Below are 113,220 nucleotides of genomic sequence, written 5' to 3'. Positions count from 1 at the left end.
GACAAGGACGAACGGGCCGGCAGCCTGCCGCAGCTTGCTGAGCTGGCGCGGAAGGCGGGCGGGACGGCTGAACAGTTGATCCTTCCCGGCCGTAACCACACAAACGCCGTCACCAGCAGGGCATTCAAGCAGGCGGCCGTCAGGTTCCTGGCGGGCCAGGAACCTGGCTGAGGGCTTCTTTATTCCGGCCCGTTCCGGAGACGGTTCTTCAGTGGATTTTGCCGGTCTCTGGAGGCGCCCGCCGTCCCCGCAAACGGTAGGCTGAACTTTAGGCTGGACGAGCCTGGAGGGACTGATGGGCACGATTTTCGAAGACCGTACGGACGCCGGTGAACGGCTCGCTGCTGTGCTCACGCAGTTTCGGGAGCGGCCGGACACAGTGGTCCTGGGCCTGGCCCGGGGCGGTATCCCGGTAGCGGCCGCCGTCGCCAAAGCCCTCTACCTGCCCCTCGGAACAGTCCTGGTCCGGAAGCTGGGGATTCCCGGCCACGAAGAAACGGCCTACGGGGCGCTTGCGTGGGTGCGGGGCCGCACCGTCCGGCTGATCAACAAACCGCTGCTGGACCGGGTCCTCGAACACGGCGTGCACCAGGAGTGGCTGGACGCGGTGGAACAGCGGGAGCGGGCCGAGCTGCTCCGCCGCGTGGAGATCTATCCCGGAGCGGACCTGGACGTTGCGGGAAAGACCGTCCTCCTGGTCGACGACGGGCTGGCCACCGGCGCCACCATGAGGGCAGCGGTAGAAGCAGTGCGTGAGGGCGGGGCGGCCACCGTCGTGGCGGCCGCCCCGGTGGGCTCCGTGGAGGCGGAGGCATCCGTGGAACGGGTCTGCGACGCCGTGCTGTGCCTCCACCTGCCAGGCAAGTTCCGGGCGGTGGGCAGCTTTTACCGGCACTTTGACCAGCTGTCCGACGACGAAGCGATCAGCATCCTGGAGCAGTAGCGCCGCGGGCCTCTTCTTTTCGCAGTACGGCATAGGGGACGAGCCGCCACGGCACAGGCGCCCAGACGGCGAAGCGGGCCGGACCGCCATGGTCCGGCCCGTCGTCGTCCTGCACTGAGCGGTGGTGGGCCCACGCCGTCCGGGTTCTCTGACTGAAGCGAAGCGAGGTCAGGGGGACGGTGGTGGGCCCCCGCCGTCCGGGTTCCCTGACTGAGCGAAGCGAGGTCAGGGGGACGGTGGTGGGCCCCCGCCGTCCGGGTTCCCTGGCTGAAGCGAAGCGAGGTCAGGGGGACGGTGGTGGGCCCCCGCCGTCCGGGTTCCCTGGCTGAAGCGAAGCCAGGTCAGGGGGACGGTGGTGGGCCCCCGCCGTCCGGGTTCCCTGACTGAGCGAAGCCAGGTCAGGGGGACGGTGGTGGGCCCCCGCCGTCCGGGTTCCCTGACTGAGCGAAGCGAGGTCAGGGGGACGGTGGTGGGCCCCCGCCGTCCGGGTTCCCTGGCTGAAGCGAAGCGAGGTCAGGGGGACGGTGGGGATTAGTGGTGGCTGACGCCGAGCGGCCGCCCCTTGGTTTCCTTGGCCAGGACCACACCAACGGCGGAGATGACGCACAGGATCATGATGTAGATGCCGATGGAGCCTGTCCACTTGGTGGCCTGCAGCAGGGTCTCAGCGATGGTCGCTGCGAACGCGCCGCCCAGGATGGCGCCGAACGCGTAGCCGATGGAGATTCCCGAGTAGCGCACGTTGGCCGGGAACATCTCGGCGTACATTGCGGACATCGGTCCGTAGGACAGTCCGAGCCCAATGGTGAGGACAAACAGCGCCAGTCCGTACAGCCAGATGTTCCTGGTATCGATCAGGGCGAACATGGGAATCATCCAGGCAAAGATGATGGCGTACCCGGTCAGGAAGGTCTTGACCCTGCCGATCCGGTCCGATATCCAGCCGCCCGCCAGGGTGAAGATCAGCCAGCCGAAGGAGGCAAGCGTGGTGGCCAGGAGAACCTGGGGCGTTGGCATCTGCAGCGTCCGGGTGGCGTAGGCAATGAAGAAGGCGATCAGCAGGTAACCGGCGGCATTGTTGCCAATGAAGATCATGGTGGAGTACAGGACCGGCTTCTTGTGGTTGCGGATCAGTTCTCCCAACGGGGCCTTGCTTTCCTTCTTCCGTGCTGCCATTTCCTGGAAGACCGGGCTTTCGGCCACGGCGCGACGAATCAGGTAACCAACAACGATGAGGACAATGGAGAGAAGGAAAGGCACCCGCCAGCCCCATGAGGTGAAATCTTCCCGCGACATGCTGGTGTTGAGCAGGAAGAGCAGCCCGGTGGCCAGGATCATGCCGATCGGCACGCCAATCTGCGGGTAGGCGCCGAACAGGCCACGCTTGTTGAGGGGTGCGTGTTCCACCGCCATCAGGGCCGCGCCGCCCCATTCGCCTCCTGCAGAGAACCCCTGGAGGATGCGGAGGAGGATCAGCATAATTGGGGCCCACGCGCCGATCTGGGCGTAGGTCGGCAGCATGCCGATCAAGGCGGTGGCAGCACCCATCATCACCAGGGTCATCACAAGGACTGCCTTGCGTCCCAGGCGGTCGCCCAGGTGCCCGGCCACCACGGCACCGAGGGGCCGGAAGAGGAAGCTGATGCCGATCAGGGCAAACGAGAGGATCTGCGCCAGGCCGGGGTCGGACTCGTTCAGCGGTGCCAGGAACAGCGGTGACAGCAGCGTTGCCGTCAGTTGCGCGAAGATGAAGAAGTCGTACCACTCGATGGTGGTACCGACGAGGGTGCCGGCGAGGACCTTGCGTTCCTCCCGCCGGGAGCTGGGACCGGCGAGTGTGTCCACCTTGGAAGGTGTGGTCATTGAAACTCCATTGTTCAAGGCAGCAGTGCTGCCGGGACGCCTTCAGGATTACCGACAGAACGGTCAGTTAGTTAGTAGGGTACACCGAAAATGTGAGGCGGAACACGGCCTTCCGGAACTTTCTTGCGCGGTTGGCAGAAGAGGCTTGCCTCTCCATGGCGCCCGCTGCCCGGAATCCGGCGCCCGTGGACTCCCCGACGCCCGAGTTCTATATTTGGAATGCCGTTTCTTATTCAGGACGCGAACCCGGGTAACCGGCCCGGTCTCGGGGCGTCGCCCATACCCGCAACCTAGGATGGACACCATGAATCCCACCGCCGCAGCCCAGGCCGGAGCAGCGCCGGCGCAGGCTTCCCCCTCCCAGACCCTGTCGCGGGGAATCCGTGCCCTGGAGATCTTGGCGGCAGCGCCCGGGCCGCTCACCATCGCGGAACTGGCGGATGCCATGGGCGTGCACCGCTCGGTGGCCTACCGGATCCTCCGTACCCTGGAGGACCATTCACTCCTGGTGCGTGACGACGCCGGCCGGGTCCAGCCGGGGCCCGGGCTTGCGGTCCTCGCGCGCGGCGTTTCCCGCAACCTGCAGGCTGCCGCACTGCCGGAACTGACGCAGTTGGCCAATGCCCTGGATATGACGGCCTTCGTCGCGGTCTGGGACCACCATGACTGCATCACCCTGCTCACGGTGGAGCCCCGGCATTCCGGTGCCACTGTGGCGCAGCATCCCGGCACCCGCCACCCCATCAACGCCGGCGCGCCCGGGATCGCCATCCAGTCCGCGCTCACCGAGGCGGAATGGGACCGGCTGGCCACGGGCATCCCCTACCGCCCCGAGGCTGCCGAAGCCCGCCGCAACGGCTATTCGGCCAGCCACGATGAGGTCATTGCGGGAGTTTCCTCCCTGGCCGCGCCTGTCAGGGTTCCCGGCGGCCGCCCTGCTGCGCTGGCGGTCGTCTATATCCGCTCATCCCGTGATCCCGCGGCGGTGGGAGCCGCGCTGGTTGAGAGCGCGGCAAGGATTGAACGGCAGCTGGCCTAGGGCTTCCGACGAAGAACGACGGCGGCTCCCGCTCCCAGCAGCGCCAGCCCCGACGCTGCGCAGACCGGGACAAGGAAGGCCGCCGCGTAGCCGTGGGTTTCGGCAAGGTGGCCGCCCAGGGAAGACCCCAGAGCCGTGCCCGCCACGATGCCGCTGGCCAGAGCCGTCATCACGGTCCCCCGACGGCCCGCAGGAGCCACAGTCCCGCCAACAGCGAAAACCGTGACCATGACCGGGCCCACCGGGAGGCCCAGGATCAGCAGCGCCGCCACCATCGCGGGCATTGAAGACGGCAGGAGCAGCAACAGGGACAGCGCAGCCATCAGCGCGGCGCACAGTACCCAGCGCCGGGCCAGGCCGAAGCTCTGCGGCCAGTACGCAACGGACAGTGCGGCCACCGCCGAGCTCAGCCCCATGACGGCATACAGCAGGCCGGCTGCCTCAGAGCCTGCAAACCCTGCCGAGAAAGAACTCAGGGCGGTCTGGGTGGAACCGAAGAACGTCCCCATGCACACCATGGCGAACACGGGCAGGGCTACCGCCGCCGGGAGCCTTGCGGCCCGTGGCTGTGGACCGGCCGGCACCTGCCCACCCCTGGCGGGCCTGCTGGGCGGAATTGCCCGGTGCGTCCGGTGTACCGCAAAGGCGGGAACGAGGGTGATGGTCAGTGCAACCGCCACTGCGAGCGGCAGCCAGGGCGCCAGCAGGCTGGCCAGGATTCCCACCAGGGCGGGGCCCAGGACAAAGGTCACCTCATCTGCGGTGCTTTCGTAGGAAAGGGCGGTGTCCAGGTCCCGTGTTTGGTCCGTGGCCGAGCCATGGGCGGCCAGGGCCATCCATCGGACCCTGGCGAGCGGACCCACCTGGGGGCAGCTGGCACCGGAGACGAAGGAGGCGACAAGGACCGCTGCGGGGACACCCGGGGATTCCGCGGTGGCCCACACAGCCAGGATCAGGGCCACCACGGCAATGCTGTTCAGGAGCGCAGCGATCAGGAGCACGGGGCGCTGTCCCCGCCGGTCGGCAAGGGACCCCAGAACCGGCGCGCCCACGGCTGCACCGATACCCACGGCGCCTGCCGCCATCCCTCCGAGCGCGTACGAGCCACTGGCTGACGTGACCAGGGTCAGTGTTCCCACCGTCAGCATGGCCAGCGGCAGCCGCGCAAACAGGCCGAGGGGTATAAAGGCGCGGCCGGCAAGAAGGGGAAGCCTGGCGAAGCGGCCGCGGGAGGCTGCCGGGGTTTTTCCCGGGGCGGGTGGAGCAGCGGCGGCTGTGGCCGGTGCCGGAGGCGAGGGCAACTCTCCTGCGGCGGGGCCGGCTACGTGCGTGTTGGCTGGTGAAACGGGTGAGTTCAATTCCGGGCTCGTTCATGTCGTGCGCATCGTCCCTCCTCCCGATGCGCGCAACCCGGTAACAAGGCAATTATACCGGCGCTTACGTATCTGGCCCGCAGCGCAGCCCGCCGGTTGTTGTGGCCGTACGGTCATCTGGCGCCTCTGCGCCGTCAGGTCACAGCGCAGATTGGCTAGAGGAGCGCCCGGTCACACCGGCACGTCCGCGCCGTCCGATATCCGGAGGGTGGAGCCGTTCCGGCCCTTGAGCACTTGGAGCTGGGCGCCGATCCGCTGCTTCATCTCTGCGACATGGCTGACCAGTCCCACCACGCGGCCGCCGTCCCGCAGCCCTTCCAGGGCGTCCATCACCTGTTCAAGGGACTGCTCGTCCAGGCTTCCGAATCCCTCATCGACAAACAGGGTTTCAATTTCCACTCCGCCTGCCTCCTGCTGGACAACGTCCGCCAGGCCAAGTGCCAGCGACAGGGAAGCCATGAACGACTCCCCGCCGGACAGGGTGGAGGTGTCCCGGCGGAACCCGGTCCACTGGTCCACCACTTCAAGTCCAAGCCCCGATTTTGCTCCGCGCGCGGCCTTGGCGTCGGTGTGCTGGAGCAGGTAGCGGCCATCGCTCATGGCCACCAGCCGTTCGGAGGCGGCCACGGCAACCTGCTCCAGGCGGGCGGCCAGGACATAGCTGTTCAGGCTCATCCGGTAGTTGTTCTCGCCCCGCCCGGCCGCAGCATCAGCCAGCCCGGCCAGCATCTGAGCCCGCTCTGCCGGCTGCCGTGCTGAGCCTGCCAGGTCTTCGTACTCAGCACGGATGCCGCGCAGCGAGGCGAGGCACCGGGCGGCCATCCCGGCAGCCAGGTCAGCATCCCGGGCATCCTGGAGGGCCTGTGCCGCAGCTTCACGCAGGGCGTCGAGCCGTGCCCCGTCCATCTCGTAGCCCGCGGACTTCTCCTCCAGCGCCAGCAGGACGTCGTCGGACGCGAACAACTCCTCCACTCTTGCTTCCTCGTCCTGGGCTGCCCGCACCCCTGCCTCGAGCGCAGCCGCCTCATCGGCGTCGAGCAGCTGCTCACGAGCCTCACGAGCGGATGTGAAACCGGCAGCAGGCAGGGCCAGTTCCAGTTGCTCCACTGCCTCCGCTGCCTGGGCCTCCATCCTGTCGAGGTGCGCCTGCGCCTCAACCGCCTTGTTGAGCACTGTCACCGCGGTCTCCAGCGCACGCAGCCGCTGGGCCAGGCTGCGGTGGGTACCCCTCAGCCCGGCCAGCGCCTGGTCCAGGGCCGAGGATTGTTCGGACACGTCGGCAAGTGACGCCGCGGTCCGGGCCAGGTCGCCTTCGGTACCGGTGCGGGATTCCTGGGCGGCCGCCGCTGCGGTCTCGAGTTTGCCGAGCCGCAGCCTGACTGCTTCCAGTTCCTTAACTGCCCCATCGGCGTCGGCGGCTGCCCGGCGCGCACCCTCCGCCGCGCTAAGGGCCTCGTCCTCCGCGGTGTCCCCGCCCTGCCCGGCGAGGACCGCCACCAGCTGGCTGGCCTCCCCCAGCTCGCGGGCCACCCGGGCAAAGGCGGCTTCCGCTGCTTCGTGGACCAGCCGGGCTTCTTCCTCTTCCTGGGCAAGTTCCGGGCCACCGGAGCTCCCCGCGGCCGGGGCGGGATGGTCCGGGCTGCCGCAGACGGGGCATTGTTCCCCGTGGACCAGCTTGGCAGCCAGCTCGGCAGCGGCATTGGCCAGCCGCTGCTCCCTCAGGTCCAGCCAGCGGCGTTTCGCCTCCAGCTGCCGGTCACGGCATTCGTCATGGCGGACCTTCACCAGGTCCCGGGCTGCAACGGCGGAGCCGTAGCGCCTGACCACGTCCAGCAGTTCCTCCGCTGCTGCAGCTTCCTTCCGGCGCAGGGCTGCAGTGGCCGCATGGTGTTCCAGGTCCTGCAGCCCGTCCTGGAGACGGCTCCGCTCGTCCGTCAGATCCTTGGCGCGCTTGCCGGCTTGTTCCAGGTCCGCGGCAAGTTCCTCATGCTTCCCTAGCAGGCTGCTGTGGCGCTTCCGAAGGGCCTGCAGCCGGTCCTCGTCGGGCAGCCTGGCCTCGACCACGGCCAGGAGGGAGCGCAGCCGGCCCAGCTCGGTTGCAGCTCCAGCGGCAGGTCTTGCGGCATCCGCGACGGGGCCTGGCGCTAAGTGGAGTTCCAGCTCCGCCAGTTCGGGGTCCTCCCCAGCAGCCAGGCTGAGAAGGGTGAAGGCCGACTCCACGGCGGTAGCGGCGCTCCGGGCTTTGGCGGCACTGGCATCAACGTTCCGCAGCTGCCCCTGCAGGACCTCGGCCTTCCGGTGCCGGGCCAGCCGGAGGAGATGATCGCCAAGCAGCTGCGCGCCCTGCTCCACCGCCAGTTTCCGGGCTGCGGCGGAATCGAGCTTCCGGCGCCGGTCGGCGCGAAGTGTTTCGGCTTCAACTGCGTTCCTGCATTCGGTGCTGGCGGCCCCGGCCCGTCCTGCCTGCGCCGTCAGCTCCTCACGGCGGGCGGCCACCGCTTCCTCCAGCCAGCCGAGCCGCGCCTCGGTGTTCTCCGGGGAGGGAGCGCTGGAGCTGTCTAGGCTGAGGCGCGCAGCCTCGGCCTCCGCGCGGGCTGCCAGGAGTTCGAGCCGGCCCGCAAGGTGGGACACCTCATCCTTTGCTGCCTGCGCCTGGCGGGACAGCTCCTGCTCCACCGATTCAAACCGCTCGGTACCGAACAGCTTTTGCAGGAGTTCCAGCCGGTCCGTGGCCTTGGAACGCAGGAACGCGGCAAAATCTCCCTGCGGCAGCATCACCACGCGGGTGAACTGCTCGCGGTCCATGCCCAGCAGCGCCAGAATCTCAGCGCCTGCCTCGTCATTCCGGGCGGACTTGTCCGTCCAGGTCCCCCCTGTCCGTTCACGCAGCAGGGTCTTGGCCTGCTGGGTGGTAAAGCCGTTCTTCCCCCGGGCGCTCGGTTTGTCCCAGGCCGGGGACCGTGTCACTTCAAAGCGGCGTCGCTGGGCCGAGAACTCGCAGGTCACGGCGGGTTCCTGCGCCGGGTCCGCATGGTCGCTGCGGAGCCGCTTACCGTCCTGGCGGGCTCCCGGGACGGAACCGTAGAGGGCAAAGCAGATGGCATCCAGGACACTGGTTTTCCCGGCACCCGTGGGGCCGTTGAGCAGGAAGAGGCCGTGTGCGCTGAGCCGGTCGAAATCAATCTCCTCGGTGCCGGCGAAAGGGCCGAACCCCGAAATCTGCAGGCGGTGGATCCTCATCGGGAAGCCTCCAGGAGGCGGACGTTCTCCAGCGCGGCTGCGAGTGCCGCTTTTTCGGCGTCATCGGGGACCCTGCCCCGCACGTGGTCCAGGAAGCCGCAGCATACCGAGAGGTCGTCGGGTGCCTCGGCGAGCCTGCTGCTGTAGCTGGAAGCGGCCGCCGGGGTTCCACCCTCGGGGTCGAAGCCGAGGACCAGCGTGTCCGGGAACCGGGAACGGAGCCGTTCCATGGCCCGGGCTGGACGCTGGGCGTCTGTCAGCGTGACCTGGCAGTAGGCTGCTTCGGCCCACTGGTGCTCGGGCAGCTGAAGCAGCTCTTCCAGCGGACCGCGCAGCACGGCCAGCGCCCGGGGCGCTTCCCACAGGACTTCCTGCACGGAGCTGACACCTTCAGCTCCAACCTCCACGAGCCAGCCGCCCTTCCGGTGTGTGGCTTCGGAAAAGGAATACGCCAGCGGCGAGCCGGAATACCGGACCTGCGGAGACAGTGCCTGGCGGCCATGCAGGTGGCCCAGCGCGGTGTAGCTGAAGCCATCGAAGAGGTCCAGCGGTACGGCTCCGACGCCGCCGATGCTGAGGTCGCGTTCGCTGTCCGAGCTGATCCCGCCGCTGGCAAACGTGTGCGCCAGGACCACGGAGTGGACGGCGGCGGACGCTGAACGCCGTTCGATATCCTCCCGGATCAGCGCTGTTGCCGCCCGGGTGACCTCGAAGTGGCTGGCAGTCTCCACCCCGAGCTGTTCGGCGACAAGACGGGGCTCGAGCCACGGTATGCCGTAGATGGCCAGCACAGCGTCAGCTGGGTGGCCGTCAGGGGCATCGCCCAGGGGCATCAGCAGCGGCTGGTCCAGGCTCTCGACCCTGGTCCGGAGATGGACTCCCCCGCGTTCCAGGAGGCGGGAGGCGAAACCCAGGCGGATGGCGGAATCATGGTTGCCGCTGGTCAGCACCACCTGTGCGCCCGCAGCTGTCAGGCGGACCAGGGCATCATCCAGCAGGCGCACCACATCGACTCCGGGAAGGGCACGGTCATAGACGTCCCCGGCCACCAGGACGACGTCGACGCCGAGCTCAGTGACCGTGCGGACCAACTGGTCAACGAAATCCCGTTGGGCATCGAGCATGCCAACGCCGTGGAAGGACCGCCCCAGGTGCCAGTCCGATGTATGTAGTAGCCGCATGTTTCTAAGCTATCGGCTGCCACTGACAGCAGGCGCAACCGCCGCGTTCACCGTCAGCCCCGTTTGCCGTCAAAGAATTCCTGGGCTTCGCTGGATCCGGGTTCGGCCGTTTCGGCGGGCTCCCCTGCCTCATTGGCTGCTCCGGTCCCGGCCTGCACAACGGCACCGGTACCAGCAGCTCCGATGCTCCGGAAGACCAGCCCGGCAATTGCAGCCCCCAAGAGCGGGGCGGCCAGGAATACCCAGAGCTGCCCCACGGCCCAGCCCGAACTGAACACCGCAGACGCAACAGCGCGGGCAGGGTTGAACGGCAGGTTCCCTACCGACTGGCCCAGCTGCAGCAGCACCGCAAAGGTCAGGCCCACGGCCACGGGGGCCGCAGACCGGATGCCCCCGTCCCGGGTGTCCCTGCCGGACGTGCCCAGGAAGACCGCGACGACAATAGCGGCTCCGAGCATTTCAAGGAGCAGCACTGCCGCCAGCGGCGCCTGGATGATGGAGTGTTCGCCGAAGCCGGCAGTCACGGTGTCAAATGCGGTGCGGCTGTCCGCGATGCCCGGCAGGGTGCGCAGGATCCCGTAAAGCGCTAGGGCTCCTGCGAGTCCCCCCGCCAGCTGGGCGCCCACATAGGCGGCCGCAGCTCCGGCCCTGATCCGGCCCGCCACAAGGTGCCCCAACGTGATGGCGGGGTTGAAGTGGCCGCCCGAAACGTGCGCGAACGCCAGCATCGCGGCGGTCACGGCCAGGCCCGCGGCAAGTGCCGCGGGAAGGGGGCTGGAATCCGGAATGGTGAACAGGGGCACGCCAAGGCCGGCCACCACGATGAACAAGGTGCCGAACGCCTCGGCCCCCAGCCTGGGCAGGAGCCCCGGCCGGGCGGCCTCCGGGCCGCTGGGCACCAGGACGTCGTGGGGGGCGGGTACGGGGGAACTCATGGCGGGACCCTTTGGTAGGCAGAAGATGGCGGTGCTGCCGCCGGGCAACCCGTCCATTATTCCAGCCGACGCTGGACGTTTGCTGGTGCAGCGTATTTTGCGGAGTGCCGGGAGTGGGCGCGCGTCCCGGCATCGTCGGAGGCCGCGGTAAATTTACAGCATGAGCATTGAACCCGGCCCGTCCGTGCCCGCCCTGAAATCCCGCATCCATGGCTGCCTCCTCGGCGGCGCGCTGGGCGATTCCCTGGGCTACGCCGTCGGCGCGGGGTCGGTTGAGGAGATCCCGAGCCGCTCCGCCGGGCTTGGCATCACCGCATTCGGCCCCATGCCCGGCACGTTCTCCGACGAAACCCAGCTGACCCTCTACACGGTGGACGGGCTGGTTGAGGCCCTGGAATGGGCGAATTCGGGCGTGGGCGCGGATGTGAACGCCTGCCTGTGGCTCGCCTACCTCCGGTGGCTGGCCACCCAGGGGGAAGCCGCTCCGGCGTCGGCCCCCACACCGCAGCCCCGGTGGATTGACGGGCACGCTGTGCTCCGCCAGCGGCGGAACCCCAGCACAACCTGCATTTCCGGGCTGGCAACGGGTGAAATGGGCACCTCGGTCCGCCCCGTGAACCCCGAATCGAAAGACTGGGGCACCGTGGTGCGGTCAGCACCGTTCGGGCTGATCCCGCACATTGCGCCCGACGCCGTCTACAAGCTGAGTGCCGACGCCGCCTCCCTGACGCACGGGCACCCCGCGGCGCGCCAGGCTTCCGGAATCTTCAGCCTGCTGGTTCACCGGCTGGTTTCAGGTGAAGCCCTGCCGGAGGCCGCCTCCGCCGTAACCGCCCACGCCCACACCCTGGCGGGTGTGGCTCAAGAATTGCCGGAACGCCTGGAAGCCGCGCTCTCACTCGCCGCGAGGGGCGGAACCACGCCGGAGGAACTCACCGAGGCGCTCGGTGAGGGCCGGACCGCCGAGGACGCCCTCGCCGTCGCGCTTTACGCCGTGCTCGCAACTGTCCCCGGCACGGGGACGGCTGGCGCAGGGACGGACGACGACGGCACGGACACCCTGCCCGTCCGTCACTTCCGGGAGGCGGTGTCCCTGGCGGTGAGCCATGGCGGGCGAAGCGATGCCACCGGTTCCCTGGCCGGGAACATCCTGGGTGCCTACTACGGCGAGGAGTGCCTGCCCGCAGACTGGCTGGAGTCGCTGGAGGCGCCTGAGGCAATCCGCGGCATGGCCGGTTTGCTGGTGGGCGTCACGACCGCCGAAGGCTGATGTTGTTGCACGCCTCGCAGACGTCCTCCGGGATCAGTCCGCGGCGCTGCAGGAAACCGAAGACCACGCATCCCAGGCAGAATCCGGCAAAGGCTTCAAGTGACGCCGCCACGATCAGGACGCCCAGCACCGCCCACGCCGCAGGGGCCGCTCCGGCCACGAACAGGGCAAGGGCTGCTGTGGAGACGGCCGCCCCCATGCCCTGCGCAAAGCGCTTGGGCGGTCCGGGCACCAGTTTCACCCGTCCCAGCCGCGGGGTGATGACCTTGACGGACACCAGTGCCAGCGGCGAAATCCTCGGTCCGAAGAGCACGCGCAGCCAGAACCCGGCGGCGATGGCCAGCAGGCCCCACCCGGAGCCGATGGCAAGCGTGACAACCGCGAGTGCCACCACCAGTCCGGCAGTGACGCGGGCAGCGTACTCGTTGACCGGATTCGGGAAGGCGAACAGAGAGCTCATGTGCCAAGGCTAGGAGCGCTGGGTACAGGGGCAAAGGTTTGTTGCGCCCTGTGAAGAAGCGGCCGGACCGGGAGCCTCAGGCGATGGCTGCTGCCGCGAAGTCGCCCACCATCTGCAGGAACTCGCCTTCGGACAGTACTTCGATGGGCTGGCCGCGGTCATGAAGCTCCAGGACGCGCCGGGCTTTGCCGGTCAGCCGGCCGGAGCGGAGGTCGGAGGCAACAAAGCCGTCCCCCACCACCAGGACGGTGGTGCGCCCGGTCACCCGGCTCTCCGGCCGGGCGCCGACGTCGGCAGAGCGCCTTTTGGCTTCCGGGCGCCCTATGGACAGCTCCCCGGTGAAGACGACGGTCTGGCCGTACAGGGGGTGGCCCGGCTCGGCGTCGGGGTTGGGGAGCGGGTTGGCTCCCTCCTCCGGCCAGCCCGCCTGGAAGGGCCGGAGCGGCGCAGCCGTGCCGCCGCCGGCAGCGGCAAGGGCCGCGATGCTGGACTTGGACAGCCCGTCCGTGGCCGGGTCGAAAGCCTGCTGGCGCGGCATCACCAGCCCCAGCGACAGGTAGAGTTCGGCGATGCTGTTGGCCTGGTTCCGCCGGGCTATGTCGATCAGGATTCCCGCGCACGCCCGGGCGTCCTCGGCGGCGTCGTGGTGCTTCACCAACGGCACGCCGGCTTCCTCGGCGGCGAACGGCAGGGAGTTGGACACCAGCGAATAGCACCGCCGGGAAAGCATCACGGTGCACACATAGTCATAGGCGGGCCCCGGCAGGCCGGAGACCTCCAGGCCCGACCGGATCACGCCCAGGTCGAAGGCGGCATTGTGCGCCGCGAGGATGTCGTCGCCAATGAAGGCGCCGATTTCGGGGAAGAGTTCCCCGAAGCGGGGGTGCCCGGCCACGTCGTCAGCCCGGATGCCGTGGATCCGGACGTTGTGGTAGTCGAAGTGGTCGTGGTTCGGCGGAGGCCGCATCAGCCATGACGCCTCGTCCACGATCTGCCCGCCCCGTACTTTGGTCAGGCCAACCGCACAGGGAGAGCCCCGGAAGCCGTTCGCAGTTTCAAAGTCGATCGCCGTAAAGTCCAAACCCACGGCCCAACCTTACCGCCGGAATGCTGCCCCTCCATGCAGGCACAGCTCTGTCAAGTACCCTTGAGGGGTGAACTTTCCTGTGATGAATGACCTCGCCGTGTCCATGCTGGGCGGGGCAGGACCGGTGCAGCCCCAGCTCGCCTCCTTCCTGCCCGACTGGCTGAACCCCCAGGTCTTCCTGGCCGATCCCGCCCTGGCGCCGTGGGTGGTGCTGCTGGTCTGCGGCATCGTCTTCGCGGAGACCGGCCTGCTGGTGGGCTTCTTCCTGCCCGGCGATTCCTTGCTGTTCACAGCCGGGCTCCTGGTGGCCACGGACACCATCAAGTTCAACGTGTGGGTCTTCGCACTGCTGATCATGATTTCGGCCATCGTGGGCAACCAGACCGGCTACCTCATCGGGTCGAAGGCCGGGCCCGCCATCTTCAACAAACCCAACTCGCGCCTGTTCAAGCGGGAAAACGTGGAGAACGCGCACGCCTTCTTCGAAAAGCACGGCGGCAAGGCATTGATCCTGGCGCGCTTCGTCCCCATCATCAGGACTTTCGTCCCCGTCATCGTGGGCGTCGCCCAGATGAACAAAAAGAAGTTCTTCCTCTTCAACGTCATCGGCGCAGTGCTGTGGGGCGGCGGCGTGACGCTCCTGGGGTACCTGCTGGGCGACCGTATCCCGTGGGTCCGTGACAACCTGGACATCATCTTCATCGCGATCGTCCTGGTGTCCGTCCTGCCCATCGGCGTGGAGGTCCTCCGCGGCCTGTCCGCCAAGCGCCAGGCGAAGGCCTACGGTACCGACCCCGTGGAGGAGTTCATCGAGGAGCACGCCCCCGAGGACGAGCAGAAGACCCCCCGCCTCCCGTAATGTGCCCCTAAACCATCAAAGGTGTGCTCCCCGCCGCGGCGGGGAGCACACCTTTTTGGTTCACCGGCAGCTGTTAAACCTCTGCGTCTGTCAGGCCTCTGCCCGGCGCAGCGCCTCAACGATGGCCGGCAGCAACGCGCGGAAGGCCTTGCCGCGGTGGCTGATGGCGTTCTTTTCCTCCGCGGACAGCTCGGCGCAGCTGCGGTCCTCCCCCGCCGGCTGCAGCACGGGATCGTAGCCGAAGCCTCCGCTGCCCCGCGGCTCGCGGAGCAGCACGCCCTCCAGCTGTCCGTACTCCACCACCTCGTGGCCGGGCCTGCCGTTCGTGTCCGGCACAGCCAGCGCCGCCGCGCAGACAAAGGCCGCACCCCGGTGGATGTCCGGCACGTCTGAGAGCTGGCTGAGCAGGAGCCGCAGGTTGGCGGCGTCGTCGCCGTGGGTGCCGGCCCACCGGGCCGAAAAGATCCCCGGCGCTCCGCCCATCACGTCCACCGCAAGGCCGGAGTCGTCGGCAATGGCCGCCAGGCCGGTGGCCTCCGCAACGGCGCGCGCCTTCAGCAGCGAATTTTCGGCAAAGGTCACGCCGGTTTCGACGACGTCAGGGGCACCTGCCGCTGCCGCGTCCACCACCTGGGTGTCGACGTCGAGCCCCGGGACCTGTCCCCGCAACAGATCACGGAGCTCCCGCAGCTTGCCCTTGTTGTGGGTTGCCAGGACCAGGCGGGGAACAGCTCCGCCGGCCGGGTTCACAGCGTGTCCGCCAGGGTCTCCCGCTGGATGGCGGCGAGCTGCGTGGTGCCCAGCAGCGCCAGGTCCAGGAGCTGGTCCAGCTCGGCCCGGTCAAAGGGTGCGCCCTCGGCCGTTCCCTGCACTTCCACGAACTTTCCCGAGCCGGTCACCACAACGTTCATGTCGGTTTCGGCCCGGACGTCCTCGACATACGGCAGGTCCAGCATGGGCACGCCGTCGATGATGCCCACGGACACGGCGGCAATGGTGTCGATCAGGGGCTGGGCATTTTTTGCGATCAGCTTGTTGTCGCGGGCAAAGCGGATGGCGTCTGCGAGCGCGACATAGGCGCCGGTGATGGCCGCCGTGCGCGTGCCGCCGTCCGCCTGGAGGACGTCGCAGTCCAGCACGATGGTGTTTTCGCCCAGGGCCTTGGTGTCGATGATCGAGCGCAGCGAACGCCCAATGAGCCGCGAGATTTCGTGGGTGCGGCCGCCGATCTTGCCTTTGACGGATTCGCGGTCGGAGCGGGTGTTGGTGGCCCGGGGCAGCATGGCGTACTCGGCGGTGACCCAGCCGCGGCCTTCCCCCTTAAGCCAGCGCGGTACGCCTGCTGTCAGGGACGCGGTGCACAGGACCCGGGTGTTGCCGAACTCGATCAGGGCGGATCCCTCGGCCTGAGTGGACCATCCGCGGGTGATGCTGATGGGCCGGAGCTGGTCGGGGGCGCGGCCGTCGGCGCGCACGATGGGTACTGCAGTTGCTTCAGAAGTCATGCCTTTAGCTTATCGACTGCACGCCCGGCCGATGCCGGGACCCGGAGCGAAGGCCGCGCAGACCGAAGGGCTAGATGGTGTAGTGCACTCCGGCGACCGCCACCGCGACGTCGCCGCCGAACACCGGGCGGGCCTCGGCCATCACCGTGGTCTGTGATGTCCACACGGGAATGTGCGTGAGCAGGAGCCGGCGCGCCCCCGCCGCCGCAGCGGCCTCCCCGGCCCGCTTTCCGGTCAGGTGGACGTCCTTGATGCCGTCATCACGGCCTTCTTCGAAGGCTGCCTCGCACAGGAACAGGTCGGCGTCCTTGGCCGCTTCCTCAAGCCCGGCACAGGAATCGGTATCACCGGAATAGGTCAGGGTCCGGGACACCAGGGTGCCGTCCTTGTCCGGCTCCACCACTTCCACCCGCAGGGCGTAGGCCTCCTCCACGGGGTGGTTCACGGCGAAGGGCGTCACGGTGAAGGGCCCCACGGTCACGGCTTCGCGTTCCGCCCAGTTGGTGAAGTCGAATTCCTCGTGCATCCCGGGGTCCAGCTCCAGGCCGTACGCCGTGGCCATCCGGTCTGCCGTGGCCGCAGGTCCCCAGACGGGGATCCGGCCGCGCCCCCAGCCGCCGGGCTTCCACCGTACAGCCACGTGCAGGCCGCACAGGTCCATGCAGTGGTCGGGGTGCAGGTGGGTGAGGAAGATCGCGTCGATGTCCTCCAGGTCTGTGTACCGCTGGATGGCACCCAGCGCCCCGCTGCCCAGGTCCATGACCACTTTCCAGGTCCGCTCGCCGTCGTTCGCGGTCAGGAGGTAGCACGACGCCGGTGAGCCGGGGCCGGGAAAGGACCCCGTGCAGCCTACGATGGTGAGCTTCACTGGCCACTGCCCCCGGTCGCTGAAGTGCCCACGAAGTTGGAGATCCGCGGCCGCGCCGCAGCGCTCTGGGCGGCGGCGATCATCTCCGGGGTGATTCGGGCCAGGCTTCCCGTGGGGTACTGGGCGGACACATGGTCCACGTGGCGGACGGAGAGGACCTCCGGCCCCAGGAACCGCCGGGCCAGCGCCTCGAACTGGCCGGCGTCGCCGGTGGCCACGAAGTGGTGCTCCGGCGGGGTTGCGTCCGTGCGCTGCAGGTTGTGGGTGGCCAGGGCGCGATAGACGTCCTTGGCGGTTTCCTCGGCGCTGGACACCAGGGTCACGTCCGCCCCCATGACGTAGGAGATGACGCCGGTGAGCAGCGGGTAGTGCGTGCAGCCCAGGACCACCGTGTCCACGCCGGCCGCCTTGAGCGGGGCGAGGTATTCCTCGGCGACGGCCAGCAGAGCCGGCCCGGTGGTGATTCCTGCTTCGACGTAGCTGACGAACTCCGGGCAGGCCACCGAGGTGATCGCCAGGTCAGGAGCCGCCGCGAACGTATCCTCGTAGGCGCGCGAGCCGATTGTGGCGGAAGTGCCGATCACGCCCACCCGTCCGCTGCGGGTTGCTGCCACCGCCCGCCGCACCGCCGGCTGGATGACTTCGATAACGGGGATGCCGTACTTGGCCGTGTACCGCTCGCGGGCGTCCCGCAGGACAGCGGCCGACGCCGAGTTGCAGGCAATGGTGAGCAGCTTGACGCCGGAGTCCACCAGTTCGTCCATCACGCCCAGGGCGTTGGCCCGCACCTCCGCGATGGGCAGGGGGCCGTACGGTCCGTGCGCCGTGTCCCCCACATAGAGGATGGACTCGTTGGGAAGCTGGTCGATGATGGAGCGGGCCACCGTGAGGCCGCCAACACCGGAGTCGAAAACGCCAATGGGCCGCGACTCCAGGGCGGCGGCGGGCAGGTCGCTGGCGTCGGACCCCGCTGCAGCGCCGGCTGACGGATCCATGCTTGAGGCTCTACTCATGATTATTCGAGGATAGGTCTTCCCCGCAGCTCCAGTCATGAACCTGTGGCCCGGAGCTCATGTCTGGTGTGTCACAGCGCAGGGACGGGGAGCAGTCCGCGCCGCTCACCGGCGGGAGTCCATGGACTGCAGCATGGCCTGGACGAGCGACTCCTGGAGCCAGGTGGCGAAGTTGTAGACCAGGGCCAGGTAGCTCTCCACGTCCTCGGCCTGGGACCAGTCCTGCATCAGGTGGACGTGCTCGGCGTCCTCCTCGTCCTGGATGTCCAGCCGCTCGGCGAGGACCAGCCGGACATCGTTCAGTGCCATGGACCAGTGCCGTGCGCCGTCGGACGTCAGGACGATCTCGTCCTTGTCCAGGTCCAGGGCCGCGGCCCGCAGGGCGCCGATCTTCGTTTCCCGCAGCGAGCGTTCGGTGAGCTGGCGGAACTCCAGGGAGGCGCCGGCGTCGTCCTTCATGACGTTGGGAAGGAGGCGCTTGACGGCCCGGTCACTAGGCTCTGCCACGTCCATGTCCAGGCCGATCAGGGCGGCCAGGGGATCCTGGCCGTCGCGGTCCTCCGGCTGGAGCATGGAGATGACGTCATGGATCAGGCTGCGCAGCAGGTCGCGTTCCGCGGGCTCAAGGTAGCCGGTGATGCCTTTGAGTCCGTACTTGAATGCCTTAGCCACGTTTTCCCTTGCCCTGTCCTCCGCCGGAGTTGCCGTTGTTCCCGCCGCTGGCTTTTTCCACAGTGGCCCACAGCCCAAACCCGTGCATGGCCACGGCATGGCGTTCCACCTGTTCCTTGCTGCCCGAGGCAACAATGGAGCGGCCCTTCTTGTGGACCTCCATCATGAGCTTGTTCGCCTTGCTCTCCGAGTAGCCGAAATAGCTTTGGAAAACATAGCTGACGTAGCTCATGAGGTTGACGGGATCGTTCCAGATCACCAGGTTCCAGGGGATGTCCGGTGCGGTCAGGGAATCTGTGGATTCCGCTGTTCCGGTCCGGGTGCCCTCCTGTGTATCAGGGCCGAGCGCAACGCTTAAGGTCATCTGTCCATTCTATGGGGATGCCGGACCCACCCCGGCGAGGGGCCCGCGGCGAAGCGAAGCGAGACGTGGGAGCCGGTGGGTGGGCCCACGCCGGTGAGGGGCCCGCGGCGAAGCGAAGCGAGACGTGGGAGCCGGTGGGTGGGCCCACGCCGGTGAGGGGCCCGCGGCGAAGCGAAGCGAGACGTGGGAGCCGGCGGGGACTAGAGTGACTTTCGTGAGTACCTCCGCTGGCTGGGAGCATCCCCGCACGTCCTTTTATACCGACCACTACGAGCTGACGATGCTGCAGGCATCGCTGCATTCCGGGGCCGCGCACCGCAAGTCGGTGTTCGAGGCTTTTGCCCGGCGGCTGCCGGATGGCCGGCGCTACGGCATCGTGGCCGGCACGGGACGGCTGCTGGAGGGCATCGCCAACTTCCGCTTCGGGGACGCCGAGCTCGAGTTTTTGGAACGCACCAAGGTGGTCAATGCGCAGACGCTGGAGTACCTCGCTTCCTACCGTTTTTCCGGTGACATCTGGGGCTACCCCGAAGGCGAGGCGTACTTCCCGAACTCCCCCATCCTCATCGTCGAGGCCACGTTCGCCGAGGCCTGCATGCTGGAGACCTACCTTTTGTCCGTGTTGAACCATGACAGCGCCATCGCCTCGGCTGCTTCACGGATGGTCACCGCGGCCGGCGGTCGGCCCTGCATCGAGATGGGCTCCCGGCGCACCCATGAGGAAGCAGCCACCGCTTCTGCCCGGGCAGCAATCATCGCCGGGTTCGACAGCACCTCCAACCTCGAGGCCGGGATCCGCTACGGGATCAAGACGGTGGGCACCGCCGCCCACTCCTTCACCCTCCTGCACGACACCGAGCGGGACGCGTTCGAGGCCCAGATTGCCTCGCTCGGCGACCACACGTCCCTGCTGGTGGACACGTACGACGTCGAAGCGGCCGTCCGCACGGCCGTGGACCTTGCGGGTCCGCGCCTGGGGGCGGTCCGGCTGGACTCCGGCGACCTTGTGGCCCAGGCGCAGTGGGTGCGCAGGCTCCTTGACGACCTCGGCAACGAAAACACCAAGATCGTGGTCACCTCCGACCTCGATGAGTACGCCATCGCCGCCCTGCAGTCCGCCCCCGTGGATTCCTACGGCGTGGGCACGTCCCTGGTCACCGGCTCGGGCGCCCCGACGGCGAGCATGGTGTACAAGCTGGTCAGCCGCACGGACGACGACGGAGCGTTCGTCTCCGTGGCCAAGGCGGCCAAGAACAAGGCCAGCGTGGGCGGCCGCAAGTACGCGCTGCGCAAGCTCAACGAGCGCGGGATTGCCACAGCGGAAGTAGTGGGCGTCGGCCGCCGGCCGGAGGATGACGGCAATGACCGTCCCCTCCTGCAGCAGTTCATGAAGAACGGGGAGCTGCTGCCGGGCTGGACCGGCCACGAGGGCGTGCTGCGGGCCCGCCAGCGCCATGCGGATTCCATGGCGGAGCTGCCGCCGGTGGTCAACCGCCTGCAGCGCGGGGAAGCAGCCATCCCTACTCTCTATGAAGAAAACTGAGGAGAACCGATGTCCCGGGCACTGATCATCGTCGACGTCCAGAACGATTTCTGCGAGGGCGGTTCGCTGGCCGTTTCCGGCGGCGCGGATGTTGCCGGCGCCATCAGCGAATATGTGGACGCCCACCACGGCGAGTTCGACCACATCGTTGCCACCCAGGACTGGCACATCGATCCGGGGGAGCATTTCTCTGACACACCGGACTTCAAAGACAGCTGGCCGCCGCACTGCGAGGCGGGCACCCCCGGTGCTGAACTGCATCCCGACCTGGACACCGAATACATCCAGGCCTACTTCCAGAAAGGCCAGTTCTCCGCGGCCTACTCCGGATTCGAGGGCCTGCTGGCCCCCGAGGATGCGGTGCCCACCGGGGAACGGCAGCCCGGGGCCCTGCCCGGTCCCGCGGACGCCGAGAGGTTCGCTCCGGACGAAGACGCGATCGGGCTGGACGACTGGCTGCAGAGCCATGACGTGGAGGACGTCGTGCTTGTGGGAATCGCCACGGATTACTGCGTGATGGCAACGGCCCTGGACGCCGTCCAGGCCGGCTACTCTGTCACCGTCCTGCGCTCCCTGACGGCCGGGATCGCCGAGGACCTGGAGGAAGCAGTGGCCGAAATGGAACTGGGTGGCGTGGACGTAGCCTAGGGCAGCTACAGGAGTGGCCCGGCGCTCATGAGCAGCCGGCCCTTCGTCGTTTCACCCGCCCCTTGATCCCGGGGCAGGAACGGGACCCGGGTACTACAGTGGATGCATGGCTGCCAGCCGCAATCCGCTCGACGACCTGCGCGAAACAATCGGCCGCCTTGCCGATCAGCTCAAGCTGCCCGGCTCGGAGCGCGTGGACGACCTGGTCGGCGATCTCGTGGGTCCGAGGCCCGGGCCGGCCCGGCCATTGTCCGAGGTGCAGGCCGAGCTCGACGCGCTGGTTGGACTGGAGACAGTGAAGGAGCAGGTGCGGGCGCTCGTGGCACTGCTCCAGGTCCAGGCCCGCCGTAAGGCGCACGGACTGCCGGAGGTGGCCACATCACAGCATCTGGTGTTCCTCGGAAACCCGGGCACGGGCAAGACCACTGTGGCGCGGCTCCTGGCCGAGATGTACCGCGCGGTCGGCCTGCTGCAGAAAGGCCACTTGGTCGAGGTCGACCGTTCAGGCCTGGTGGGGCAGTACGTCGGGACGACCGCCATCAAAACGGATCGGGTAATCCGGCGTGCACTGGACGGCGTCCTGTTCATCGACGAGGCCTACGCGCTGTCCCCGGAGGACGGCCGGATGGACTTTGGCCCCGAGGCGATCGAGGTCCTGCTCAAGCGGATGGAGGACCACCGCCACCGCCTGGTGGTGATCGTGGCCGGGTATCCGCGGCTGATGGAGTCCTTCCTGCTCTCGAACCCAGGACTGCGCTCCCGGTTCGCCCGCGAGATCACGTTCCCAGACTACTCCGTGGACGCACTCCAGACGATCTTCGACCGGATGCTGACCCAGCACGGGTACAGGCTGGAGCCGGGCGCGGACCAGATGCTGCGCCGCATCTTCACCGGGCTCCACGCGGGCGAGGACTCCGGCAACGCACGGTTCGCCCGCACGCTGTTCGAGCAGGCGCTCAACCGCCAGGCGCTAAGGCTGTCCCTTGACGAGGAACACAGCCTCGACGCGCTCGATCGTGAGGCCGTCATGACGCTCACCGCGGACGACCTCGTCGAGGCCGCGCTGGCCTTGGGCGAGGAACCGGAGCCGGAACCGACGCCGGAACCGGAGCAGCCACGCTGGTGGCGCTGGCTGGCCTGACCGGCTCTGCGGCGGCTGCAAGGCGCACTTTCAGGGGGCAGTCCACTACGCACCGGGCCACCTTATTGTGCCAGCCCCGCTATTTCCGGCCGATGAACCAGTCCTGGAGCTTCCGCAGTCGAGACTGCAACTGCTCCTCGTTCGCCTGGGCAACGGGCGGTCCGCCGCACACCGTCCGCAGCTTGGTGTGCACCACCCCGTGCGGAGTGCCGGTCCGGGCAGACCAGGCGGCCACGTTCTTGGCCAGCTCGTTGCGGAGGTCCATCAGCATCCGGTGGTCCGGGACGGCCGGTGCCGGGCTTTCCGCCGCCGCGGGTGCCTTCCGGTTCTTGCGGTTCAGCTGCTCGTGCTGGCGCTGCCGCAGCAGCGTGCCCACCTGCTCCGCGTCCAGCAGCCCGGGGATGCCCAGGAAGTCCATCTCGTCGTCGGACCCCACCTCGCCGCCCGTGCCGAACTCGCCGCCGTCGAACAGCACGCGGTCAAAAGACGCCTGCGAATCCAGGGCCTCGAACTTGCCCTTGGTGAGGCTGTCCGATGCCTTGTCCTCGCGGTTGGCCTCGGCCATCAGCGAGTCCTCGGGATTGAACAGGCCGTCCGCGTCTTCCTTCTCCGGGCGGTCCAGGGCGTGATCCCGTTCCGCCTCCATGGAGTTGGCAAGGGCCATCAGCTGCGGCACCGAGGGCAAGAAGACCGACGCCGTTTCGCCCCGCTTGCGGGCACGCACGAAGCGGCCCACCGCCTGGGCGAAGAACAGGGGGGTCGATGTTGACGTGGCATACACGCCGACGGAAAGCCGCGGAACGTCCACGCCTTCGGACACCATCCGGACGGCAACCATCCAGCGTTTCTCGCTGGCGGTGAATTCCTCGATCTTGCTCGACGCCTTCGCGTCATCGGAAAGGATGACCGTGGGGGACTCCCCCGTGATCCTCTTGAGCTGTCCGGCGTACGCGCGGGCGTCCTCGTGATCCGTGGCAATCACCAGGCCGCCGGCGTCGGGAACGGTGCGGCGCACCTCGCTGAGCCGCCTGTCCGCACCCGCAAGCACCGCCGGAATCCACTCGCCTGCGGGATTCAGGGCGGTACGCCAGGCGTGGGACGTGATGTCCTTGGTCACCGCGGCCTCACCCAGCGACGCCGCCATCTCCTCGCCGGCACTGGTCCGCCACCGCATCTGCCCGGAATAGGCCATGAACATCACCGGGCGGACCACGTGGTCCCGCAGCGCATTGCCGTACCCGTAGGTGTAGTCCGCCTTGGAGCGGCGGATGCCGTCCCGGTCCTGGGCGTATTCGACGAAGGGAATGGGAGAGGTGTCGGAACGGAACGGCGTTCCCGTCAGCGAGAGCCGCCTGACCGCGGGGTCGAAGGCCTCGCGCAGCCCGTCACCCCAGGACAGTGCCTCGCCGCCGTGGTGGATTTCGTCAAGGATCACCAGCGTGCGCGCAGCTTCCGTCTTGGCGCGGTGGAGCAGCGGCTTGCTGGCCACCTGCGCATAGGTGACGGCAACGCCGATGAAGCCACGGCCGTGCTGGCCGTCGGAGTTCTTGAAGTTGGGGTCGATGGCGATGCCCACCTTTGCCGCCGCATCCGCCCACTGCCGCTTCAGGTGGTCGGTGGGCGCCACGATGGTCACCCTGTTGACGGCGCCGGAGTCGATGAGGGTGGACGCCACCCTCAGCGCGAAGGTGGTCTTGCCGGCGCCCGGCGTTGCCACGGCGAGGAAGTCGCGTGGGCTGTTGCGCAGGTACAGGTCCAGGGCTTCCTGCTGCCAGGCACGGAGTTTCGGGGCGGTTCCCCAGGCTGCACGTTCCGGATAGGCCGGAGGCAGGGTGGGGCCGCCAAAGAGCGTCTCCGTCACTATTTGTTGTTGCCCGAGTCCCCTCCGGGACCCTTGCCGCCGTCGTTGCCCGGGCGGAGGCCGTCGTAGACCTCTTTGCACATCGGGCAGACCGGGAACTTCTGCGGATCCCGTCCCGGCGTCCAGACCTTGCCGCACAACGCGATGACAGGATCCCCGGTCAGCGCGGACTCCATGATCTTTTCCTTGCGCACATAGTGCGAAAAGCGCTCCCGGTCCCCGGGCTCCACTTCCTGGCGCAGTTCCTCGCGCTCAATGGTGGCTGTGGACGTTCCAGCCCCGGAAAGCTCGCGCATCGGGTCGTTTTCGAGAGGGTCCGTCGTGCTAGTCATGCCAACCATCTTAGCTGTTCCACCGGCCGGACGTTCGACGTCGGCGCGTCCCCTGCCGGCCGCCGTCGGACTTTGCGGCGGCGTGCGCCGGCAGCGGGCGGTGCGGGCTAAATCCCCTGCCAGGCGGGCTTGTTGTCATAAGTGTGCCGGTAGAAATCCGCCAGTTTCAGTGCCGACGCCGCGGCCTCGTCCAGCAGGACGGTGGCGTGCGGGTGGAACTGCAGGATCGACGCCGGGCAGATGGCGGCGACGGGACCCTCCACGAACTCGCGGACAGCCTGGGCCTTCTGCGCACCGGTTGCCAGCAGGATGACGTGCCGCGCGTCCATGATGGTCCCCAGTCCCTGCGTCAGGACATGGTGCGGGACGTCCGCCAGGCTGGAGAAGAACCGGGCGTTGTCCCTGCGGGTCTGTTCGATGAGGCTCTTGATGCGGGTCCTCGAAGCGAAGGAGGATCCCGGTTCGTTGAACGCGATGTGTCCGTCCGTTCCTACCCCGAGGAGCTGCAGGTCCACCCCTCCGGCAGCAGCGATCGCCTCCTCGTAGGCGCGGCAGGCAGCCGGGATGTCCGCGGCGGCACCGTCCGGCCCGTGGACGTTCTCCGGCCGGATGTTGACCCGGTTGGTGAACTCCCGGCGGACCACTTCCCGGTAGGACTCGGGGTGTCCGGGCGGAAGTCCCACGTATTCGTCCAGGGCAAAACCGGAAGCCCGGCTGAAGTCCAGGCCGTCCCGCTCATGGCGGGCAGCCAGCTCATCGTAGACCGGAAGCGGGGACGAACCCGTCGCCAGGCCAAGGACGGCATCAGGTCTGCGCCGGAGCAGGTCCTCGACGGCATCGGCAGCAAGCTTGGCGATGTGTTTGCTGCCGTTGAGGATGACGACTTCCATGCTGTTTCCTTCCGAATGCTCTTCAGCGGTTGACGGACACCTGGGCCAGCAGTTCTGGCCCGCGGGCGTCCAGCCATTTTCCGCCCAGCCTGACGCCTAGAACAGACAGGACCAGGCCCAGGACCGTCCCCGCGGTGAGGTTGATCCAGCCGAAAAGGCTGTTGCCCGTGACCACCTGCGCAACCAGGAGGCCCACCTGAGGCAGGACCAGGACCACCAGGACCAGCAGCCCTCCGAACTGTACCGCGAGGGTCTGCCCCACGTTGCCGGGCGGTTTCTTGAACGGGCTGTCGCCCGGCAGCGGAACAGCCACGGTGTACCGGGCCGAGACCACCGACGCCAGTCCCAGCCCGGTGAACAGGATGCCAAGGCTCAGGCCCAGCTGGCCGGGCAGGCCGGCCCAGTCCCCTGTCAGGGCGGAATAGCCGAGGGCGAACACCAGCACCACCGGCAAGGCGAACGCCATGCAAGCCAGGGCGCGGCCCAGCCGGTCCGCCACTCCCCTGACGCCGGTGGCAAGGTGCAGGGCGAAAGCGGTGTTGTCGTAGGACACGTCGGCAGAGATGGACCAGGCAAGGATGAACGCGGAGAGCGGGGCAAGGATGCCCAGGCTGGTGAAGTCCCCGGTCTGGCTTCCCTGGAAGGCGAGCACCACCGGCAGCAGGGGGATCACCACCAGAGATCCCGAATACCGTGGATCCCGGAACCAGTACGTGAGGGACCTCGCCATGACCGCACCGGCCGGAGTGGCGGGCAGCACTCCCAGCAGTCCCAGCCTGCCGCCTTTGCGCCTGCCGCTGCCCGCGTACGGAGGAGTCACCAGCGCCCGTTCCAACAGGGATTTCCATGCCCACGCGAGCGCGGCCAGCGCTGCAACGGATACCAGCAGCTTCAATGCTGCCTGTCCCGGCTGCCCGGCGGCCACGTCACCGCCCAGCGACCACGGTGCGCCCAGCGGCGTCCAGGACAGCGTCCTGGCAAAGCCGGGCAGGAAACCGGTGGAGGCTGAGAGGCCCTGGCCTATTCCCGCCACAATGGGCCCCATCAATACCAGCGGCACCATGAATGCTATGGCGCTGATGTCCTTGAACCGCCGCGATGCGGCCAGGCTTGCCGTTGCCGTGGTCACCACTTTGGCGAGCACCACGCAGGTCAGTACGCCCAGCACTGCCCCCGCGAACGCGGCGAGCGCAGGAAGGACACCATGGGACCACGTGGCCACCGTGGACAGCGCCACCAGCGAAGTGGCCAGCCCCGGAATGCCGATCAGTCCGCCCAGGGCCAGCCCGGCCAGCATCTGCTTCATGGGGATCGCGAACGTAGTGAACCGTGCGGGATCCAGGGTCATGTCCGTGGCAGAGGCCACCACCGGCACGACGCCCCAGCCCAGGATGGCGGCGGATCCGCCGAGCACCACAGCGGTCTGGGCAAGGTCAAGAGGCGCGTTGCGCAGCATCACCAGTGCCATCACAAGCGTTGCCACCATCCCCAGTGCGTAAAGCCCGGCGATGGCCATCCCCACCAGTTGCCACGGGCTGCGACGCAGGCCGTTGCGCAGCAGTGTCAGCTTGAGCCTTAGAAGGTGCGCAACCATTCCAGTCCTTCCGTGTGGCTGCGGCCGCCCACCAGCTGCACGAACCGGTCCTCCAGCGAGGCCCCGGCACGCACCTCGTCAACGGTTCCGGCGGCGAGCAACCGTCCGTTGGCCACCACTGCCACGTGGTCGCACATGCGCTGCACCAGGTCCATGACATGGCTGGACACGATGACCGTGCCGCCCGAAGCGACGTAGCTGTCAAGGATGGAGCGGATGTTGGCCGCGGAGACCGGGTCCACCGCTTCGAAAGGTTCGTCCAGGACCAGCAGCCGGGGCGCGTGGATGAGGGCGGAGGCCAGCGCAATCTTCTTGGTCATGCCCGCCGAGTAGTCCACCACCAGGGTGCCGGCGTCATCCTGGAGATCCATGGCGGCGAGGAGGTCCGCAACGCGCGTGGCCACTGTCTCCCGGTCCATACCCCTCAGCAGCCCCGCATAGGTAATGAGCTGCTCGCCGGTGAGCCGGTCGAACAGCCGCACCCCGTCCGGCAGGATGCCCATCAGCCTCTTCGCGTCCAGCGGCCGCTGCCAAACGTCCACGCCGTGGACTGCCGCTCTCCCAAAGTCCGGACGCAGGAGGCCGGTTGCCATGGACAGCGTGGTGGTCTTACCGGCGCCGTTGGGGCCCACAATGCCGTAGAAGGAGCCGGCCGGCACGTCCAGGCTGATGCCGTCCACGGCGATCTTCCCGCCGAACCGCTTGGCAAGCCCGCGGATGGACAAGGCCGGCACCTGCGGTGCCGCACCGGGGTGCAGAGCCGGCACGGAATGCAGTGCATGGTCTGGTTGCGGGGCCGGCTCGCGTTGCGGGGCCTGATCGGGTTGCAGTGCCGGGTCGGGTTGCGGGGCAGTCATGAAGCCAGACTAGCCCTCGGGTACCCGCTGCGGGGTCCTCCCTGAGGAGTAGCGGGAAAGGCGTAGGAACCACTTCCGGCAGGACGCTGTCCGGCGACATCGTCCCGGGGCTCCCTAACGCACCTTCCGGATGCGGATGGGCCCCTTGGCGGTGGAGGGATCCACCACCGAGCCGCCTTGGGTGATCTGGACTTCGCCTGCGTCAACCAGCCGCCGCGCCGCCCTGCGGGCGGGCTCCATGAGGTTGCGCCACGTCCCGCCGCCGACAGCGCGGGCAGCCTCCGACGGGCAGATGGTGGACGTGGCGGCCCTGGCGGCCAGGAGTTCCAGGATGGCGGCTTCCAACTGCTGCTCGATACTGACGGCAGCCGCCGGCGTCGGTTCGAGGCCTGGCGCCCTGTCCGGCGCCGGCGCAGGGTGAGGCGCAGTGCGCCGGTCCCGGCCGGCCATCAGAAGGTGCGCCGCGGAACGGCACGCTGGTATTGCGGCGGCCACGCGAGGTCATGGCCCAGTTCAAAGGCAGCCCTCAGCCACCAGTGCGGGTCCCGCAGTGCTGCCCTCGCGATGAGGACGCCGTCAGCCTGTCCTGTGGCGACGGCGTGTTCAGCCTGGCCTGCCGAGGTCAGCAGGCCAACGGTGCCGGTGGCCACTCCGGCTTCCTTCCGGATGGCTGCCGAAAATCCGGTCTGGTAGCCGGGGCCGGCCTTGATCTGCTGGTGGGCAACGGCGCCCCCGCTGGACACGTCGATAAGGTCCACACCGTGTTCGGCGGCCTGCCGTGCCAGGCGCACGGAAGCGGCCAGATCCACGCCGCCTTCTGCCCAGTCGCTGGCGGAGATCCTCAGGAGCAGCGGCATGGACTCCGGAATGACGGCGCGGACGGCGTCAACAACAGCCAGCATCAGCCGGTTCCGGCCCGTTTCGTTGCCGCCCCAGGCATCGGTCCGCGTGTTGATCAGCGGGCTCTGGAACTGGTGCAGGAGGTACCCGTGGGCACCGTGGACCTCAATCGTGTCGAAGCCCGCGTCCACCGCCCGCACAGCGGCGTCGGCAAAGTCGCGCACCACGCCGCTGATCTGCTCCACGCTCATCGCCGCGGGGTCCGCGTACCCTTCGAAACCCAAAGGCGACGGGCCCACGGTGGTCCAGCCGCCGTCGGACTCCGGAACGCTGCCGTGCTTGCCGGAAAATGGCCAGTAGGTGGACGCTTTCCTGCCCGCGTGGGCGAGCTGCACGCCGATCTTGGCGTTGGCGGCGCCGTGCCGGTGGACAAAGGACGTGATCCGCTGCCAAGCTTCCGCCTGCTCACCGTTGTAGAGGCCGGCGTCGCGGGGGCTGATCCGGCCTTCCGCATTCACGGCGGCGGCTTCGGTCAGTATCAGCGCCGCGCCCCCGGTGGCGAAGGACCCCAGATGCATCAGGTGCCAGTCGTTCGGGACTCCCGGGGCGTCGTCGGGGTCGCAGCTGTACTGGCACATCGGCGACACCCAGCCCCGGTGCTGCAGCTCCAGCGAGCGGAGCCGCAGGGGCTGGAAGAGCGCCGGCACTAGAACAACACCCTCGCGAGGGCCTGGCGCGCCTTGGCAACCCGCTCGTCCGCGGTGCCCACCACATCGAACAGCTCCAGAAGCCGGACGCGGGCAGTCTCACGCTCCGGGCCGAAGTTCCGGCCAATGAAGGAGACCAGCCGGCTCAACGCATCCTCCACATGGCCGCCGGCCACATCAAGGTCTGCCACCCCCAGCTGGGCCTCAAGGTTGTCCGGCTCATTGGCCGCGAGCGTGCGCAGGGCTTCGCTGTCCTGGGCGGAAAGTGGCTGCAGCCTCCCCATCAGCTCCACCTGGGCCAGTCCGGCCTTGGCCTCATGGTCCGCAGGCATCTCGGTCAGCGCCTGGCGGTAGGCAACGGCCGCGGCAGCGTAGTCCCCCGCTTCGATGGCGTCGAACGCCGCCTGGTGCAGCGGCGGCAACGGCGGCGGAGCGTCCTCTTCCTCCGCACCGGCACCCAGGCTCCCGGTCACGCCGTTCGCGGCGGCCACTTTCAGCAGTTCGTCGAAAAGGCTGCGCACCTGCTGCTCGTCCGCGCTGCCCTGGAAGAGCGGCACCGGCTGGCCCTTGAGGACGGCCACAGCGGTGGGGACAGCCTGCACCTGGAAGGCCTGGGCAAGCTGCGGGAACGCTTCGATGTCCGCGGCGCCAAGGACCAGCCGGCCGCCGTAGCCGCCAACCACCCGCTCCAGGACCTCAAGCACGGCTGCCGACTCCGGCGAGTAGGAGGCCCACAGAGCAAACACCACAGGCACCTGCGCCGACAGCTCCACGAGCTGCTGGAAGTTGCCCTCGGTGACGTTGACCTTCAGTTCCTGGGCGCCGGGAGCGGCACCCGGCTGGGCGCCTTCCTGCGGCGTTCCGGTCCCGGCCGGTGAAGCTGCCGAGGCCGGGCGCTGCTTCAGGCTGGAAAGGTCGACGGCGCCGCGCAGGTTAAGCAGGTTGGCAGCGGCAGGAGGGACTGGGCGGGAAGCTGGCGAACTCATGCTTTCCACTCTAGCCACTCCGGCCGCTGCCGGGGCTACTGCAGGAAGGGGATTACTTGAAGCTGGCCCCCGTCAGGCCGCGGGTTGCCGCCACAAGCTTCATCGGGTCCGTTGATCCTGCCGGCGGCACGTACACGGCCACCGACTCGGCAAAGCTCAGGACCATGCCGGTGGTGGTTTCCTTGCCACCGGCCAGTGCCGCTGCGTCGTCACCGATGGTGAGCTTGTCGCCTGCGGCCTTGGGGGTCCCCTCGAAGCCGAAGTTGATCCGTCCCAGGACCAGCGCGCCGCCGTCAGCCGTGCGGAAGACAACAGTGCTTTCGGGGACCACCTTGTGGGTGAAGGAGAAGTTGCCGTTCTCACCGGACTTCACCACTTCGGCCTGGTAGGACAGGGTATCCGCGATGTACGGCGAGGACTCCCCTTCCACCAGCTTGTCCTTGAAGGCCGAATCTTCGGAGGTGAGGCGGTCCGCCAGGCCGGACAAGGCTTCTTCACCGCTGTAGAGCAGGCCCGTCTTGTCTGCGGGTGCCAGCGTCTCGGTGCCGTCCCGGCTGATGGTGGGGAACGTGGTGCCGGGCTGCAGCGGGTTGGTTTCCACGAGCTTGTAGTTCTCACGCGGCGAGGCCTGGACCAGCGTCAGCAGCTGCGGCACCACATTGCCCTCACCCTGGGTCACGGCCATGACGGACCGCGGCCATTCGCGGTCGCTGGTCACCACGGTGGTGAGGAGCTTGGTGGAGCGCACCGGCATGCGCGGCTCGTAGGAGCCTACCTGTGAACGGATCTTGTAGTTCTGGGTGCGGACTTCCAGTTCGGTCCCGCCCACACGGTCGGACAGCTTGGCGGCATCCTTGGCCGCATCTCCAGCGTCAACGGCGCTGGAGACCTGCTCCAGGATCCGGCGGAACTGGGCATCCAGCAGGACGGGGGAACCTGCCTCCTGCGCTGCGGGCGACGCCGTTGCCGCGTCCGCGGAAGGCGCGGGCGCGGGAGAAGTGGCACTTGCGGCGACGCCGGTCCCGGCCACCACGGCAGCGGCAACGACACCGGCAGCAGCCATGGTCACCCGCGACGACGACTTTGCCTCGCTGCGGGCGCGGGCGCGCCGGGCAAAGCCGCTGCCCTCTCCGCCGCCCTCACCGTTGCGCCTGCGGGCAGAGAGCAGGGCCAGTACGATCCCGGCAACAACCAGCAGGGAACCAAGGACCATCAGGGGAACGGCCCAGGGTGTGGAGGTGTCGTTCGGGAACGTCATGGAGATGGAGGCAGGTGCGGGCTGCGTTCCGTCCGAGGCCAGCAGCAGGGTCCAGTCCCCGTCAGCCGGCGGGGTCCAGGAGTACTCAAGCTCCCCGCTGGCATTCTCGGTGGAAACCCAGAGGTCAGAGCCGGCAGGGTTGGGGGCAGTGGCCTCGCCGTCGGCGTGCTCAACCTGGAGCGACTCTCCGTCCTCGGTCACACCGGTAACGGTGTTGTGTGCGGCCTGGCCAACCCATGCGTCCACGTCGTCCGGCCTGCCGGAGGCCAGCATGAAGTTGCCGTCGCCCTCGATATCGATCTTGACTGTCCCGCCGTGAAGGGTCCGCAGGTTCTGGTCGATCACGGTGATCGGCGCAGCGGCAGCATCGGCCGGCGCGGAAGCCGTAAAGGTTTCGGAGGGGGCCCAGATGGTCCTCTGGCCGATGCCGGCCAAAAGTGTCAGGAGGCCGAGCAGCACGAGTGCGACTGCAGTCTTTAAACGCAAGGGAACACCTATCATCAGCGGGGGTTTAGTTTCAATAGTATCCGTTTTGTTATCGCGGGCCCGGATCGGGGCTTCGCGCAGGATCGCCAGCGGGGCTCTGAACAGGCCCTTCAGCTGTTGTTGACAAGGCTGCTGATAGTGTTTGCGATGATCATCACACCGGCCCGCCCCTGCGGCGCCATGTACGGAACAGGCCCCCAAAACCAGTGACTGACAAGACGGACGAATCCTCCGCGGCACCAGAGAACCCGGGGGGCACGCAGCCGCCGGCAGCCGCTCCGCCTGGTCCTGGAAAAGGGCCTGGAAAAGGGCCTGGAACTGTCCGCCGGAAGAGGCCCGCCGCGGCTGCACTCGGGATGCTGGCCCAGCGGCTGCGGCAGCCTTTGCCGGGCGCCCAGCCACGTCTTCGGTTCGAGATGCCGCCGGAGTACACGCGGCAGGACGGGGACGGCGGAGGCGACAGCGGGGTGCAGCCCCAGTTCGGCAGTCCGGGCCCCCGAATTTCGCCACAGCACCCCCTGTATCTGGGCTTTATGGGAACCGTGGGCGTTGGGCTTGCACTGCTGGTCTACTGGATCGGCTCCAACACCACGCAACTGCTCCTGTGGATCGTTGCGGCGCTGTTCATCGCGCTGGGCCTTGAACCTGTCGTCAGTTGGCTGGAAGGCCGGAAAATCCCCCGTCCCGCCGGGATCCTGGTGTCCGTAACGGTACTGGTGAGCGCCGTCGTCGGCTTCTTCGCCACCCTTATCCCCACCATCGTCGAACAGGTCACGCAGATCGTCGAGCAGGCGCCGGTGTGGATCCGGGACTTCATCGATTCCGAGTTCTTCCGCAGCCTGGACGACCAGTTCGGTGTTCGCGACCGCGTCACGGAAGAGCTGGACAAGTTCGTGAACGACCCCGCGGCAATGGGCGGAATCTTTGGCGGCGTTGTCGGCTTTGGTTCCACCGTGGCCAACGGACTTTTCGGCACCCTGATCGTGCTGGTGCTGAGCCTGTACTTCCTTGCTGCCCTGCCCGCGATGAAGAAGTGGGGCTACCGGCTTGCGCCGCGGTCCCGGCGGCACCGTGTGGAGGCCCTGTCCGAGGAAATTACCCGATCGGTGGGCAACTACGTGATCGGGCAGGCGGTGGTTGCCCTCCTGAACGCCACCTTTGCCTTCATCGTGATGTCAATCGTGGGAATACCCTTCGCCCTGCTGCTGGCCTTCGTGGTGGCGCTGCTCGCCTTCATTCCGCTGGTGGGCGGAATGATTGCCGGGGTCGTGGTGCTGCTGGTCTCGCTTACGGAGGGCTGGCAGACCGCGGCCATCTACGGAATCTGCTACTTCTCCTACCTGCAGTTCGAGGCCTACTTCATCTCCCCGCGCATCATGCAGAAGGCCGTGGCCGTTCCCGGCGCCGTGGCTGTTATCTCGGTCATCGCCGGCGGCAGCCTGCTGGGGGTCCTCGGCGCCCTCATCGCCATTCCCACGGCGGCTGCTGTCCTGCTGCTGGTCAGGGAGATCTACATCGTCCGCCAGGACCAGCACTAACGCAGGAGCAGCACCACGGCAGGTCCAGCACCGGGCCGCCGCTGTGGGGCCGAACCGCGGCGGAACCAGGGATCCTAGGCGGAGGCTGTGGCGACGGGCCCGTCCCATTCCTGCGGCAGTCCCGCAGCGCCTGATCCTGCTTCGCTGACCTCATCCACGATTTCATTGAGGACCCGGGCAGCATACTTCTCCCCCACCCACAGGTGTTTGGCACCGTCCACGCCCACCACGCGGGCCTGCGGCACCAGGCTGAAGCGTTCGGCCGCCTCGGCAGGCTTGAGGAAGTCGTCGTGCTCCGGCACCAGGACCGCGAGCGGCTTTCCGGATGCCGCCCACTGCAACAGGTCCTTGTCCTTGGCCCGGTGCAGCGGCGGCGAGAGCAGGACTGCCCCCTCGACCTGGGACGCCACCGGCTCCACGGCCCCGTACATCAGGGCGAGTTCCGTGCCGAAGGACCACCCGACCAGCCAGCGGTTGGGCAGGCCGCGTTCGACGGCGAAGCGGACCGCGGCCTCCATGTCATGGCGCTCCCCTACCCCCTCGTCGAAGGCCCCGCTGCTGGTTCCGTGCGGGGATGCGGTTCCGCGGGTGTTGAACCGCAGCACGGCGATGCCGGCGAGCGCAGGCAGCCGGTAGGAAGCCTTGCGGTAGACATGCGAGTCCATGAACCCGCCGTGCGTTGGAAGGGGGTGCAGGGTGATCAACGTGGCATTCACGGGGCCGGATTCCGGCAGCGCCAGCTCGGCCACCAGTGTGTGCCCGTCTTCCGTATCCAGCTTCACCAGCTCGCGCTTGGCGGGCAGCACGGTGGAGGCACGGATGGGAGTGGGGCCTGGGCCCTGGCGGAATTCGTACGACGCCGGATCAAAAGTCATGCCTGCCAGCTTAGCGACAGCGGGCGCATCTTTGCCCTCAGGTCAGCGGTAGCGGTAACTGCGTGACATCCAGCAGTTGGTGTGCCAGTGCCGGCGCTCGGCCAGTCCGGCGGCAGCGCCGAACAGGTGGTCATCCTTCCAGACCACCAGGTGGGCCACACCGGGCGGCACGGCGGTGGAGCACTCGGGGCAGATATAGGTCTTTTCGGCGTTCCTGGCGGTCATGGTGCGCACCATCCACTCGCCGTCAGGGGCGCTTTCCCGCCGTGCAATCCCGGCACGCGCCCGTTCCAGGTCCAGCTCGGGCACCTCCCGGCTGCCCTTCTTTCCGGCGCCCGCCCTTCCGGACACGGAACCCTTTCCGGACACTGGGCGGCGGGGTCGGTTGGAGCGCGGCATGCATCCATTCTGCCCCAGCCGCCGTGCGGTTTCCTGCGGGCAGACCCCGGTGCGGTGGCCACCCCCTGCCAACTGCGTGCGCGGCAGACGGTAGTCTGTACGGCGTGCGACTTGTCATAGCCCGATGCTCCGTTGATTATGTTGGCCGGCTCAAAGCCCACCTCCCGCTTGCCACCAGGCTCCTGCTGGTGAAGGCCGATGGCTCCGTCCTGGTCCATTCAGACGGCGGTTCCTACAAGCCGCTCAACTGGATGAGCCCACCGGCCACCCTCAGGGTCTCCTCCCCGGAGGACGTGGATCTTGAGCTGGGGGTGATGGAGCAGTGGACAGTGCAGTCAGCCAAGACCGATGACCGGCTCATCATCAACATCCATGAAAAGCTCGATGAGTCGTCCCACGATCTCGGCGTGGACCCCGGGCTCATCAAGGATGGCGTGGAGGCAGACCTGCAGCGGCTCCTGGCGGAACAGATTGAAACGCTGGGGACGGGATACTCCCTCATCCGCCGTGAATACTTCACGGCCATCGGGCCGGTGGATATCCTGGCGCGCGACGCCGAGGGCGCCACGGTTGCCATTGAGCTGAAGCGGCGCGGCGATATCGACGGCGTTGAGCAACTCACGCGTTACCTTGAGTTGCTCAACCGCGATCCCCTGCTGGCCCCGGTCCGCGGGATTTTCGCGGCCCAGCAGATCAAGCCGCAGGCCAAGGTCCTGGCCAATGACCGGGGCATTGCTTGCATCACGTTGGACTACGACGCCATGCGCGGTGTTGACGACAGTGAGTCCCGGCTTTTCTGACCGTGCGGCCCGGCACTTCGTGGCCCGTTGCAAATGCCCCTGACGTGCGCATTAACCTCCTCTTCGCCCAAAATTTATCCATTTTGAAGCCCAAACCGTTGACCTGCGGGAACGGGCATGAAATTCTTATCTCAGTCTTTGTGTAGGTGTTTTTTCATGCTCGCAAGACATGTTGCGAGCGCGAAGCTCCTGCACCGCCGGTTCCTTTTCCAGGGGCGGCTGACCAGGATTCTTCTCGCGGAGTGACCAAGGCCGGCACGAGGTGTGCCGATCTTAAAAAGTTCCACAATGAGGAGAAATAAATGGCACAGGGAACCGTCAAGTGGTTCAACGCTGAAAAGGGCTTCGGCTTCATTACCCCGGATGATTCGGACGGTGACGTCTTCGTCCACTACTCCGAAATCCAGACCGGCGGCTTCAAGACCCTCGACGAGAACCAGCGCGTTCAGTTCGAAATCGGCCAGGGCGCCAAGGGTCCGCAGGCTACCGGTGTAACGCTGGTCTAGTCTCCGCCCGCCGCCGCACCAGCGGCCGGCAGCGAAAAATGGTCCCCGGCATTTGTGCCGGGGACCATTTTTATGTTCAGTTCCAGAAGCGGGAGTTGCCGGACAAAAGGTGGGGAAAACCCGGACGCCCTTGCGGGAGGAAATTCATCAGTAAATGCTGCGGCATTCACTTTCCTAAACTTCGCACCAAACGCGCGCCCTGCGCAAGCGAAAGCCCGGGGAGGTAGGCGCGGGTCAGTGCCCGGCCAATAGCCGGCAGGTGCAGCGGGTCCTGGTAATAGAGATAGAGTGCGCGGTACTCCGGCTTGAACCTTGATTTGAACGCCGCCAGGGACCGGAAACCGTAGACAGGTTCGAGGGCGTGCCCCACCAGGTCCAGGATTTTCACCAGGTTCTCCGGGCCCGGCTGCCCATCCTCCCTGCCGCCGGGGTTCTCCCCGGCAGGACCGCTTCCCGGCGCTCCTGCCTGCCCCACGGGAACCCGCGCCAGCGGGGAGCCGGACAGGGAGATCACCTCCACCGAACCGCGCAGCTCCAGGACCGCGGAGGCGATCAGGAATTCCATCACCCCGGGAAAACCTTCGGCGCCACGGCGCATGACGTCCAGTGTCCGGCTGACCAGCCGCCCGCCGTCGTAGACGGGAAGCCAGCTGGTGACGCCGTGGACGGTTCCGTTGCCGTCCACGGCGAGGCAGCACAGCACCTCCTCGTCCTCAAGCTCGTCCACACCGCCCAGGGTGAAGCCCATCTCGGGGACAGACTTTCCTGCTGCCCACTCTTCGGACACCTCGCTCAACCGTGACCGGAGCGCCGCCGGCAGCGAGTGGTACGGCCCCCACACGGCACGCACGCCCAGCTTGGCGGCCCGGTTCAGCGCAGTCCGGACGTTCTGCCATTCCTTTCCTTTGAACTCGAGCTCGCGGATCGGCAACCGCGTTTCCTGGGCAACGGCCACCCGGGCAAACCCCTGTTCCTGCAGCGCCGGCCACAGTGTGTCATCGCACGAATACAGCGCCGGAATCAGCGCGTGGCTCCGGCAATAGGCCAGGAATTCCCCGGTAACGCGCTGTTGGGCTTCCTTCGGTCCGAAGGCTCCGCCGAGGGTGAGGGCAACACTGCCGTGCTGCTGGAAGGCGACGGCGCCCTTGCCGTCGGAGCTGAACCAATAGGTGTTGGGTTCCCACAGCGCCATCCACGAGAGCGGACCACCGCCCTGGTGCAGCAGCGACCTGGCCCTGTCCCTGTCCTCCACGCCGGAATCGGTGCCGTGGGCCTTGCCCAGCAGCACCCACCACACTGCCGCCAGCGCGATGACCCAGAACACCGGTCCGGAATAGGCAAACAGCACGGACTCCAGGGCGTTACGGTCAGCGAAAACGCCGCGGTAGTGCTGCGGAATGGGAATGGGGACGTACTGCCTGGCCAGCTCAGCCAGCAGTCCCAGCAACCCGCCGTCGCGCTCCAGCCCTCCTGACCAGAACCAGGCCAGTGCATAGGAGCCGGCCAGGGCAAGCCACGTTCCTCCCGCCACCGCCGCCAGCACCCTGCGGGAGGACGGCGCTGTCTGCACCCGGAACTGCCGCCGGTTAGACCACAGGACCAGCGCCAGCAGCAGCGGCACCACCACAAGGGGAAGCACGTGGGCAAACGCGGAGCCCATCGGCCCGGCATTGGGCACCTGGCTCCTCGAGGGCAACAGGGCGAAGAGGGCAAGGTAGACGGCGGCCAGCGCCGTAACGGCCAACTGGATGGCGATGGCAATGTTCAGGGCAAGGCGGCGGCCGCGGCGCATGCCGTCCGCACAGATCAGCAGCAGGGCTACCGGAACCACCGCCAGGGCAAGCCCGACTGGACCGGCAAAACCGGCCCGGCCCTCTTCCAGGCAGGAAGCCTCCACCGTGGCGCCGCAACTGAACGCCAGCTGGCCAAGCGTCGGCAGCGGATTCAGGAGCACGTCGCGCAGCAGGGCCAGCGGGCCCGTGGGCGCCCGGGCGATCCCGGTCAGGATCGGCCCCACGGCAAAAACGGCGACCGTGAGGGCCAGGAGGTTCCTGGTTTCGCGCCCGGTTGACCGGTGCCGGTGGAGCTGCCCCTGGTCCCCCTGGATCCACCAGCCGGCCAGTAGCCCCAGCACGGCGCCCAGCAGCCCGATCACAGTTTCAGCGTGCCCTACATACAGGACCAGCAGGAGCGAGATGGACAGCACGGCTGTCCGCAGGCGGCGCTGCCACAGGACCGGCAGCCGCGCGCTTCCCGCCAGGCCCGCCGTCAGCAGCGGGGCATACGGGCCAACCAGGACGTCATCGGCCATCCGGTCCAGCCAGCCGTCCCCCACGTATCCCGCAACCTGGGTCACCAGCAGGAACAGCGTGACGGCGGCGAACTGGCCGCCCAGCAGCAGTGCGATGGCCGCCCGCGTTCCCAGCCTGCGCTCGGCGGGGCCCAGGAACACCACGATCATTAGCGCGGCAACAAGGTAGGCCAGCGGATTCGTGGCGAAGAAGAGGCTGGTGAAGAGGGACCACCAGTTGCCGTCCCGGAGCCCCGGCCCGCTGACACCCGCAAGCCCCATCAATTCTTCGGGCGGGCCTGCAGCGAAGCTGCCGGTCACTGCCCCCGCGGCCAGGAAGAGACCGAGCACCGCAAGCGTAAAGGGTGCCGCCTTCACGGCCGACGCCCCGTCCTTGAGGGCGGGCAGCACCACCGTGGACCAGGCAAGGCGGGCAGTCCGCACCTGCTTCTCAGCGGTCACCTGTCCAGCCCCCAGCGTTCGGCCAGGAAGTCGAGGGCATCGGCAATACGCTTCGAGGAGGTATCCCACGAGTGGCCGGTATGCTCCACCTCGTAGGCGCGCACCGTAAAGCCGGCATCCTCCGCGGCAGCGGCCAGGGTACGGAGGTACCCGACGAATTCCGGGTCGTCCTGCCCGGCGGTCAGGTAGAGTCCGCTGCCATCGAAGCGCTGCTCCTTCATGATGGCCAGGGGAGTCTGCCGGACGAAGGCCTCAGGGTCCCCCGGGAAGGACGCCTCGATGGTCTTGTGGCGCTCCTTGGCAATCGCCGGCTCCGCCTCGCCGGAGAAGGACAAAACCGAGGGGAAAAGGTCCGGATGCCTGGTTCCCAGCTGCAGTGCGCAGGTGCCGCCGAAGGAGAACCCTCCGGCCGCCCACCTGCGGTGGTCTGTGTCGACGGCGAGCGTGGACTTTATCCAGTGCGGGACGTCCTGGGAGAGATACGTGTCCGCGCGTGCTATCCGGCTGTCCATGCACATGGTGTTGGCGGACTGTGATCCGTTGGGGTCGGGCACCACCACCACGGGGGCCACTCCCCCGTGCGCGGCGGCAAAGGCGTCCATGTGGGACTGCAGTGCACCACCGGTCAGCCAGTCTGCCGGGCCGCCCGGCTGTCCCGCCACGAGGACCAGCACCGGGAGGGCGGGGCGGTTCTGCGCAAAGTAGGCGGGAGGGAGGTAGATGTAGGCTTCCCGGGTATCCATTCCGGAAACATCGCCCGGGATCACGGACCGGCGCAGCACTCCCCCGGCCGGCATCTCCTCCTGCGCTGTCCAGCCTTGGAGCGTGGCGCCGTCGGGCTCCCCAGGCTGGCGCATCAGCTCCCGCTCCAGCGCGGGGACCCTCGCCAGTGCCGTGCCAAAGAGGTCGCTGACCATGCGGTTGAGGCCATAGTAGGCATTGATCTGTACCGCCGAGAGAGCCGCGACCAGGAGGACCGCGGCGAATCCGGTTCCGCGGCTCCGCCAGGTGCCGCGGGGCACCCGCAGGACCAGGAGGATGAGGGCGGCGACGGCGGCCACGATCCAGAGCAGCACAGCGTCCGGGATGTTCGCAGTGAAGACCGAGAAGACGTTGATGAGGGCCCAGTGCACGGCCGCGACCAGTGCGAACGCCGCCGCTGCGCCTGCCAGGACCCGGAAGAGCCAGTGCCGGGGGCGGGTGCCGGAAGGAGGCACCAGGAGGTACAGCGCCCCGGCGAGGCCCAGGATGAGGGAAACCCAGTAGACCGGCCCGTCCACGAGCCGGACCTCGAAGAGCCAGTCCACGTCGGCTAGCGCCAGGTGCCCACGCCGATGACCGGACCGGCCTCCAGCCAGGACGAGAGGCCTGTGTAGGCGTCGAATTTCATGGCGAGGCGCAGGTCCTTGCCTTCATACCGCAGTTCCACGATCACGACGTCGGGCTGGACCTTCACGGCCTCGGCCTCCGTGGGTTTGCGGCGGCCCAGCAGTTCAAGGCTGTGGCGCTTGAACTTGTGTTTGGGCCGGACGCTGAGGGAGATCAGGCGGAACCACTCGAGGTCGTTGTCCTGATAACGACAAACCCCCATCTGCCAGCTGTTTCCAGCCATGCAAATGGAGGCGTCCACCGTGCCGAGGGCACGCCGCAGGTTGAAGCGGCGCACCCCCGAAAGGCACAGTGCAAAGATCAGCAATCCAAAAGCGATTGCCATGGCGATGAACGGAAGACTCGATGCGTCCATCAAGGTGATGCTAGCGGATCCCAGCGGTAGCCGAGCCGCCCAGCTGGGCGTTGTCAGCAACGATGACCACGCGGTTGTTGTCCACGGAGAAGAACCCGCCGTCGACGTCTACCGCGATCCGGTCTCCCGATACCGGCTGGATCGCCAGTTCACCCTCGGCCAGGATCGCCAGCAGGGGCGAGTGGCCGGGCAGGATTCCGATTTCACCATCGCTGGTGCGGGCCTTGACCATCTTGGCCGCTCCGGACCACACGAAGTGGTCCGCTGCGACAATCTCAACCTCAAGCTCAGCCATATTACTTGGTCTGTTCCTGGATCTTGGCCCACTGGCGCTCGACGTCGTCGAGGCCGCCGACGTTGAAGAACGCCTGCTCCGCGATGTGGTCGAGGTCGCCGTCGCAGATCGCGGTGAAGCCTTCAACGGTGTCCTTGATGGATACCGTGGACCCCTCGACGCCGGTGAACTGCTTGGCGGTGTAGGTGTTCTGGGACAGGAACTGCTGGATGCGGCGTGCACGCGACACGACGATCTTGTCCTCTTCGGAGAGTTCATCCACACCGAGGATGGCGATGATGTCCTGGAGTTCCTTGTTCTTCTGCAGGATCTGCTTCACGCGGACAGCCGTGTTGTAGTGGTCCTTGCCGATGTACTGGGGATCCAGGATGCGGGACGTTGACGTCAGCGGGTCAACGGCCGGGTACAGACCACGGGAGGCGATTTCACGGGAAAGTTCCGTGGTCGCGTCGAGGTGTGCGAAGGTCGTTGCCGGAGCCGGGTCGGTGTAGTCATCTGCGGGAACGTAGATGGCCTGCATCGAGGTGATGGAGTGGCCCTTGGTGGACGTGATGCGCTCCTGCAGGAGGCCCATCTCGTCTGCCAGGTTGGGCTGGTAGCCCACGGCAGACGGCATGCGGCCGAGGAGGGTGGAAACCTCGGAACCTGCCTGGGTGAAGCGGAAGATGTTGTCGATGAAGAGCAGCACGTCCTGGTTCTGCACATCGCGGAAGTACTCCGCCATGGTCAGCGCGGACAGGGCAACGCGGAGGCGCGTTCCCGGCGGCTCGTCCATCTGGCCGAACACAAGGGCGGTGTCCTTGAGGACGCCCGCCTCTTCCATTTCAACCCAGAGGTCGTTACCTTCACGGGTACGCTCGCCAACGCCGGCGAATACCGAGGTACCACCGAAGTTGCGGGCCACACGGGTGATCATTTCCTGGATCAGAACGGTCTTGCCCACGCCGGCGCCGCCGAAGAGGCCGATCTTTCCACCCTTGATGTACGGGGTGAGGAGGTCGATGACCTTGATGCCGGTTTCCAGCATCTCGGTGGAGCCTTCGAGCGAGGCGAAGTTCGGTGCCTTGCGGTGGATCGGCCAGCGTTCGCTGATGTCCAGTTCCGACTCTGCAACGTCCAGGGGCTGGCCCAGCACGTTGAAGATGTGGCCCTTGACGCCGTCGCCAACGGGTACGGAGATGGGGGCGCCGGTGTCCACTACGTTGGTGCCGCGGACCAGTCCGTCGGTAGCCTGCAGGGAGATGGCGCGAATGAGGTTGTCGCCCAGGTGCAGGGCGGTCTCGAACGTGATGGTCTTGGTTACACCGTTGAGAGTAATCTCGGTGGTGAGGGCATTGTAGATGGACGGGATTGCGTCGGCCGGGAATTCGACGTCGACAACCGGGCCGATTACGCGCGCAATGCGGCCGGTGGCACCGGACGTTGCGGCTACGTGTTCGGTAGCAGTGGCAGTCATCTCTCTCACTTCACTCAGTAGATGGCGTGGGTTTAAGTTTATCTGTGGTGGTGCAGGTCCAGCGGAATCCGGCCTGCTGCAGGCTAGGACGCGAGGGCGTCGGCGCCGGCAACAATCTCGGAAAGCTCCTGCGTAATTTCAGCCTGGCGGGCCGTGTTGCGCAGACGCGTGTACTTCTTGATGAGGTCCGTGGCGTTGTCGCCGGCGGACTTCATGGCCCGCTGGCGTGCAGCAAGCTCGGAAGCTGCTGCCTGCAGCATCGCCGCGAAGATGCGTGACTCGATGTAGCGCGGGAGCAGAGCGTCAAGAACGCGCTCGGTTTCCGGCTCGAACTCGTACAGCGGCAACAGGTCCGATTCAGAAGCAGCCTGTTCTTCCACTACTTCCAGGGGAAGCAGGCGGATGACCGTGGGCTCCTGGGTGACCATGGACTTGAAGCGGGTGTAAACCACGTGGATCTCGTCCACGCCGCCCTCTTCGTAGTCGGTCGCGAACTCGGCCAGCAGTGCCTCGCCAATTTCGCGCGCGGTGGTGAACTCAGGCGCATCTGTCCCTCCGGTCCAGACCCGTGCGTATTCACGGTTCCGGAAATCGAAGTAGGCCTGGGCTTTACGTCCAACGACGTAAGTCTTGACTTCCTTGCCTTCTTCGTGGAGCAGCTCGATGAGACCTTCCGCCTGCTTGAGCACGCTTGCCGAGTAGGAACCTGCCAGTCCGCGGTCCGCGGTAATTACCAGGACGGCGGCACGGCGGATCTGCTCCGGCTCAGTGGTCAGCGGGTGGTCGATTTCGCTTTGGCTTGCGACAGCAGAAACGGCGCGCGTGATCGCGTTCGCGTAAGGCAGTGAAGCTGCTACGCGCGCACGGGCCTTGCCGATGCGCGAGGTAGCGATCAGTTCCATCGCCTTGAAGATCTTACGCATCGACGTGGTCGAGCTGATCTTCTGGCGGTAGACCCGGATCTGGGCTCCCATACTTATCCTTTCCTAGCGTTCCGTAGGCCGGGTGTGCCGGGTCCTGTGGACCCGGCACACCCGGCCAATGGAACTAGCGCTTCTGCTTGACGATCTTTTCCTGGTCAACCTGGCCCTCGTCGATGGCGGCATATTCCTCATGCCCCGCACCGACCAGGTGGTTGTCACCCTCGCCAAAGAAGCCCTTCTTGAAGTCGACGATTGCCGACTTGAGAGCTGCCGCGGTGTCATCGTCCAGCACGTTGGTCTGCGCCAGCGTGGTGAGGATCGAGGACTTGTGCGCCAGGTGCTCCAGGAACTCGGACTCGAAGCGGCTGATGTCCTCAACCGGAACGTCGTCCAGGTAGCCGTTGGTGCCGGCCCAGATGGAGACGACCTGGTTCTCGACCGGGAACGGCGAGTACTGGCCCTGCTTCAGCAGCTCCATGAGGCGGGCGCCACGGGTCAGCTGCTGGCGCGATGCGGCGTCCAGGTCCGAGGCGAACATGGCGAATGCCTGCATGTCGCGGTACTGGGCGAGGTCCAGCTTCAACGTGCCGGAGACCTTCTTCATGGACTTCACCTGTGCGGCGCCGCCCACGCGGGACACGGACACACCCACGTCAACAGCGGGGCGCTGGTTGGCGTTGAAGAGGTCCGACTGCAGGAAGATCTGGCCGTCGGTGATGGAGATGACGTTGGTCGGGATGTAGGCGGACACGTCGTTCGCCTTGGTCTCGATCAGCGGCAGGCCCGTCATGGAACCGGCACCCAGTTCGTCGGACAGCTTTGCACAACGCTCCAGCAGGCGGGAGTGCAGGTAGAACACGTCGCCCGGGTAGGCTTCGCGGCCCGGCGGGCGGCGGAGCAGCAGGGACACTGCACGGTAGGCCTCGGCCTGCTTGGAGAGGTCATCGAACACGATGAGGACGTGCTTGCCGCCGTACATCCAGTGCTGGCCGATGGCCGAACCGGCGTACGGTGCCAGGTACTTGAAGCCTGCGGGGTCGGATGCCGGAGACGCCACGATGGTGGTGTACTCCAGTGCGCCGTTGTCCTCGAGGGTCTGGCGGATGGCGGCGATGGTCGATGCCTTCTGACCGATGGCCACGTAGATGCAGCGGACCTGCTTGGTCACATCGCCCGAAGCCCAGTTGGCCTTCTGGTTGATGATGGTGTCGATCGCAATGGCCGACTTGCCGGTCTGGCGGTCGCCAATGATGAGCTGGCGCTGGCCGCGGCCGATCGGGATCATGGCGTCGATGGCCTTGAGTCCGGTCTGCATCGGCTCGTGCACAGACTTGCGCTGGGTCACGCCGGGAGCCTGGAGCTCCAGTGCGCGGGTGGTTTCGGCCTTGATCTCGCCGAGGTCGTCGATGGGCATGCCCAGCGGGTCGACAACACGGCCAAGGAAGGCGTCGCCCACGGGAACGGACAGAACCTGTCCGGTGCGGTGGACTTCCTGGCCTTCTTCGATGCCGGTGAAGTCACCGAGGATGATGACGCCGATTTCGCGGACGTCGAGGTTCTGGGCCAGGCCCAGCGTGCCGTCCTCAAAGCGAAGCAGCTCGTTCGCCATGACCGAGGGAAGGCCCTCAACACGGGCGATGCCGTCACCAGCGGTAGATACGCGGCCGACCTCTACGCGTTCTGCGTTTCCGGGTTCGTAGGACGCCGCGAACTCGTTCAGCGCATTACGGACGTCGTCGGCGTTGATGGTCAATTCGGCCATCTGCAGTCCCTGCTCTCCTGTTTTGTGATCACCGTTGCCGATGACCGGGGTTTCTATCAGTTTGTTTGTGCTTGTCCGGCTAGCCGGCCAGCTGGCGTTGCAGCTCGCCCAGCCTGGTGAGTACCGAAGCGTCGAGCACTTCGTCACCAACCTGGACGCGAATGCCGCCAATGAGTTCCGGATCAACGTTGAGGTTGATCTTCAGTTCCCGCCCGTACATGGCGTTCAAGCCCGCCTGAAGGCGTGCAAGCTGCGTCTGCGTCAGGGGACGGGTCACATTGACCGTTGCAATCCAGCGCTGCTGCCGCTTGGCCGCCAGCTCCGCGAAACGTTCCACCAGCCGGGTCGGCTTGATGCCGCGGGGCTGGGTAACGGCCTGCCGGATGAGGACTTTGGCTTCCTCACTGGCACCGGGCATCAGCTTTTCGGCAAATGCCGACTTGGCTGCGGCGCTGGCCTGTGTTTCGGACAGAGCACGTTGTACCTCGTGGCTGGAGGCAACAGCCTGGTTGAAGGAGAACAGATCGTTCTCCAGTTCTTCCAGGCCAGTGATTCCGGAGGCAGAAACGGCCGACTTGTTTTCAGCAACGGAAATGACCACCGTTGCGGCAAGAGTCTCGAGTGCATCGCCGATGTCACGGGCAGTTGCCCAGCGCAGGCTGGCCAGTCCGCTCGCGATATCTGCAGCATCAGCGGAGACTTTTCCGCCAACCAGCTGCCTGACCAGCGCCGACTTTTCGTCACCGTTGCGGGACGGGTCAGTCAGGGCGCGGCGCAAGCCAGCCGAGCTGTCCACCATTCCCAGAATTCCGAAGAGTTCCTTTGCCAGCTGCAGCGACGCCGTCGGAAGCTTGGCTTCCAACGCTGTCAGCGCTTTTGCCAGCGATTCGCTCGATACGCCTGCCATTACTTAGCTGCACCTGCGTTCTGGTTCTCCAGATCTGCCAGGAAGCGGTCCACGACCCGAGCTGCACGCTCGTCGTCGTTGAGCGATTCGCCGACGATCCGGCCGGCCAGGGTGGTGGCCAGGGTGCCGACCTCGGAGCGCAGGGACACAACGGCCGCCTGGCGCTCGGATTCGATCTGTGCGTGCGCCTGGGCCGTGATGCGGGCAGACTCTGCAGCTGCTTTCTCCTTGAGATCCGCGAGGATCTGGGCACCTTCGGCGCGGGCTTCCTCACGGATGCGGTTGGCTTCGGTGCGGGCGTCGGTCAGCTGCTGCTTGTACTCTTCGAGTGCAGCAGAAGCCTCAGCCTGGGCCTTTTCAGCCTTTGCAATGCCACCTTCAATGGCCTCGGCACGCTCGGCGAAGGTCTTTTCGAACATCGGGACAACGAACTTGACCACGATGAACATGAGGATGGCAAAGCCCACGAGGACAACGCCCATTTCCCAGACGTTGGGAACCAGGGGGTTGACTTCGCCCTCAGTGGCGGCTGAGATGATCAGCTGATTCATATTTCACCCGTCCTTTTCTACTCGGTTCTGTAAGTTCGCTTCGCTCTAAGGACTAGAGAACGAAGGCGAAGACCAGGCCGAGGATGGCGAGGGCTTCGGTGAGCGCAAGGCCGAGGAATGCGATCGGCTGCAGGACGCGCTGTGCTTCCGGCTGACGTGCAACGCCGTTGATGTAGGCAGCGAATACGAGGCCAACACCGATACCACCGCCGATTGCGGACAGACCGTAACCTACGAGGTTGAGATTGCCTTCCATTTTTCTTCCTTTCAAGATGCCACCCGTGTGGCAGGTTGTTTGGGTTGCTCTATCCCCGCGAGGGGAAGTTTTTGTGTGCCTTGCGGCGCAATGCCGTGCGGCTGGTGCCTAGTGGCTGTCGGCGTGAAGCGCGCCTTCGATGTAGATCGCGGTCAGCAGCGTAAAGACGTACGCCTGCAGGACCATGATCAGGGCTTCAAGCATGTACATGGCGATCGCGCCGGCGAGGACCAGGAGCGAGGATCCCTTGAGCAGGATGTTCTCCTGCATGACGAGGAACTCGATGCCGTAACCTGCGATCATCACGATGAGGTGGCCTGCCAGCATGGTGGCGAACAGACGGAGGCTGTGGGTGACCGGCCGGACCAGGAAGTTGGAGATGATCTCGATCGGGATCACGATCGGAAGGATGTACCAGGGAACACCTGAGGGCACGGTGGCCAGCTTGAAGTAGCGGAGCCCGTTCTTCTTGACGCCGATGGCGATCCAGGTGAAGTAGACGATTCCGGCCAGCACATAGGCTCCGCCCACGTGGGAGAACGTGGGGAGCTGGAAGAACGGGATGGCGCCGTAGATGTTGTTAACCAGGATGAAGAAGAAGAGGCTGAACAGCAGCGGGACGTACTTGATGAAGTCCTTGCCGCCGATGATGTCCTTGGCGATTCCGTTGCGGACGAAGCCGTAGGCGGCCTCGCCGGCGAACTGGAGCTTGCCGGGTACCAGCTGCTGCTTGCGTGCAGCGAGCACGAAGAAGACGGCGATAAAGACGACAGAGAGGAGGACCAGCAGCATCTGCTTGGAGAATCCTTCTGCGGCACCCCACGGCAGGATTGCCGGCAAATGCATTTCGTTAATACCAGGAGGAGTGAACTCTCCTGAATCTTGGGCCGGGAGCGCAAGCGCGATCAACGCGTTTCCTCTCTGCAGTGTCCATCATTGGGCGTTGGGCGGGGATCGGCAGCCTGATGGCCTGCTGTTCCCCCTGTGAAATTATTTGGCATTAGTGTCGCCGTCCTGGGACGGCCCGCTGGCAGCATGGCGCTCCCCAGCATTGTTTCGAGAACTGGTAAGGCCATGCATGTGGGAAAGGTAAAAACCTCCGACGGCTCCAAGCAGAGCGCCTGCGAGCACAATCCAGCGCGTTCCCCACACGTAATCCAGTCCCCACCCTATCAAACTCCAGACGATGATTCCGCCAATGATGTAGCTGAATACGGCCATGCCGGCGTTGTATCCGCCGCTGGTTCCGTCGCCTGATACACCGGGGGCGGAGCCGGTTGGTCCGCCGTTGCCGTTGCGGCCTTCGTTGGGCTTCTTCGGATCACGCATCGGGGTTTTCCTTGGTTTCTGGATCGTTGTAGATCTGGAGGCGCGCTTTGCCGAAACCGTAGATCTCAGCAGCCTGCCACAGCACCACCGTGGTGACAGCGCCGGCAACAAACCAGCGCCCGTCCAGCCACTGCGGTGCTCCCACGACGAACAGGACGACGGCGAAACCGACCACCTTGACGAAGTAGGTTGCCACAAACATGCCAATGGCACCGGAAGGATTGCTGCGGCCCACGAAATGCCCTACAAGGAGGCTGATTCCGAAGAACAGCATCACCAACAGGCCACCGGACGTACTGGAAAGCGCCGCGTTCACGCCGCCCAGCAGCATGGCCGGTACAGCGCAAAGCAGCAGTCCGCACGCAGAAGCGATCGAGCTCAGCTTGAGGAGGTTCAGCCAGAGCGACGGCGTGGGGCCGGATGCGCCAACGCGTCCGTTGCCGGACAGAGGTCCGGACTCGGCGTTGGAGGTCATTCGATCCCAATCGTCGGCACCTGCGGAAGATCGTCAACAGGCTGTATGGAGGGGCAGCTTTGGCTGCCCCTAAATTCTACATGAGATAGAAATATTTCCGCACGGACGTTACGCCCGGGTCTCTTCCCCCCGGCGGGCAAGGTAGGGCCAGGCAGTGATGAGGCCCATGACCAGGGTGGCGAAGAGATCGATGGACAGAACAATCTGCCACGGGAATATGGCGAAGGCCAGTCCCCCGAAGGAGAGGATGGCGGTCCAGAGGTACATCAGGATGACTGCGGTGCGGTGCGAATAGCCGATGTCCAGGAGCTTGTGGTGCAGGTGTCCGCGGTCGGCAGACCAGGGCGAGCGGCCCCGGGCAGTCCGTCGCACCACCGCCAGGCCGAGGTCCAGCAGCGGAAGGAAGAGGACCGCGAAGGGAAGCAGGATGGGAATCACCGTGGAGATGCCGTTGACCCTGTCGTAGAGCCCCGAGGTGATCTGTCCCGTGGACACTACACCCGCCGAGGCCATCAGCAGCCCGATCAGCATGGCGCCGGAATCGCCCATGAAGATCTTGGAAGGAAACCAGTTGTGCGGCAGGAAGCCCAGGCAACTGCCCACCAGGACCGCGGTAATCAGCGTCGCAAGGTCTGAATAGTCCAGCAGGACCGCGTTGCGGTGCACCCAGTAGGCAGTGAAGAAGAACGCGGTGCCGCCGATGATGGCGACGCCTGCGGCAAGGCCGTCCAGCCCGTCGATGAAGTTGAACGCATTCATCGTGGTGACGATCAGTCCGGCAGTCAAGAGGACCCGGACGGTTTCATTCTCGAGGTAGATCGGCTCCGGAACCCAAGGCACGATGGTCATCTGAACTCCCCAGATGGCCACGGTCAGGCCTGCAATGCTTTGGCCGATCAGCTTCACCCACCACCGGATGTCCAGCAGGTCATCGGCAACGCCCACCAGCACAATGACGGCTGCGCCGGCGAGGACACCCCATGGCGAGAAGTTGTTCCGGTAGATGTCCTTCACGAAAAAGGACTGGCTGGCAACGATGAGGGCCACCATGACGCCGAGGAAGATCGCCACGCCGCCCAGGCGGGACATGGGAATGGAATGCATATCGCGGCTTCGGATGGGCATGTGGAGTTCAAGCCGGTGGCCGACAACCCGGGCCCCCCATGTAGCCGCATAGGACACGACAGCAGCCGTCAGTCCCATCAGCAGGTACATGATCATGGGGCGGGTTCCGTTTCCGGGGGGACGCTGCAGCCGGGCAACGGCACTGGCAGCTGGTCCTTGGCTATGGGGCTCACTGGCCGGGAATCTGTTCTTCGATAAATGAAACTTCTCCGTCGCCGAGCGCGCAGCAGGCAGTGCGTATTTCCTCATACGCGGTGCCTTACAGGGCTGTATTACAGTGGACTCTAGTCAAAGATACTAGCGCCAACAGCTTCATGGCTTCGCGCCACACTGGCGCATTGCGAGCGGGGAAATCCCTGTCAGCCATGCTGAAAGGACCCCCATGACCCCCCGCATAGCAGTTGCCGCCGTGACGTTCGACCGGCCGAAGGAACTGGCCGTCCTGCTGGATTCCATCAACGCCCAGACGGCCGCAGTGGACACAATCTGCCTGGTTGACAGCGGCAAAACCCCGGCGCGTGAAACAGCCGATGTGCATCCGAACATTGATTACGTCCGCTCGGAGGCCAACCTCGGCGGTGCGGGGGGCTTCGCCCTGGCAGCACTCAAGGCAGTGGCCAGCGGAGCCAAATGGATCTGGATGATGGATGACGACGCCGAGCCGGCGGATCCGGAATGCCTCGCCACGCTGCTCCGTGAGGCTGAGGCAAGGGACCTGGAGGCGGTAGTTCCGCTGGTGACCGCGCCTGGCCAGCCGGACCGGCTGTCCTTTTTCTTCCGCCTCGACGGCAAAGTGACCCACAGCCGCGCCGAGGTGGAGAAGCTTGGCTTCCTGCCCAACGACGGGCACTTCTTCAACGGCGCGCTCATCCGCTCCGACGTTTTCTTCAAAGTGGGACTGCCGGACATGCGGCTGTTCATCCGCGGCGACGAGGTGGACTTCACCATTCGGCTGCGCAAGGCGGGCGTCAGGTTTGGCACCGTGACCACCACCGCCATCACCCACCCGCATGCGTTCTCGGAAACCCAGCATGTTTTTGGCGCTGGCTGGCACGTCATCGTCCCGGAGTCCGCGTTCAAGCGGTACTACTATTACCGGAACCGCGGCTACCTGATCCGCCGGTACTTCCGCGTCCGGTCCTTTATTGCGGACGTGGGCGGGTATGCAGGCTATTTCGCGCAGCGGCGGGACTTCAAAGGTTTCCTGGGGTGGGCCAGGTCCTTCTCCACCGGCCTGCGCGGCAAGGGCTTTGCCCCGCTGGAGGACCAGAAGTTCTAAGGAGCACTTCAGGACCTGCCGCGTTTATTTGCCGGGCCTGGGCACGGTTCGCTTCAAGCGGCGGCTTCCCAGGAGCCACAGCAGGACCCAGGGTTCTCCGAGCACACGGTAGGCAACACGGCGGGGATGCAGCAGCAGCCGCCAGGCCCATTCCAGCCCCATCCGCCCCAGCCAGCGTGGTGCAAGCTTCTGGAAGCCGGCCAACTGTTCGATGGCTCCCCCCACTGCGCAGTAGGTGGCCGGGGGCATGTCGGCGAGGCGCCGCTGCAGGACTTCCTCCTGGAGCGGCATGCCCAGGCCCAGCAGGACAAGCTGCGGCCGCTGCCCGTGCAGCCATTCAACAGCCCGCTCTTCGAGGTCCCCGTTCCAGCCCTCTCCGGGCAAGCCTGCCACCCGGGCGCCAGGGACAACCAACTCCAGTTGCCTGACGGCCGCGGCATTTGCCTCGGCGCCGGCGCCGATCACGGCAATCCGCTCCAGACCGCGCACCTGGCCCAAAGCCGGAAGCCAGTCCGTGGTGCCCAGCCGGTAGTCCATGACCGGCCCTTCGGCTTTGCCGGTCCTCCCCCACAGCCAGAGCACGGGCGCGCCGTCCAGCAGGACCACATCGCTGCGCTGATAGAGGTCGCGGAAACCCTCATCCGAGAGCGTCAGTGTGACGCTGTGCAGGTTGTGCCCCAGTACCGTGCGCGTGGAGCCTTCCTCGACGAAGCGGCTGAGTTCCGCCACCAGGTCCGGAACGCGAAGCGGGGTCGCGTCGACCTCCAGCACCGGGATCCGCTGGCGGTCAAGCGCCATCACGGTTCAGGGTTCCGGACCGGAGCCGGGACCGCTGCGGGCTCCTCGGCAGGAGACTCCACAGCGGCAGTCCGAACAACCGACGACCCGCCGGCAGGGGCTGCTTCTGCCGGTGCCGCTTCTTCCGCTGCTGCTTCTGCAGGCGCTGCTTCGTCAGGTGCCGCTGCCGCTTCTGCCGGTTCCTCCTCGGCCATGGGGATCTCGCCCAGGCCCAGGACTCCGGGTACGTGTTCGCGAAGCTGGTCCAGGGTCACCGCACCGTTCCGGACCACGCGCAGACGCGGACCCGTGGCATCGACAATCGTGGACGGTACTGCGGCCTCGCCTTCCAATGGCCGGAAGCCGCCTTCGAGGTAGACCTCCACGGAGTCCGCCAGCTGCTCGCGGGCGGCGGCGGCGGTCTGTCCGGGGGCATGGCCGGTGCGGTTGGCCGAGGATACGGCCAGGGGGCCGGTAAGGGTCAGCAGTTCCTGGGCGATCTCATCGTCCGGCATGCGGAGGGCCACAGTGCCCTTGGTCTCGCCAAGGTCCCAGTCCAGGGATGGCTGCGCGTGCAGGATGAGGGTGAGGCCTCCGGGCCAGAAGGCTTCCGCCAGTTTGCGGGCGTCGGCCGGGACGTCCGTGGCGAGGCCGTCCAGGGCGTTGATCCGCGGGATCAGCACGGGCGGCGGCATGGTGCGGCTGCGCCCCTTGGACACCAGCAGCATGGTCACGGCCTGGGGCGAGAAGGCGTCGGCGGCAATCCCGTAGACCGTGTCCGTGGGAAAGACCACGCACTTCTTTTCGCTGATGGCACGCTGGGCGTGCTCGAGTCCCTTGGCGCGCTCGTCGTCGCTGGTGCAGTTGTAGGTAGTGGTCACTCGCCTATTCTTTCACTCGCTGTGGTCCGGATCCGCGAGCAGGGCGCTGGTGGCGCGCTCCTTGCCGTTGAGGTCCAGATGCGTCCTGATCCCGGTCCAGTTTCCTGTACCGGCCAAATAGTCCGAAATCCAACCCGCCTGGACTTCTGCATGCTCCATCACGAAGTAGCCCCCCGGCCGCAGTAGGCGGGCAGCGGAGGCAGCGGCCGCCGTCGGAAGTTCCATGCCGTCCGCTCCCCCGCCGTACAGCGCCTCCGGCGGGTCATGAAGGGCGACTTCCGGCTCGGTGGGAATGGCTTCGGCGGGAATGTACGGCGGATTGGACACCACGACGTCGAAAGTTCCGTTAAGCTCGGGCAGCGCGTTCCGCAGGTCCCCCAGCACAAGCCGGACACCCAGCGGTGCCAGGTTTTTTGCTGCCCAGGCGTGGGCGAAGGGGCTGAACTCGACGGCGTGCACCTCCGCGCCCGGCACTTCGTGGGCGATGGAGCCTGCAATGGCACCCGAGCCCGTCCCGAGGTCGACGATCCGAGGGCGGGCCATCCCGCGGACGTGGTCGATGACCAGCTGCGCCACCGATTCGGTCTCGGGGCGGGGTACGAAGACGCCGGGGCCAACAGCCAGCTCGAGGTAGCGGAAATGCGCCACTCCGGTGATGTGCTGCAGCGGTATGCGGCTGGCGCGCTCCGCCACCAGTGCCTCGTAACCCTCCGGCGCGGGCGCATCCCCCAGCATCATGGCACGCAGGCGGCCGAGCCCTACGTTCAGCAGGTGGTCGGCCAACAGCTCGGCGTCCACCCGCGGACTGGGGACGCCGGCGTCGCGGAGGATGTCCGTTGCCGCGCTGACAGCCTCCGCGAGCGACTGGCCTGGCTCGAGTGTCATGTCTGGAATTTACCGAAGGGACTAGTCGCCGATGGCGTCCAGGCGTGCCTGTTCGTCCATTTCGATGGCGGACTGGATGACCGGTTCCAGGTCGCCGTTCATGACCTGGTCCAGGTTGTACGCCTTGTACCCGGTGCGGTGGTCCGCGATGCGGTTTTCCGGGTAGTTGTAGGTGCGGATGCGCTCCGAACGGTCCATGGTGCGGATCTGGGATTTCCGCTGGGCGGAGTTCTCGGCGTCGATCTGCTCCTGCTGGTGCGCCAGGATGCGTGCCCGGAGCACGCGCATGCCCGCTTCACGGTTCTGCAGCTGGGATTTCTCGTTCTGCATGGCCACCACGATGCCCGTGGGAAGGTGCGTGATGCGCACGGCGGAGTCTGTGGTGTTAACGGACTGGCCGCCGGGACCGGAGGACCGGTAGACGTCGATCTTGAGGTCGTTCTGGTTGATCTCGAGCTCTTCGGGCTCATCCACTTCGGGCAGGACCAGGACGCCGGCGGCCGAGGTGTGGATGCGGCCCTGGGATTCGGTGACGGGAACGCGCTGCACCCGGTGCACGCCGCCTTCGAACTTAAGGCGGGCGTACACACCCTCGGCAGGATCGTTAGAGCTGCCCTTGACGGCAACCTGGACGTCCTTGTAGCCGCCAAGGTCGGATTCCGTGGCGGAGATGATCTCGGTCTTCCAGCCGCGGGACTCCGCGTAGCGGGTGTACATGCGCAGCAGGTCGCCGGCGAACAGTGCGGCTTCGTCGCCGCCTTCACCGCCCTTGACCTCAAGGATCACGTTGCGGGCGTCGTCGGGATCGCGCGGGATGAGGAGGCGGCGCAGTTTCGCGGCAGCCACCTCAAGGGCAGCTTCCAGCTCAGGCACCTCAGCGGCAAACTCGGGGTCTTCGGACGCCATCTCCTTGGCAGCGGCAAGGTCATCCCGGAGGCCTTCCCACTTGTGGTAGGCCTCAACAATGCCATTGAGCTGAGCCGAACGGCGCCCCAGTTTCCGGGCAAGCCGCTGGTCGGCATAGACAGCAGGATCCCCCAGCTGCGCCTGGATAGCATCATGCTCATCAAGCAGGCCCTGTACGGACTCAAACATTTAAAACCTCTTTCGACTTGTACAAGTCTAGTGACGCACACAGCGGCAGGTGACGTGCGCCGTCGTCGCATATTTTTGCCGGCCAGGGAGTGGCATCGGGCCTGTCGGAGCGTTGCGGCTGACGTACGCAGTATGTCAGCCGCAACGCCAAGGGGCGGGGCCGGCAAAATATGCGACGGCCCCACCCCTGTTACAGCTACTTGTCGTTATCCGACTTCGCACCAAGCGTCGTCTTCTGGACCTGCATGAGGAACTCGACGTTGCTCTGGGTCTCCCGGATCTTGTTGGTCAGCAGCTCAAGGCTCTGCTGCGTTTCGAGTCCGGAGAGGACGCGGCGCAGCTTCCACATGATCTTGACTTCCTCGGGGGAAAGCAGGTTCTCTTCGCGGCGGGTGCCGGACGCGTTGACGTCCACAGCCGGGAAGATGCGCTTGTCAGCCAGCTGGCGGGACAGGCGGAGCTCCATGTTGCCGGTGCCCTTGAACTCTTCGAAGATGACCTCGTCCATCTTGGATCCGGTCTCCACGAGGGCCGTTGCCAGGATGGTCAGCGAGCCGCCGTTTTCAATGTTGCGGGCTGCACCGAAGAAGCGCTTGGGCGGGTACAGCGCCGCGGAGTCGACACCACCGGACAGGATGCGGCCGGAGGCCGGTGCTGCCAGGTTGTAGGCGCGGCCCAGGCGGGTCATGGAGTCCAGGAGGACAACCACGTCCATGCCCATTTCCACGAGGCGCTTGGCGCGTTCGATGGAAAGTTCGGCCACGGTGGTGTGGTCGTCAGCGGGGCGGTCGAAGGTGGAGGCAATGACCTCGCCCTTGACCGTGCGCTGCATGTCCGTGACTTCTTCAGGTCGTTCGTCAACCAGCACCATCATGAGGTGGACCTCAGGGTTGTTGGTGGTGATCGCGTTGGCGATGGACTGCAGGATGAGCGTCTTGCCAGCCTTCGGGGGCGAGACGATCAAGCCGCGCTGGCCCTTGCCGATGGGGGCAACCAGGTCGATGACGCGGGGGCCGATCTTCTTGGGATCGGTTTCCAGCCGCAGGCGCTCTGACGGGTAGAGCGGAACCAGCTTGGCGAATTCAACGCGGTCCTTGAGCTCTTCGGCGGTCTTGCCGTTCACCGAGGTGACGCGGACCAGGGCGTTGAACTTCTGGCGGGCGGACTGCTGGCTGCGGTCTTCGCCTTCGCGGGGTGCGCGGATTGCACCGACGACGGCGTCGCCCTTGCGCAGGTTGTACTTCTTGACCTGTGCCAGGGAAACGTAGACATCGTTGGGCCCCGGCAGGTAGCCGGAGGTGCGGATGAACGCGTAGTTCTCCAGGACGTCGAGGATGCCCGCTACGGGCAGCAGGACGTCGTCCTCGGTAACCTCGACGTCATCGACGTCGGGTCCCTGGGAACGTCCGCGGCGGCGGTCGTTGCGGTCGCGGAAGCGGTCGTTGCGGGAGCTGTTGTCCCGGTCCTGGCCGCCGGAGCGGTCATTGCGGTCGTTCCGGTCGCGGCGGTTGCGCCGGTTGCGGCGGCTGCCGCCGTCGGAGTCGTCGCCGTCGCGGGTGTCGCGGTTGTCGTCGCGGCGGGCGCCTTCGCGCTGGCCTGCCTCACGGCTGCCGGCGTTGTCCCGGCCGCTGTCGGCATTCTCGCGGGCAGCGTTGTCGCGTCCGGCGTTGTCACGGCCGCGGGTGCGGCCGCCTTCGCGGCGGTCGGCGCGCTGGCCCGAGTCGCCGGTCTCCGCGGGAGCTTCGGTGCGCTGTTCCGGGGTCCGCTGTTCTGCAACGGCCTGTTCAGCGGGTGCTTCGGCGGCCTCTGCAGCCTGCGGCGCAGCGGCAGCTTCGCCACGGCGGCGGTTGCGGGTGCGCGGCTGGCGGCGTTCGGCAGCGCTTTCGGGCGCTTCGGTGGCCTCGGCGGCGGGTGCCTCAACCGGAGCGGCGGTGCTGGTTTCAGCGGTTGCCGGCTCAGTGGTTGCGGGCGCCACAACTCCGTCGCTGACGGCGCGCCGGCTGCGTCCGCGGCCACGTGCCCGGGTTCCTTCCGCGGGAGCTTCCGTTGCTTCTGCGGCAGCCGGGGAGGACACTGCGGGGGCGGCTGCCTGAGCGGCCGGGGTTTCGACGGCCTTTTCGGTTGCCCTGGCGGGAGCCTTCGTCATGGGGGTGCCGGCGCGGTGGGCGGAGATGGCCGAAACCAGGTCCCCCTTGCGCATCCGGGAACCGCCTGAGATGCCGAGCTGGCTGGCAAGTGCCTGCAGCTGCGCGAGCTTGAGGCCTGCAAGGCCGCTGCTCTTGGCGGGAGCTGCCGGTGATTCGGCAGCAGAAGATGATAGTTCCACAGCTGGCGACAGCTCAGTGGTTTCGGTCACGAAGGATCCTTCCCCCTCGACGGCGTCCAGACTGGGAGCTGGACGCGATGATTTGATCTGGGCTGCAGTTCAGATCTGCAGCCGGATTGCTCGGCCTTGCCGGTTGGATTTCGGCCAGCAGGGCCGGATACTGATTCACCTTGCGCTCCACCCATGGCGGGACGCCGGACTGACGCTTCAGGGGCAGTTTGAGTGCTGCAGATTCCTGCGACAGACCTAGCAGGCGGCACCGGAATGGATTGCGCAGTAAGAGACCAAGCGGCAACTAAGTGCAATAGCAGATCAGATAGGCGGAATTACCGCCGGTGCAACTCCACCTTAGCACCTTCGACGTCCACTGCCAGCTTCAGTACGCGCCAGACAATATCCGGCGTGTTGGCCGCGGTGAACTGGCCGATGAAAGCCACGGCAGCGGCGGCTTCGGCCTCTCCGTTGGCAAGGACCAGCACCGTGGGCCCGGCACCTGAGACGACGGCGGCATGACCCGCGGCGCGCAGCGCACCAATGAGGGCTGCGCTGGGCCGCATCGCCTCGGCCCGGTAGCTCTGGTGGAGGTAGTCCTCGGTGCCGGCCAGCAGGAATTCGGGCTTGTGCGTCAGCGCGTGGATCAGCAGGGCAGCGCGGCCGGCGTTCATGGCAGCAGCGTGGTGGCCCACCGATGCCGGCAGCAGGGCGCGCGCCGCCTCCGTGGACAGTTCGTAATCCGGAACCGCAACGACCGGGATGACCGGCTCCGCCACCGTAGCGCTGGTGCTGCTGTACTGGTCACTGTCCTGCCAGGACAGCGCCAGTCCGCCGAAGATGGCAGGTGCGACGTTGTCCGGGTGGCCTTCGATTTCACTGGTCAGCTGCAGGATCCAGTCCCGGCCCCGGCGGTGCGCCTCGGGCACCATGGCGTTGGCCGCCGAGACTGCGGCCACCACCGCGGAGGCGGAGGAGCCCAGGCCACGCCCGTGGGGGTTGACGTTGTCAGCGGTCACCTTCAGGCCGCCGTGGCGGAAGCCCAACCGTTCGAACGCCGCCTCCATGGCCCTGATCACCAGGTGGCTCGCGTCCCGGGGCAGGCTTTCCGCGCCTTCGCCGCGAAGCTCGAACAGCAGCTCGTCCGTTTCCAGGCTCTCCACCGTCAGGGTGTCGTGCAGGGCAAGGGCCAGGCCCAGGCTGTCATAGCCCGGGCCCAGGTTGGCCGTGGTTGCCGGCACCCGAACGGTGACGATCTGGCCGGCCTCGATGGGTTGCAGTCCGACGGCGGCCGGCGAGGTGGTTTCCAAGGCTATTTTTCTTCCAGTCCCAGTTCAGCAGCAACGGTGACCACGTCGTTGGGTACTTTGACCGGCTGCACGTCGCTGCCGTCCTCGGTGCGCAGGGCCCACTGGGGGTCCTTGAGCCCGTGGCCCGTGACGGTGATGACGATGGTCTTGCCTGAGGGGACTTCCCCGGCGGCGTGCTTCTTCAGGAGCCCTGCCACGCCGGCGGCCGATCCCGGCTCGACGAAGACGCCTTCCCGGGCGGAGAGCCAGCGGTGCGCGTTCAGGATTTCCTCATCCGTGACGGAGTCGATCAGTCCGCCGGATTCGTCGCGGGCGCCGATGGCACCGTCCCACGAGGCGGGGTTGCCAATCCGGATGGCCGTGGCGATGGTGTCGGGCTCGGTGATGGGGTGGCCGGCGACGAAGGGCGCCGCACCTGCCGCCTGGAAACCCCACATCGCGGGGGTCCTGGTGGAGACTGCGGGAAGGGTGCCCGCTGTTTCGGACTCGAACGGAGCGGAGTACTCCTTGTAGCCCTTCCAGTACGCGGTGATGTTTCCGGCGTTGCCCACCGGCAGGACATGGATGTCCGGAGCGTCGCCCAGCGCGTCGACGATTTCGAAGGCGCCGGTCTTCTGTCCCTGGATTCGGGCCGGGTTCACCGAGTTCACCAGGAACACCGGGTAGGCCTCCCCCAGCTTCCGCGCGATGTCCAGGCAGTTGTCAAAGTTGCCGTCCACCTGGAGCAGCGTGGCGCCGTGGGCGATCGCCTGGCTGAGCTTGCCCATGGAGATCTTGCCTTCGGGCACCAGGACGGCGCATTTCAGGCCGGCGGCGGTGGCGTAGGCAGCCGCGGAGGCGGAGGTGTTGCCCGTGGAGGCGCAGACTACCGCCTGCGCGCCGGAGGCCACGGCGGCCGTCATGGCCATGGTCATGCCGCGGTCCTTGAAGGAGCCGGTGGGGTTCATGCCCTCCACCTTGAGGTACACCTTGGACCCGGTGAGCTCGGAGAGCTTCTGGGCATGCACCAGGGGGGTGCCGCCTTCGCCCAGGGTGATCACCCTGGTGGATTCCGTCACGGGCAGACGGTCAGCGTATTCGCGGATGACACCGCGCCATTGGTGAGCCACTTAGACTCCTTCTACCCGCAGAACGGATGTAACTGAATTGATGACGTCCAGGCCTTTCACGGCCTCGACGGTGGCCGCAAGGGCAGCCTCTGACGCACGGTGGGTGACGATCCGCAGCTCGGCGGATTCCACGTTGGACTCCGCGTCGCGGTGGATGGTCTGCCGCATGATCTCGATGGACACGCCATGCTCGGCGAAGAGCTGGGCAATCCTGGCCAGGACGCCGGGCTGGTCGGCGACGTCGAGCCCGATGTAGTAGCTGGTGACAGCCGCATCGATCGGCAGCGCCGAAACCTGGCCGGTGGTGGTTTCCGTCCGGCCCGGGCCGCCGAGGACCAGGCTGCGCGCGGCCGAGACAAGGTCGCCCAGGACAGCGGACGCCGTGGGGGTACCGCCGGCTCCCTGTCCGTAGAACATCAGTTCGCCGGCGTTCTCGGCTTCGATGAACACCGCGTTGAAGGCGCCGTGAACGGCGGCCAGCGGGTGCTCGCGGGGAAGCAGCGTGGGGTGCACACGCACGGAAACGCCCTCGCCGCCGCCTGTTTCTGTGTCTGCAACATTAAGCTTTTCCGCAATCGCCAGCAGCTTGATGACAAAGCCGGCGTCCTTGGCCGCAGCGATATCCGCCGCGGTCACCGAGGTGATTCCTTCGCAGTGGACGTTTTCCAGGGCAAACCGGGTGTGGAAGGACAGCGAGGCAAGGATGGCGGCCTTTGCGGCGGCATCGTGGCCTTCAACGTCGGCAGTGGGGTCCGCCTCTGCGTAGCCAAGTCGCTGCGCTTCGGCGAGGGCATCGGCGAACTGCGCTCCGGTGGTGTCCATCTGGTCAAGGATGAAATTGGTGGTGCCGTTGACGATGCCCAGGACGCGCGTGATGCGGTCGCCGGCGAGGCTGTCGCGGATGGGCCGCAGGATAGGAATGGCGCCGGCAACGGCGGCCTCATAGGAAAGCTGGACGCCCGCCTTGTCAGCCTCCTCGTGCAGGGTGGGGCCGTCCTGCGCCACGAGCGCCTTGTTGCCCGTGACAACGCAGGCACCGTTGCGGAGGGCAGAGAGGATCAGCGTGCGGGCAGGCTCGATGCCGCCCATCAGCTCGATCACCAGGTCCGCGTCCTTCACCAGGGTGTCGGCGTCGGTGGTGAAGAGCTCCTGCGGGAGGTCCACGTCGCGCTGGGCGTGGACGTTGCGCACGGCGATGCCGCTCAGCTGCAGCTTCGCGCCCGCGCGGGCGGCAAGGGTGTCGGCGTCCTCAATGAGAATCCGCGCAACCTGGGCCCCAACGTTGCCACAGCCCAGCAGGGCCACTTTCAGGGTTCGCAATTCGGTCATTCAGACTCCCATGTCGCGGTTGAGCAGATCTTCTTCGGTTTCCCCGCGGACAATCAGCCGGGCAGATCCGTCGCGCACCGCGACAACGCCCGGCCGGGCCAGATAGTTGTAGTTGCTTGACAGGGCCCAGCAGTAGGCGCCGGTACCCGGTACAGCAAGCAGATCACCGGCTGCCACGTCCTCGGGCAGATATACATCTCTAACAACTATGTCGCCGCTCTCGCAATGTTTGCCCACCACGCGGGACAGCTGCGGGCCCGCTGCGGACGTGCGGGACGCCAGGATTGCCGAGTAATCCGCGTCGTACAGCACCGGGCGGGCGTTGTCGCTCATGCCGCCGTCCACTGAAACATAGCGGCGCGGATACGTAACGTTGTTGCCGGCGTCACTCGTGTCCCCGGCGGGCGCGTCCACGCGCACGGTCTTGAGCGTTCCCACCTCATACAGGGTGAAGGTGGTGCTGCCCACAATGGCGCGGCCGGGTTCGATGGAGATGCGGGGAGAGTCGATCCCCAGTTCAGCGCAGGTGGAACGCACGACGGCGGCCATCGCCTCCGCAATTTCCGCTGCGGGGCGTGGGGTGTCCACAGGCGTGTAGGCAATGCCGTAGCCGCCGCCAAGATCCAGTTCGGGCAGGACGATGGAGTACTTTTCCTGCATGGCGGCGAGGAAGCGGAGGAGCTTCTGGGCGGCCAGGGCAAAACCGTCCGGTTCGAAGATCTGGGAGCCGATGTGGCAGTGCAGCCCCAGCAGTTCGATGCCCGGATGCGCCGACGCAGCCGCGACGGCTTCCTCGGCAGCTGACAGGCCGGCCTGTTCAGTGGTGTCCGCTGCCATGGAAAGGCCGAACTTCTGGTCCTCGTGGGCAGTGGCGATGAACTCGTGGGTGTGGGCGTGTACGCCGGGCGTCAGCCGCAGCATGACTTTGGCCTGTTCCCCCCGGCGTTCGGCGATGTCACCCACCCGGACCAGCTCGCCGAGGCTGTCCACCACAATCCTGCCCAGCTTCATGTCCAGAGCACGGTGGATCTCGAGGTCGGACTTGTTGTTGCCGTGCAAGGCAACGTCTGCGCCGGGTATGCCGGCCTTTGCCGCGACGGCAAGCTCACCGCCGGAAGCAGTATCCAGCCGGAGGCCCTCCTCTTCGACCCAGCGCACCACGGCGGTGCACAGGAACGACTTGCCGGCATAGTAGACGTCCACTCCCCCGCAGATATCGGCAAACGCATTGTTGAAGGCGTCGCTGAAGGCGCGTGCCCTGGCGCGGAAATCGTTCTCGCTCATGACGAACAGTGGTGTCCCGTACTGCTGCTGAAGCTCGCTGACCGGAATGCCGCCGACGGTGAGTTCGCCGGAATCGTTCCGGGCTGCGTCCTGTGCCCACATCTTGGGCTCCAGGGTGTTGAGGTCGGCAGGAACCGAAAGCCATTCGGGTGCCAGCGGGGAGTCTTTGCTCTGCGGTGACATGGGGGTCACATCCGTTCCGGCGCGGAAACGCCCAGCAGATCGAGGCCGTTGGCCAGCACCTGGCTGGTGGCATCGTTGAGCCACAGCCGGGTGCGGTTGACGTCGGTCACGGCTTCATCGCCCATGGGCGCAATTCGGCAGGCGTCATACCAGCGGTGGTAGGCACCGGCAATCACTTCAAGGTGCCGGGCCACCCGGTGCGGCTCGCGCAGCTCGGCGGCCTTGGCCACGATCGAGGGGTAGCTGCCCAGGTATGAGAGCAGCTCGTTCTCCGTGGCGTGGTCCAGCAGGGAGGCGTCAAAGGAGTCCTGGCCGTCCACCTGGCGTTCCACACCTGCGGCCACGGCGTTCCGGGCGGCGCCGCGGGAGCGGGCATGCGCGTACTGGACGTAGAACACCGGGTTTTCGTTGCTGTGCTTCTTCAGCAGCTCGGGATCGAGGGTCAACGGCGAATCCGCAGGGAACCGGGCCAGGGAGTAGCGGACAGCGTCCTTCCCGAGCCAGTCGATCAGGTCCTTGAGCTCGATGATGTTTCCGGCCCGCTTGGACAACTTGGCTCCGTTGACGGACACGAGCTGTCCGATCAGCACCTCGATGTGGAGCTCGGGATCGTCGCCGGCGCAGGCCGCAATGGCCTTGAGCCGGTTGATGTACCCGTGGTGGTCCGCGCCCAGCAGGTAGATCTTCTCGGTGAAGCCCCTGTCCTTCTTGGACAGGTAGTAGGCGGCGTCCGCGGCGAAGTAGGTGGGTTCGCCGTTGGCGCGGATCATCACCCGGTCCTTGTCGTCGCCAAAGTCCGTGGTCCGCAGCCACACCGCACCGCCGTCGTCGAACACGTGGCCCTGCTCGCGCAGCCGCGCCACGGCACTTTCGATGGCGCCGGCGTCGTGCAGTTCCTGCTCGGAGAAGAAGACGTCGAACTCCACGCCGAAGTCCGCAAGGGTGGCCTTGATGTCCTTCATCTGCGCCTGGTAGGCAGCGGCGCGGATGACCGGGAGGGCCGCTACTTCCGTCAGTTCGCGGATGTCCGGGTGCTCGGTAAGCACCTCGTGGCCAAGGTCGGCGATGTACTGTCCGGGGTAGCCGCCGTCAGGCACGGGAAGCCCGTGGAGCCGGTTGTAGACGGAGTGGGCGAAGACGTTCATCTGCGTGCCGGCGTCGTTGATGTAGTACTCGGCGGTGACCTCGGCACCGGAGGCGCGCAGGACGCGGGCGATCGCATCCCCCAAGGCTGCCCAGCGGGTGTGCCCGATGTGCAGGGGCCCGGTGGGGTTGGCGGAAACGAACTCCATGTTCACGGTGTGGCCGGCGAGAGCCGAGTTGGTGCCGTACTGCTTTCCGGCTTCGACAATCGCCTTGGCGAGCGCACCGGCAGCAGCGGCGTCCACAGTGATGTTCAGGAACCCCGGCCCGGCGATGTCCACGGCGGACACGCCGTCGATGGACTTCAGCCGTGCGCTGAGGATCGTGGCGAAGTCCCGTGGGTTGGTGCCCGCCTGCTTCGCCAGCTGAAGGGCGATATTGGTGGCCCAGTCTCCGTGGTCCCTGTTCTTTGGACGCTCCACGCGCACCTCATCAGGCACAGCTGATGCAGGAAGGGCGATGTCGCCGGCGGCGACGGCTTCCTTCAGGCAGGCGGATATGGCGAGGGAGAGTTCTTCGGGAGTCACCCCTCTAGCCTACCGGGGGCCCAGTAACAGCAAGTAATTCGGGGCGTTTCCGATGCCTGGTGGTCCACAGAAAACGGTGAAGGCGGTCACAGGTTGAACCAATACGCTGGGTTTTGCGTTGACAACACCGTAACCACCCAGCAGTTCCTGCCCCGAATCCACCGACGAAACGAGAGCCCTGATGAGACCCTCAGTCCGTAAAAGTGTTTATGCCGGAATCGCCGGCCTGTCCCTGGCAGGAACGGTGGCCGCCTGCGCCCCGTCTGCCGGAGACTCCTCCCCCGCGCCCGCAGCCTCCGGCAGCAGCACCACCGGAAGCAGTCCCTCGCCCGGCGCATCAACGCCGGCCGGCAGCGGATCCGGCTACAAGGACGGCACCTACAGCGCGGATGGAACGTACGTCTCGCCGAACGGCACCGAAACTGTGGGTGTTGAGCTGAGCCTGGCGTCCGGGACCGTGACGGACGTGCAGATCACCCAGCACCCGTCCAACCCGAACACCCGCAAGTTCCAGGGCGAGTTCGCCGGCGGGATCGCCGGGCAGGTGGTGGGCAGGAACATCGATGAGCTCAATGTTTCCAAGGTTGCCGGTTCCTCCCTCACCAGCGGCGGCTTCAACCAGGCAGTGGAGCAGATCAAGTCGGAGGCCAGGTAGGACGTGCCGGGCGGCGGCTGGGAGGAGTTTGCGTTTGAGGGGATCGGCACGCACTGGGAGATATCCTCGCCCCGGCCCCTAGGTCCCCTCCTCCGGGCGCGCCTGCTCGGCCTGGTGGAGCGGTTCGACGCCGATTGGTCCCGGTTCAGGGCGGATTCCCGCGTCAGTGCCATGGCAAGGGAACCCGGAAAGTATGACTTTGCCGCGGAGGCTGGTGCGTTGGGGCAGCTGTACCGGGTTCTCTATGAGGCCACCGGCGGGGCCATGACTCCGCTCATCGGCCCAAGCCTGGAGCGACTGGGGTACGGCGCCGGCTACTCCCTTCGCCCCTCCGGCTCCGCACTGCCGGCGCCGGCCTGGGACGATGTGCTGGAGTGGGCCGGCAGCACCCTCACCACCGCGGCTCCCGTTGTGCTGGATATCGGTGCTGCCGGCAAAGGGCTGCTGGTGGACCTGGTGGCTGCCGAACTGGAGGCGGGAGGCGTGGACGCGTTCATCGTTGATGCCAGCGGAGACCTGCTGGTGAAGGGGCCGGATCCCGTTCCGGTGGCACTGGAACATCCGTACAACCCAACACAGGCCATAGGTGTGGTGCAGCTGGAGGGCCGTGCGCTGTGCGCCTCCGCAGCCAACCGGCGCGCCTGGGGGGACGGCCTGCACCACATCCTGGACGGAAAGACCGGCCGGCCTGTCAGGACCGCCGTCGCGACGTGGGCGCTGGCTGACACCACGATGCTGGCCGATGCCCTGGCAACGGCCCTCTTCTTTGTCCCCGGCGCCGGACTCCAGCAGGCCTTCGATTTCTCCTGGCTGACCGTCTTCTCGGACGGAAGTGCAGCCCACTCCGCAGAGTTTGAAGGGACACTGTTCACATGAGCCCTGTTGAAACCCCGAAGGCGCCGCTGGGCGCCTCCCTGGGCGCGCGGCTGGACACCGCGCTGGGCCGGTTCACCATGTACCGGCTGGTCCTCCTTGTCCTTGCAGTCCTGGCTGTGTACAGCCTGGTGCTCAATGCCCTTGGGTGGCTGACGTTCGGTATTCCCGAAATGCTGGCGCACCTGGTGCTGTGCCTCGGCCTGACGTACGCGTCGAACAGGGCGCTGGCGCCACTGTTCCGGGTCCGGCCGCACTCCGAGTCCTCGCTCATCACCGGCCTGCTGCTGTACTTCCTGTTCTGGCCCTCGTTCGCCCCGCTGGACGTGACAGGCGTGGCGTTGGCCTGCGTGCTCGCGTCGGCATCAAAGTACGCGCTCGCCTGGCGCGGCCGCCACATCTTCAACGCCGCCGCGGCGGGAGCCTTCATGGCCGGGCTCACCGGGCTCAATATCGCAACCTGGTGGGCAGCCACCCCTGCCATGCTGTGGGTGCTGGTGCCCGGCGTCCTCCTGGTCCTGCACAGAACCCGGAAGTTCCTGATGGCCTCCGTGTTCCTTGCGGTGGCCACCGCCATCATCACCGCGGAACTGCTGCAGGCCGGCATGTCCGTTGGCATGGCGCTGTGGCAATCCCTGGCCCAGCGGCCGCTGCTGTTTTTTGTTGGCTTCATGCTCACCGAACCACTCACGCTGCCGCCTCGGAGGTGGCAGCAGCTGGCACTGGCTGCTGTTGTTGGCGTGGTGTTCGCCGTCCCCTACAACTTCGGTTTCCTGGCCAATTCTCCCGAGGCAGCGCTGCTGCTGGGCAATGTGATCGCGTTCCTGATGGGGCAGCGGGGCAGGGTGCTCCTCCGTTTCACCGGAACCAGGCCTTTGACGCCCAGCACCACCGAGTTCAGTTTCGAGCCGTCCCGGCCTGTCCGCTTTGTGCCTGGGCAATACATGGAGCTGGACCTTCCGCACGCAAAATCGGACGGAAAGGGACGACGCCGGGTGTTCAGCCTGACGGGTTCGCCCAGTGAACGCCTGGTCAAGTTCGGGGTGCGGACCGCGGAGCCCCTGTCCGCAGCCAAGAAGGTCCTCCTGTCGCTGAACCCGGGAGACGAGGTGACGGCCACGTCGGTTGGAGGGGATTTTGTCCTCCCCCGCGATCCGCGCAAGCCTGTCCTGCTGATTGCCGCCGGGATAGGCGTCACGCCCTATCTTTCGCACGTGTCCTCCGGAGGGTTGCGGGAGCGGGATACAGTGCTGCTCCTGCTGGCCAGGAGCGCGGACGAGGTTGCCTATGCGGATGAGTTGCGGGCGGCCGGCATCCGCGTCCTGGTCCGCGTGGCGGATGGTTCCGTGCCGCCGTCGGGGTTGGCCAGCGCGTCCTGGGAAGGCACGCGGGTGGACGGCGAGGCCATCCGTGCCCTGGTCCCCGACGTCGCCGGCCGGGAGGTGTACGTCTCGGGATCCCCTGCGAGCGTTGCGTCACTGCGGCGGGCCGCCAAACAGGCCGGGGCGGCAAAAGTCCACGTTGACTCGTTCTCCGGCTACTGACTTTTCACCGCTTGGAGGCGCCTGGGGCAGTGCGGCCGCGCCGATTTTCCCTTGCGGGCCACCTTACTGCTAAGCTCTAGGACGTCCCGCCGGCAACGGCAGGAACCCCGGATTGCCCTCGTAGCTCAGGGGATAGAGCGTCTGCCTCCGGAGCAGAAGGTCGTAGGTTCGAATCCTATCGAGGGCACCAACGAGAACCACCAGAAATCACGGATTTCTGGTGGTTCTCTGCATTTCGGCGGGTGCTGCATTCAACCCGCACCCCAGGCCCGGGACTCCTCCCGTGGGAACTATTGGCCAGGGCTGTGAATTAAACCTTTCAGCAGTGCACCCCCTTTCCCCTCACCGGAGCACTGCCACCCAACGAAAGGCGCGTCATCGTAGGCCGAAACGCCGTGACAAGCACGAAAGTTCCCGGGCCGGCCCTGCCCCGGGAGCTGGCCAGTCCCACCCCCGATGTCCCGTTGCGGCATACCTGTGTGGTCCCATGCTGAGCCGCGACAGAACTCAAGGAGGCCGGCGCGGGCCGCTTCGACTGCTCCCGGGGTTTCTTCTTTTTGTGCTGTTCGCATCAGCGCTGGTACTCCTTGGGCCGGGCCTGCTCAGCGGTTTGCGGGGCGCCGGCGGTTCGCTGGTGTGGAACCCGGAGTGCATTGTGGAGACCCCTGACGGAAAGGTAGGGCTCAACCGTGAGGAGGCGCAACGGGCCACAACAGCCGTCGCACTCCTGGCCCGCGGTGTGGAGTCACCGGACACCTCCGGCATCGACGCGGCGGTGTTGCAGCAGCTGGCCGCCGGCCCACCCGGGGACGCCGGTCCTTCCCTGAGCTGCCGGGGCTCGGCCGCCTCGGGCCTGGTGGAACAGCAGCTGGGTGACACCGGCCTGACACCCCGTGCCGAGCGGCTGCGCGGAGCCGTGACCGAGGTGTTCGGCACTCAAAGCCTGGGCGGGTTCGCGCCAGGCGGCGTCGGCCAGGGACATGGAGCTGAATCCACGCACTACGACGGCCGGGCTGTCGATGTCTTCTTCCGCCCGGTGACCGGGGAGAACCGGCGTGCGGGGTGGATGCTGGCCCACTGGCTGGTCGCCCATGCCGACGAGCTGGACATCCAGTACGTGATTTTCGACGACCGCTTCTGGAGCGTGCACAGCTCCCGGGGGCTATGGCAGGAGTACCGCGCACCCGAGCCCCGCAACGAGATTCTGCGCCACCTCGACCACGTCCACGTGGATGTGCTGGCCGGAGGGTCCTGACCACGGTCCGGGAACGGGAAAGATTCAGTCTGGATTCTGTCTGGATTCGTACCGCAGACCAGGTGCGGCGTGAGCCTGCCAAGGATTGTCGGTGGCTCCTCGTAGTCTGAATTCATCAAGTTGAGGGGGTACGCCATGCACGGTCCGTTCTGTTCCATCGTCCCGCCCTACATGCTGAGGAGGCTGGCCAAACAGGATGCGCCGGAGTTTTCGTCGGCGGCCAGGGCAGCCAGGGAAGCTCTAGGCCATGTCGAATCGTTTCGTTCAGCGCGGGCCCAGCCCGTACCGGACGTTCCGGCAGGCGTCCGCCAGGCCAAGCCCGGACCACCGCACCGGACCGTCTTTGACGCAAACAGCGCGGAAATTCTCCCTGGCACGCTGGTGCGCAAGGAAGGCGAGGCACCTGTCGGCGACGCCGCGGCCGACGAAGCCTATGACGGGCTTGGCCACACGCACCGGCTCTACGCCGACGTGTTCGGACGGAACTCCATCGACGGACGGGGGCTGCCCCTGAACGCCACGGTCCATTTCGGCCAGCTTTACGACAACGCCTTTTGGGACGGGAAGCAGATGGTTTTCGGCGACGGGGACGGTGAAGTCTTTGAACGGTTCACAAAATCCCTGAGCGTCATCGGGCACGAACTCGCCCACGGCGTTACCCAGTTTTCAGCTGCGCTCGTGTACCGGAACCAGGCCGGTGCCCTCAACGAATCCATGTCCGATGTCTTCGGCGCGCTGGTGGAGCAGTACGTCAACAACCAGTCCGCCGCTGAGGCCAGCTGGCTTATTGGCGAGGGCATCTTCACGCCTGATGTGGAGGGCCGCGCCCTGCGCTCCCTGAAGGCCCCCGGAACGGCGTACGACGACGACGTTCTGGGCAAGGATCCCCAGCCGGACTCAATGGACACCTACGTGAGGACCAGCGCGGACAACGGCGGCGTCCACATCAATTCCGGCATCCCCAACCGTGCCTTCTACCTGGTAGCGGAGTCTCTTGGCGGAAACGCCTGGGGCTCCCCCGGGCGCATCTGGTATGAGGCGCTCACCGGCGGATCGCTTCCGCCTGCCGCCACCTTCAGGGTCTTTGCCCGCGCCACGGCTGCGTCTGCCATGGAACTCTTCGGTTCCGGGTCCCCCGAGCATGACGCCGTACAGCTGGCGTGGGAAACTGTGAAGGTCAAGCTTTAACGGACGCCCGGCCGGCGCTTTTCGGCCGTCCGGGCTGTAGGGGAAGCCCAAGGACCAGGCCATGAAGATCAGCGTTGAGCGCACCGGAGGAATCGCCGCCATACCTAGGGTGTGGACGGTGGAAGCCCGTTCCGAGACCGCTATCAACCAGTGGCAGCCCATTGTTGAAGCGTGCCCGTGGGATTCGGTGCCCAGGACACCACGGGCCGCTGCGGAGAAGTTCGCCGGGCAGCAGCCGGACAGGTTTATTTATGCCATTCGGGCGGGGCAGCACCGGGCTGCACTTCCGGAGCAGGCAGTCACCGGGCCATGGCGGGTCCTGGTGGACAGCACCCGGGAAGCGGCGGAGGCATCGCGCGCCCAGCGGCGGCAGGACGGGGCATCCTCCGGCTGAGTGGTGCGGAAAGCCGGGCTTCGGCCGGAGTCCGGACCGCTTGTGCCAGGCAGGAGCTACCCCACCCCGGCCAGCTGGCCGCGGAAGGCCCGGCGGTATGACTGCGGACTGGTGTCCAGGACCTTGGCGAAGTGGTGGCGCAACAGGACAGGGTGCCCGAAGCCTGACTCCCTGGCGATCTCGTCGATAGTGAGGTCAGTGGATTCAAGGAGCTCCTGGGCACGGAGAACACGCTGCGAGTTGAGCCAGGCGGCGGGGGTGGCTCCAGTTTCCGACCTGAACCGCCGTGCAAAGGTCCTCGGCGACATGTGGACCCGTGCCGCCAGTTCATTCACGGTGTGCTCGTGCTCCAGGTTTTCCACCATCCAGCGCAGCAGTTTTTCCATGGGGGCTGAACCGCAGGTGGGCATGGGCCGGTCGATAAACTGCGCCTGACCGCCATCGCGGTGCGGAGGAACCACCATGTCCCTGGCGATCGCGGCAGCCACGTGCGCCCCCAGTTCCACACGCACCAGGTGGAGGCAGGCATCGATCCCCGCGGCGGTGCCGGCGGAGGAGATGATGTTGCCGTCCTGGACATACAGCACGTTTTCGTCAACCTGCACGAGCGGATGTTCGGCGGCCAGCTGGCCCGAATAGTGCCAGTGGGTAGTGCAGCGGCGCCCGTCAAGCAAGCCGGCCCGGGCCAGGGCAAACGCTCCGGAGCAGATGGACATCACCCAGGCGCCCCTGGCATTCGCAGCGCGGAGCGCCTCCAGAACCGGTTCGGGCAGTTCGTCGTCCCGGCCGTAGGGGGCCATGATGACCAGGTCCGCATCCTTTGTGGCCTCGAGTCCGAGGCCCACGGCCATGGACAGCCCCGACTTCAACGGCACGTTTCCCGGGTAGGGGGTGCACACCCGGAAATCGAAAGCCGGAACCCCGCTGCCCCGGGCCGATCTGTCGATGCCGAAGACCTCACACGCAGTACCGAATTCGAACATCGAGAAATTGGGAACCACGATGACTGCCACTGATCTGAGCATGCATCCATTGTGGCAGGAATTTAAGCTTTTTGGGCATTTCTGCCACTTCTTTCCTGCTGCTGACAGGAGAAGCATGGAGGCATGGAACTCCTCATCACCGCCCTCCTCATCGTGATCCTCCTCGTTCTCGCCGCCACCGTTTCAGCGCTTCTGCGTGACGGAAGGGGACATACGCCTCCAGTGGAATCCCACGAAGCGTGGTCAGCCCTGGACCTTCCCAGCATCAACTACACGCTCCGCGTCTTCTAAGCCGGCAACACCTGCCTCCGGCCAGCAAGGGCCGCAACTGCAGGCAGTCGAAGCGGGATGCCCGGGCGCCCGCAGTAGACTGTCAGCAGACATGACACTTCACATCGCCTATCCCGCTGAGCTGCCGGTCTCCGAACGGCGCGAAGACCTGATGGCAGCCATCGCAGCACACCAGGTCACCATCATTGCCGGCGAGACCGGCTCCGGTAAGACCACCCAGATCCCCAAGATGTGCCTTGAGCTTGGGCTGGGCGAGAATGGCCTGATCGGCCATACTCAGCCCCGCCGGCTGGCCGCGCGCACCGTGGCTGAGCGCATCGCCGAGGAACTGGGTGTGGACATCGGCCAGGAAGTGGGCTTCCAGGTCCGCTTCACCGGGGAAGTCAGCCGCGCCACAAAGGTCAAGCTGATGACGGACGGCATCCTGCTGGCGGAAATCCAGCGGGACAAGCTGCTGCGCAAGTACAACGCCATCATCATCGATGAGGCCCACGAGCGCAGCCTGAACATCGACTTCATCCTGGGCTACTTGAAGCGGATCCTGCCGCAGCGGCCGGACCTCAAGGTGATCATCACCTCCGCCACCATCGACCCCCAACGGTTTGCCAACCATTTCGGCACAGCCGACCAACCCGCCCCCATTGTCGAGGTCTCCGGGCGGACCTACCCCGTGGAGATCCGCTACCGCCCGCTGTCGCAGCCGCCCGGTGGTGCTGGCCTCGATGATGAGAATGGTTCCGACGACGAACTCGAGGAAGACCGCGACCCGCTCGACGCCGTCTGCGACGCCGTCGACGAACTTGCCGCCGAAGCACCCGGTGACATCCTGGTCTTCTTTTCCGGCGAGCGCGAGATCCGGGATGCGGCCGACGCGCTGCAGGCCCGCATCCAGTCCAACCGCCGGCTGGCCGGAACGGAAGTCCTTCCGCTCTTCGCCCGCCTGAGCCTGCAGGAACAACACAAGGTGTTCCACCCGGGCAACAAGCGGCGGATCGTACTGGCCACCAACGTGGCCGAAACCTCGCTGACCGTGCCGGGCATCAAATACGTGATCGATACCGGAACCGCCCGCATCTCCAGGTACTCGCACCGCACCAAGGTCCAGCGCCTGCCCATCGAGCGCGTCTCGCAGGCGTCCGCCAACCAGCGTTCGGGGCGGTGCGGCCGCGTCTCGGACGGCATCGCCATCCGCCTTTACTCCGAGGAGGACTTCGAGTCCCGGCCCCTCTACACGGATCCGGAGATCCTGCGGACGAACCTGGCTGCCGTCATCCTGCAGATGACCGCCATGGGAGTGGCCCGCGGCCCCAAGGACGTCGAAAACTTCCCGTTCGTGGAACCACCGGAAACGCGGGCTATCAACGACGGCGTGACGCTGCTCCGGGAACTCGGCGCCCTCGCTGCCGCCCGGCCGCAGAACGGGACGGACGGGGCGAAAAGCGGCGGCGGGCTCACCGCCGTCGGGCAGAAGCTTGCCCAGCTGCCGGTGGATCCCCGGCTGGGCCGGATGATCGTGGAGGCGGGAAAACGCGGCTGCGTCCGCGAGGTGATGATCCTGGCCGCTGCCCTCACCATCCAGGACCCGCGCGAGCGTCCAACAGACAAGCAGCAACTCGCGGCGGAAAAGCACAACCGGTTCAAGGACGAGAACTCGGACTTTACCGGCTTCCTTAACCTCTGGAACTACATCCAGGAGAAGCAGCAGGAGCTCTCGTCGTCTGCCTTCCGCCGGATGTGCCGGGCCGAGTTCATCAATTACCTCCGGGTCCGGGAGTGGCAGGACCTGTTTGCCCAGTTGCGGCAACTGGCCCGGCCCCTCGGCATCAGCCTCGACAACAAGCGCCTTGCCGATCCCGTAGGCAACAACGAGGGCATCCACATCAGCCTTCTTTCCGGGCTCCTGAGCCACATCGGCATCCTTGACGAACGCAAGCGCGAGTATGCAGGTGCCCGGGGCAGCCGGTTCGCCATCTTCCCCGGCTCGGCCCTCTTCAAGAAGTCGCCCACGTTCGTGATGGCAGCGGAGCTGGTGGAGACCAGCCGCCTCTGGGCGAGGGTGGCTGCGAAGTTCGATCCTGTGTGGGCCGAACAGGTGGCGCCGGACCTGGTGAAGCGCAGCTACAGCGAACCGCACTGGTCCACCCGGCAGGGTGCGGTGATGGCCTACGAGAAGGTCACCCTTTACGGCGTGCCCATCATCGCCCAACGCAGGATCAACTACGGCAGGGTTGACCCCGTCGTCGCCCGGGAACTCTTCATCCGCCATGCTTTGGTGGAAGGCGACTGGAAAACCCACCACAAGTTCTTCCACCGCAACCGGGCGCTTCTGCATGAGGTGGAGGAGCTGGAGGCCAGGATGCGCCGCAGGGACCTCCTGGTGGATGACGAAACGCTGTTCGAGTTCTACGATGCGCGGATCGGACCTGACGTGGTGTCCGAGCGGCACTTCGACAAGTGGTGGAAGGAGGCGCGGCAGAAGAACCCGGACCTCCTGGATTACGATAAGTCGCTCCTCCTCAGCGATGACGCGGACGGCCTCGATGACTCCGCTTACCCCAAAACCTGGCTGCACAAGGGCTTCGAGCTTCCGCTGAGCTACGAGTTCCACCCGGTGGCTCCGGGGTCACCGCCCAATCCCTCCGACGGCGTTACCGCCGAGGTGCCGGTCCTGTTCCTCAACCAGCTGGACGACAAAGCCTTCCGCTGGCTGATCCCCGGGCAGCGCGTGGAGCTGGTGACAGCCCTGATCAAGTCGCTGCCCAAGCAGATCCGGAAGAACTTCGTTCCTGCCCCGGATGTGGCGCGCCAGGCAGTGGCAGTGCTGGAAGCCGACTTTGATCCGGCGGCCGATGACCTGGAGCCGTCCCTTGAGCTTGCCCTGCGCCGCATCCGCGGGCATATCGTCCCGCCTGGATCGTGGAACTGGGATGCCGTCCCGGCCCACCTGCGCGTGTCCTTCAAGGTGGTGGACAGCAGGGGCAAGGTCCTGGATGAGGGCAAGGACCTCGCAGCCTTGCAGGAGAAGCTGGCTCCGGCCACCCGGCGGGCCATTGCGGAATCCCTCGGCGCCACGCCCGCCTCAACGGCACCCGGCAGCGGCAAGTCCTCCGGCAACGGCAGGAAAGCGGCGCAGGCGTCCGGGACAGCGTTCGACGGCGGTTCCCCCGGAGCACGGCAGCCGGCCACAGTGCCGGGACCCGCAGATGCAGCCGGGTTCAGGGAGCAGGACGGCCTGGCGGAATGGAATTTCGGGACCCTTCAGCGGCAGGTGAGCAACTCAGTCAAGGGCCACACCGTCACGGGATATCCGGCGCTTGTGGACCAAGGAACGTCGGTGGCGCTCCGGGTGTTCCAGACGGCGGCAGAACAGGCGGAAGCGATGCGCGGGGGCGTCATCCGCCTGCTGGCCCTGCGCGTCCCTGCACCGGACCGCTACGTGCTGGAGCACTTGAGCAACACCGAGAAACTGACGTTCAGCCAGAACCCGCACGGCTCCGTCTCGGCCTTGATTGCCGACTGTGCGCTGGCTGCCATCGACAAGCTCACGCCCCAGGAACTGCCGTGGGACCGGGCGTCCTTTGACCGCCTGTATGAGGTGGTCCGGGCAGAACTGATCGATACGGTGTTCAGTGTGACGGCCGTGGTGGAGCGCATCCTTGCCAGCACCCGGCGGATCGAAAAGCAGCTGAAGGGGACCACCAGCCTGGCGCTGATTTCTGCCCTCAATGACGTCAAGAGCCAACTGGAGCAGCTGGTGTATCCGGGCTTTGTAGCACGGACGGGCTATGCACAGCTCAGCCAGCTCCCCAGGTACCTTTCCGCCATCGAAAAGCGGCTGGAACGCCTGCCGGGCAACGTCCAGCGGGATGCCCTCAACATGGCCGTGGTGCAGCGGCTCGAGGACGACTACGACGACGCCGTGTCTGCCCTGCTTCCGGGACGCAAGGCCGGACCTGAATTAACCCAGGTGCGCTGGATGCTCGAAGAACTCCGGGTGAGCCTGTTCGCCGTCGAGCTCGGAACAGCGTACTCGGTGTCCGAGAAGCGCATCCGTGCCGTGCTCAACAAAGCGCTGGCCCCGGCCTAGGAGTCCCTCCCCCTGTCGCGGCGCGGACCCGCAGCCGGGTCCACGCCGGACTGGAGGTCAGGCCGGGACGAACTCGCCGTATCCCGCAGCCCGAAGGCCCTGGCGGAGTTTCTCCGCATTGGCGTCCAGGACGTCCGGGTCCGGGTTCTGGTCCGCGGTGGCGAAGTTGAACTCCGCCATGCTCCGGGAAGGCCAGACGTGCACGTGGAGATGGTTGATCTCATAGCCGGCCACAATCAGGCCTGCCCGCGCCGCGTCGAAGACCTCCACCTGGACCGCGCCGATCCGGCGGGCCACTTCCATGACCTTGGCCAATGTCTCCGGGGATGCGTCGGTCCAGCGGTCCACTTCCTCGGTGGGGACCACCAGCGTGTGGCCGTCCGCGAGCGGCCCGGTGGTGAGGAAGGCAGCTACCTCCGGTTCCCGCCAGACAAAGCGTCCGGGGATTTCGCCGTTCAGGATCCTGGTAAACAGTGTGCTCATGCGTGTGCCTCCTTGGCGGGTGCGTGCAGGGTGCTGGTGTCCAGCACAAACCGGTATTTCACATCGCCTGCCACCATCCGGTCGTAGGCTTCGTTGAGCTGGTCGGCGCGGACCATCTCGATCTCCGCGGCCACTCCGTGCTCCGCGCAAAAATCCAGCATCTCCTGCGTTTCTGCAATGCCGCCGATGAGGGAGCCGGCGTAGGCGATCCGGCGCCGGATCAGTGCTCCCGGGTTGACGGGCGGCATCGGCTCCGAGGGGAGCCCCAGCTGGAAGAGTGCACCGTCAACGCGGAGTGTCCGGAAGTAGGGGTTGAGGTCGTGCGGAGCTGCCACGGTGTCGATGATGAGGTCGATGGTACGGTTGGCGGCGGCCATCGCGTCCCCGTCCCGGGACAGGACAACCTCGTCCGCGCCGAGCTCAAGGGCGGCCGCAACCTTGGCCTCCGACGTCGTGAACACCACCACCCTCGCTCCCATGGCCTTGGCAAGCTTGACGGCCATATGGCCCAGGCCGCCCAGCCCCACCACGCCCACAACATCGCCGTCTTCGACCTCGAAGTGCCGCAGCGGGGAAAAGGTCGTCACTCCCGCGCAGAGCAGTGGCGCAGCGGAGGCAGGGGCAAGGGATTCCGGCACCCGCAGGACGTAGCGCCGGTCCACCACGATGGACGAGGAGTAGCCGCCCTGGGTGACGGCGTCACCGTTCCGGCGGTCCACGGCACCGTAGGTGCCGGTCATGCCGTTTTCGCAGTACTGCTCAAGGCCGTCCAGGCAGCTTTCGCAGTGACGGCACGAATCGACGAGGCACCCCACGCCCACCCGGTCACCCACGGCGAAGTCCGCAACAGCGGAACCCACCCGGCTGACGGTGCCCACGATCTCGTGTCCGGGCACCAGCGGCCAGGTGCTGCCGCCCCACTCGCCGCGGGTGGCGTGCACATCCGAGTGGCACAGGCCGCAGAATTCGATGGCTATTTCGACGTCGTCGGCTTGGGGGGTGCGCCGGGCAAGGGTCAGCGGCACGAGTCCGCTGTCCGGTGACGTCGCGCCGTACGCGGCAGCGGGGCGGCCGCCGTCGACAGCAGTTGCTCCAGGAGTGGCAGCTTCCGGGGCGACTGGTTTGGCAAGGGGCGGAGGTACGGGGCGTCCTGGAGTCATAGTGCGACGCTACCCTTGCCCGGAGGCGTGGTGCCACCCGGCCATCCGCTGCCGCGGCCCGGTTCAGCCCCGGTGGCCACGGGCAGGGCCGGGTTGTTGGACCACTCCGAGAACGAGCCCGGATAAAGTGCAGCGGGGAATCCTGCGATTTCCAGGGCTGCGACTTCATGGGCGGCAGTAACTCCGGATCCGCAGTACACCGCCACCTGCACTCCGTCGCGGACGCCTATCGACTCGAAGCGGCGGCGCAGCGCGGCAGAGGCCAGGAACCGCCCGCTGCCGTCCACGTTTTCCGATGTCGGCGCACTGATGGCCCCGGGGATATGCCCGGCCCGCGGATCGATGGGCTCATACTCGCCGCGGTACCTCTCCCCCGCCCGTGCGTCGAGCAGGAGGCCCGCGTCCGGCCAGGCGGCCGCTGCGGCGGCATCGATGGCCGGCATCTTCCCGTTCATCAGATGCACACCGCCGGGGTCCGGAACAACGGGCCCCGCTTCGAGCGGAAGCCCCGCGGCACGCCAGGCGGCCAGGCCGCCGTCGAGCAGGTATACCTCCGCCAGCCCGGCGTTACGGAGCATCCACCACACCCGCGCCGCCGCCATGTTGCCGCTGTCATCGTAGGCCACCACGACGTCACCGTCGTTGATGCCCCAGCGCCGGGCGCCCGCTTCGAAATCCTCGGCCGCCGGCAGCGGGTGGCGGCCCCGTTCGGGAACCGCAGGGGCAGCAAGTTCTGTCTGCAGGTCCACAAACACGGCACCCGGCAGGTGCTCCTGCAGGTAGTGGCGGTAGCCGTGGGGATCGCCCAGCGCCCAACGCACATCCAGCAGTACCGTGCGCCGGTGATCCGCCAGGCGGGCCAGCAGACCGGCAACGTCCATCAGGGGGTTCACTGCACTCCTCCAGCGGTGGTTTGGCCAACGGATCCACTCTATCGGCAGCCCTTCCCGCCGCGGGTAGGCTGGTGCGGTGAAGATCGAGCGAAGCGCCAGCCGGTACACCGCGGACCGGGACTGGGCGGACCAGGCAATCCGCAAGATCAGGGCAGAAAACAACCGCTCCGCCGACACCCATCTCTACGCTGTTCCCCTTCCGGAGCACTGGGGCGTCCACCTCTACCTCAAGGACGAGTCCACGCACCGCTCCGGCAGCCTCAAGCACCGGCTGGCCCGCTCCCTGTTTCTCTTCGGGCTGGTGAACGGCTGGATCCGGGAGGACACCACCATCGTGGAGGCTTCCAGCGGCAGCACGGCTGTGTCCGAGGCATATTTCGCGCAGCTCCTGGGACTGCCCTTTGTTGCCGTGATGGCACGCACCACCAGTCCCGAGAAGATCGCGTTGATCGAGCAGTTCGGCGGGTCCTGCCTGCTGGTGGAGCACGCGTCCGAGGTGTACGCGGCCGCACAGGAGGTCGCGGAGACCTGCAACGGCCACTACATGGACCAGTTCACCTACGCCGAGCGGGCAACTGACTGGCGGGGAAACAACAACATTGCAGAATCCATCTTTGGCCAGCTCGCGCTGGAGGAACACCCTGTACCCCAGTGGATCGTGGTGGGAGCCGGCACCGGCGGAACCAGTGCCACCATCGGCAGGTACCTCCGCTACCACAGCTACCCAACACAACTGCTGGTGGTGGATCCGGAAAATTCGGCGTTCTACCCGGGCTGGCGGGGCACGTCCGGCGCACCGGCAGGCCTGCCGTCCCGGATCGAGGGAATCGGGCGGCCGCGGATGGAACCCAGCTTCGTGCCGTCAGTGATCGACCGCATGGTGCAGGTGCCGGACGCCGCGTCAGTGGCCGCGATGCGCCACCTCCACGGCATTGCGGGACTCCACGCCGGCCCCTCCACCGGGACCAACCTTTGGGGTGTGTGGCAGCTGGTGGCAGAGATGGTGGCGACGGGCCGCTCAGGCAGCATCGTTTCGCTGATGTGCGACGGCGGTGAACGCTATGCGGGCAACTACTACAACCAGGACTGGCTGGCCGCCCAGGGACTGGACCCGGCGCCGTACGAAGCGGTCCTCCGGCAATTCATGGACACGGGCACCTGGACCGGAGACCCGGCCTAGACCTCCACAGACTCCCGGGCCGCCAGGTGCGTGTATTCGGTGCCGTACTTGGCACCGATCCGCTGGACATGGCCTTCCACAACCTTCAGGCCGTTCTCGTTGAGCAGCCCGTCGTGGATCTGGAATGCGCGCGGCGCCCTGACGCCGATCACGAAGTCCAGCACCTCGGCTGCCTTGCTCCACGGCGCGTGGAGGGGAACCAGCAGCGTCTTGACGCTGATGCCGTCCGGGATCACAAAGGAGTCCCCCGGATGGTAGACATTGTCGTCAATCAGGTAGCCGATGTTGGCCACGATGGGGATCTGCGGGTGGATCAGGGCATGCTGGCCGCCGAAGCTGCGGATGGTGAAACCGGCCGCCTGGAAGGTGGAGCCCGGGTTCACGGCGTGAATGCGCGCGGCTTCGCCGGTGGCCTTGTCCTGCAGCTGGCCGGTAACACGCGCAGGGGCGAAGACTGCCAGTCCGGCGTTTGCGCGCAAAGCGTCCACCACGGCCGGAACGTCAATGTGGTCGGCGTGCTCGTGCGTTACCAGGACCGCTTCCGCGGACTGCAGGGCCTCAGCCGATTCCGAAAAGTTGCCCGGATCCAGGACCAGGACCCTGCCGTCTTTTTCCAGCCGGACACAGGAATGCGTGTACTTCGTCAGCTTCATAGCGCCAGCCTAGGGTCCGCCCCGGGACCATGTCCACGAAGCTCCGGCTGGTAATCTGGATCTTTGCCACCATCCTGAGGAAGCGAGTCCACCCATGCCCGTCGGCGCCAAGGCTGATTCCACCACGTCGTCCCCGGCGATGGGCGGCGGCAAGGAGCAGCGCGTCACGAAGCAGCGCAGGGCCGTCAGCGCGGCGCTGGATGAACTGGACGATTTCGTCAGCACCCAGGAGCTCTACCGGATCCTCCAGAACCAGGGCGTTTCGGTCTCACTGGCAACCGCCTACCGGATTCTCCAGTCGCTCGCGGACGAGGGCCTGGTGGACGTACTGCGCAACGGCGACGGCGAGGCCGTGTACCGCCGCTGCGCCGTTACAGGACACCACCATCACCTGCTGTGCCGGAACTGCGGCAAGGCAGTGGAAGTGGAGGCTCCGGCGGTGGAGACCTGGGCGGCGCGCACAGCCGCAGAGCACGGGTTCACAGAGGTGGCGCACACCGTGGAGATCTTCGGCCTGTGTCCGGACTGCACGGCGCGCAAGGCCGCCGGCAGCCTCTAAGCCGTTCCCGCCAGGACCCGCCCGTTGATTCCCTTCCGGGCCCGCACCGACCCAACCACCCGGCACACCACGTAGATCAGGAAGGACAGCGTGGTGACATAGGGGCTGATGGGAATGCGTCCTCCCAGCGCCAGCAGGATCCCGCCAACGGTGGCGGTCATCGCAAAGGCCACGCTGAGGAGCACCAAGGCAACCGGCGAGGACGTCACCCGGAGCGCGGCCGCGGCAGGCGTGATCAGCAGGGCCAGGACCAGGAGGGCTCCCACCACCTGGATGGACAGGGCCACGCTGACGCCCAGCAGGACCATAAAGACGATGGCAAGCGTCCGCACGGGAACCCCGCGGGCCTCGGCAAGTTCAGGATCCACGCTGGCGAAATTCAGGGGCCGCCAGATGGCCACCAGGGCCACCATCACCACCACGGCCGTTCCGGCAAGCGCCTGCAGCTGGACCGTGTCCACGGAGACGATCTGTCCTGTGAGCAGGCCGAACTTGTTGGCGGCCCGGCCTTCGTACAGGGACAGGAACAGGATGCCCAGCCCCAGACCGAATGGCATGATGACGCCGATGATCGAGTTTTTGTCCCTGGCCCGGACACCCATCAGGCCCAGCAGCAGCGCCGCGGTGACGGACCCGATCAGCGATCCAAACACGATGTCGGCGCCGATGAGCAGCGCAAAGGCAGCCCCGGCGAAGGAGAGTTCGGAGATGCCGTGCACCGCAAACGCCAGGTCGCGCTTCATCACGAAGGTCCCCACCAGGCCGCCCAGGAGGCCCAGGACGGCACCGGCCCAGATGGAGTTCTGCACCAGCACCAGGAGTTCGCCGTAGTTTTCGAAGCTGAAGATCGCGCCGAGAATGCTGTCCGCGTCCATCAGGCTGCCTCTCCGGCCAGCACATGCGTTGGGGCATGGTGGTGGGTGGTGGCATCCGGCAGGCCCACCACCACGATGCGCCCGTTGGCGTGGATCACCTCAACGTGGCTTCCGTAAAGGTCGGAAAGGACCTCGGTGGTCATGACCTCTTCGGGCGTACCCACCTTGAAGCGGCCGCCGGCGAGGTACAGCACCCGGTCCACGTAGTCGATGATGGGGTTGATTTCGTGCGTCACGAAAACCACGGCACTGTTCTGCTCACGGCACTGTTTGTTGATCAGGGCGCTGACCGCCTGCTGGTGGTGGAGGTCCAGGGAGAGCAGGGGTTCATCGCACAGAAGGATCTGGGGATCGGTGGCAAGGGCCTGCGCAACCCGCAGCCGCTGCTGTTCGCCGCCGGACAGCTGACCCACCGGAACTTTCGCGTATTCCGTGGCCCCAACAAGTTCAAGGAGCTGGTCGATTTTGCGGTTGGCCTTGCCCGGGGACAGACGCAGGCCCCACCGGTGGCCGTCAACGCCCAGGCCAACGAGGTCCCGGGCCCGCATGGGGGTGTCCGGGGCGAACGATTTCTGCTGGGGTATGTAGCCGATGAGGCTGCTGCCCCGTTCCACCGGGCGGCTGCCAAGCATGGCCTGCCCCCGGTGAAGGTCCTGGAGCCCCAGCAGGACCTTCAGGAAACTGGTCTTGCCGCTTCCGTTGGGACCCAGTACGGCGAAGAACTCGCCAGGCATGATGTCCAGGTCCAGATCCTCCCAGAGCGCCCGCTTGCCGAACTTCAGGGAAGCTCCGGTGAGGCTGACCACGGGTTTCAACTATTTGTCTCCAGAACGTTGGTGATGTTGTCCACATTGTCCGTCATCCACTGGAGGTACGTCTTGCCCTCCGGCAGTGTTTCACTGAAGTCAACCACCGGAACCCCCGCAGTTTCTGCCGCCTTCTTCAGCGACTCCGTCTGCGGGCCTTCGGTCTGGCTGTTGTAGGCGAGCAGGCGCACCGACTTCGAGGCCACAAGGTCCGTGGCGGCCTTGAGCACTGCCGGCGGGACGTCCGAGCCCTCTTCAATCGCAGCAGTGTAGTCCTCGGGCGTGGTGTTCACCAGCCCGGCATCCGCCAGGAGGTATACCGGCACCGGCTCAGTTACGGCCACCTGGGCACCCGCCGAAGCAGCCTTCAGTGCGTCCAGCTTTCCGTGCAGTTCTTCTATGCCGGCTTTAAAAGCGGCGGCGTTGGACTGGAATGTCGAGGCAGAGGCGGGCTCGAGTTCGGCCAGCTTGGCGGCGATCTCATCGGCCAGCTGTTCCATCGCGGGGAGGCTGTACCAGACGTGCTCGTTCACTTCGCCGTGGTCGTGGTCAGATTCGTCTTCTGCCGCGGGTTCCGTCGCCGGGACGTCCGCGGTGGCTTCCTCTTCCTCAGGGTGCGCCAGGCCGGAAAGTTCGACGGCGTTGAGCACCTTCGCGTCGTCAAGGCCGCTGTCCTCCGCCAGGGTGTGGATGAAGTCGTCGTAGCCGCCGCCGTTTTCCAGGACGAGGTCGGCTTTCGAGACCGCAAGCCGGTCCTGGGCGGTGGCTTCGTAGGAATGCGGGTCCTGGCTGGTCTTGGTGATGATGGCGGTCACGCTGACCTTGTCGCCGCCAATCGTTTTGGCGATGTCACCATAGACGTCCGTTGAGGCCACGATGTTGATTCCGTCGGCGGCGTCCGGAGCGGGTTCCGTCTGCGGGCTGCACGCGGTTAGGAGCAGGCCGAGCCCGGCAAGGGCAGCGAGGGACGATCGGGCAGCGGCGGGACGGCGCACGGAAACCTCATTCAGTGGGGAGGGGCGAAAACAACCCTCCCAGCTTATACCTAAATGGGAATGATTCCTATTTAGAAAAGAAGGGTGCCATGGCAACGGTGCCCTCCGCCCACCGGAGAAGGGCACCGTTCCGCTATCCCCCGTTGGGCTGCCCCAGCCGCCGGATGCCGGTGGCCTGGGTTGCATCCCGGATCTCGCCGACGAGCTGCTCGATCACGTCTTCCAGGAACAGGACGCCCTTAGTGTTGCCATCGGGTCCGATCACCCGTGCAAGGTGGGATCCGGTGCGCTGCATAACGGACATTGCCTTCTCGATCTCATCGTCCAGCGCCAGGTTGGCCAGGGAGCGGATGCGGCTCTCGGCGATGGGCCGCTCATAGGCCTGCTCGGGGATGGACAGTACATCCTTAACGTGGAGGTAGCCGTACAGCATGTCGTCCTCGTCAAGCATGGGGAACCGGGAAAATCCGGTGCGGCTCACGGCCTTCTCGAACTCCACGGGGGTGGTGGCGGCCCGGAGCATGACCAGCTTCTCCAGGGGAACCATGATGTCCGCGGCTGTGTATTCGGAGAACTCCAGCGCGCCGGTGATGAGCCCGGCGTCGTCATCGACCAGCCCGTGTCGGGTGGACTCCTGAACAATGGACTGCACTTCCTCCAGTGTGAAGGAGGAGTTCACCTCATCCTTGGGCTCGATCCGAAGGAGCTTGAGGATGTGGTTGGCCGACCAGTTGAGGACCGAAATGACGGGGTGGACCAGCCGCGCAACGAACATCAGCGGCGGGGCAAGCAGGAGCGCCGCCTTGTCAGCCACGCTGACCGAGATGTTCTTTGGCACCATTTCCCCGAAGGTCACATGCAGGAACGTCACCAGCATCAGCGCCACCGCGAACGCAGCCACATCGGCAACTTCCTTCGGCAGGCCGAGCGTCTCGAGCGGTACGGCGAGGAGATGGTGGATGGCCGGTTCGGCCACCAGCAGGATCAGGAGGGAGCAGACGGTGATGCCAAGCTGGGCGCACGCCAGCATCAGCGACACGTTTTCCATGGCGCGGAGGGTGGTCTGCGCCCGCTTGGACCCGGCTTCGGCCAGCGGTTCGATCTGGCTGCGCCGTGCGGACATGACTGCGAATTCAGCGGCCACAAAAAAGGCGTTGCCGAGCAGCAGGACAGCCAGCCAGAAGATTCCGGCCCAGTCGCTCATCGTTCAGCCCCGTCGTCGCGTTGGTTCCTGCCGTTACGTGTGGACTTGTCGTCTTGCCTGGAATGGCCGTCCCGCTGGGAGCTGTCCGCCCGGTCGTTGTCGTCGGAGTCGGCAGCCGGCCGGAAGCAGATCCGGTCAATGCGGCGCCCGTCCATCCTGGTGACGCTCAGCGTGCCGCCGCCAACGGAGACAGTATCCCCAACGACGGCGATCCGGCCCAGCTTGCTCATGACGTATCCGCCCACCGTTTCGTAGGCTGCTTCGTCAGGGACGCTCAGCCGGGGAATCTGCTCGGACAGCTCGTCCGGGCGGAGCAGGCCAGGGAAGTACCAGTCCCCGGAGGCACTCTGCAGGAGTCCAGGGCGGACCTTGTCATGCTCGTCGGCCACCTCTCCCACGATTTCCTCCACCAGGTCCTCGAGCGTGGCGATGCCGGCGGTTCCGCCGTACTCGTCAAGGACGACGGCGAGCTGGAGGTTTCCTTCGCGGAGTTCCGCAAGCAGGGCGTCGAGGTGGATGGTCTCGGGGACCCTCAGCACCTCCGTCATGATGGCACCGGCTTCCAGGTTTTGGCGGCGGTCCCACGGCACAGCCACAGCCTTCTTAACGTGGACCAGCCCCCGGATGTCATCGGCGGAATCGCCAATCACCGGGAACCGCGAGTATCCGGTCCGGCGTGCAGCACTGAGGACATCCGACACGGGCTGGTCGGCATCGATCGTTTCCACGCGGATGCGGGGCGTCATCACGTCGGCCGCTGTCCGGGTGGAGAAGTTCAGGGTACGCGCCACGAAGTTGGCAGTGCCGGCGTCGAGCGTTCCCATGGCCGCGGACCGGCGCACCAGCGATGCGAGTTCCGCCGGTGTCCTGGCCCCGGAAATTTCTTCCTTCGCCTCCAGGCCGAAGACGTTCAGCACCTTGTTGGAGAACCCGTTGAGCAGCACGATGGCCGGTTTGAAGACAGCCGTGAATATCAGCTGGGGCCGGGCGAGCGCCCGCCCCACCGGGAAGGACAGCGCGATGGCCATGTTCTTGGGCACCAGTTCGCCCAGGAGCATCGAGAGCAGGGTGGCGAGCACCATGGCCAGGACCAGGGAGACCGAAGCGACGGCGACGTCGGGAAGTCCGACGGCGGCCAGGGGGGCTTCCAGGAGGCGGCCCACCGAGGGCTCCATCACGTAGCCGGTCAGGAGCGTTGTCAGAGTGATGCCCAGCTGGCAGCTGGACAGCTGCGTGGACAGCGATTTCAGGCAGGTGAGCAAAGGGACAGCGCCGGCGTCGCCGTCGTCAATGGCACGTTGGACGGTGGGCTGGTCCAGGGCAATAAGGGAGAATTCGACGGCCACGAAGAATCCCGTGCCGGCGATCAGCAGCAGGCCTGCTGCAAGGAGAAGCCATTCCATTCAGCATCCCGCCTGGAAGGCGGTGCTGAATGGCATGGCAAAGGAAGGGGAAATGCGGAGACTGGGCGGTCTTCCCGGCGGAGGGTGGTCGGCGGAAACCGGCGCCCGTTCCCCGGGGGCTCTGGACGGCTGTGCTGCCGGCGGATGATGGGCTCGTGTTCGGGGTTTGCCGGCTCTGCGGGTGGACTGCGCGGCGCTGCTCTTCATGCCCCGCTGACAGCCCCCAGGCCGGCACCTAGATTTACTGTCCATAAGAGCTTCAGTCTACAGGAGGCACCTGCGCCCGCTTCACCCGCGCTGCCGCCCGCCGGGCGCTTCGCGGGCGGCCTCTCCGGCGCCCCGCAACACACCGTTGATGACGCAGTTTCCCGCCATATTCCGCGATCCCCGCGTCACTTCATGATTTGGGTCACCCTTATTGGCAGTTAAGACACGATGCTCACTAGACTTGCAAAGGTCTGGGTTCAGAGGACGCAGAAATCGGTTCGAACGTGTTGCTGAAGCACCGTGGGGCCGGGGAGAAATCAAACTCATGGAAGAGGCGTATTTCAAGTGCCAGAGCAGCCTAGCCACCGTCTACCAGAGGAATTTGGCGGAAACGAGTGGCTCGTTGACGAACTGTACGAGCAGTACCAGCAGGACAAGAACGCCGTGGATGCCAAGTGGTGGCCGCTGTTTGAATCGTTCGGGTCGGGCAGTTCTTCTTCCAATGGAAATTCGGCCCACCCCGCTACCCGGGAAATGCCGTCAGTAAATGCAGCCCCGGCACCGTCGCCGGCAGCAGCACCAGCCGTCCCGCCGGTGCCGTCCGCACCTCCGGCGTCCGCGCCCGCAGCGGCAAAGAAGGCCCCCGCCACGGTTGCCCGCGACGGCGGCAAGAAGACGGAGGCCGGAACCGGCTCCCAGCCCATCCCGGCGCAGCTGCCCAAGAACGTCAAGGCACCCACCGCTCCTGAGGAAGACGTCGTCTCCGTCCTCCGCGGACCGGCAAAGGCAATCGCCACCAACATGGTCACCAGCCTCCAGGTGCCCACGGCCACCAGCGTCCGCGCCATCCCGGCCAAGCTGCTGATCGACAACCGCGTGGTCATCAACTCGAACCTGGCCCGCGCCCGCGGCGGCAAGGTTTCCTTCACGCACCTCATCGGCTACGCCGTGATCCGCGCTCTCTCCCAGTTCCCTTCCATGAACGTGTACTACGACGAAGTGGACGGCAAGCCCGTTGCCGTCCAGCCGGCCCACGTCAACTTCGGCATTGCCATCGACATGCCGAAGCCGGACGGCACCCGCCTGCTCATGGTGCCGAACATCAAGAAGGCCGAAACCCTCAACTTCTCCGAGTTCTGGCACACCTACGAGGACCTGATCAAGCGCGCCCGCAACGGCAAGCTGACGGCTGAGGACCACCAGGGCACCACCGTGTCGCTGACCAACCCCGGCGGCATCGGCACCGTCCACTCGGTGCCCCGCCTGTCCAAGGGCCAGGCTGCCATCATCGGCGTCGGCGCCCTCGACTACCCCGCGGAGTTCCAGGGCGCCAGCGAAAAGATCATCGCCCAGAACGCGATCAGCAAGGTCCTCACCCTGACCTCCACCTACGATCACCGCGTGATCCAGGGTGCCGGCAGCGGCGAGTTCCTCAAGCTTGTGCACCAGCTGCTGCTGGGTGCGCAGAACTTCTACGACGAGATCTTCGAGTCCCTCCGCATCCCGTACGAGCCCGTGCGCTGGAGCGCCGACAAGCAGGTTGATCCGGCAGACCAGATTAACAAGGTGGCGCGGATCCAGCAGCTGATCCACTCCTACCGGGTCCGCGGCCACCTGATGGCCGACACCGATCCCCTTGAATACGTCCAGCGCAAGCACCCGGACCTCGACATCCTGACTTACGGCCTGACGCTGTGGGACCTGGACCGCGAATGGCCCACCGGCGGCTTCGGCGGCAAGCCCATGCTCAAGTTCCGCGACATCCTGGGCGTCCTGCGCGATGCCTACTGCCGCACCACCGGCATCGAATACATGCACATCCAGGAACCGGAAGAGCGCAAGTGGTTCCAGGACCAGCTGGAACACCCCTACTCCAAGCCCAGCCGTGAAGAGCAGCTCCGCATCGTCTCCAAGCTGAACGCCGCCGAGGCCTTCGAGACCTTCCTGCAGACCAAGTTCGTCGGCCAGAAACGCTTCTCCCTGGAGGGCGGAGAATCCCTGATTCCGCTGCTTGACGCCATCATGTCCGACGCCGCCGACGACGGCCTGGACGAAGTAGCCATCGGCATGGCCCACCGCGGCCGCCTGAACGTGCTCACCAATATCGCCGGCAAGACCTACGCCCAGGTCTTCCGCGAGTTCGAAGGCACCCAGGACCCGCGCTCCGTGCAGGGCTCCGGTGACGTCAAGTACCACCTGGGCACCGAGGGGACCTTCACCTCGGACAACGGCAAGGAAACCAAGGTCTACCTCGCCGCCAACCCCTCCCACCTCGAAGCAGTGGATCCCGTCCTCGAGGGCATTGTCCGCGCCAAGCAGGACCGGCTGGACCAGGGCGAATCCTTCCCTGTCCTGCCCATTATGGTCCATGGCGATGCCGCCTTTGCAGGCCAGGGCGTGGTTGCGGAAACGCTCAACCTGTCCCAGCTCCGCGGCTACCGCACCGGCGGAACCATCCACGTGGTTGTCAACAACCAGGTGGGTTTCACCACGGCCCCGTCATCATCCCGCTCGTCCACATACTCCACGGACGTCGCCAAGATGATCCAGGCCCCTGTGTTCCACGTGAACGGCGACGATCCCGAGGCAGTGGTCCGCATCGGGCAGCTCGCCTACGAGTTCCGCCAGCGGTTCCACAAGGACGTCGTCATCGACATGGTCTGCTACCGCCGCCGCGGGCACAACGAGGGCGACGACCCCTCGATGACCCAGCCGCTGATGTACAACCTCATTGAGGCCAAGCGCTCCGTCCGCAAGCTCTACACCGAGTCCCTGATCGGCCGTGGCGACATCACCGAGGAAGAAGCCGAACAGCTGCTCCGCGACTACCAGGAGCGTCTGGAACGCGTCTTCGCCGAAACCCACGCGGCCCAGACGTCCCCGATCCCGATCGTCACGGCAGACACTGCCGCCGTCTCGGACATCGAGCGTCCCATCTCCCAGCAGTCCGACTCCGGTACCACCGCGCCGGTTTCGACGGCCATTTCCGCAGACACCCTGGCGCGGATCGGCAAGGCCCACGTGGAAATCCCGGAGGGCTTCACGGTCCACGCGAAGCTCAAGCAGCTGCTCGAGAAGCGCGAGCAGATGTCCCGCGAGGGCGGCATCGACTGGGGCTTCGGGGAAATCGCAGCCTTCGGTTCACTGATCATGGAAGGGGTCCCCGTACGCCTGGCCGGACAGGACTCCCGCCGCGGCACCTTCGTGCAGCGGCACGCCGTGTTCCACGACCGCGCCAACGGCAAGGAATGGCTGCCCCTCGGCAACCTTTCCGACGACCAGGCGAAGCTGTGGATCTACGACTCCCTGCTTTCGGAATACGCGGCCATGGGCTTCGAGTACGGCTACTCTGTTGAGCGGCCGGATGCGCTGGTCCTGTGGGAGGCGCAGTTCGGCGACTTCGTCAACGGTGCACAGACCATCATCGACGAGTTCATCTCCTCCGCGGAGCAGAAGTGGGGACAGCGGTCCTCGCTGGTCCTGATGCTGCCCCACGGCTACGAGGGCCAGGGTCCGGACCACTCCTCCGCAAGGATCGAGCGGTTCCTGCAGCTGTGCGCCGAAGAGAACATGATCGTGGCCAACCCCACCACCGCGGCCTCGCACTTCCACCTGCTGCGCCGCCAGGCCTACAATCGGCCACGGAAGCCGCTGATCATCTTCACGCCCAAGCAGCTGCTGCGCCTCAAGGCTGCCGCATCAACGGTGGAGGATTTCACCACCGGCACGTTCCGCCCCGTCATCGGCGAACACGAGCAGCTGGCGGGAGAAGCCGTCGAACGCGTCCTCCTGGTCTCCGGCCGCCTGTACTACGATCTCCTGTCCACCCGGCAGAAGACGGACGACAAGACCACCGCAATCATCCGCGTGGAGCAGCTCTACCCGCTGCCGCACGAGGAAATCGCACAGGAACTCGCCAAGTACCCGAACGCAGAAGTTGTGTGGGCGCAGGATGAGCCCGCCAACCAGGGGCCGTGGCCGTTTATTGGCCTGAACCTGCCAAGCGCCCTGGAGCGCACCGTCCGGCTGGTTTCACGGCCGGCGTCGGCGTCCACTGCCGCCGGGTCCATGAAACGGCACGCCGCGGAACAGGATGTCCTCCTGAAGCAGGCATTTGCACGGAAGTAAGCACTAAGGCTGCCCGGCCGGACGTCGAAATCCCAGACTCCGGCCGGGCGGTTCTGTTTAATGGAGTCCACAGCGCTGATGGAAATACACAGCACTGGATGAAAAGCCCCAATCGCATGCACAGCCCAACCCCGTGGCCGGAACCAGGTCCACGGTGGCGGCGGCAAGGCACCGACGTAAAGAGGAACGCGTGGAAGACAGGAAGCTGCGGATTGCAGCTGTAGGAGATGAACTGCTGGCCGGACTGGGTGACCCCCGGGCCCTCGGCTGGCTGGGCCGCGTATTGGCCCGCACTCCCCGGGACAGCATGCTCCTCGAAAGCTACGCCCTCCCCTGCCCGGAGGAAGGAACGGAAGGCCTCGCCGCGCGCTGGCTGGACGAGGCCGGCCGGCGCTTCAGCGATAAAGCAGAGAACCGTCTGGTGATCGGGCTCTCCGGACGCGACATACAGTTCGGGCTCTCCACTGCCCGCAGCCGGCTCAACCTGGCCAACATCCTGGATTCGGCGTCCCAGAACCGCATCGAGGTCTTCGTCGTGGGCCCGCCGCCCACCCTGGACCCCGCGCAGAACAGGCGCCTTGACGAACTCAACACCGCCTTCGCCGATGTCACTACCCGGCGCAAGCACCTGTATGTGGACACCTTCTCCCCGCTCCTGAACCACGAACAGTGGCGCCAGGATCTGGCGGCCCAGGGCGGCACGCCCGGCCAGGCCGGCTACGGGCTGATGGCGTGGCTGGTGCTGCACCGTGGCTGGTTCCAGTGGCTCGGCCTCGACGCTCCGGAGTAATGCAGGTTCGCGATATATCTTGACCTGCCCCCACGGCAGGGGTACGTTGGGGAAGGTCAACACGATATATCGCCTGGAGGGCCCGTGACCGATCAAGAATGGACTGTCACCAGTCCGGAGACCATCGACGTCGACGGCGTGACGTCACTGAAACTTGGCATGGTGCAGGGACGCTTCGACGTCGTCACGCACCAGGAACCCGTCACCCGGGTAGAGATCTCGGATGTGCACGGCGACCCGGTGGCTGTCTCCCTGAGCGGCGGAAGGCTGGAGGTCCGCCACCAACTGCACGGCCCCCAGGGCTGGTTCAAGAACCTCATGGGAACGGTCAACCACAACAGCGAAAACTCGGCCGTCATCAGCATTGCCGTACCCGCCCACGTCACCGTGGAGGCCGGCACCGTTAGCGGCGATGGGCTGGTATCCGGCGTAGCCGCGAACACCCGCCTCAGCACCGTCTCCGGTTCGGTCATGGCGGACAGCACAACCGGGGAACTGCACGTCCAGACTGTCAGCGGAGAAGTTTCCATCCGTAACCACACCGGGGTCCTGACAGCCAAGAGCGTCTCCGGTGAAGTGACGGCATCCGGCCGCCTCACCAACATCAGGGCGAACACGGTCAGCGGGCACATGAGTTTTGACCTCCTGGGCTTCACCCATGATTTCGGGGCAAACTCGGTCTCGGGAGACCTCACCATCCGGCTGCCCCACGATGTAGGCGTGGATATCATCGCCAAGTCCGCCAGCGGTGCGGTGGTGATCGGGGACCAGCGGTACACGGTGGTGGGGGGCAAGGTGGAGACGATTGCGGGCCCTGACGGCCAGCTGATGCTGGTGCGGACCAACTCAGTGTCCGGAAAGACCTCCATCTTCCACAGGACCGTGGCAGGAAACGCAGAAGCAGGAACCTGATGGCACCGGTCTTTGCCCACGGCGCGCTCCGGCTGTACCTTCTGGCGCTTCTTGAGTCCGGGCCCAAACACGGCTATGAGCTCATCAAGGCGCTCAAGGAGCGGTTCGGCGGAACATACTCCCCCAGCGCCGGCACCATCTACCCGCGGCTGGGCAAACTCGAGGAGGAAGGCCTGGTGGCCACCGAATCCGCCGGCCGCCGCACGAATTACCACATCACCGCCGCCGGGCTGGCCGAGCTCAACCGCCGCCGTGACGAGCTGGCAGGCGTGGAGAGCGACATTTCAGCCTCTGTCCGGCGGCTGGCTGACAACCTGCGCGAGGACATCCGCAGCAACATGAGGGGGCTGCGTGCGGATCTTGCCGCGACTGCGGAGGCAGCCCGTGCCAGCGCACTGTCCACCGACTTCAGGGTCCCCGGACGGCTGCCGGCCGAAAGCCAGCGGTCCCTCAAGGAAGCCGAAATGATGCTTCAGCAGTTCCGGGACGACCTTAGGGCGGAGCTGCGGCTGCATGCCGGCAGGCAACCGCTCAGTCCCGTGGCACTGGAAACGCTGAGGACCGTGCTGGGACAGGCCGGCATTTCCATCCGCAACTCGCTGAACTCCTAGCCCCCAGACGCCCCACCGCCGTCAATGCGGAGGTCATCCGGCTGTTCCTGGTTCGCGGGCCGCCCCGTGATGTGGGAGACTTGAGGGCAGCTCTTTTGAGTACCAACAGTAAGGAGGCCAGCTATGAGCAAGCGTGCACGCAAGCGTCGTGACCGTAAGCGTGGCGGCGCGAACCACGGGAAGCGCCCCAACACCTAGGCACATGCCAGGAACTACGGTTCAAACAAAGGACCCCGGAAGCCACGTGGCTTCCGGGGTCCTTTGTTGTCAGCTGGGCGGGGCGGTCCTAGGCGTCCACCGGCCGGATGGTATGGATCCGGTCAAGAATGGCGTTCTTCAGGTTCTCCGGAGCAGCTTCGGTGCAGGAGCGTTTAACCATGTTGCGGATCACGCACTCAAGGTCGTACTGCTCCGTGCATTCCGGGCAGTCATCAAGGTGGTTCTTGATCTCCGTAATGTCCTCGCGGGTCAGGGCACCGTCGAGGTACTCGTAGATGCGTTGCATCCGGCTGTCGTCGCAGTCGCCCAATCCCTGGCAGTCGCTCATTTCCTGCTCTCCTGTTGTGTGCTTCCTGCCGCGTCCTGTGAAGTAGCGGCCGTCTTAAACCCGCGCTCCGCGGCGTACTCCCCCAGCATGTCCCGCAGCATCCTCCGGCCGCGGTGGAGCCGGGACATCACCGTGCCGATGGGCGTGTTCATGATTTCTGAGATTTCCTTGTAGGCGAACCCCTCCACATCCGCGAAGTAGACCGCAAGGCGGAATTCCTCGGGGATGTCCTGGAGCGCCCTTTTGACGTCGGAATCCGGAAGGTGGTCCAACGCCTCTGCCTCGGCGGAACGGAGTCCGCTGGAGGTGTGTGACTCGGCCCGTGCCAACTGCCAGTCCTCGATGGTGTCCGAGTTGGACTGGAGCGGCTCACGCTGCCGCTTTCGGTACAGATTGATGTAGGTATTCGTCAGGATGCGGTACAGCCAGGCCTTGAGGTTGGTCCCGGGCCGGTACTGGTGGAAAGCAGAAAAGGCCTTGGTGTAGGCCTCCTGGACAAGGTCCTCGGCGTCAGACGGGTTCCTCGCCATGCGCATGGCAGCCGAGTACAGCTGATCGACGTACTGCATCGCATCGCGTTCGAACCTCAGGCGGCGCTGTTCCACCGACTCGGTGGAAACATCCACCAGGTCCCCGCCGGTTTCGGCAGGCGCCGGGACCACAGCCGAGTCGGCAGCCTCAGGCCCTGCTGCTGCGCTGCTCTTCGCTTCACTGTCGGAAGCCTCATACATGGCCGCGACGGCCGGATCCAGGGTGCTCATTGCCTTCAAGTCTACTGGGAGGCTGCGCGCGCGCGGCGAGCCATAACTCAGCGGTTCAGCCTCGAATGAGTCCATCACCACCGGGCCTGCTGTTTCAATTCCGTCCAACACCCGCGCCAAGGGCACAACTCCGCTCTGCTTGTCCATCCCTGCATCTGGATATCTGCATCCGGCGATCTGTGCCTGCAGGCCGGCCCATGCTGTAGCCCATGGTTTCCCTGCGGCAGAGCATTCCCGGATGCGTCATGAATAACCTCATGCCTTCGGCAAATATTCCCCAAAAGTGCAAGACTAGAACGGACTCCGCCGCTTTCGATGCGGTTCGTCCATCCAGGAGGAAATCCATGTCCTTTTTCCGCACGCTCGCCCGCCCCATGCTGGCCTCCAGTTTCGTCATTGCCGGAGTGGATAAGCTCAAGAATGCCGATGACACCGCGCAGCAGCTTTCGCCGCTGCTTCGCAAAGCTGCCGCGTCCCTGCCCTTCAAGTCGGACGAGAAAACCCTGGCCCGCGTTATCGGCGGAACGCAGGTGGGAGCCGGCGTTCTTTTCGGACTGGGCAAATTCTCCAGGCTCTCGGCCACGCTGCTCACGGTGATCTCCCTGCTGAACACCTTTGTTGAGTGGCGCAGTGCGGACATCAGCACCAAGGAAGGGCGGGAAAGCCGCCGTAACCAGCTTCTCAAGAACCTGTCCCTGAGCGGCGGCGCCCTGCTGGCGTCCGTTGACACAGCCGGCAAGCCGGGCCTGGCCTGGCGGGCGGAACACCTGGCCGCGGATGCACGCAGGAACGCCTCGCACCTGGCGGCCGACGCCCGGAAGACCACCAACAAGAAGCTCCACAAGGCGGACAAGGTTGTGCGGCGCGCTGTGGAACAGGCCACGGGGGCCTAACAACGCATGACCGCAGCAGCCGCCGTCCGGGATGACTCCGGAACGCCCCTTCCCCACTGGCCCGCGCCCTTCGCGTCCCGGCCCGTCGATGCCACCGTCACCGTGCCCGGTTCCAAGTCCCTGACCAACAGGTACCTGGTTCTTGCCGCCTTGGCCGACGCGCCGTCCCGCCTGCGGGCACCCCTGCATTCGAGGGACTCAGCGCTCATGATCGAGGCGCTCCGGCAGTTGGGCGCCACCATCACGGAGGTACCCGGGGACGGTGCCTTCGGTCCCGACCTGGAAGTGGTTCCGCTGGACCCGGATGCTGCGTCACCCCTCACAAGGATCGACTGCGGGCTCGCGGGTACGGTCATGCGGTTCGTTCCGCCGCTGGCCGCGCTGCGGAACGGCGAAAGCGTGTTCGACGGCGACCCCCATGCCCGCAAACGGCCGATGGGAACCATCATCGAGGCGCTCACTGCGCTGGGAGTGGCCGTTTCCGCAGAAGGGGGCGGGACGCCGTCGTCACTGCCGTTCGTTGTGGAGGGCACAGGTGAGGTCCGCGGTGGCCACCTGGTCATCGATGCCAGCGCGTCGTCCCAGTTCGTTTCGGCGCTGCTCCTGGTGGGCGCAAGGTTCACCGAAGGCCTGCACCTTGAACACGTGGGCAAGCCGGTGCCGAGCCTCGACCACATCAACATGACCGTGGCAGTCCTTCGCGGCGCCGGGGTTGCCGTTGATGACTCGGTGCCCAACCACTGGGTGGTCAGCCCCGGCCCCATCCGCGCCTTCGACCAGCGGATCGAGCAGGACCTTTCCAACGCCGGCCCCTTCCTCGCCGCCGCGCTGGCCTCCCGCGGAACGGTGCGGATCCCCGGCTGGCCGGACGAAACGCAGCAGGTCGGTGACCTCTGGCGCAGCATCCTGTCCACGATGGGCGCCGAGGTAACACTCGACGACGGCGTCCTCACGGTCACCGGCGGACCCCACATCAAGGGCGGAGATTTCGCCGACACGAGCGAACTCGCGCCCACCGTGGCCGCCCTGTGTGCATTGGCTACCGGCCCCTCCCGGCTTACCGGCATCGCGCACCTGCGGGGCCACGAGACGGACCGGCTCGCCGCCCTGGTCACGGAGATCAACCGCCTTGGCGGCGACGCTGAAGAAACCAGCGACGGCCTGGTGATCCGTCCCGCACAGCTGCATGCCGGCGTCGTGCACAGCTATGCCGACCACCGCATGGCCACCGCGGGAGCCATCCTTGGCCTCGCCGTGGAGGGCGTCCAGGTGGAGGACATCGGCACCACCGCCAAGACCATGCCGGATTTCCCCCGGCTGTGGGCAGACATGCTGGCGCAGAATGGCCCGGCCGAAACGGCGTCGGAGGGTTTCAGCGGTGGCGCGGAGCACTGATTCCTGGGATGAATCGGACGTCCGGATCCGGCCCAGCAAGAAGGGCTCCCGGCCCCGCACCAAGGACAGGCCAAGCCACGATGACGCCGTCACGGGTCGCATCATCACCGTTGACCGGGGCCGGTACACCGCAGTGGTGGAAGAAGACTCCGGCAATGAGCGGGTAGTCATTGCCGCCCGGGCCAGGGAACTCCGCCGGAACCCGGTGGTCGCAGGAGACTTTGTCTCCCTGGTCGGCGACGTCTCCGGGGAGCCGGACACCCTGGCACGGCTGGTGAAGATCCAGGACCGCAAGACCCTGCTGCGGCGCAGCGCGGACGACACGGACCCTGTGGAACGGGCAGTGGTGGCCAATGCCGACCAGCTGGTGATCGTGGTGGCAGCAGCGAACCCCGAGCCGCGGACCGGCTTCATCGACCGTGCCCTGGTGGCCGCCTACGACGCCAGCATCGAGCCGATCCTGCTGGTCACCAAAGCGGACGTCAAGGATCCGGCGGAACTGCTGTCCAACTACACGCATCTGGACTTTCCCGTAATCATCAGCCGGACGGCCGATTCAGCGGCCTCGGGCATTGACGCCCGTTCCGACGACGGCCTGTCCGCCCGGCTGGACAGCTCGGCCGTCGCCGAGATGCGGGGCTACCTGGACGGCAAGGTCACCGTGATGCTGGGACACTCAGGCGTTGGAAAGTCAACGATGGTCAATGCGCTGACCGGGGCGGAACGGGCCACCGGCGGAGTGAACGCCGTGACGGGCCGCGGCCGGCACACGTCGTCGTCGGCCCTTGCGCTGAAGCTGGCGGATGCGCCGTCCGGAAGCTGGATCATCGACACCCCCGGCATCCGCTCGTTTGGCCTGGCGCACGTGGACCCGGACCGCATCCTCCGCTCGTTCCCGGACCTCTCCCCCGGCATCGACGACTGCGAGCGAGGGTGCAAGCACACTGCCACCGCGGTGAACTGCGGACTGGACGCATGGGTGGGCGCGGGACACGCCGGCCCCACCGGAGCAGCAAGGCTTGGCTCCCTTCGGCGCCTCCTCGGCACGGACCCGCGGATGGAAGCCCAGGAGGCAAAGGAACTGGGCAGCGTCACCTGACGGGCCCGCTTCCCGGCAGAACGGCGCGCAGACGGTAGTTTGGAACCATGATCCAACCCGCTTCGAGCTACAACGATGACCTGCGCCTGGCCCACGTCCTGGCCGATTCCGTGGATGACCAGACCATGAGCCGCTTCAAGGCCCAGGACCTCCACATTGAGACCAAGCCGGACCTGACGCCCGTCACCGATGCGGACAAGGCAGCTGAGGAAGCCATCCGCGGCCAGCTCTCCCGGTCCCGTCCACGCGATGCCGTACTCGGCGAGGAGTTCGGCAGCACGGGCCACGGGTCGCGGCGGTGGATTATCGACCCCATTGACGGCACCAAGAACTTCGTCCGAGGCGTCCCTGTCTGGGCCACCCTGATCGCGTTGGTGGATGAAGGCGAGCCGGTGGTGGGCGTGGTCAGCGCTCCCGCCCTGGGCAAGCGCTGGTGGGCTGCCAAGGGCATGGGAGCCTACATGGGGCGTTCCCTTGCCGCGGCCACCCGCCTCCGGGTGTCCAATGTCTCCAGCCTGTCCGATGCTTCCCTTTCCTATTCGAGCCTTGGCGGCTGGAAGGAACGCGGAAACCTTAATGAATTCCTGGGCCTTACCGAGGACGTATGGCGGACCCGGGCGTTTGGTGACTTCTGGTCCTACTGCATGGTGGCCGAAGGTTCGGTGGACATCGCCTGCGAGCCTGAACTGAACCTCTACGACATGGCCGCACTGGTGCCCATCGTGGTGGAGGCTGGTGGCCGCTTCACCTCGCTGGAGGGCGAGGACGGTCCGTTCGGCGGGAACGCCCTGGCCACCAATTCCATCCTGCACTCCGAGGTGCTGCGCCGGCTGAACCCGAACCTGGACGACCTCCTCTAGTCCCGGCAGCACGAATAATCAACGGCGGGCGCCCCCGACAGGAGGCGTCCGCCGTCGTGTTCTTCGGTTCAGGCGCCCCTTTTCAAACGTTCGTAACAAAGCCCTTAACATTTCCGCGGGCTTTTAACCTTCGCTGCCCATGTTCTACGCTCTTAACCAGGTCACGAGTGCCAGCGCAAAACCCCGGTTTGCTGGCCGGCAACCCTCCATTCGCGGTGGGGTGCCCCGGGTGACGACCAGGCCGGTCCGGAAGGGATGCGGCAAGCGCGGATTCCTGCATGGAGTCCTGTTGTGAAGTGAGGTCTCTGTGACAACTGCCACCGTCTCCCCCGAAGCCGTCTCCCCCCAAGCCGCTGTCCAGCACCAGGCAGCTGCCCTGCCGGGTTCGCCTTCGCTCTTTGACCAGCACCGCACCGCCGCCGGCCGTCCGCTAGCAGCAGTCAGCGGCGCCGAAATCCAGGCCCCGCTGATCCACGGCGGCCACGTCCGGTACGCCAACCTGGACTATGGCGCATCGGCCCCCGCCCTCTCGGTGGTGTCGGCCTACCTCAACGAGATCCTGCCCTTCTACGCCAGCGTCCACCGCGGTGCCGGCTACGCCTCCCAGATCAGCACCTCGGTCTATGAGAACGCCCGCGCCATCGTCCGCGACTTCGTGGGCGGCCGCCCGGACGATTCGGTGATCTTTACCCGGAACACCACTGACTCCCTCAACCTGCTGGCGGGCTGCCTGCCCGTCACCGACGGACGGCCCGACGGCGACGTCCTGTACCTCGACATTGAGCACCACGCCAACCTCCTGCCGTGGCAGGGTGTCCCCCACCGCAGCATCGTGGCAGCGGACACCATCGCGGAAACCATTGACGCCGTCCGTGCGGAACTGCGGCAGGGCGGCGTCAGCCTGCTCGCCGTGACCGGAGCTTCCAACGTCACGGGCGAAATCCTTCCCATCCGTGCCCTTGCCGCGCTGGCGCACGAGCACGGGGCACGGATCGCAGTGGATGCGGCCCAGCTGGCCCCACACCGGCGGATCGACATCACCGCGGACGACGTCGACTACATCGCCTTCTCGGGCCACAAGCTCTACGCACCTTTTGGTGCCGGCGTGCTGGTGGGCCGCCCGGACTGGCTCGATGCCGGAACACCGCACCTTGCCGGCGGCGGCGCCGTCAGGGAAGCCAGGCTCGACGGCGTCAGCTGGGCAACCGGCCCGGCCCGCCACGAGGGCGGATCACCGAACGTGCTGGGTGCGGCAACCCTGGCCCGCGCCACGCAGGTCATCGCGGAACTGGACCAGGACCGCTGGCATGCCCACGAATCAGCCATCCGCTCCTTCCTGGTGGAAGGCCTGCAGGAGATCGACGGTGTCACCGTCCACCAGATCTTCAAGGACACGAACCCGGACACCGACACCATCGGCGTGGTCAACTTCTCCGTGGAAGGCTACGACGCCGGCCTGGTGGCCGCCTACCTCTCGGCAGAACATGGAGTGGGCCTGCGCGACGGCCGCTTCTGCGCGCACCCGCTGCTGAAGCGGCTGGGCCTTCCTTCCGGTTCACTTCGGGCCAGCTTCGGCGTCGGCTCAAGGCTGGAGGATGCCGAGCGGCTGCTGGCAGGCATCCGGGACCTGCGGACCAAGGGCCTTGGCTGGGACTATGTGGTGGACGCTGGCCGCTGGGTTCCCGCCAATGACAACCGCACGTACCCCCACTGGGCACCCAACACCCCGGGAACGGCCGGCGCCGCGCCCTGCATCGACGACTGACCCACGGCTGGCCTGCCGGCCGGCGCCCTGCCGTTGCGGCTGATGCGGTAAATTCGGAGAACACCAAAGGAACCGGATGAAGGAGGCCGCGCGTGGCACGGGGTGGCCCACGGCTGGATCACGGCCGGCGCCGGGAGCTCGGCCAGAGCTTCCAGGACGGCGGCAGGCACTACCAGCAGGTGAGGCCAGGCTATCCCGCTGAATCAGCGCGCTGGCTGGTGCCTCCAGGGGCACGCGATGTGCTCGACGTGGGTGCCGGTACCGGGAAATTCACCCACCTGCTGCTGGACCTCGGCCTGTCCGTCACGGCCGTGGACCCGTCAGCGGACATGCTCGGGCAGCTGGCTGAGCACTGCCCCGCCGCCACGGCTGTCCTTGGCACCGCAGAGGCTACCGGGCTGCCTGAGGCGGCTTTCGACGTCGTCACCGTAGCGCAGGCGTGGCACTGGTGCGATGCCCTGAGGGCCAGCACGGAACTGGCCCGCGTCCTCCGCCCCCAAGGAACGCTGGGACTGGTCTGGAACCAGCTGGACACGTCCGTCCCCTGGGTTCACCGGCTCTCCAGGATCATGCATGCCGGGGATGTCTACAAACCCGGCATCCGCCCGCTCATAGGACCCGAGTTCGAGGCGCTGGAGGACCACCTCACGCGCTGGCAGGACTCCGTGACAACCGCAGACCTGATGGAGCTGACAAAATCCCGGAGCTACTACCTGCGCGCCGGCGAGGCCACCCGGGCGAAAGTGCTGGCCAACCTGGACTGGTACCTTCACGACCATTTGGGCCACGGGCCGGACGAGGAATTGAAACTGCCGTACCTGACGCTCGCATGGCGGGCTGTCCGGGCATGAGCGCCCTCCCGTCTACGTGCGGCCAAGGGCAGCCGGTAGGCTGGATCCTGTGAAGACCAGCGCTCCCTCCTCCTCCATAGAGGACTACGTCAAGGTCATCTACTCCTTCACTGAGTGGCAGGACAAACCCATCACCTCCTCCCAGCTGGCACAACGCCTGGGTGTGGCCAACTCCTCCGTTTCGGAGATGGTCCGGAAGCTGAAGGACCAGGGCCTGGTGGACCACAAGCCGTACAGTGCCATCAGGCTCACGGAGTCCGGCCTGCAGCTTGCCCTCGCCATGGTGCGGCGCCACCGCCTGATAGAGACCTACCTCGTCCAGCAGTTGGGGTACAGCTGGGACGAGGTCCACGACGAAGCCGAGCTTCTGGAGCACGCCGTCTCGGACACGTTCATAGAACGCGTTGCGGCGAAACTGGGTAACCCGCAGCGGGATCCGCACGGCGATCCGATCCCCACGGCGGACGGCCAGGTCTTTATGCCCCGAGCGCACCTCATGGGAGAGCTGGACCAGGGCCACACGGGCCGCATCACCCGGATCAGCGATGACAACCCGGACCTGCTCCGCTACCTTGCGGCCGAGGAGATAGACCTCGACGCCGAAGTGGAGGTGGTGGGCCGCAGGCCGTTCGGAGGCGCCCTGGTGGTGCGTGTCCGGGACTCAGGCCGGACGCGCGACTACGACCTGGCCGATGAGATCACGTCGGCGCTGTGGGTCCACAGCGACCGCCCCCACCCAGGCTGCCTTCTCGCGGACGCCGGTTTTCCCCCCAGCTCGTCCGGGGCATGAGCGGGCCGAAGACATCGTGGGCGCCCAGGGCAGGCGCCTGGCTGGCCGTTGCCGCAGGGGGCCTGGCGGGGACAGAACTCCGGTACGTCCTGGGGCTGGCCTTTCCGGAGCTCCCCGGATCCTTTCCCTGGACCACCCTTAGCATCAACGTGGCGGGCAGCTTTGTCCTGGCCGCCCTGACCACCGTCTGGATGGCCCGCCCGCGCACGCCCTTCTGGGTGCGGGCAGGGCTGGGGCCGGGTCTTCTGGGGTCCTTCACCACGTTCTCCGCTGTGGTCTTTTCCCTGGACCAGCTGGTGCGGGAGGGGCAGCACGGAGTGTGGACTGCGTACCTCGGGCTGTCCGTGGTGCTGGGGCTGGCTGCGGCGGGCCTTGGATGGCGGACCGGAAAACTTGTTGGCCGCCGGTCCGGGAGCGGTCAATGATTGCCGCGGTTTTGGTGGGGATTTACGGGGTGGCAGGCGCCCTCCTCCGCTTCGGCATTGACAGCTGGTTCGCCCATCACAGCTCCCGGCAGACTGTGCGTGCCGGCGGCCATGGGGCCGGGACCTCCGTGAGGCTGCACTGGCCCTGGGCCACACTGCTGGTGAACGTGGCGGGGTGCTTCATAATCGGCGCTGCGCACGGTCTAAGTGCGGGACTGGGGCTGGGCGCGGAGTGGCAGGCGGGGCTGGCGACAGGCTTAGCCGGCGGGCTCACCACCTTCAGCTCCTGGACGACGGCCACGGTGCGGCTGCTGAGCGAGGAACGCCTCGGGTCGGCTGCGGTGAACGTTGCCGCCAACCTGGTCCTGGGCCTGGCTGCGGCGGCGGCGGGGATCGCCCTGGTATCTACGGTATAGGAAGCGCGGCCCCCGGGGGCCCTGATTTGGTGGGCTCCCGTATCGTGGATGGTGATGATTAGCAGACGCGACGCGGCCATTGCCCTTGACGTACCGATGGAGATGGCACAGCGCCACGGCCTTCCAAAATGGCTGACCGAGGCCCAGCTGGGCGAGATCCTGGACAACCCTCCGCCCTGGCTGGTCCAGTCCCGTGCCAACCGCACGGGCAAGCGCCCGGTCTGGGTACACCTCGAATGCGCGGTCTGCGGCTACGAGGAGGCGGCCCGCCCCAAGAAGTGGTGGCCCGACTTTACCTACGTGATCTGCGGCCACCACCGCCCGGACGAGGTGCCGGCGGTCCGCCCGGGGTTCGTCCGCAGCGAGTTCGACGGCGTGGGGACACGTCTTGTGGGCATCGCAGACGTGCCTGTTCCGGACTGATTCCGTGCCATTCCAGACCATTACATTCGGGACTGAATAGGCGTAACTTACGAAGAGGGACGCAGCCCGTCCCCTGCTGTAAGGAGCACGCCATGCCGGACAAAACACCGCACCAGAACCTGGCAAAGAAGCCGGTCAAGACCATCAAGGAAAAACGCGCCGAGAAGAAGTCCAAGCACCCTGAGGCTGACCAGGACGCGGTGGCGCATTTGAAGAAGCGCCGGTAGTCCTACTGCCCGTTTGCCTGCATTTCCTCGGGGACGGCAACGAGGTCCTCTTCCCTGCCGCGCCTCAGCACCCTGATCTGCAGTGGCTGTCCGATCGCATCGGCGAACAGCAGCTTCTGCAGGCTCTCGGCGTTGCTGACGGCGCGGCTTCCGGCGGTCAGGATGACGTCGCCGGCCTCCAGGCCCGCGCGGTCTGCGGGTGACCCGGCCAGCACCTCCACCACCCTGAGCCCGTCTCGCTGGCCCGTCCTGATCACTGCGCTGGCGTTCAGCCGGATCGGCGTGCTGACCACACCCAGGTATGCCCTTTTGACCCGCCCATCGTTCAGCAGGGCCGCGATGATGCGCCGTGTTGTTGTGTTGATGGGAACGGCGAGTCCCAGACCGGTGCCTGCCACGGCAGTGTTGATGCCCACGATCCTGCCATGCGCGTCCGCCAGCGCGCCGCCGGAGCTGCCTGGGTTGAGGGCCGCGTCGGTCTGGATGACGTCCTCGATCACCCTCCGGTTGCCACCGGCCCAGACCGGGATGGAACGGCCCAGGCCGCTGACCACTCCGGCCGTGACCGAGCCCGCCAGCCCGAGCGGATTCCCGACTGCGATCACCAGTTGTCCCACTCGCAAGGTCTCGGCGTCGCCGAAACGGGCGGGAGTGGCTTTCGGTGCTTTCCCGCGGACCACGGCAAGATCCGACAACGGATCCACCCCCACGAGTTCGAGATCAGTCCGGCTGCCGTCCGCGAACGCAGCATGGCCTTTGTCTGTGCCGGCCACGACGTGGGAATTCGTGAGGAGATAGCCGTCCCCGGTAAAGAGGACGGCCGAGCCTGCCCCCACACGAAACCGTCCGTTTCGGCGGGCGCTGGTCATTTCGATGGCCGCAACGTACGGCGTCACCATCTCAGCCACGCGCATGACCGTTCGGGAGTACGAGTCCAAGGCATCGTCGTCGTACTCCCCCGGAGTGGCGCCGGGCATCCGGTCCATGGGTACCTCCTGGCGGCTCCGACCGCCACCGGCGCTCGACCGGGACTGCAACGCCGGATCCTATAGGGGACAACCCAAGGACGGCCGCCGCTAGTCCCGGAACCGCTACGCCATCGGTGAACAGCTTTTAAGCAACGAAAGGCCCGGACGGGTTGTCCGGGCCTTTCGTTGTACCTTGCGGTATTTTCAAAATGTGGAGATGGGGGGAATTGAACCCCCGTCCGATGTCGTGTTGTCAGGGCTTCTCCGGGCGCAGTTTGCGTCGGATTTTCTCGGCCCCAGCCATGCTGCAAACAGCTGGCTGATCCGGGCCCAGTCATCTAAGAGTCCCGTTCACCCCGATGACGGGGGTGGACAGCAGTGGCTATCTAAATGACGCCAGGATCCGGGGCGATAGCAACCTCGGGCTGACGGACTGTCTTACTGCTTAGGCAGCAAGAGCGAAGTCAGTGCGCTTAGATTCGGCACTTATTGGTTTGCAGACAGCGTTTACGAGATAATTCTGCATCCTCGGCCCGCTTCACCTGTCGCGACTAACATCGTCGAAACCGATCATCCCCATATTCTTTTATCAAACCGGCAGGCTGGCCCACCGGACTATTCATCATAACGCACGCTCGCGCCAAAACATTCCTAGCGGCGCCGGTTGCGCTCCCGCATTTCACGCTGCGCCTCGCGGTTGTCCTGCTGCTCACGCAGGGTCTGCCGCTTGTCGTACTCGCGCTTGCCGCGGGCCACACCGATTTCCACCTTGGCGCGACCGTCCACAAAGTACAGCTGGAGCGGGACGATGGTGTAGCCCGATTCGCGCACCTTGTGGGAGATCTTGATGAGCTCCTCACGGTGCAGCAGGAGCTTGCGGCGCCGGCGGGCCGCGTGGTTGGTCCAGCTTCCCTGGTTGTACTCAGGGATGTGGATGGCTTCCATCCACAGCTCGTCGTTATAGAAGGTGCAGAAGCCGTCCACCATGGAGGCGTGGCCCTCGCGCAGGGATTTTACTTCGGTGCCCATGAGCGCGATTCCAGCCTCGTAGGTATCCAGCACGTGGTAGTCATGCCGGGCCTTGCGGTTGGTGGCCACCACTTTACGGCCACTTTCTTTAGGCAAGGGAAAGCTCCTCAGGTCAGTTCGGTTGTCCTCCGGGCCAACCGGCGCGGAGTCATACCAGTGTACGGCAGGGTGAAGACGGTGCTACAGCAGCCTCATCGGGTCCACCGGGCTGCCGTTCAGCCACGTTTCGAAGTGGGCGTGGCAGCCTGTGGAGTTGCCCGTGTTGCCGGAGTAGGCGATCAGCTGTCCCTGCGAAACCCGCTGGCCGTTGGAGACCACGATGCTGGCGTTGTGGTAGTAGATGGTGTTCAGGGTATTGCCCTCGATGAGGCCGTGGGAGATCTTCACCCGCCATCCGCCTCCGTCACCAGAGTTCCAGCCGGAGCTGAATACTTCCCCGGCTGCCGCCGCATAGACGGGTGTGCCGCAGGCCGCGCCGAAGTCCAGCCCGGTGTGCATGTAACCGCCCTGGCCGTAGAAGTCGATGGTGCCCGGCGGGGTGGCCCGCCATCCGAATCCGGACGTGATGGGAACGCTGCCGTCAAAGGGATGCCGGAGGCCAAATGCCGAGGGCGACCCCACCGGCGGCATGAACGACTGTGCCGGGGGCGCTGGCGGGGGCGGCTGGTTCCTGGCCGCGGCCTCGGCTGCGGCGGCTGCAGCCGCTGCTGCCGCAGCTGCTTCAGCCTTCCTGCGCTGCTCTGCTTCCCAGGCTTCCCGCAACCTGCGGTCGCGCTCCTGGATCTCGGCTGCCACCGCATTCTGGCTCGCCTGGACGCCGGCCAGTTGGGACTGGATGCCCGGCTTGGCAGCCTGCAGCTCCGCGTCCAGGCGGGTGGTGTCCGCGATCAGTTTATCGACCTGTTCCTTCTTCGCGGCCGCTTCATCGCGGGCGGCTTTTTCCCGCTCCAGGGCTGCATCCGCTTTGGCTTTCAAATCCTTGATTTCGGCCTCGACCGCCTGGAGGCGCGCTTCAGAGTTCACGTTGGTGGCGCTCTGCTGCGACAGTTTGTCCATGGCAGCGTTCTGGCTCCGCATGGCCTGGTCCGCCAGGTCCATGGTTTCGGTCAGGCTGCCGCCGTTATTGGACCCAAAGAAGAGGGACAGGTTGGAGGGTACGCCGCCGGACTTGTAGGCCTGCGTTGCTATCTGACCGATCAGCTTCTTGGTGTCGGCAATCTTCTGCTTGTCAGACTCGAGTTGCTGCGTGATTTTGGCCTTGTTCTGCTGTGCCATGTCCACGCGGGCGGAGAGCGCCTCGACCTCCTTGACGGCACCGGCCACACGGCCCTGCGCTTCAAGGAGCGCCTGCTGTGCCCCGGGAAGTTGGCCCTGGTAGATCACCAGGTCGCCGGCTGCCTTGGCGATGCGCGAATCGACGAATTCCAGGGACTGCTGGACGCGTGTGGCCTCGGCCTCAAGGGCTTTCTGCCGGTCCTCAAGCTCGTCCGCGAAGGCCGCCGGCGTTGAAGATGCCAGCCCTGCGGCGAGGACAACAGCCAGCACACCACTGAGCAAGCTGGTGCGGGGCGCCACACTGCGCGCGCCGTTTCGCCGGGAGCGGGAAGCGTTTTTGTCCGGTGCATTCATGGGCATTCCTCGATTTATTTGCATACCTAGACGCGAAGGTATCTGCGTAAGGTCAAGAGAGACGAAATTCCAGCCAAGGATGCACCAAGGATTAGCAGTGCAGGAATCAGGATCAGCGTTTGGCCGGAGGATATGAAGGCAGTGTCGGGATACTGCTGGGACATGAATTCTCCGAGGAAGAAGTGTGCCACGGCCCAGAGCGTTGCCGACGCCAGGGCGGCGCCGATCACCGCGGCGATGACGCCCTCGAGGATGAACGGCAGCTGGATCACTGTCTTGGACGCGCCCACCAGCCTCATGATCCCCGTTTCGCGGCGGCGGCTGAACGCCGAGAGCCTGATGGTGGTGGCGATCAGCAGGATTGCACAGACAATCATGACGCCCGCGATGCTGACTGCCACCAAGGAGGCGCCGTTCATCACCGAGAACAGGCGTTCGAGTAACTGGCGCTGGTCAATGACCGTCTCAACGCCGGGCTGGGAGGAAAAGGTCTCGCTGATGATCTGGTACTTTTCCGGATCCTTCATGTTGATCCGGAAGGACGCCGGCAGCTGGTCAGGGGTCACCGAGTCCACGATGGGCGAATTGGAGAACTGGTCCTTGAAGTGGTTGTATGCCTCCTCCTTGGACTCGAACTGGAAGTCGTTAACGTACTGCGCCACGGCGGGAGACTCGAGCAGGGTGTTGAGGCTGGCCTGCTGTTCGGCGGTGACCGGCCCGCTGGCGCAACCCGCCGCCGTCGAACCTTCACTGCACAGGAAGATGGCCACCTGGACTTTGTCGTACCAGTAGCCCTTCATCTGGTTGATCTGCATCTGCAGCATGCCCGCTGCGCCCACGAAGGTGAGCGAGACGAAGGTGACCAGGATGACCGAGACCACCATGGAGAGGTTGCGGCGGAGTCCGCTTCCAATCTCACCGAGGATAAACGCGAGCCTCATCGCTGCCCCTCGCCTTCGCCGGGAACCCCAGCTTCGGGGGTGTCCCGCCCGCTGGCGTCCTTGAGCCTGCGGGACTGGCCTACAACCGGAATCATCGAGGTGTAGAGCGCCCTTGCCTCGTCACGGATGACGACGCCGTTCTTGAGTTCCACCACGCGTTTACGCATTTCATTGACGATGTCGTCGTCGTGGGTTGCCATGACCACGGTGGTTCCGTTTTGGTTGATCTTGTCCAGGATGCCCATGATGCCCATTGAGGTGGTGGGGTCGAGGTTTCCGGTGGGCTCGTCGGCGAGCAGGATCCCTGGACGGTTGACGACGGCGCGGGCGATGGCCACCCGCTGCTGCTCACCGCCGGAGAGTTCGTGCGGCATGCGGTGTTCCTTGCCCTCGAGGCCGACGGTCTTCAGGACCTCGGGGACGGTGTCGCGGATGACGCTGCGGCTTTTTCCGATGACCTGCATGGCGAAGGCGACGTTTGCGAAGACGTTTTTCTGGGGCAGGAGCCGGAAGTCCTGGAAGACGACGCCAATTCCGCGGCGGAGCCGTGGCACGCGCCAGCTGGAGATTTTGGCGACGTTCTGGCCGGCAACATAAACGGCACCGGACGTGGCCCGGTCCTCCTTGAGGACAAGCCGGAGGAAGGTGGATTTGCCGGAGCCGGATGCGCCCACCAGGAAGGCGAATTCGCCGCGGTCAATCTCAAGGTTGACAGAGTCCAGCGCAGGCCGGGCTTTCTGGTCGTAGACCTTGGTGACATTTTCGAATCGGATCATGGCCCTAAGTACCCTGCAGGGCATGGCTGATTCTGATGCAGCCCAGTTCTGCAGCCGGTGCGCGGGTTTCGTGTGGGGGAAGTAGGGCCCCGGCCCCTCGACTATACGCAGGAGTTTCCGCGTATCACACCGGTTTCAGGGGGCGTGTCGCGGGATCCGTGTGCCTGGCCCCGCTGTTGGGCCTATTTTTCGGCGTTGCCGGCAAATGGCCGTCCTGTGGCTACACATGCGGAAATGCCGCCAAAACCACTTGCTTTTGCCAAGGTTCCACATATTCCCCACAGGATCCCCTGAGGTTCGCCTGGAAGGCAATGGACTCCCCATAAGCTCAGATTCGATGGCGGGTGGTCAATTCAGCATCCGCCTAAGTTCTATGAGGAATCAAACATGCATTTCGCTTTCCTTGGGCGCGGCGCCCTTGTTGTCCTCCTGATCTCAGTCGTCACGCTCATGGCAGCTCCAATGGCGGCGGCTGGGGAAATGGCGCAAGCTGCTGCACGCCCTGTGGCGGTGAACGAGCCCGGGCGATACCTGGTTGAGTTCGCACCGGGTGTGGATGTCCCGCGGGAAGTGCTCGCACTGGAGTCCCAGGGAATCGGTGTCAGCCGCAAGTTTGGGACAGCGTTACGCGGTGCAGCAATCAAGGCGACGGCGCGGCAAGTGGAGGCGTTGGCCCGCTCGGAAAGGGTCGCCGCCGTGGAGATCGATGCACGGGTGAGTATTTCCGAAACCCAGCAACCAGCTCCATGGGGGTTGGACAGGTTGGACCAGCAAAACCTTCCCCTGTCCGGCTCCTATACTACTTTCTCCTCAAGCCAGTCAGGTGTCAGAGCCTACGTTCTGGACACGGGGATCCTTGCATCCCACTCGGATTTCGGCGGGCGCGTGACTTCCGGTTGGACAGCACTGAATGACGGGCGGGGAACCACGGACTGCAACGGTCATGGCACGCATGTCGCTGCAACCGTCGGCGGGCAAATCCACGGGGTGGCCAAGTCTGCGATGCTCGTCCCAGTCCGGGTATTGGACTGCAACGGTTCGGGATACTACTCAGATGTCATAGCCGGGCTCGACTGGGTTGCCACCGACCACCGTGACGGGAGCCCTGCCGTAGTCAACCTCAGCATGGGCGGCCCGACCAGCAAAATGCTCGACGTCGCTGTCCAGAGTGTTATCAACGACGGCATCGCCGCAGTGGTGGCTGCCGGGAACTCCGCCATAGATGCCTGCAACAGCTCCCCTGCGCGGCTTCCCGCTGCCCTCAGTGTCGCGGCCAGCGATTCTTCGGACCGGCAGGCTTCCTTCTCAAACTACGGAAGCTGTGTGGATTTGTACGCCCCGGGCGTCGGAATCAGTTCCGCTTGGCACACGTCTACAACCGCCACCGCGTCGGCGAGCGGGACTTCAATGGCGGCACCCCACGTAGCTGGGGCCGCGGTGCTCCTGCTGGCCCGGGACCCCCTCCTGACGCCTGCCCAGGTATCCGAGACAATAGTCTCTGCAGCTGTGACAGGGGTCATTGCAAGGTCAGGAGCTAACACGCCAAACCGACTGCTGCATCTGCGGCCGGCAAAGGCCTCCGCGCCGTCTACAGCGTCCCCCTTCACAGACGTGGCCCCCGATCACGCTTTCTACAAGGAGATAACGTGGCTCGCTGGCAACGGGATCAGCAACGGCTGGACCGAACCCGATGGCACTAAGACCTACCGTCCAACACTCGCAGTGTCCCGCGAGGCCATGGCCGCCTTCATGTACCGGCTTGCAGGAAGTCCCGCCTACGTTCCATCAGCAACTTCCCCCTTCACCGACGTAGCCACTAATCACGCGTTCTACAAAGAGATAACATGGCTCGCTGCCAACGGGATCAGCAACGGCTGGACCGAACCCGATGGCACTAAAACCTACCGTCCAACCCTCGCAGTGTCCCGCGAGGCCATGGCCGCCTTCATGTACCGGCTCGCAGGAAGTCCCGCCTACGTTCCATCAGCAACTTCCCCCTTCACCGACGTAGCCACTAAGCACGCGTTCTACAAAGAGATAACATGGCTCGCTGCCAACGGGATCAGCAACGGCTGGACCGAACCCGATGGCACTAAGACCTACCGTCCAACCCTCGCAGTGTCCCGCGAGGCCATGGCCGCCTTCATGTACCGGCTTTCAGCCGCTCGCCTGATCGGCGACCAGCCACCGGCCTGAGCAATCTAGGACTTGGCGGCGTTGCGGTTATCCGTGCGCCACCGGATGCCGGCGTCGATAAAGTCGTCAATTTCGCCGTCGAACACGGCGGAGGTGTTGCCTACCTCGTGCTCCGTCCGCAGGTCCTTCACCATCTGGTAGGGGTTGAGGACGTAGGACCGCATCTGGTCACCCCAGGACGCCTTGACGTCGCCGGCCAGAGCCTTCTTTTCGGCGTCCTCCTCCTCCTTCTTAAGGAGCAGGAGCCTGGACTGCAGCACCCGCATGGCAGCGGCGCGGTTCTGCAGCTGCGATTTCTCGTTCTGCATGGAGACCACAGTACCGGTGGGGATGTGGGTGAGGCGGACGGCAGAGTCAGTGGTGTTGACTGACTGGCCGCCGGGGCCCGAGGAGCGGAATACATCGACGCGGATCTCGTTATCCGGGATTTCGATGGAGTCGGTCTGCTCGATCAGCGGGATGACCTCCACCGCGGCAAAGGAGGTCTGGCGCCGTCCCTGGTTGTCGAAGGGGCTGATCCTGACGAGCCGGTGGGTGCCCGCCTCGACGCTGAGGGTGCCGAAGGCGTAGGGCGCCTTTACCTCGAAAGTTGCGGACTTCAGGCCGGCTTCTTCGGCGTAGGACGTGTCCATGACCGTGGTGGGGTAGCCGTGGCGCTCCGCCCAGCGGAGGTACATGCGCATCAGCATCTCGGCGAAGTCGGCAGCGTCCACGCCTCCGGCCCCTGCACGGATGGAGACGACGGCTTCCCGCTCGTCATATTCTCCGGAGAGGAGGGTGACCACTTCGAGTTCCTTGAGGGCCTTCTTGATGGACTCGAGTTCGGCGGCCGCCTCCCCCATGGAATCGGCGTCGTCCTCGTCCTGTCCCAGCTCCACCAGGACTTCGAGGTCGTCGATCCGTGAGGCGAGCTTATTGAGGCGCTCGAGTTCGGACTGCTTGTGCGAAAGCTTTGACGTGATTTTCTGCGCCGCTGAGGGGTCGTCCCACAGGTCCGGCTCGCCTGCCCGCTCGCTCAGTTCGGCGATGTCTTCCTTGAGCGCGTCTACATCAGAGACCCGCTCAATGGAGTCGTAGGTGGCGCGAAGGGCGCGGATTTCAGCGGAAAAATCAATATTGGCCATGGTTGTTTAACCCTACGCTATCCGGCACAAGCTTCGGCATGGACTGGTTACTCTGCCGTGCGCCAGCCCGGCCGGTGCAGGCCGCAAGTATCCCTAACCCTTTCGGGTCAGCGCGTCGGGCGCGAGCGCGCCGTCGACGTCGCTTCGATCCTTATGCCGTCCGGCACCAGGAAGTTGACCACCGGAGGGTGGACAGCAGCTGTCAGCACGACGACGGCGGTGGAGCCGTCGGGGCTGCCCGTTGACCCCGCTACGGCGAGTCCGCTGAAACGTTGGGCAGCCGGGCTCCTTGAGACGAAGTCCGCCGCGACGTTCCTGACCCGGGCGGGGCTCAGTGTTGCTGAAGGACTTTCGCCCTGTGTGTCCACGTCCCCAAGGGTGTAGCTGTCTGCCGCCGCCAAGGAGGCACCGTCAGCGAGGGAAACCAGCCGTTTGTGTTCCAGGTACACAGAGGAAATGCCAATGACCACAGTGGTGACAAGCAGAGCCAAGGTCACGTACCCGAGGATCATCACCATCATCTGGCCGTCTTCGTTGTTTGTCCTGGCGGTCATCTGAATCTGCCCACCAGTTGCGTTGCGGAGGCCTCAACCTCGCTTGCGGCCAACCGGAAGTCATTGTTGAAGGGCACAAAAGGCAGGGGCACCGACAGGCTCACCGTGATGGTCACCGCGGCGCCCGGTGCTTGGCAGTCGGCGGGGTCGCATGTCGTTGAGATGCTTGCCTTATCAGGCTGGTGCCCGAAATCGGCAAGTGCGATAGACACCGCCTGTTCGGCGGCAGCCTGCGCCGTCGGTTCGTCAGGCTGGGCGACGTAGACCTTGGCTGCCTGGTCCGCTGCTCCCACCACGGCAAAAGAGCCGCCCTGGATTTGCCCCACGGTAATGACGAAGTACACCAGCGGCACCATAAGAAGGAGTCCAAGGAAGGTGAACTCGACTACGGCGCTCCCCCGCTCGTGTTCTTCCCTGTCTTCCTGTCCTTGAGCTGCTGAGAGTGGCCGCAGGCACAGAACTTGGACCATCCTGCGTTTCAGGAGTCGTGACCCCAGCCTATGGCTGCACTGCGGCATGCCCCTTCACCTCCAGCATGTCACGGGGGCCGATGAGCCCGATGACGGGCAGCGGCGCCCGCACTGTCACTTCCAAGGTGCGGAGGCCTTGAACAGTCACTTCGCTGGTGCTCACCTGTTCGGCAAATCCGGCAGTCAAAGCCGAGCCGATCAGGCTGCGGGTACGTTCCTCGGCGTCGGCTGCGCCCCGGTCCGCGAGGGTGCCGTACCTGGCGCCTGAGGCCGCGGCATCGATCAACGTGTTGCGAACGTGCAGGATCAAGGTCAGCTGGATAATGGCCAGGAAGAACATCGTGAGGAGTCCTCCCACCAGGACAAAATCCACCACTGCCGAGCCCTGCTCCCGCGTCGCGGCCAGGCTGCGGACTCCGTGGGCCGGACTTGACGGGTGGGAGGACCTCTGCACCGCTTAGCTTCCCACCGTATCCATCGCCTGGTTGAACATTGACTCCAGCGCAGGTCCGGCAAGGGCCAGCAGCGCCGCCACCAGCACAGCCGACATCAGGGTGATCATGACCCAGCCCGGGACGTCGCCCCTTTCCTTGTGGTCGCAGCCCTCACTATGGTCGCCGCGACGGTCTGACGCGCAAAGGGCCGTGCCCAGGGCGGCGTTCACGACGAAGAGCAGGGATGCCCAGCGATTTCCCATTAGTTTCATTTCCCGTCCTATTCCTGGTTCGGTTCTTCGGTGGTTCTGCATTCTTGCGGCCTCCAGTGGCGTCTTCTCTTCACAAGCCCAGGTTGATGGCCGCGAGGCCCGGGAAGACGGCGAACACCACTGTCAGCGGGAGCACGCCAAAAACAAGCGGCACCATCATGGCGATTTCTTTCTTGCCGGCGGCTTCCATCAGGTCGCGTTTGGCGGTATCCCGCACGTCCTGGGCCTGGGCACGCAGAACATCCGCTAGGGGCGTCCCTCTCTGGACAGCAACAATGATGCCGTCAACGAACCTCACCAGCGGGGCCAGGTCGGTCCGAGCCGAGAATTCCTGCAGTGCCTGCACGAGAGGCTTGCCCGCCCGGGTCTCCGCAAGAATGTCCGCGAACTCCTTGGTGAGCTCCCCCTTGGCGCTGCGGCAAACCCTGTCGAGGGCTCCGGTGGCGCTTTCCCCTGCGCTGACGGCGAGCGCCATCAGTTCAGCCAGGCTCGGAAACTCCGCCATCATCCTCGATTCGCGCCGCTTCACCTGCACACCGAGCCAATAGTCCCGCAGCATGAAGCCGCCCACAGTACTGCCCAGGACTGCCACAGCGGCGAGCAGGGGGTTGGACCTCCC

110 protein-coding genes, 1 tRNA gene, 1 other RNA gene and 1 riboswitch (2 of these 113 only partly in view) are annotated in these 113,220 nt (G+C 66.0%); of the genes, 40 read left to right on the top strand and 72 right to left on the bottom strand.

Features of this window, described 5'->3' with window-relative positions; genetic code table 11:
• A protein-coding gene (locus IEX33_RS04430; RefSeq protein ID WP_188727942.1) for an alpha/beta fold hydrolase crosses the window boundary here: on the top strand, positions 1–171 show its 3' portion. It extends 669 nt beyond the left edge of the window; only the last 171 of its 840 coding nucleotides appear in the window; its start codon lies beyond the left edge, outside the window; it ends in the stop codon at positions 169–171.
• Positions 172–295: 124 nt separating this feature from the next.
• Complete coding sequence (locus tag IEX33_RS04425; protein WP_188727940.1) at positions 296–943, top strand: phosphoribosyltransferase; 648 nt, start codon at positions 296–298, stop codon at positions 941–943.
• A 531-nt stretch (positions 944–1,474) separates the two neighbouring features.
• Here IEX33_RS04425 and IEX33_RS04420 read toward each other — a convergent pair.
• Positions 1,475–2,806, bottom strand: coding sequence for an MFS transporter (locus IEX33_RS04420; RefSeq protein ID WP_188727938.1), 1,332 nt, complete (start codon positions 2,804–2,806; stop codon positions 1,475–1,477).
• Positions 2,807–3,110: 304 nt separating this feature from the next.
• Between IEX33_RS04420 and IEX33_RS04415 the strand changes: the two genes are divergently transcribed.
• Positions 3,111–3,845 carry an IclR family transcriptional regulator gene (locus IEX33_RS04415; protein ID WP_188727937.1) on the top strand — a complete coding sequence of 245 codons (735 nt, stop codon included), beginning with the start codon at positions 3,111–3,113 and terminating at the stop codon, positions 3,843–3,845.
• Here IEX33_RS04415 and IEX33_RS04410 read toward each other — a convergent pair.
• From IEX33_RS04410 to IEX33_RS04395, 4 genes are all read right to left on the bottom strand, one after another.
• Entirely contained in the window at positions 3,842–5,146 is a 1,305-nt protein-coding gene (locus IEX33_RS04410; protein ID WP_188727935.1) for an MFS transporter, read from the bottom strand. The genes IEX33_RS04415 and IEX33_RS04410 overlap by 4 nt on opposite strands.
• Positions 5,147–5,389: 243 nt before the next feature.
• A complete protein-coding gene (locus IEX33_RS04405) occupies positions 5,390–8,458 on the bottom strand; it encodes an AAA family ATPase (RefSeq protein ID WP_188727933.1) in 3,069 nt (1,022 codons plus the stop codon).
• Positions 8,455–9,639 (bottom strand): exonuclease SbcCD subunit D, encoded by a 1,185-nt coding sequence (locus tag IEX33_RS04400; RefSeq protein ID WP_188727930.1) that lies wholly within the window; start codon positions 9,637–9,639, stop codon positions 8,455–8,457. Before IEX33_RS04400 ends, IEX33_RS04405 begins: the two co-directional genes overlap by 4 nt.
• Before the next feature lie 53 nt (positions 9,640–9,692).
• Positions 9,693–10,574 carry an aquaporin gene (locus tag IEX33_RS04395; RefSeq protein ID WP_188727928.1) on the bottom strand — a complete coding sequence of 294 codons (882 nt, stop codon included), beginning with the start codon at positions 10,572–10,574 and terminating at the stop codon, positions 9,693–9,695.
• Positions 10,575–10,734: 160 nt separating this feature from the next.
• On the opposite strand from IEX33_RS04395, the gene IEX33_RS04390 reads away from it, so the two are divergent.
• Entirely contained in the window at positions 10,735–11,844 is a 1,110-nt protein-coding gene (locus IEX33_RS04390) for an ADP-ribosylglycohydrolase family protein (protein ID WP_188727926.1), read from the top strand.
• On the opposite strand, the gene IEX33_RS04385 is transcribed toward IEX33_RS04390, so the two are convergent.
• Together IEX33_RS04385 and IEX33_RS04380 are read right to left on the bottom strand one after the other, a co-directional pair.
• Positions 11,825–12,304 (bottom strand): DUF4395 domain-containing protein, encoded by a 480-nt coding sequence (locus IEX33_RS04385; RefSeq protein WP_188727925.1) that lies wholly within the window; start codon positions 12,302–12,304, stop codon positions 11,825–11,827. The two genes, IEX33_RS04390 and IEX33_RS04385, sit on opposite strands and share 20 nt — an antisense overlap.
• Positions 12,305–12,380: 76 nt before the next feature.
• On the bottom strand, positions 12,381–13,391 hold the full coding sequence (locus IEX33_RS04380) for an exonuclease domain-containing protein (RefSeq protein WP_188727923.1): 1,011 nt from the start codon (positions 13,389–13,391) through the stop codon (positions 12,381–12,383).
• Positions 13,392–13,473: 82 nt separating this feature from the next.
• Here IEX33_RS04380 and IEX33_RS04375 point away from each other — a divergent pair, with 82 nt between their 5' ends.
• Positions 13,474–14,250, top strand: a complete 777-nt coding sequence (locus IEX33_RS04375; RefSeq protein WP_104184887.1) for a VTT domain-containing protein — start codon at positions 13,474–13,476, stop codon at positions 14,248–14,250.
• A gap of 90 nt (positions 14,251–14,340) precedes the next feature.
• On the opposite strand, the gene rdgB is transcribed toward IEX33_RS04375, so the two are convergent.
• The 6 genes from rdgB to clpS all read right to left on the bottom strand — a co-directional run bounded on the left by rdgB (position 14,341) and on the right by clpS (position 18,672).
• Positions 14,341–15,000: an RdgB/HAM1 family non-canonical purine NTP pyrophosphatase gene (gene rdgB, locus IEX33_RS04370; RefSeq protein WP_188727921.1), complete on the bottom strand. Its 660-nt coding sequence runs from the start codon at positions 14,998–15,000 to the stop codon at positions 14,341–14,343.
• Positions 14,997–15,755 carry a ribonuclease PH gene (gene rph / locus IEX33_RS04365; RefSeq protein WP_104184889.1) on the bottom strand — a complete coding sequence of 253 codons (759 nt, stop codon included), beginning with the start codon at positions 15,753–15,755 and terminating at the stop codon, positions 14,997–14,999. Before rph ends, rdgB begins: the two co-directional genes overlap by 4 nt.
• Before the next feature lie 70 nt (positions 15,756–15,825).
• Positions 15,826–16,623, bottom strand: a complete 798-nt coding sequence (locus tag IEX33_RS04360) for an MBL fold metallo-hydrolase (RefSeq protein WP_104184890.1) — start codon at positions 16,621–16,623, stop codon at positions 15,826–15,828.
• Positions 16,620–17,618, bottom strand: a complete 999-nt coding sequence (gene murI, locus IEX33_RS04355; protein ID WP_104184891.1) for a glutamate racemase — start codon at positions 17,616–17,618, stop codon at positions 16,620–16,622. The genes IEX33_RS04360 and murI overlap by 4 nt, the downstream gene beginning before the upstream one ends.
• Positions 17,619–17,741: 123 nt before the next feature.
• On the bottom strand, positions 17,742–18,308 hold the full coding sequence (locus IEX33_RS04350; protein ID WP_104184892.1) for a DUF2017 domain-containing protein: 567 nt from the start codon (positions 18,306–18,308) through the stop codon (positions 17,742–17,744).
• Positions 18,301–18,672 (bottom strand): ATP-dependent Clp protease adapter ClpS, encoded by a 372-nt coding sequence (gene clpS, locus IEX33_RS04345; RefSeq protein ID WP_104184893.1) that lies wholly within the window; start codon positions 18,670–18,672, stop codon positions 18,301–18,303. The genes IEX33_RS04350 and clpS overlap by 8 nt, the downstream gene beginning before the upstream one ends.
• A gap of 214 nt (positions 18,673–18,886) precedes the next feature.
• On the opposite strand from clpS, the gene IEX33_RS04340 reads away from it, so the two are divergent.
• From IEX33_RS04340 to IEX33_RS04330, 3 genes are all read left to right on the top strand, one after another.
• Positions 18,887–20,215 (top strand): nicotinate phosphoribosyltransferase, encoded by a 1,329-nt coding sequence (locus tag IEX33_RS04340; protein WP_188727919.1) that lies wholly within the window; start codon positions 18,887–18,889, stop codon positions 20,213–20,215.
• 9 nt (positions 20,216–20,224) lie between these two features.
• Positions 20,225–20,863 carry an isochorismatase family protein gene (locus IEX33_RS04335; RefSeq protein WP_188727917.1) on the top strand — a complete coding sequence of 213 codons (639 nt, stop codon included), beginning with the start codon at positions 20,225–20,227 and terminating at the stop codon, positions 20,861–20,863.
• 106 nt (positions 20,864–20,969) lie between these two features.
• Positions 20,970–22,004: an AAA family ATPase gene (locus tag IEX33_RS04330; protein ID WP_188727916.1), complete on the top strand. Its 1,035-nt coding sequence runs from the start codon at positions 20,970–20,972 to the stop codon at positions 22,002–22,004.
• 79 nt (positions 22,005–22,083) lie between these two features.
• Here IEX33_RS04330 and IEX33_RS04325 read toward each other — a convergent pair whose 3' ends face one another.
• From IEX33_RS04325 to IEX33_RS04285, 9 genes are all read right to left on the bottom strand, one after another.
• On the bottom strand, positions 22,084–23,865 hold the full coding sequence (locus IEX33_RS04325) for a DEAD/DEAH box helicase (RefSeq protein WP_188727914.1): 1,782 nt from the start codon (positions 23,863–23,865) through the stop codon (positions 22,084–22,086).
• Positions 23,865–24,206 carry a DUF3039 domain-containing protein gene (locus IEX33_RS04320; protein ID WP_066277043.1) on the bottom strand — a complete coding sequence of 114 codons (342 nt, stop codon included), beginning with the start codon at positions 24,204–24,206 and terminating at the stop codon, positions 23,865–23,867. Before IEX33_RS04320 ends, IEX33_RS04325 begins: the two co-directional genes overlap by 1 nt.
• Before the next feature lie 98 nt (positions 24,207–24,304).
• A complete protein-coding gene (gene nagB / locus IEX33_RS04315; protein WP_188727912.1) occupies positions 24,305–25,087 on the bottom strand; it encodes a glucosamine-6-phosphate deaminase in 783 nt (260 codons plus the stop codon).
• Positions 25,088–25,109: 22 nt separating this feature from the next.
• Positions 25,110–26,681, bottom strand: a complete 1,572-nt coding sequence (locus IEX33_RS04310; protein WP_188727911.1) for a transporter — start codon at positions 26,679–26,681, stop codon at positions 25,110–25,112.
• Positions 26,663–27,538 carry an ABC transporter ATP-binding protein gene (locus IEX33_RS04305; protein WP_188727909.1) on the bottom strand — a complete coding sequence of 292 codons (876 nt, stop codon included), beginning with the start codon at positions 27,536–27,538 and terminating at the stop codon, positions 26,663–26,665. Before IEX33_RS04305 ends, IEX33_RS04310 begins: the two co-directional genes overlap by 19 nt.
• Positions 27,539–27,652: 114 nt before the next feature.
• Positions 27,653–27,988, bottom strand: coding sequence for a DUF3253 domain-containing protein (locus tag IEX33_RS04300; RefSeq protein WP_188727907.1), 336 nt, complete (start codon positions 27,986–27,988; stop codon positions 27,653–27,655).
• Positions 27,988–29,085, bottom strand: a complete 1,098-nt coding sequence (locus IEX33_RS04295) for an NADH:flavin oxidoreductase/NADH oxidase (protein WP_188727905.1) — start codon at positions 29,083–29,085, stop codon at positions 27,988–27,990. The genes IEX33_RS04300 and IEX33_RS04295 overlap by 1 nt, the downstream gene beginning before the upstream one ends.
• Positions 29,085–30,071, bottom strand: a complete 987-nt coding sequence (locus IEX33_RS04290) for a tetratricopeptide repeat protein (protein ID WP_188727903.1) — start codon at positions 30,069–30,071, stop codon at positions 29,085–29,087. Before IEX33_RS04290 ends, IEX33_RS04295 begins: the two co-directional genes overlap by 1 nt.
• Before the next feature lie 52 nt (positions 30,072–30,123).
• Positions 30,124–31,830 carry a hypothetical protein gene (locus IEX33_RS04285; RefSeq protein ID WP_188727902.1) on the bottom strand — a complete coding sequence of 569 codons (1,707 nt, stop codon included), beginning with the start codon at positions 31,828–31,830 and terminating at the stop codon, positions 30,124–30,126.
• Between the two features lie 191 nt (positions 31,831–32,021).
• Here IEX33_RS04285 and IEX33_RS04280 point away from each other — a divergent pair, with 191 nt between their 5' ends.
• Complete coding sequence (locus tag IEX33_RS04280; RefSeq protein WP_188727900.1) at positions 32,022–33,353, top strand: AI-2E family transporter; 1,332 nt, start codon at positions 32,022–32,024, stop codon at positions 33,351–33,353.
• 74 nt (positions 33,354–33,427) lie between these two features.
• Here the strand turns inward: IEX33_RS04280 and IEX33_RS04275 are convergent, their stop codons facing one another.
• Positions 33,428–34,228, bottom strand: coding sequence for an alpha/beta hydrolase (locus IEX33_RS04275; RefSeq protein WP_188727898.1), 801 nt, complete (start codon positions 34,226–34,228; stop codon positions 33,428–33,430).
• Positions 34,229–34,270: 42 nt separating this feature from the next.
• Positions 34,271–34,627, bottom strand: coding sequence for an ATP/GTP-binding protein (locus tag IEX33_RS04270; RefSeq protein WP_066277065.1), 357 nt, complete (start codon positions 34,625–34,627; stop codon positions 34,271–34,273).
• 104 nt (positions 34,628–34,731) lie between these two features.
• Here IEX33_RS04270 and nucS point away from each other — a divergent pair, with 104 nt between their 5' ends.
• On the top strand, positions 34,732–35,427 hold the full coding sequence (gene nucS / locus IEX33_RS04265; RefSeq protein WP_188727896.1) for an endonuclease NucS: 696 nt from the start codon (positions 34,732–34,734) through the stop codon (positions 35,425–35,427).
• A gap of 302 nt (positions 35,428–35,729) precedes the next feature.
• Complete coding sequence (locus IEX33_RS04260; RefSeq protein WP_011692441.1) at positions 35,730–35,933, top strand: cold-shock protein; 204 nt, start codon at positions 35,730–35,732, stop codon at positions 35,931–35,933.
• A 166-nt stretch (positions 35,934–36,099) separates the two neighbouring features.
• Here IEX33_RS04260 and IEX33_RS04255 read toward each other — a convergent pair whose 3' ends face one another.
• The 14 genes from IEX33_RS04255 to IEX33_RS04190 form a co-directional block, all read right to left on the bottom strand.
• A complete protein-coding gene (locus tag IEX33_RS04255) occupies positions 36,100–38,685 on the bottom strand; it encodes a DUF2156 domain-containing protein (protein WP_229675217.1) in 2,586 nt (861 codons plus the stop codon).
• A complete protein-coding gene (locus tag IEX33_RS04250) occupies positions 38,682–39,992 on the bottom strand; it encodes an alpha/beta hydrolase (RefSeq protein WP_188727894.1) in 1,311 nt (436 codons plus the stop codon). The genes IEX33_RS04255 and IEX33_RS04250 overlap by 4 nt, the downstream gene beginning before the upstream one ends.
• A gap of 5 nt (positions 39,993–39,997) precedes the next feature.
• Positions 39,998–40,429 carry a DUF2550 domain-containing protein gene (locus tag IEX33_RS04245; RefSeq protein ID WP_188727892.1) on the bottom strand — a complete coding sequence of 144 codons (432 nt, stop codon included), beginning with the start codon at positions 40,427–40,429 and terminating at the stop codon, positions 39,998–40,000.
• 10 nt (positions 40,430–40,439) lie between these two features.
• Positions 40,440–40,724, bottom strand: coding sequence for a F0F1 ATP synthase subunit epsilon (locus IEX33_RS04240; protein ID WP_018760117.1), 285 nt, complete (start codon positions 40,722–40,724; stop codon positions 40,440–40,442).
• A gap of 1 nt (position 40,725) precedes the next feature.
• Positions 40,726–42,180: a F0F1 ATP synthase subunit beta gene (atpD, locus tag IEX33_RS04235; protein WP_104184908.1), complete on the bottom strand. Its 1,455-nt coding sequence runs from the start codon at positions 42,178–42,180 to the stop codon at positions 40,726–40,728.
• An 83-nt stretch (positions 42,181–42,263) separates the two neighbouring features.
• Positions 42,264–43,154, bottom strand: coding sequence for a F0F1 ATP synthase subunit gamma (locus IEX33_RS04230; protein ID WP_104184909.1), 891 nt, complete (start codon positions 43,152–43,154; stop codon positions 42,264–42,266).
• 73 nt (positions 43,155–43,227) lie between these two features.
• A complete protein-coding gene (atpA, locus tag IEX33_RS04225; protein WP_188727890.1) occupies positions 43,228–44,865 on the bottom strand; it encodes a F0F1 ATP synthase subunit alpha in 1,638 nt (545 codons plus the stop codon).
• Positions 44,866–44,944: 79 nt separating this feature from the next.
• The gene (locus tag IEX33_RS04220) at positions 44,945–45,772 is read right to left on the bottom strand and encodes a F0F1 ATP synthase subunit delta (RefSeq protein ID WP_188727888.1); all 828 of its coding nucleotides are present in this window, start codon (positions 45,770–45,772) and stop codon (positions 44,945–44,947) included.
• Positions 45,772–46,323 (bottom strand): F0F1 ATP synthase subunit B, encoded by a 552-nt coding sequence (locus IEX33_RS04215; protein WP_188727886.1) that lies wholly within the window; start codon positions 46,321–46,323, stop codon positions 45,772–45,774. The genes IEX33_RS04220 and IEX33_RS04215 overlap by 1 nt, the downstream gene beginning before the upstream one ends.
• A 52-nt stretch (positions 46,324–46,375) precedes the next feature.
• Positions 46,376–46,579, bottom strand: coding sequence for an ATP synthase F0 subunit C (gene atpE, locus IEX33_RS04210; RefSeq protein ID WP_009356484.1), 204 nt, complete (start codon positions 46,577–46,579; stop codon positions 46,376–46,378).
• Between the two features lie 108 nt (positions 46,580–46,687).
• Positions 46,688–47,488: a F0F1 ATP synthase subunit A gene (gene atpB / locus IEX33_RS04205; protein WP_174179147.1), complete on the bottom strand. Its 801-nt coding sequence runs from the start codon at positions 47,486–47,488 to the stop codon at positions 46,688–46,690.
• Between the two features lie 81 nt (positions 47,489–47,569).
• Positions 47,570–47,908, bottom strand: coding sequence for an AtpZ/AtpI family protein (locus tag IEX33_RS04200; protein WP_188727884.1), 339 nt, complete (start codon positions 47,906–47,908; stop codon positions 47,570–47,572).
• Entirely contained in the window at positions 47,901–48,383 is a 483-nt protein-coding gene (locus IEX33_RS04195; protein ID WP_188727882.1) for a hypothetical protein, read from the bottom strand. The genes IEX33_RS04200 and IEX33_RS04195 overlap by 8 nt, the downstream gene beginning before the upstream one ends.
• Positions 48,384–48,491: 108 nt before the next feature.
• Positions 48,492–49,604: an MraY family glycosyltransferase gene (locus IEX33_RS04190; RefSeq protein ID WP_188727880.1), complete on the bottom strand. Its 1,113-nt coding sequence runs from the start codon at positions 49,602–49,604 to the stop codon at positions 48,492–48,494.
• A 286-nt stretch (positions 49,605–49,890) separates the two neighbouring features.
• On the opposite strand from IEX33_RS04190, the gene IEX33_RS04185 reads away from it, so the two are divergent.
• The gene (locus tag IEX33_RS04185) at positions 49,891–50,787 is read left to right on the top strand and encodes a glycosyltransferase (protein ID WP_188727879.1); all 897 of its coding nucleotides are present in this window, start codon (positions 49,891–49,893) and stop codon (positions 50,785–50,787) included.
• 24 nt (positions 50,788–50,811) lie between these two features.
• Here the strand turns inward: IEX33_RS04185 and IEX33_RS04180 are convergent, their stop codons facing one another.
• The 10 genes from IEX33_RS04180 to argS form a co-directional block, all read right to left on the bottom strand.
• The gene (locus IEX33_RS04180; protein WP_188727876.1) at positions 50,812–51,585 is read right to left on the bottom strand and encodes a WecB/TagA/CpsF family glycosyltransferase; all 774 of its coding nucleotides are present in this window, start codon (positions 51,583–51,585) and stop codon (positions 50,812–50,814) included.
• Entirely contained in the window at positions 51,585–52,445 is an 861-nt protein-coding gene (locus IEX33_RS04175) for an L-threonylcarbamoyladenylate synthase (RefSeq protein ID WP_188727874.1), read from the bottom strand. The genes IEX33_RS04180 and IEX33_RS04175 overlap by 1 nt, the downstream gene beginning before the upstream one ends.
• A 12-nt stretch (positions 52,446–52,457) precedes the next feature.
• Positions 52,458–53,330: a peptide chain release factor N(5)-glutamine methyltransferase gene (prmC, locus tag IEX33_RS04170; RefSeq protein WP_188727872.1), complete on the bottom strand. Its 873-nt coding sequence runs from the start codon at positions 53,328–53,330 to the stop codon at positions 52,458–52,460.
• Between the two features lie 21 nt (positions 53,331–53,351).
• Complete coding sequence (prfA, locus tag IEX33_RS04165) at positions 53,352–54,425, bottom strand: peptide chain release factor 1 (protein ID WP_174179130.1); 1,074 nt, start codon at positions 54,423–54,425, stop codon at positions 53,352–53,354.
• Between the two features lie 196 nt (positions 54,426–54,621).
• On the bottom strand, positions 54,622–56,781 hold the full coding sequence (gene rho / locus IEX33_RS04160) for a transcription termination factor Rho (protein ID WP_188727870.1): 2,160 nt from the start codon (positions 56,779–56,781) through the stop codon (positions 54,622–54,624).
• Positions 56,782–57,077: 296 nt separating this feature from the next.
• Positions 57,078–58,052, bottom strand: coding sequence for a homoserine kinase (gene thrB, locus IEX33_RS04155; protein WP_188727868.1), 975 nt, complete (start codon positions 58,050–58,052; stop codon positions 57,078–57,080).
• 2 nt (positions 58,053–58,054) lie between these two features.
• Positions 58,055–59,161 carry a threonine synthase gene (thrC, locus tag IEX33_RS04150; protein WP_188727866.1) on the bottom strand — a complete coding sequence of 369 codons (1,107 nt, stop codon included), beginning with the start codon at positions 59,159–59,161 and terminating at the stop codon, positions 58,055–58,057.
• Complete coding sequence (locus IEX33_RS04145; protein WP_188727864.1) at positions 59,162–60,490, bottom strand: homoserine dehydrogenase; 1,329 nt, start codon at positions 60,488–60,490, stop codon at positions 59,162–59,164.
• Positions 60,491–61,957 (bottom strand): diaminopimelate decarboxylase, encoded by a 1,467-nt coding sequence (gene lysA, locus IEX33_RS04140; protein ID WP_188727862.1) that lies wholly within the window; start codon positions 61,955–61,957, stop codon positions 60,491–60,493.
• 5 nt (positions 61,958–61,962) lie between these two features.
• Entirely contained in the window at positions 61,963–63,627 is a 1,665-nt protein-coding gene (gene argS, locus IEX33_RS04135; RefSeq protein ID WP_188727860.1) for an arginine--tRNA ligase, read from the bottom strand.
• A gap of 181 nt (positions 63,628–63,808) precedes the next feature.
• Between argS and IEX33_RS04130 the strand changes: the two genes are divergently transcribed.
• From IEX33_RS04130 to IEX33_RS04100, 7 genes are all read left to right on the top strand, one after another.
• On the top strand, positions 63,809–64,282 hold the full coding sequence (locus IEX33_RS04130; protein WP_188727858.1) for an FMN-binding protein: 474 nt from the start codon (positions 63,809–63,811) through the stop codon (positions 64,280–64,282).
• Positions 64,283–64,285: 3 nt separating this feature from the next.
• Positions 64,286–65,158, top strand: coding sequence for an FAD:protein FMN transferase (locus tag IEX33_RS04125; protein WP_188727856.1), 873 nt, complete (start codon positions 64,286–64,288; stop codon positions 65,156–65,158).
• Entirely contained in the window at positions 65,155–66,699 is a 1,545-nt protein-coding gene (locus IEX33_RS04120) for a ferredoxin--NADP reductase (protein ID WP_188727854.1), read from the top strand. The genes IEX33_RS04125 and IEX33_RS04120 overlap by 4 nt, the downstream gene beginning before the upstream one ends.
• A gap of 114 nt (positions 66,700–66,813) precedes the next feature.
• Positions 66,814–66,889, top strand: a tRNA-Arg gene (locus IEX33_RS04115).
• 369 nt (positions 66,890–67,258) lie between these two features.
• Entirely contained in the window at positions 67,259–67,954 is a 696-nt protein-coding gene (locus IEX33_RS04110; RefSeq protein WP_229675216.1) for a hypothetical protein, read from the top strand.
• A gap of 135 nt (positions 67,955–68,089) precedes the next feature.
• Complete coding sequence (locus IEX33_RS04105; protein WP_188727851.1) at positions 68,090–69,142, top strand: M4 family metallopeptidase; 1,053 nt, start codon at positions 68,090–68,092, stop codon at positions 69,140–69,142.
• Between the two features lie 61 nt (positions 69,143–69,203).
• Entirely contained in the window at positions 69,204–69,536 is a 333-nt protein-coding gene (locus IEX33_RS04100) for a protealysin inhibitor emfourin (RefSeq protein ID WP_188727849.1), read from the top strand.
• A gap of 56 nt (positions 69,537–69,592) precedes the next feature.
• On the opposite strand, the gene IEX33_RS04095 is transcribed toward IEX33_RS04100, so the two are convergent.
• A complete protein-coding gene (locus IEX33_RS04095) occupies positions 69,593–70,561 on the bottom strand; it encodes a GlxA family transcriptional regulator (protein ID WP_188727848.1) in 969 nt (322 codons plus the stop codon).
• A gap of 81 nt (positions 70,562–70,642) precedes the next feature.
• Here IEX33_RS04095 and IEX33_RS04090 point away from each other — a divergent pair, with 81 nt between their 5' ends.
• Positions 70,643–70,810: a hypothetical protein gene (locus tag IEX33_RS04090; RefSeq protein WP_181038013.1), complete on the top strand. Its 168-nt coding sequence runs from the start codon at positions 70,643–70,645 to the stop codon at positions 70,808–70,810.
• 91 nt (positions 70,811–70,901) lie between these two features.
• Positions 70,902–74,897: an ATP-dependent RNA helicase HrpA gene (gene hrpA, locus IEX33_RS04085; protein ID WP_188727846.1), complete on the top strand. Its 3,996-nt coding sequence runs from the start codon at positions 70,902–70,904 to the stop codon at positions 74,895–74,897.
• 57 nt (positions 74,898–74,954) lie between these two features.
• On the opposite strand, the gene IEX33_RS04080 is transcribed toward hrpA, so the two are convergent.
• The 3 genes from IEX33_RS04080 to IEX33_RS04070 are packed head-to-tail and all read right to left on the bottom strand — an operon-like array spanning position 74,955 to position 77,433.
• Entirely contained in the window at positions 74,955–75,380 is a 426-nt protein-coding gene (locus IEX33_RS04080; protein WP_104184935.1) for an HIT family protein, read from the bottom strand.
• The gene (locus IEX33_RS04075) at positions 75,377–76,540 is read right to left on the bottom strand and encodes an NAD(P)-dependent alcohol dehydrogenase (protein ID WP_188727843.1); all 1,164 of its coding nucleotides are present in this window, start codon (positions 76,538–76,540) and stop codon (positions 75,377–75,379) included. Before IEX33_RS04075 ends, IEX33_RS04080 begins: the two co-directional genes overlap by 4 nt.
• Positions 76,537–77,433, bottom strand: a complete 897-nt coding sequence (locus tag IEX33_RS04070) for a sulfurtransferase (protein WP_188727842.1) — start codon at positions 77,431–77,433, stop codon at positions 76,537–76,539. Before IEX33_RS04070 ends, IEX33_RS04075 begins: the two co-directional genes overlap by 4 nt.
• Before the next feature lie 76 nt (positions 77,434–77,509).
• Here IEX33_RS04070 and IEX33_RS04065 point away from each other — a divergent pair, with 76 nt between their 5' ends.
• Complete coding sequence (locus tag IEX33_RS04065; RefSeq protein ID WP_188727840.1) at positions 77,510–78,613, top strand: PLP-dependent cysteine synthase family protein; 1,104 nt, start codon at positions 77,510–77,512, stop codon at positions 78,611–78,613.
• Here the strand turns inward: IEX33_RS04065 and IEX33_RS04060 are convergent.
• Positions 78,610–79,266 (bottom strand): MBL fold metallo-hydrolase, encoded by a 657-nt coding sequence (locus IEX33_RS04060; protein WP_104184938.1) that lies wholly within the window; start codon positions 79,264–79,266, stop codon positions 78,610–78,612. The two genes, IEX33_RS04065 and IEX33_RS04060, sit on opposite strands and share 4 nt — an antisense overlap.
• A gap of 94 nt (positions 79,267–79,360) precedes the next feature.
• Here IEX33_RS04060 and IEX33_RS04055 point away from each other — a divergent pair, with 94 nt between their 5' ends.
• Complete coding sequence (locus IEX33_RS04055) at positions 79,361–79,825, top strand: Fur family transcriptional regulator (RefSeq protein WP_308421953.1); 465 nt, start codon at positions 79,361–79,363, stop codon at positions 79,823–79,825.
• On the opposite strand, the gene IEX33_RS04050 is transcribed toward IEX33_RS04055, so the two are convergent.
• From IEX33_RS04050 to IEX33_RS04030, 5 genes are all read right to left on the bottom strand, one after another.
• Entirely contained in the window at positions 79,822–80,700 is an 879-nt protein-coding gene (locus tag IEX33_RS04050; protein WP_188727838.1) for a metal ABC transporter permease, read from the bottom strand. The two genes, IEX33_RS04055 and IEX33_RS04050, sit on opposite strands and share 4 nt — an antisense overlap.
• Positions 80,700–81,515: a metal ABC transporter ATP-binding protein gene (locus IEX33_RS04045; RefSeq protein ID WP_188727836.1), complete on the bottom strand. Its 816-nt coding sequence runs from the start codon at positions 81,513–81,515 to the stop codon at positions 80,700–80,702. The genes IEX33_RS04050 and IEX33_RS04045 overlap by 1 nt, the downstream gene beginning before the upstream one ends.
• Entirely contained in the window at positions 81,512–82,501 is a 990-nt protein-coding gene (locus IEX33_RS04040) for a metal ABC transporter solute-binding protein, Zn/Mn family (protein ID WP_188727834.1), read from the bottom strand. The genes IEX33_RS04045 and IEX33_RS04040 overlap by 4 nt, the downstream gene beginning before the upstream one ends.
• A gap of 133 nt (positions 82,502–82,634) precedes the next feature.
• Positions 82,635–83,705, bottom strand: a complete 1,071-nt coding sequence (locus IEX33_RS04035) for a hemolysin family protein (protein ID WP_104184943.1) — start codon at positions 83,703–83,705, stop codon at positions 82,635–82,637.
• Positions 83,702–85,108 (bottom strand): hemolysin family protein, encoded by a 1,407-nt coding sequence (locus IEX33_RS04030; RefSeq protein WP_229675215.1) that lies wholly within the window; start codon positions 85,106–85,108, stop codon positions 83,702–83,704. The genes IEX33_RS04035 and IEX33_RS04030 overlap by 4 nt, the downstream gene beginning before the upstream one ends.
• 552 nt (positions 85,109–85,660) lie before the next feature.
• Between IEX33_RS04030 and IEX33_RS04025 the strand changes: the two genes are divergently transcribed.
• From IEX33_RS04025 to IEX33_RS19515, 5 genes are all read left to right on the top strand, one after another.
• The gene (locus IEX33_RS04025; protein WP_188727832.1) at positions 85,661–89,443 is read left to right on the top strand and encodes a multifunctional oxoglutarate decarboxylase/oxoglutarate dehydrogenase thiamine pyrophosphate-binding subunit/dihydrolipoyllysine-residue succinyltransferase subunit; all 3,783 of its coding nucleotides are present in this window, start codon (positions 85,661–85,663) and stop codon (positions 89,441–89,443) included.
• A gap of 190 nt (positions 89,444–89,633) precedes the next feature.
• The gene (locus IEX33_RS04020) at positions 89,634–90,233 is read left to right on the top strand and encodes a GDSL-type esterase/lipase family protein (protein ID WP_104184945.1); all 600 of its coding nucleotides are present in this window, start codon (positions 89,634–89,636) and stop codon (positions 90,231–90,233) included.
• 84 nt (positions 90,234–90,317) lie between these two features.
• A complete protein-coding gene (locus IEX33_RS04015) occupies positions 90,318–91,145 on the top strand; it encodes a DUF4097 family beta strand repeat-containing protein (RefSeq protein WP_188727829.1) in 828 nt (275 codons plus the stop codon).
• Complete coding sequence (locus IEX33_RS04010) at positions 91,145–91,756, top strand: PadR family transcriptional regulator (protein ID WP_188727827.1); 612 nt, start codon at positions 91,145–91,147, stop codon at positions 91,754–91,756. Before IEX33_RS04015 ends, IEX33_RS04010 begins: the two co-directional genes overlap by 1 nt.
• A 123-nt stretch (positions 91,757–91,879) precedes the next feature.
• Positions 91,880–91,954, top strand: a complete 75-nt coding sequence (locus IEX33_RS19515) for a 50S ribosomal protein bL37 (RefSeq protein WP_369299106.1) — start codon at positions 91,880–91,882, stop codon at positions 91,952–91,954.
• A gap of 88 nt (positions 91,955–92,042) precedes the next feature.
• On the opposite strand, the gene rsrA is transcribed toward IEX33_RS19515, so the two are convergent.
• Complete coding sequence (gene rsrA, locus IEX33_RS04005) at positions 92,043–92,303, bottom strand: mycothiol system anti-sigma-R factor (RefSeq protein ID WP_104184948.1); 261 nt, start codon at positions 92,301–92,303, stop codon at positions 92,043–92,045.
• Entirely contained in the window at positions 92,300–93,064 is a 765-nt protein-coding gene (locus IEX33_RS04000; protein WP_188727825.1) for a sigma-70 family RNA polymerase sigma factor, read from the bottom strand. The genes rsrA and IEX33_RS04000 overlap by 4 nt, the downstream gene beginning before the upstream one ends.
• A 344-nt stretch (positions 93,065–93,408) precedes the next feature.
• Between IEX33_RS04000 and IEX33_RS03995 the strand changes: the two genes are divergently transcribed.
• The 11 genes from IEX33_RS03995 (at position 93,409) to IEX33_RS19430 (ending at position 102,208) form a co-directional block, all read left to right on the top strand.
• Entirely contained in the window at positions 93,409–93,957 is a 549-nt protein-coding gene (locus tag IEX33_RS03995; RefSeq protein ID WP_188727823.1) for a DoxX family protein, read from the top strand.
• Positions 93,958–93,963: 6 nt separating this feature from the next.
• Positions 93,964–95,352 (top strand): 3-phosphoshikimate 1-carboxyvinyltransferase, encoded by a 1,389-nt coding sequence (aroA, locus tag IEX33_RS03990; protein WP_188727821.1) that lies wholly within the window; start codon positions 93,964–93,966, stop codon positions 95,350–95,352.
• A complete protein-coding gene (rsgA, locus tag IEX33_RS03985) occupies positions 95,336–96,451 on the top strand; it encodes a ribosome small subunit-dependent GTPase A (RefSeq protein WP_188727820.1) in 1,116 nt (371 codons plus the stop codon). The genes aroA and rsgA overlap by 17 nt, the downstream gene beginning before the upstream one ends.
• A gap of 47 nt (positions 96,452–96,498) precedes the next feature.
• On the top strand, positions 96,499–97,311 hold the full coding sequence (hisN, locus tag IEX33_RS03980; RefSeq protein ID WP_066277197.1) for a histidinol-phosphatase: 813 nt from the start codon (positions 96,499–96,501) through the stop codon (positions 97,309–97,311).
• 159 nt (positions 97,312–97,470) lie between these two features.
• Positions 97,471–97,584, top strand: a riboswitch (SAM riboswitch).
• 103 nt (positions 97,585–97,687) lie between these two features.
• Positions 97,688–99,076: an aminotransferase class V-fold PLP-dependent enzyme gene (locus tag IEX33_RS03975; protein ID WP_377090026.1), complete on the top strand. Its 1,389-nt coding sequence runs from the start codon at positions 97,688–97,690 to the stop codon at positions 99,074–99,076.
• 92 nt (positions 99,077–99,168) lie between these two features.
• Positions 99,169–99,927 carry a class I SAM-dependent methyltransferase gene (locus IEX33_RS03970; RefSeq protein WP_188727816.1) on the top strand — a complete coding sequence of 253 codons (759 nt, stop codon included), beginning with the start codon at positions 99,169–99,171 and terminating at the stop codon, positions 99,925–99,927.
• Between the two features lie 49 nt (positions 99,928–99,976).
• Positions 99,977–100,717: a metal-dependent transcriptional regulator gene (locus IEX33_RS03965; protein WP_188727814.1), complete on the top strand. Its 741-nt coding sequence runs from the start codon at positions 99,977–99,979 to the stop codon at positions 100,715–100,717.
• A complete protein-coding gene (locus IEX33_RS03960) occupies positions 100,714–101,142 on the top strand; it encodes a fluoride efflux transporter FluC (protein WP_188727812.1) in 429 nt (142 codons plus the stop codon). The genes IEX33_RS03965 and IEX33_RS03960 overlap by 4 nt, the downstream gene beginning before the upstream one ends.
• On the top strand, positions 101,139–101,558 hold the full coding sequence (locus tag IEX33_RS03955; protein WP_188727810.1) for a fluoride efflux transporter FluC: 420 nt from the start codon (positions 101,139–101,141) through the stop codon (positions 101,556–101,558). Before IEX33_RS03960 ends, IEX33_RS03955 begins: the two co-directional genes overlap by 4 nt.
• Before the next feature lie 54 nt (positions 101,559–101,612).
• The gene (locus IEX33_RS03950) at positions 101,613–101,981 is read left to right on the top strand and encodes a hypothetical protein (protein WP_188727808.1); all 369 of its coding nucleotides are present in this window, start codon (positions 101,613–101,615) and stop codon (positions 101,979–101,981) included.
• A gap of 92 nt (positions 101,982–102,073) precedes the next feature.
• The gene (locus tag IEX33_RS19430) at positions 102,074–102,208 is read left to right on the top strand and encodes a hypothetical protein (RefSeq protein ID WP_268238372.1); all 135 of its coding nucleotides are present in this window, start codon (positions 102,074–102,076) and stop codon (positions 102,206–102,208) included.
• A 2-nt stretch (positions 102,209–102,210) separates the two neighbouring features.
• Here the strand turns inward: IEX33_RS19430 and IEX33_RS03945 are convergent, their stop codons facing one another.
• The 6 genes from IEX33_RS03945 to ftsE all read right to left on the bottom strand — a co-directional run bounded on the left by IEX33_RS03945 (position 102,211) and on the right by ftsE (position 107,551).
• Positions 102,211–103,194, bottom strand: coding sequence for a S1C family serine protease (locus IEX33_RS03945; protein WP_188727807.1), 984 nt, complete (start codon positions 103,192–103,194; stop codon positions 102,211–102,213).
• A gap of 191 nt (positions 103,195–103,385) precedes the next feature.
• Positions 103,386–103,754, bottom strand: a transfer-messenger RNA (tmRNA) gene (gene ssrA / locus IEX33_RS03940).
• A 73-nt stretch (positions 103,755–103,827) separates the two neighbouring features.
• The gene (gene smpB, locus IEX33_RS03935; protein ID WP_050054575.1) at positions 103,828–104,301 is read right to left on the bottom strand and encodes an SsrA-binding protein SmpB; all 474 of its coding nucleotides are present in this window, start codon (positions 104,299–104,301) and stop codon (positions 103,828–103,830) included.
• Positions 104,302–104,385: 84 nt separating this feature from the next.
• Positions 104,386–105,834: a peptidoglycan DD-metalloendopeptidase family protein gene (locus tag IEX33_RS03930; RefSeq protein WP_188727805.1), complete on the bottom strand. Its 1,449-nt coding sequence runs from the start codon at positions 105,832–105,834 to the stop codon at positions 104,386–104,388.
• A 26-nt stretch (positions 105,835–105,860) separates the two neighbouring features.
• A complete protein-coding gene (gene ftsX / locus IEX33_RS03925) occupies positions 105,861–106,775 on the bottom strand; it encodes a permease-like cell division protein FtsX (RefSeq protein ID WP_104184959.1) in 915 nt (304 codons plus the stop codon).
• A complete protein-coding gene (gene ftsE, locus IEX33_RS03920; protein WP_188727803.1) occupies positions 106,772–107,551 on the bottom strand; it encodes a cell division ATP-binding protein FtsE in 780 nt (259 codons plus the stop codon). Before ftsE ends, ftsX begins: the two co-directional genes overlap by 4 nt.
• 387 nt (positions 107,552–107,938) lie before the next feature.
• Between ftsE and IEX33_RS03915 the strand changes: the two genes are divergently transcribed.
• Positions 107,939–109,747: a S8 family serine peptidase gene (locus tag IEX33_RS03915; RefSeq protein ID WP_188727801.1), complete on the top strand. Its 1,809-nt coding sequence runs from the start codon at positions 107,939–107,941 to the stop codon at positions 109,745–109,747.
• Between the two features lie 5 nt (positions 109,748–109,752).
• Here IEX33_RS03915 and prfB read toward each other — a convergent pair whose 3' ends face one another.
• The 6 genes from prfB to IEX33_RS03885 form a co-directional block, all read right to left on the bottom strand.
• Positions 109,753–110,871, bottom strand: a complete 1,119-nt coding sequence (gene prfB / locus IEX33_RS03910; RefSeq protein WP_188727798.1) for a peptide chain release factor 2 — start codon at positions 110,869–110,871, stop codon at positions 109,753–109,755.
• A 107-nt stretch (positions 110,872–110,978) separates the two neighbouring features.
• Entirely contained in the window at positions 110,979–111,425 is a 447-nt protein-coding gene (locus IEX33_RS03905; protein ID WP_229675214.1) for a pilus assembly protein TadG-related protein, read from the bottom strand.
• Entirely contained in the window at positions 111,422–111,781 is a 360-nt protein-coding gene (locus tag IEX33_RS03900; RefSeq protein ID WP_308421952.1) for a hypothetical protein, read from the bottom strand. Before IEX33_RS03900 ends, IEX33_RS03905 begins: the two co-directional genes overlap by 4 nt.
• 142 nt (positions 111,782–111,923) lie before the next feature.
• Positions 111,924–112,301: a TadE/TadG family type IV pilus assembly protein gene (locus IEX33_RS03895; RefSeq protein WP_188728217.1), complete on the bottom strand. Its 378-nt coding sequence runs from the start codon at positions 112,299–112,301 to the stop codon at positions 111,924–111,926.
• Between the two features lie 51 nt (positions 112,302–112,352).
• Complete coding sequence (locus IEX33_RS03890; RefSeq protein ID WP_188727795.1) at positions 112,353–112,601, bottom strand: hypothetical protein; 249 nt, start codon at positions 112,599–112,601, stop codon at positions 112,353–112,355.
• Between the two features lie 70 nt (positions 112,602–112,671).
• A protein-coding gene (locus tag IEX33_RS03885) for a type II secretion system F family protein (RefSeq protein WP_188727793.1) crosses the window boundary here: on the bottom strand, positions 112,672–113,220 show its 3' portion. It continues 393 nt past the right edge of the window; the window shows 549 of its 942 coding nt (coding positions 394–942); the start codon falls outside the window, past its right edge; it ends in the stop codon at positions 112,672–112,674.

The organism is Pseudarthrobacter scleromae (assembly GCF_014644515.1).
Taxonomy (GTDB): Bacteria; Actinomycetota; Actinomycetes; order Actinomycetales; family Micrococcaceae; genus Arthrobacter; species Arthrobacter scleromae.
Note: the sequence above shows the minus strand (reverse complement) of the source record. Positions and strands in the feature narration are given on the sequence as shown.

Excerpts from the sequence above, each read along its gene's own strand:
- IEX33_RS04425 (WP_188727940.1), top strand. The coding sequence starts at position 296 with ATGGGCACGATTTTCGAAGACCGTACGGACGCCGGTGAACGGCTCGCT.
- IEX33_RS04420 (WP_188727938.1), bottom strand. The coding sequence starts at position 2,806 with ATGACCACACCTTCCAAGGTGGACACACTCGCCGGTCCCAGCTCCCGG.
- IEX33_RS04415 (WP_188727937.1), top strand. The coding sequence starts at position 3,111 with ATGAATCCCACCGCCGCAGCCCAGGCCGGAGCAGCGCCGGCGCAGGCT.
- IEX33_RS04405 (WP_188727933.1), bottom strand. The coding sequence starts at position 8,458 with ATGAGGATCCACCGCCTGCAGATTTCGGGGTTCGGCCCTTTCGCCGGC.
- IEX33_RS04400 (WP_188727930.1), bottom strand. The coding sequence starts at position 9,639 with ATGCGGCTACTACATACATCGGACTGGCACCTGGGGCGGTCCTTCCAC.
- IEX33_RS04395 (WP_188727928.1), bottom strand. The coding sequence starts at position 10,574 with ATGAGTTCCCCCGTACCCGCCCCCCACGACGTCCTGGTGCCCAGCGGC.
- IEX33_RS04390 (WP_188727926.1), top strand. The coding sequence starts at position 10,735 with ATGAGCATTGAACCCGGCCCGTCCGTGCCCGCCCTGAAATCCCGCATC.
- IEX33_RS04385 (WP_188727925.1), bottom strand. The coding sequence starts at position 12,304 with ATGAGCTCTCTGTTCGCCTTCCCGAATCCGGTCAACGAGTACGCTGCC.
- IEX33_RS04375 (WP_104184887.1), top strand. The coding sequence starts at position 13,474 with ATGAATGACCTCGCCGTGTCCATGCTGGGCGGGGCAGGACCGGTGCAG.
- rph (WP_104184889.1), bottom strand. The coding sequence starts at position 15,755 with ATGACTTCTGAAGCAACTGCAGTACCCATCGTGCGCGCCGACGGCCGC.
- murI (WP_104184891.1), bottom strand. The coding sequence starts at position 17,618 with ATGGATCCGTCAGCCGGCGCTGCAGCGGGGTCCGACGCCAGCGACCTG.
- clpS (WP_104184893.1), bottom strand. The coding sequence starts at position 18,672 with ATGACCTTAAGCGTTGCGCTCGGCCCTGATACACAGGAGGGCACCCGG.
- IEX33_RS04335 (WP_188727917.1), top strand. The coding sequence starts at position 20,225 with ATGTCCCGGGCACTGATCATCGTCGACGTCCAGAACGATTTCTGCGAG.
- IEX33_RS04330 (WP_188727916.1), top strand. The coding sequence starts at position 20,970 with ATGGCTGCCAGCCGCAATCCGCTCGACGACCTGCGCGAAACAATCGGC.
- IEX33_RS04320 (WP_066277043.1), bottom strand. The coding sequence starts at position 24,206 with ATGGTTGGCATGACTAGCACGACGGACCCTCTCGAAAACGACCCGATG.
- nagB (WP_188727912.1), bottom strand. The coding sequence starts at position 25,087 with ATGGAAGTCGTCATCCTCAACGGCAGCAAACACATCGCCAAGCTTGCT.
- IEX33_RS04310 (WP_188727911.1), bottom strand. The coding sequence starts at position 26,681 with ATGGTTGCGCACCTTCTAAGGCTCAAGCTGACACTGCTGCGCAACGGC.
- IEX33_RS04305 (WP_188727909.1), bottom strand. The coding sequence starts at position 27,538 with ATGACTGCCCCGCAACCCGACCCGGCACTGCAACCCGATCAGGCCCCG.
- IEX33_RS04300 (WP_188727907.1), bottom strand. The coding sequence starts at position 27,988 with ATGGCCGGCCGGGACCGGCGCACTGCGCCTCACCCTGCGCCGGCGCCG.
- IEX33_RS04290 (WP_188727903.1), bottom strand. The coding sequence starts at position 30,071 with ATGAGTTCGCCAGCTTCCCGCCCAGTCCCTCCTGCCGCTGCCAACCTG.
- IEX33_RS04285 (WP_188727902.1), bottom strand. The coding sequence starts at position 31,830 with ATGATAGGTGTTCCCTTGCGTTTAAAGACTGCAGTCGCACTCGTGCTG.
- IEX33_RS04275 (WP_188727898.1), bottom strand. The coding sequence starts at position 34,228 with ATGACTTTTGATCCGGCGTCGTACGAATTCCGCCAGGGCCCAGGCCCC.
- IEX33_RS04270 (WP_066277065.1), bottom strand. The coding sequence starts at position 34,627 with ATGCCGCGCTCCAACCGACCCCGCCGCCCAGTGTCCGGAAAGGGTTCC.
- IEX33_RS04260 (WP_011692441.1), top strand. The coding sequence starts at position 35,730 with ATGGCACAGGGAACCGTCAAGTGGTTCAACGCTGAAAAGGGCTTCGGC.
- IEX33_RS04245 (WP_188727892.1), bottom strand. The coding sequence starts at position 40,429 with ATGGACGCATCGAGTCTTCCGTTCATCGCCATGGCAATCGCTTTTGGA.
- IEX33_RS04240 (WP_018760117.1), bottom strand. The coding sequence starts at position 40,724 with ATGGCTGAGCTTGAGGTTGAGATTGTCGCAGCGGACCACTTCGTGTGG.
- atpD (WP_104184908.1), bottom strand. The coding sequence starts at position 42,180 with ATGACTGCCACTGCTACCGAACACGTAGCCGCAACGTCCGGTGCCACC.
- IEX33_RS04230 (WP_104184909.1), bottom strand. The coding sequence starts at position 43,154 with ATGGGAGCCCAGATCCGGGTCTACCGCCAGAAGATCAGCTCGACCACG.
- atpA (WP_188727890.1), bottom strand. The coding sequence starts at position 44,865 with ATGGCCGAATTGACCATCAACGCCGACGACGTCCGTAATGCGCTGAAC.
- IEX33_RS04220 (WP_188727888.1), bottom strand. The coding sequence starts at position 45,772 with ATGGCAGGCGTATCGAGCGAATCGCTGGCAAAAGCGCTGACAGCGTTG.
- IEX33_RS04215 (WP_188727886.1), bottom strand. The coding sequence starts at position 46,323 with ATGAATCAGCTGATCATCTCAGCCGCCACTGAGGGCGAAGTCAACCCC.
- atpE (WP_009356484.1), bottom strand. The coding sequence starts at position 46,579 with ATGGAAGGCAATCTCAACCTCGTAGGTTACGGTCTGTCCGCAATCGGC.
- IEX33_RS04200 (WP_188727884.1), bottom strand. The coding sequence starts at position 47,908 with ATGCGTGATCCGAAGAAGCCCAACGAAGGCCGCAACGGCAACGGCGGA.
- IEX33_RS04195 (WP_188727882.1), bottom strand. The coding sequence starts at position 48,383 with ATGACCTCCAACGCCGAGTCCGGACCTCTGTCCGGCAACGGACGCGTT.
- IEX33_RS04190 (WP_188727880.1), bottom strand. The coding sequence starts at position 49,604 with ATGATCATGTACCTGCTGATGGGACTGACGGCTGCTGTCGTGTCCTAT.
- IEX33_RS04185 (WP_188727879.1), top strand. The coding sequence starts at position 49,891 with ATGACCCCCCGCATAGCAGTTGCCGCCGTGACGTTCGACCGGCCGAAG.
- IEX33_RS04180 (WP_188727876.1), bottom strand. The coding sequence starts at position 51,585 with ATGGCGCTTGACCGCCAGCGGATCCCGGTGCTGGAGGTCGACGCGACC.
- prmC (WP_188727872.1), bottom strand. The coding sequence starts at position 53,330 with ATGACACTCGAGCCAGGCCAGTCGCTCGCGGAGGCTGTCAGCGCGGCA.
- prfA (WP_174179130.1), bottom strand. The coding sequence starts at position 54,425 with ATGTTTGAGTCCGTACAGGGCCTGCTTGATGAGCATGATGCTATCCAG.
- IEX33_RS04145 (WP_188727864.1), bottom strand. The coding sequence starts at position 60,490 with ATGACCGAATTGCGAACCCTGAAAGTGGCCCTGCTGGGCTGTGGCAAC.
- lysA (WP_188727862.1), bottom strand. The coding sequence starts at position 61,957 with ATGTCACCGCAGAGCAAAGACTCCCCGCTGGCACCCGAATGGCTTTCG.
- IEX33_RS04130 (WP_188727858.1), top strand. The coding sequence starts at position 63,809 with ATGAGACCCTCAGTCCGTAAAAGTGTTTATGCCGGAATCGCCGGCCTG.
- IEX33_RS04120 (WP_188727854.1), top strand. The coding sequence starts at position 65,155 with ATGAGCCCTGTTGAAACCCCGAAGGCGCCGCTGGGCGCCTCCCTGGGC.
- IEX33_RS04105 (WP_188727851.1), top strand. The coding sequence starts at position 68,090 with ATGCACGGTCCGTTCTGTTCCATCGTCCCGCCCTACATGCTGAGGAGG.
- IEX33_RS04100 (WP_188727849.1), top strand. The coding sequence starts at position 69,204 with ATGAAGATCAGCGTTGAGCGCACCGGAGGAATCGCCGCCATACCTAGG.
- IEX33_RS04095 (WP_188727848.1), bottom strand. The coding sequence starts at position 70,561 with ATGCTCAGATCAGTGGCAGTCATCGTGGTTCCCAATTTCTCGATGTTC.
- IEX33_RS04090 (WP_181038013.1), top strand. The coding sequence starts at position 70,643 with ATGGAACTCCTCATCACCGCCCTCCTCATCGTGATCCTCCTCGTTCTC.
- hrpA (WP_188727846.1), top strand. The coding sequence starts at position 70,902 with ATGACACTTCACATCGCCTATCCCGCTGAGCTGCCGGTCTCCGAACGG.
- IEX33_RS04080 (WP_104184935.1), bottom strand. The coding sequence starts at position 75,380 with ATGAGCACACTGTTTACCAGGATCCTGAACGGCGAAATCCCCGGACGC.
- IEX33_RS04075 (WP_188727843.1), bottom strand. The coding sequence starts at position 76,540 with ATGACTCCAGGACGCCCCGTACCTCCGCCCCTTGCCAAACCAGTCGCC.
- IEX33_RS04060 (WP_104184938.1), bottom strand. The coding sequence starts at position 79,266 with ATGAAGCTGACGAAGTACACGCATTCCTGTGTCCGGCTGGAAAAAGAC.
- IEX33_RS04055 (WP_308421953.1), top strand. The coding sequence starts at position 79,361 with ATGCCCGTCGGCGCCAAGGCTGATTCCACCACGTCGTCCCCGGCGATG.
- IEX33_RS04050 (WP_188727838.1), bottom strand. The coding sequence starts at position 80,700 with ATGGACGCGGACAGCATTCTCGGCGCGATCTTCAGCTTCGAAAACTAC.
- IEX33_RS04035 (WP_104184943.1), bottom strand. The coding sequence starts at position 83,705 with ATGAGCGACTGGGCCGGAATCTTCTGGCTGGCTGTCCTGCTGCTCGGC.
- IEX33_RS04030 (WP_229675215.1), bottom strand. The coding sequence starts at position 85,108 with ATGGAATGGCTTCTCCTTGCAGCAGGCCTGCTGCTGATCGCCGGCACG.
- IEX33_RS04010 (WP_188727827.1), top strand. The coding sequence starts at position 91,145 with ATGGCACCGGTCTTTGCCCACGGCGCGCTCCGGCTGTACCTTCTGGCG.
- rsrA (WP_104184948.1), bottom strand. The coding sequence starts at position 92,303 with ATGAGCGACTGCCAGGGATTGGGCGACTGCGACGACAGCCGGATGCAA.
- IEX33_RS04000 (WP_188727825.1), bottom strand. The coding sequence starts at position 93,064 with ATGAGCACCCTGGATCCGGCCGTCGCGGCCATGTATGAGGCTTCCGAC.
- IEX33_RS03995 (WP_188727823.1), top strand. The coding sequence starts at position 93,409 with ATGTCCTTTTTCCGCACGCTCGCCCGCCCCATGCTGGCCTCCAGTTTC.
- aroA (WP_188727821.1), top strand. The coding sequence starts at position 93,964 with ATGACCGCAGCAGCCGCCGTCCGGGATGACTCCGGAACGCCCCTTCCC.
- hisN (WP_066277197.1), top strand. The coding sequence starts at position 96,499 with ATGATCCAACCCGCTTCGAGCTACAACGATGACCTGCGCCTGGCCCAC.
- IEX33_RS03960 (WP_188727812.1), top strand. The coding sequence starts at position 100,714 with ATGAGCGGGCCGAAGACATCGTGGGCGCCCAGGGCAGGCGCCTGGCTG.
- IEX33_RS03955 (WP_188727810.1), top strand. The coding sequence starts at position 101,139 with ATGATTGCCGCGGTTTTGGTGGGGATTTACGGGGTGGCAGGCGCCCTC.
- IEX33_RS03950 (WP_188727808.1), top strand. The coding sequence starts at position 101,613 with ATGATTAGCAGACGCGACGCGGCCATTGCCCTTGACGTACCGATGGAG.
- IEX33_RS19430 (WP_268238372.1), top strand. The coding sequence starts at position 102,074 with ATGCCGGACAAAACACCGCACCAGAACCTGGCAAAGAAGCCGGTCAAG.
- IEX33_RS03945 (WP_188727807.1), bottom strand. The coding sequence starts at position 103,194 with ATGGACCGGATGCCCGGCGCCACTCCGGGGGAGTACGACGACGATGCC.
- IEX33_RS03930 (WP_188727805.1), bottom strand. The coding sequence starts at position 105,834 with ATGAATGCACCGGACAAAAACGCTTCCCGCTCCCGGCGAAACGGCGCG.
- ftsX (WP_104184959.1), bottom strand. The coding sequence starts at position 106,775 with ATGAGGCTCGCGTTTATCCTCGGTGAGATTGGAAGCGGACTCCGCCGC.
- ftsE (WP_188727803.1), bottom strand. The coding sequence starts at position 107,551 with ATGATCCGATTCGAAAATGTCACCAAGGTCTACGACCAGAAAGCCCGG.
- IEX33_RS03915 (WP_188727801.1), top strand. The coding sequence starts at position 107,939 with ATGCATTTCGCTTTCCTTGGGCGCGGCGCCCTTGTTGTCCTCCTGATC.
- prfB (WP_188727798.1), bottom strand. The coding sequence starts at position 110,871 with ATGGCCAATATTGATTTTTCCGCTGAAATCCGCGCCCTTCGCGCCACC.
- IEX33_RS03905 (WP_229675214.1), bottom strand. The coding sequence starts at position 111,425 with ATGACCGCCAGGACAAACAACGAAGACGGCCAGATGATGGTGATGATC.
- IEX33_RS03900 (WP_308421952.1), bottom strand. The coding sequence starts at position 111,781 with ATGGTGCCGCTGGTGTACTTCGTCATTACCGTGGGGCAAATCCAGGGC.
- IEX33_RS03890 (WP_188727795.1), bottom strand. The coding sequence starts at position 112,601 with ATGAAACTAATGGGAAATCGCTGGGCATCCCTGCTCTTCGTCGTGAAC.